The following is a 115,343-nucleotide window of genomic DNA, read 5'->3' on the forward strand; positions in this document are numbered from 1 at the left end:
GATCCTGCTGGGCTGTAGCGTCTGCAAGGCCGCCAAGAGCTAATAATGCTGCCAGGTAAAGTTTCTTCATGTAATGTGTGTTTAGCTTTAGTTTTGGTAAAAATATAAAAAAAAACAAACCCCCGCCTAAAAGACGGAGGTTTGTACCATTTTTTTTAATTTTTTAAGAAAATTATTCTTGTCTATTGATATATACCCATCCGGTTATTGTTTCTCCGGTTGAACGTTCTACCATATAGAAGTATGTACCTGTTGGCAAATCTTCACCTTTATTAGTTTGACCATGCCATTCTTTAGTATAACTAGTTTTGCTGTATACTTCCTGACCATAACGGTTAAAGATGCTTAGTTTTCTAACAGTAAGAGATGTTAAATCGAACTCATCATTATAACCATCACCATTAGGAGAGATACCACGTGGTATTTCACAAGCAGTACTTGTTACTTCAAACGTATCTATGCTTATACATCCATCAGCTGTAGTAACAGTTACCATATACTCACCAATTGGTCCAGGAACTATTTTACGGCTAGTAGAAGTGAATCCTTCAGGACCTGTCCACACGTAAGATGCAGTATCAGGATTGAAAGAATCTTCAAGATCAGACACTTCAAGAGTATACACATTCTCTTCACAAATATCAGTAAATACAAGGTCTATTACTTTGGTATCAGCAACAACTTCTATAGATTCGGTATGTGTACAAGTTCCAACAGTTACAGTAACCTGATAAGTACCAAACTCAGTTCCTTCGATGCTAGCCTGATTACCTCCTGCAGGAGCACTGTTAACAGTCCACACATAAGTTGCAGCATTAAGATCGAAGTTAGCATTGCTTACAGAAACTGTTACATTGGTTGGAAGACATGCAACATACGGACCACCAAGACTGAATTGAGGTGTAGGTGTTACATTCACCATGAAACTGTTTTCGCTGTAACAATTAGGGTTATCAAGTGATGCAGCATGAACAAAGATAAGCTGTGTAGAAGTAACCGTATCACCGGCACTTAAAGCTTCACCTGTTGCATTTGCACCTGTAAAGTAGTTGTTACCTGCACTAAGCACAGGAAGCACGTAGCTATCACAAACCGTTACATCAGCAGGAGCATCAGCAACCGGAGTTTGCGAAACTGTCACCTCAAAACTTACTTCACCAGAACAGTTTGGTGTAGTACCAGTTTCCTGATATACATAAATCGTCTGTGTAGAAGAAATAAGCTCACCGGCATTTAGCATTGTACCTGTTCCACCAGGACCGGTATAGTAATTTGCAGCTGTATTGTTTCCAGTCAGATTCGGAAGCTCATAGCTGTCGCAAGCCTGAACATCGTCGATAAGATCTAATGATGGAGAAGCATTTACAGTTATAACAAATGTATTCTCATCTGTACACGCTGCAAGTGTAGGAGAAACTACATACACATAAATTGTATGAGCTCCGGCACCTAACAGAACGCCTACATCTTCACCAGCGCTTAACATTGTACCTGTACCTCCGGCACCTGTATAATAGTTGTTACCTGCACTTAGTGCTGGAAGCACATAGCTATCACAAACCGTTACATCAGCAGGAGCATCAGCAACCGGCATAGGAACAATTGTTACAACTGATGTAGCTGTACCCACACATCCGTTTTTGTTAACTGTTACTTCATAAGAACCTCCTACAGTTACTGTAATAGAACTAGTAATATCTGGAAGCGGATTTCCGTCAACAGTCCAGGTATATGTAGCAGCAGAAAGATCTTCTGAAGCATCCGGTATTACCGAGATTGTAGTTGAAGTACCATCGCATATAGAAACATCCGGAGTTACAGTAAATACCGGCGGAACATTGTTAATTACTGCATCAAATGATCTTGTAATGAAACAAGGAAGACCATCTTTCATAATTCTTACCCAAACGGTAGTGGTAACATTAGTTACAAAAGCCGTAGGATCAGCAACAACATTCGTATCGTCAATTGCATCCTGCTCAGTAGGATAGTAAGCGAATGTATAACCTGTAGGATCTGCAAACACATCAGCAACAGCAGTAGTAAGATCAAATGTAACGTCTTCACCATTACCACATTTAGTGATATCTACCGGATCGTTAGCAAGGATAATTTGCTCTTCAACCCTAATTGTAAAGTCACTTTGTCTAGTAACAATGGATCCATTACAAAGACTATATGAAGCACGTGCTGTCATTACAGTTGTTCCTGCAGTAGCACAAACTTCAACCTCCTGGTCATTACTATAGAAATCACCATTTTGAAGCCACTCAAAGTCTACAGAGGTATCTCCGTCCGGAGTAAATCTCCAAGCTTCAAGGTTAGCACTCCAAGAACCTGTATTCCTTCCAGGAGCAGCAATAGCAACAGAACCATCGGCATTTTGTAAACCAATAACACCCGCACCATTTTGCCATCCAGTACATGGAACCCTTCTCTTAACATATACTTCGATAATGTTAGTGATCTCATAGATAACAATCTGTGAGCTTTGAGGGCCAATAGCCTGGTCAGCAGGAGAATCTGAACTACAATTAAACTGTGCCAACTCATTAAAGCTAACAACAAACGCACGACAAGGGTAGTTACCTACAACCTGGTAGTTGATGTTAGGGTTATCCCAACTGTTGTTTGTCGGGTTAGGGTTAGTATCCTGATAAACACCATAAATAGCATTTCTTATCGGGAATGTGGCACTAGGTATAGTCTGGTTAAATGACCAAGGGCTGAAAGCACCATAAGCCTGATCTGCATTAAAGCTCACAACACCATTTGATCCTACCTGAGCAGCATTATAAATTCCACCCATAAAACAGAATTCAAACGGAAGAGTAACTTTTGGACCCCAGATATCATCTACATCAATAGGCATTGGAGTACCTCCTAAAGTAGGGAATGGCGGAACATAAGGAATGCCTTCTACAGTATATGATGTAGTTTGTGCAGCTGCTGCATAGAAGCTAGCAGAGAAATCAACGCAAAGTTGCTCACCAGGACATATTACATATTCCGTATCAGGCGCAATAATTTCAAGGTCAGCATCTATTACCGTTACGTCTGCACAAGCAGGTGGTGTAAAGATTGAGAACCTAAGCGCTCCTGACCAGAAACTTTTATCATTAGTGTCCATATCACAAATAGCTCTTACATAATACTCGTAAGGCACACCAGGAGTAACGTTCGCCAACACATAATGAGGCTCATCTACAAGCACACTCGTAGTTGGAGCAGTCGATGGGAATGCACCACCCTGAGGCTGTATAACAACTTCCCATTGTGTTTCTGTACCTCCCGGCGTCCAGCTAAGCTGCGTAGTGTTAGGAGCATTTACAACACTCTCACTCACAAGGTTAGTAGGCTGAGGACAAGTAATATCTGAACAATAAGGAATACCTGTATAAATAAGTGTATTCTGATCTGATGCAGTACTTCCTGCAACTCTCTGGAATACTGTTTGGTTGTTAAATGGATTTACAATTTGTAATCCCGCCTGATTTGGATTTGTTCCTCCAGGATTAAAGAATACTTCGTAAGGCAGACCTTTACACAGAGGTAATGTAACTGTTACAGGACCACCACCAGTTGCTAGTTGCGGACCAAGTGTTCCAACAACAATACCACTTTGACGAACTGTCATTGATACCGTACCCCATCCATTGTTACCTGAATCGGTAAGGATAAAGTTAACAGGACACTGATCTATAATCTCACATACATTAGTATTAAAGTTATATGGTCCACTCCATTGGCTATTGTCGCCTGTGCCACATATAGCTCTTACATAATATTTATATAATGTACCCGGAGTCATTCCTTCATATAAGAAAGGATTAGAACCGGCAGGAGTTCCCGCCTGGTTTTGTCCCGGCGCCGGAGCAGTTTGTGGTACTACATAAACTTCCCATGCTGTTGCAGTACCAGCTTCAGTCCAACCAAGAGTGGCAGACGTCATACCAATATTAGTAGCCGTAAGGTTTGTAGGCTTAGGACAAGTTAATGCTTTAATGCTAATGTTATCAATAGCAGCCGGAGACGCTCCTGCTGTAAAGGCATTATTTACCCATTCGAATACAAAACGCTGTGTTGTACCTGCAGGAACTGTAGGTGCATAACTTGCAGTTGTCCATGCAGAACCATTATAAAGGTTTGCAGTTGTTACAAGCTCTCTTTGACCAGCAACAGCTGTAATCGCAGTACCGGCTACAGGGTTGTAGCTTAGAGGAACTCTCCAAACTCTAACGTAGTCATTAACTTCACCAACATTCTTCCAGTCGAATGCAAAATCAAGAGTAGTAACACCCGCAGGTATCACAACATCTCTATAAGCATGTACTGTCGAAGAAGTTGTACTTGTATAATTATTAGTTACACCATTATCGTTAGATATATATAGTGAAGTTGAAGGGCTGTTAAATGTAGCACCTCCTACAAACCACTTGTTTGGTTGCGTACCCATTGTATATGTAAATCCTGGGTTACCGGCAGTATCAAAGCCCTGAGTGTAAGGAAGGGTTGCCGGGATTTGAGGCGTATTAAAGTTTAGACCTCCTATCCAGAAACTTGTTCCGTCTGCAGCTCCACAATTACTTCTTATCCATAGATAGTAGTTTGTAGAATCTGGTAAACCAGTAAGCGTTAATGATGTACCTGTTACGTTACCTGTAGGTACAGTACCAGCTGTAGGTGCTACAGGGCTTGTAGTCAGGTAATAGTCATAACTTGCTGCCGGTGGCGTAGATGCTGTCCATGTAAATGTAGCATTTACAGCATCGATAGATGTAAGCGTAAGACCTGAAGGAGCAGAACATGTAATAACTGACATGTTGATGTTATCAATAGCAGCTCCGGGTGATGGACCAATACTACCGTCATTTCTCCACTCAAATATTATCCTGCGGATAGAACCACCCCAACCTGTTGCATTAACAACGTTGTTTACAGTTGTCCAGGTGTTGTTATTATTCATGTTACCGCCTATCTGTATACCTCCTGAAGCAGCTGCAGTAATCTGAGTGCCCGGAGTTGGTGTAAATGTTACCGGAACAACCCATACCCTTAGGTAGTCACAACATGACTCTCCCGCAGCTTTCCAGTCAAACTGAAGAAGTACCTGGTTAGTTGGGATTGATGCAGGCATCTGTATATCCCTGTAAGCCTGAACTACAGATAAAGATGTATCAGTATAATTGTTAGTAGCACCATTATCATTAGAGATATATAGTGAATTAGCCGGGCTGTTGAATACAGCTCCACCCACTACCCATTTATTGGTTTGTGTACCATTGTTTAGGGTATAATTACTAGCTCCCGCGTCAAAATTCTGAGAATATGGCATCGGAGCCGGAATCTGTGGTGTATTGAAGTTAAGCGGACCAATCCAGAAACTTGTTCCGGCTGCGCCACCACAATTACTTCTTACCCATACATTATAATTCGTAGAATCTGTTAACGGCGTAAGTGTTGCCGTTGTAACATTACCTGCTACAGAACCACTTGGTGTAGTTGCATCTGTAGGCGGAGTATTTGTTGTAGAGTAGTAATAGTCATAATTTGCAGGTGCAGTAGGTGCTGCTGTCCAGTTAACAACTGCCGAGTTAGTTGTTAATGGCGTACCAAGTACTAAAGCAGAAGGTGCAGTACAAGTAATAACTTTAAAGTTAATATTGTCTATAGCAGCCGGCGGCTGAGTACCGGTAAATCCGTTATTGAACCATTCGAAAATAATTCTTCTTGTAGTTCCTAACTGAGCTGCAGGAATAGTAACAACATTGTTAGATGTTGCCCATGCTGCACTACCTGTAAAGTTACCGCCTATCTGAGTTCCCCCACTTGCAGCAGCTGTTATCTGCGTACCCGGTGTTGGAGTATACGTAATAGGCACATTCCATACTCTGAAGTAATCTCCTGTTTCAGCAATACATTTCCAGTTGAACTGAAGCAATGCCTGACCTGAAGCTACTGTTCCCGGAATAGTAATATCCCTGTATGCATGAACTACCGATTGTAGTGCAATGTCATATGCGTTAGACACACCATTATCGTTAGAGATATATAGCGAATTAGCAGCACTTTGGAAAGTTGCTCCACCCACTACCCATTTATTGGTTTGAGTACCATTTGACAAGGTAAAGTTATGAGCACCCGCATCAAAGTTTTGAGTATAATCCATTGCTGCAGGAACCTGAGGCGTACTGAAGCTTACAGGACCTGTCCAGAAACTCTGATCTGTTGCGCTACAATGCGCCCTTACCCATACATAATAGAATGTATCCGGTGTAAGCGGAGTTATTGTAGCCGTTGTACCAGGCACGTTTTGTGTAGGTACTGTAGCCGCAGTAGGAGCCGGTGTAGCTGTATTAGATACAAATACATCATATCCCTGAGCAGGAACAATTGCCGGTGCAGTCCAGCTAACTACACCTTGTGTAGTGTTTAGTGAACTTACAGTAAGAGCTGTAGGCTGAGGACAAGTAACAAGAGAAAGGTTAACATTATCTACAGCAGCAGCAGGCATAGAACCAACGCTTCCATCATTTCTCCATTCAAATACAAGTCGCATTACCTGGTTGTTCCAGGATGCAGGAGCATTTATTATGGTAAGTGAATTTTGCCAGTTGGTTTGAACATTAAGGTTACCACCTATCTGCATACGGTCAGTTCCGGCAGCAATCTGAGTACCCGGTGTTGGGGTAAACGATGCAGGAACAATCCATACTCTCAGGTAGTCACAACAATTCTCTCCAAATCCTTTCCAGTCGAAAGAAAGAGACATCTGTCCGATTGAAGCAGGCATCTGAATATCTCTGTATGCCTGAACAACACTGGTTGCACCAATATTAAAAGCATTCGTAACACCATTATCGTTAGAGATATATAGTGAATTAGGAGCACTGTTAAATGTTGCTCCACCTACTCTCCACTGATTAATTTGTGTTCCGTTATTTAGTGTAAATCCATGAGCTCCCGAATCGAAATTCTGGATAAAGTTTAAAGTTGCAGGAACCTGTGTTGTTGTAAACACATAAGGACCTGCCCATATACTGTAATTTCCACCGCCACAGCTTTCTCTTACATAAAACTCATAAGAAGTTGCCGGTTGGAATGCTGCTATTGCAGGAGCAGTTACGTTACCAACTGTGTTACCTGTATTTGATGTAAAAGTAACAGCATTAGCAGGAGAAGGCAATCCAGATCCTGCAAGCTGAGTTACTACTTGCCATGAAGTAGACCCTACAGTTCCTGGTGTCCAGCCAAGAGTAGCCGTAGTTCCCGTTACAGCGGTTACTGTGCCAGCTGTAGGCTGAGGACAAAATACCTGTTGAATAGTAAGCGTATATGCTGTTGTTTGAGGAGTACCGTTTGTAGAAATTACAAAATAATAAGTTGTACCCGCAGTCATTGCAAAAGAAGCATTGTTATATGCTGTTGTTGCAGATGCAAGACCTCCTGTTAAACATGAAATTCCAATATTGGCACAGCCACTATATACAAATACTCCGGCAGGACCTCCGGTACCACCTAAATTAATGTTGTAGTTTCCGGTTGCAGCAGGAGTATAAGAATATACCACGTCATTACCGGCCAGGTAGTTTCCTGTACTACCACAACCTGTCCCGGAGACACCTTCATAAAAGTCACTGTTTGCAGATGTATTACCGGTTACGCTCACGTTACCGGTACCTAAAACAATAGGAGCCTCACAGGTATCTCCCAAACATCTTGTTTTAAACAGTATCGGCCCTACCCAGGCACTAATACCACCATCTGAACAAAGTGTACGAACATAAAACTTGTAATTGGTACATGCTGTCAGTCCACTCTTAACATAAGGAAGTGTACCGTTGTAAACCTCTCCAGCCCCAGTAGGCGCTAAAGCGTCTTGTACAACTTCTATTTCCCAAGATGTAGCTGATCCTGGGTTCCAGCTTAAAGAAGCTGAGGTAGGAGTAGTAGCAGCAACTACAGGTGTAGTAGGAGGAGTACATAAAGCACTAACCTTCACGTCGTCAATAAACCAACGGTCTTTGTCGTCTCCCTGCATAAGGAATGCTACACGAACCATTGTTCCTGCTGGCCATAAAGTAGCATTGGCAGGAATTGAAATAGTTTTTTCCGTCCACTCCGTCTGAACCGGGTTAAGTGTTAGCTCAGTGTAGGTTGTTAACAGAAAAGCAGCATTACTGTTAAAATCAGCAGCTGTTGGTGTTGCACCTGTATCAGGCATGATATATACTTTGTATATACCACCATTGTCTCCCGCAATTGTAAGCCTTGACTGAAACTTCAGTTCGGCATTTGCAACCATTGGGAAAGCTTTAGTAACAAGCCAGTCCGAAGGAATGGCATCTGTTGGTGCTACGTTCTCCTTTTGAAGGTACGCAGAATGTCCTGAACCACCAAAAGGAGGTTGCTGTGTGTTGCCCGGGATCGTTTGGATCCACGTTTGCAATGGCCCGAATTCGTTGATTACTACCCAGTTTGGTGGTGCGGCAGGCATTCCAGGAACCTGGACTGTCCATGGATCATCGAAATGCTCCACTGGCAGCTGCGCATACGCAAAAAAGGACATCAACAATCCGAAGATCATTAAAGTAATTTTTTTCATAATTTATGGTTTAGCTAAATTTAATCTCCAAATTTAAAAAAATATAACATATACATAACAATTTAGTGAAATTTAACATATTTTCTATAAAAAGGTGTTTTTGCAAACAATTTGAAAACCTGATCTCTTATTTTTCGTAATTTTACATCTTTTATCACAAAGATATGCTTGAAAAAGAGACCATTAAATTTGAAAGGACAGTTGTAGCGGGAGTGATTACACAATCCCAAAGTGAAGAAAAGCTTAACGAGTACCTTGACGAATTAGATTTCTTAACATTTACCGCCGGGGGTGAGGTAATTAAACGATTTTCACAGAAAGTGGATCGCCCTAACCCAAAGACCTTTCTTGGAACCGGTAAAATTGAAGAAATAAACGCTTATATTAAGGAGAACAATATATCTACCATAATATTTGACGACGAACTTTCGCCCGCACAGCAAAAAAACCTGCAACGTGTTTTCGAAATTAAGGTGTTAGACAGAACCAACCTAATCCTTGACATTTTTGCGCAAAGAGCACAAACTTCTTATGCCCGTACTCAGGTAGAGCTGGCTCAGTATCAATATCTGTTACCAAGACTATCGGGTATGTGGACTCACCTTGAGCGTCAGCGAGGTGGTATTGGTATGCGTGGTCCCGGAGAAACTGAGATCGAGACCGACAGACGTATCGTACGCGACCGTATCGCATTACTTAAGGAGAAGATCCGTACCATAGACAGGCAGATGGCCGTACAGCGCAGCAACCGTGGTGCCATGGTAAGGGTAGCCCTTGTAGGATATACCAACGTAGGTAAGTCTACACTTATGAATGTTATCAGCAAGAGCGAAGTGTTTGTAGAAAACAAACTTTTCGCTACCCTTGATACTACTGTACGTAAAGTAGTCATCAAAAATCTTCCGTTCCTGTTGTCAGATACGGTAGGATTCATCAGAAAACTACCTACACAGCTTATCGAATCATTCAAGAGTACACTTGACGAGGTTCGTGAAGCTGACCTGCTATTGCACGTGGTTGATATCTCACACCCGGAATTTGAAGATCATATCGCATCGGTAAACCAAATCCTTCAGGACATCAAGAGTATTGATAAGCCTACAATCATGGTGTTTAATAAAATAGATGCTTACAAGCCGCTTACTATAGATCCGGATGACCTGATGACTGAAAGAACGTCACGTCACTATTCAATTGACGAATGGAAAGCCACCTGGATGAGCAACGTTGGTGAAAAGAATGCCCTGTTTATCTCTGCCACCAATAAAGAGAATTTTGAAGAATTCAGAGAAAAGGTTTATGAAGCCGTTAGAGAAATACACATAACACGTTTTCCTTACAACAAATTCCTTTATCCTGATTATAAAGAGAATTTTGCTGAAGAAAAAGAATAAAAAAATGCCCTCAAAAATATGAGGGCATTTTTATTCTTATATAAGTTCTTACTATTAGAATCCATAGTTAGCGGCTACACCAAACACCTGCCTAACCTGTAATCCCTGATAGGCATTATCGTCATAAATAGTCTGGAACGAAAGATTGGTAGTAAGGTAACGGTTAATACGTAATACGATATTCAGCTGATAATTAATATCCACATTCTGCGGATCTTCCAGATAGTTGGAATATAAGCCTAAAATGTTTTCGAAAGTAACATTAGCAATTACATCAAGTTTATAATACATCCCGGCGCTAAAACCCAGCTCGTATCGCATTGATTCACCTTCCTTAACACCAAAATAAGCCTCATCCGGCAATGTATATTTAGAATCTACAAAAGTGAACTTTGATGTTGCCGGCGAAAGGTTGATATAAAAATTATCATCTCTTTTATACAGCATACCCGGTCCAAGCATTAAATATCCCGGTGACATTAGGTTGGTATACTCTTCTCTTATTTCTGCCCCAAACTCGTCTTTGCCATAGTTGTATCCTTTGGTAAATTGTGTCCTGAAATTCATTAGAAATGAATATGACCAACGCTCAGTTGCCTTTTTACCTAAAATAGAATTCAGTTCAAAGCGGTCATCAGTTTTCTTGGCAAATGAAGAGTTTCTTGTCTTAACTATACCGTAAGACGCAATTACTTTGTTATCCCAGGTCCAGTCACCTTTCTTATAATTAAAATCATAGTTAACACCAAGTGTACCCGAGATATTGTTTTCTCCTCCGGCAACCCAGTTATCAAAAGTAGACTGATTAAAAAGTAATGATGCGGTACCATTAGTATACCATGGGCCAATGGTATCTTTCGGGATAAGTTTTTCGGCCTCGCTTTGTTGTGCATTAGCGCTTAAAACACCTATAAGGCATAGCACTAAAAGTAGATTTCTCCTCATAATTTGTTGCTATTTACACAAATATAACCAATTATGAGGAGCTCTCTAAAAATGAAATTATAAAAAAACTATCTTTTTTTAAACAAAGGTACTGAGGAGCAGGCCTCACCAAACATAATGCTTTTTGCTACAGGCATCAGTTTTTGAGTAGCCATAACATAAGCTTCCTGGGGTACAGGTTTGCGTGAGCACCCTTTTATAATAACGGGTTTACCTTCATATTCGGTAACGTCAAGGCTATTGATGATATCCTGATATAACTGGATATTTATTTCTTCAACCCTTCCCTGTACTATTTTTTTTGCCACAGGCTGCAAATATGTAGTTATAAGCATATAAGCCCATGCCGGTACTATAGCATCGGTACTGCAATACAAGGCAATGTATTTTTCGTTATATTGCTCCCAGTCGTGGTTCTTAAGTGCATCACGAAATTCTTTTTCACGTAATACAAATCCTTCCCACAACCAGCCTGATATATCTACGCCCATGCGTTCTCCTTCAGGATAATAATCTTCAAGATCAAATACCTGAAGAACACTATTCGCAACGCGATTTATTATTTCTTCTTCCATCTTAAGTTCAAGGTTTAAAGTTCAAGGTTTAAGGTTGCTTACTCAAACCTTTAAACTAACCGATTGCATATAGGTTGACAAACTGTCAACCGTTAACTGATAACTTTAAATTAAAGCATTCCAAGCTCCAGCTTAGCCTCTTCGCTCATAAGGTCGCGACTCCACGGTGGGTCGAAAGTAATCTCAACCTCGGCAGCGCTAACACCCTCAATCTTTTTAATCTTCTCCTCTACTTCCATAGGAAGGCTTTCTGCCACAGGACAGTTAGGCGATGTAAGTGTCATAAGAATCTTTACTTCGTTATCGGTATTAACCATAACGTCATAAATAAGACCCAATTCGTAGATATCTACAGGAATTTCAGGGTCATATATTGTTTTAAGCACCTTAACGATGTCTTCGCCAAGTTGTGCAGTGTCTATTTCTTGTTCCATAATTATATTTAGCTTTTGGCACTAAAAGCCAGTGCATACATTTTTATTTGTTTAATCATCGATACCAATCCGTTGGCACGGGTAGGCGAAAGATGTTCTTTTAATCCTATCTCATCTATAAAATCAGTATCGGCCTCAAGGATGTCCGCAGGCTTTTGGTTTGAAAAAACACGGATAAGGATAGCAATGATACCTTTAGTTAAAATAGCATCACTGTCGGCTGTAAAAACCACATTGCCATCATTCTGCTCACCATGCAGCCAAACCTTACTCTGGCATCCTTTAATAATGTTTTCGTCCGTTTTATATTGATCCTCTACGAGCGGAAGCGAATTGCCAAGGTCTATAACATATTGGTAACGCTCCTCCCAATCGTCAAACATTGAGAACTCGTCAATAATCTCTTCCTGTATTTCTTTAATACTCATTATATTACTTCTTGTTCAAATCAGATATTGAAACTATTTTATTTACTAATGACGCAATTTCAGCCGGAGGATTTCCGTGGTCAAAAGTAGTGCTTCGGTATTCTTTACCCTCTTTAATAACTTTTACATTAGCAGCAAGTGCAGCATCGGCATGGTTTTTATTTGATGGAGCTTTAAGGCTGTTCAGTCCGTCAAGGTTAACATTAGCGGCTGCAGCTGTAAGTTTATCCCAATCACCTTTAGATGTAGGCTTGCTCACAACATTTTTCATATCGCGATCTTTAATAGTAACAATACTATCCTTAGTTACAACCACTTTATTGTAAGCCCCGCGAGTTATTGCTTCATATTCAAATGATAGTGCTGAAGCTGATTTTTCAGCGTTTGCCACAACTGTTTTCTTTGAAGAACATCCCGTTGCAAGCATGATGGTAAACAATATTAATGCAATCTTTTTCATAGTTGATTTTGTTTGGTTTATATTTTATTTATCCCAGCATTCGTTGGGCTTTAAGCACTGCCTGAACCAATGCGTCTATTTCTTCTTTTGTATTGTAAAATGCAAAGGATGCTCTTACTGTACCCGGAATATCAAAAAAATTCATTACCGGCTGTGTACAGTGGTGGCCTGTTCGTACTGCAATACCCATTTTATCTACAATTGCGCCAATATCATACGGATGGATATTACCAATATTAAAAGATATTACCGATGTTTTGTTAGCTGCTGTACCAATAATCTTCAGCCCTTCGATTTCAAGAAGCTTTTCGGTTCCGTAATGCAGCAGTTCAGTTTCGTAAGCTGCAATGTTATCAAGCCCTATCGTGTTAAGATAATCAATTGCTGTGCCAAGCACGATACCCCCTTCTATATGAGGTGTTCCTGCTTCAAATTTATGCGGCAGGCCGGCATAGGTTGTTTTCTCAAAGGTAACCTCTTTAATCATCTCACCCCCACCCTGATAAGGCGGCAGTTTTTCTAACCATTCTTCTTTACCATAAAGAATTCCAGAACCCGTAGGCCCACACGCTTTGTGCCCTGAGAAAGCATAAAAATCGCAATCAAGCGCCTGAACGTCTATCTTTAAATGCGGTGCTGCCTGTGCTCCGTCTATAAAAACAGCTGCACCTGCGGTATGTGCCTTTTTAATAATATGCTCAATAGGGTTAATGGTTCCTAATGAGTTTGAAATATGGTTAACAGAAACTATTTTAGTTTTTTCGCTAAGCAGGCGTTCAAACTCCTCCATGATAAGCTCACCATGCTGATTCATCGGTATTACAACCAGTTTAGCACCGGTACGTTCGCACAACATTTGCCAAGGCACAATATTGCTGTGGTGCTCCATTGCCGATATCATAACCTCATCACCTGTTTTTATTAAAGCCGAGAAGCCATTAGCCACCAGGTTTACACCATGAGTAGTACCCGCGGTAAACAATACCTCATGAGCATGTTTAGCATTAATATGCTTTTGGATGGTTTGGCGCGAAACCTCGTAAGCATCAGTTGCCAACTGGCTCAGGGTATGAACTCCACGGTGAATATTGGCATTGATAGTACTGTAATAGTTGCTTATTGCATCTATCACAATCTGAGGTTTTTGTGATGTGGCGGCATTATCAAAGTAAACCAACGGTTTGCCGTTTACCGTTTGGTTAAGAATCGGGAAGTCGTTCCTGACTTTTTGTATATCTAGCATTTCAGTATCTCCTGTATTAGTGCCCTTCAGGCATCGTATAACAAAATTCCATGCAAATTTACGGCTTGTTTTTGTAATAACCGTTTTTTGCCATAACATTTAAGAATGTGGCTATTAATTCCATTTATCTCCACTCCGAAATTTGCTCTATTGTTAATGTTATGGGATTAAGTATAAAGTTAACACAGATAATTTAATTTTTAATCAGTCTAAATTTAATGTTTTTTGTCTTTGCAGATAATGATTTATGAAGTATGTTTGCGTTTTATTTAGATTAATTAAAAACAATATACTCTAACCAATGAGAAAGATTAAACACATTGTGATGTTTGCCTTAGTACTATCGGCAGCTATATCGTGTAAAAAAGAAGAAAAAACAACTGAAGAAACAATAGTAACAACTGATTCGCCAGCTCCTGCAAAAACGGAGAAAATCGTTTCGCTTAATGGAGCAGTTACCGAAATTGTTGCTGCATTGGGCCATGAAAAAGAAATTGTAGGCCGAGATGTAACAAGTACTTACCCGGAAAGCATAAAAACCTCAGCTAAAGACCTTGGACATATGCGTTCAATTTCAATTGAGGCCATAATGGCATTACAGCCTACGATTATCCTTGCAACGGATAAGGACATGAGTCCTGAATTACTTGAAAAAATAAAAAAATCAGGTATTAAGGCTGAAGTATTTAAGCAAGAGTTCACTACAGAAGGCAGCAAAAAACTTATCGCTGAAGTAGCAAAAGCGCTGAACAATGCCGATTACAAAGTTCTTGAAGAAAAAATAGATGCGGACCTAAAAAATGTAAAACCTATTGCTAATGCCCCTAAAGTGCTTTTCATCTACGCACGTGGCGCTAATATGTTAATGGTTAGCGGAACAGGGACACCTGTAGAAAAAGCGATTGAACTTGCAGGCGGTAAAAATGCTGTAACTGATTTTGCTGACTTTAAACCACTAACTCCGGAAGCCCTTATAAAAGGTAATCCTGATGTGATACTTATGTTCGATTCCGGGCTTGGAAGTCTTGGCGGACCTCAGGGTGTGCTTAAAATACACGGAGTTGACAAAACCAATGCAGGAAAGAACAAAAAAATAATATCTATGGACGGAGCACTACTTTCAGGCTTCGGACCACGTTTAGGCGAAGGAGTTGCACAACTTAACAGCCTGCTGCTTAACAATGCAAAATAAACTTTCCATATACCTTCTATTCAGTTTACTACTGTTGGCTTTGCTGGCAGTAGTTTCACTCTATACGGGGGTTTATGTTTTTGAAAAACACACTATTGCCGAGACTATAAGCGGCATATTCAATAACGACGGAACAGTATCGGACAGTGACCGTTTTGTAATTATGGATCTCAGGCTGCCACGCATAGTTATGGGTATACTCATAGGCAGTGCGCTGTCGGTATCCGGAACCTGTCTTCAGGGTATGTTCCGAAACCCTCTTGCCACCCCCGATTTATTGGGTATTACAGCAGGAGCATCGCTTTTTGCCGCTATCACCATTGTTTTAGGCGCCTATATAAAGCCTTACATACCCGAAGTATTCCATTTTTCGCTATTGAGCATAATGGCATTTATTGGCGCACTGATTACCATGATGCTGGTGTACCGCATAAGCACCATTGACGGAAAAACAAATATTGTTGTAATGCTGCTCACAGGTGTTGCTATTACAGCACTTGGTTTTGCGGTTATGGGGCTGCTTATTTACCTTTCAAAGGAAGAAGAGTTACGCGATCTTACCTTTTGGAACCTTGGCAGCCTTGGCGGAGCCACCTGGACAAAAAACGGCATACTGGCAGTAGTAATAATAGTTTGTTACAGTTTTCTCATCAACAAAGGGAAAGCCCTTAACGCCATGATGCTGGGCGAAAAAGATGCCGAACACCTTGGCATTCCAGTAGAACGCATTAAGAAACAAATTGTAATACTAACTGCTCTTATGATAGGTTGCTGCGTAGCCTTTGCCGGAACCATAAGTTTTGTGGGGCTAATCGTGCCATACATATTACGTTTAATATTCCGCTCCAACTACCATATTATTTTGCCGTTATCAGCAGTTTGGGGAAGCCTGCTGCTGCTTACGGCTGATACAATCAGCAGAACGATAGCACCACCAAGCGAGATTCCGATAGGTATACTCACCGCTTTTATGGGGGCGCCTATTTTTATAATAATACTGATAAGAAGCAGGAAAACAATGTAAATCATGTTAGAAGCTCAGAACATATCCTATGCACACCGAAAGTTCTCTATTCTTGAGGGCATTGATGTGGCCGTAAACCACAGCGAACTGCTAGTGATCGTTGGTCCTAACGGTGCCGGTAAATCAACACTGCTTAGTTTGCTGGCTAACGAGTTAGGAAGCGGTAAAGAGACTGTTTTCTTTAAAAAGAAAACCTTCCGCGAATGGGACGAAAAAGAGCTTTCCCACAGTAAAGCTAAGTTTTCGCAAAATAACAGCCATGACATCCCGCTTACGGTTCAAAATGTAGTAATGATGGGACGTTACCCCTATTTCGGTTCCATACCGCGTAAAATTGACGAAGAAGCTGTTTTAAAAGCCATGCAGGAAACCGATGTAAGCCATCTGGCACAAAGGGACTACAATTCGCTTTCGGGCGGAGAAAAGCAGCGTGTACATCTCGCAAGGGTGCTTACTCAGCTGGACAACGAAGTAAAAAATACACTTATCTTTTTAGACGAGCCACTAAACAATCTTGATGTGCTGCACCAGCACCGCATCATGCATACTATTAAAAAATTTACACAAGCGGGCCATACCGCTGTAATGGTGCTTCACGACCTAAACCTTGCAGCGCAGTTTGCCGACAGGGTAATGCTGCTGAAAAAAGGAAAGATCGTTAGCCACGATATTCCGCAAAAGGTATTTACCCGCGAAACCATCAGTACGGTATATAATTTTCCATGTACCATCTGCCCTAATCCAGTAAACAATAACCCATTAATAATTTTTGGAACTTAATATATTAATTATGAGTACAACAACAAATTCACTGAAATCGCAGTGGGAGGCAATGAAAGCCGAAAATCCACACTTGAGAATAAGAAACGCAGCCGAGCAGCTTGGTGTTAGCGAAGCAGAGCTTGTAGCAACAAGCATAGGCGACACCGTAACGCGTCTTCGTCCTGAATTTGCAGCAATACTTACCGAAGTTGAGAAACTTGGTAAAGTAATGGCTCTTACACGCAATGACGAATGTGTTCATGAGCGCAAGGGTGTTTATCTTAATCCTGATTTCAGTTCTCCTTTCGCAAGCGTTTTTGTAGGTGAGGACATCGACCTTCGCCTTTTCCTTACTCATTGGGATAAAGCGTATGCTGTAGCAGAAAAAAGTGAGCATGGCGACAGAAAAAGCCTTCAGTTCTTCGGAAAAGACGGCCTTGCCATCCACAAGATATATTTAACAAAAGACAGCAACGAAGGGGCATTTGATACTTTGGTTGCACAATTCAAATCGGATAACCAAAGTACGGAAGAAACAACGGTTGAAGTTCCGCTAATCATTGACGAGAAACCGGATTCAGAAATTGACGTTCCTGCTTTCCATGAAGCATGGTTAAACCTGCCTGATACCCACGCATTCTTTGGTATGCTTAAGAAATTTGGCGTTACAAGAACACAGGCACTTCGCCTGGCTCCAAACGATCACCTGGCAAAACAAACAACTAAAGAAGCTGTTGTAAAAATGCTTGAAGGTGCTGCCGAGCAAAAACTACCTATCATGGTATTTGTAGGTAACAGAGGTAACATCCAGATCCACACAGGTCTTGTTCGTAAAACTATGTGGCACAACCAGTGGTTCAATGTAATGGATCCTGACTTTAACCTACACCTTGATACAGACAAGATCGCTCAGGTATGGATTGTTCGCAAGCCAACTGCTGACGGTGAAGTAACAGCCCTTGAGGTATACAACGAGATGGGTGAGATCATCGTTCAGTTCTTCGGAAAAAGAAAACCGGGCAATCCTGAACTTACAGAGTGGAGAGAACTTGTAACTTCACTATAATTCAGTCAGGTTATATAGATTCAAATTAGAAAGCTAGAAAGCCGCTCAATGAGCGGCTTTTTATATTGTAAACTGTAACTTAATGCTGAGCACTTTTTATATCCCTGTAATAACAAGCTCAACACGGCGGTCATATTCGGTTCCCTTACCTAATGGAACTGTATTTCCATAGCCTTTGTGCGTCATTCTGCTTGCCGGGATCTTTTTAGAGATAAGGTACTTGTAAACGGCAAAGGCTCTGTTCTTAGAAAGTTCGCGCTTACGGGTATCCTTGTCTATCGCTTCCTTCTGGAACGTTGGCGTACAGCAAATGTGTCCCTGTATCTCAAACTTTATGGTTTTGTATTTCATTAAAAACCTGGCCATCTTATCAAGTTCAGCCTTTGATTTGGTAGTAAGCTTACTGCTGCCACGCTCAAAAAGGATATTATCAAGATAAATATGGTCTCCCACAATTACATCCTTTTTAAGGGCATTATAAGTACCCGGCTCTAACTTGGGTGGTGGAAGCGGTTTAAAATTCACTGTAACGTCTACACGGCGGTTTTTAGAGCGTGCTTCCGATACATTGTCTATATCTTCTTCAAGCAATATACGGCCCTTTCCCTCTATCGTTACAATAATCTTGTTTCTAATACCACGCCCAAGCAGCGTATCGCGTATGGTATTAGCCCTGTTGGTAGACAATTTAAAATTATACTCATCTTTACCCCGATCGTCACAATAGCCAAATATTTGTATCGACTCAATTCGTGCAGTGTCAATAGCTTTAATAAAAGCGACTACGTTATTGCCCTGTTTATCGTCAAGGTTGTACTTATTAACATCAAAGTACACCGAATAAACGGTTTCTTCTTGTGAAAGTGCAATATTTGAAACTAAAAATGCGAGTAGTATGTAAAGTGATTTTCTCATTCTAATGCTGTGATTCTTTTGAAGGACAATCGTCTATCCTGACCATATTAAGATCTTCCGGCGGATGGATTACGATAGGGAATTTCTCAACCTTTACCGAACTGCTGTCAAGCCCAAAGGCACGCCCTTCCGAAAGACTGATTTTTTTAAGTACAAAGTAAATATCAAGTATGATTCTTTCATACCACGGCAAATCGTTGTCGTATGAAAGGAATTTTTCTATAATCACAAACTTAAAGTCTCCTATCACGTTATTTCTGTTAAGTGAGGCATAACGGCTGAAAATATCTACCTCGCTGCGCTTAACCATGTCACGCACCACCTGCTTAAACATCAGGTTTATTCTTGGTGCCACACGGAAGCCCAGGTAAAAGTCTACTCTAATAACGTCATCTTTCATGATTTCGCGTACGCGGTACTCCATTTTGTAAGGCTCATCTACCACATTTACGTGAACAAACCAATAAATATCAGCACGCTTAGGCCTTTTTTGTAAGATGGAATATATAATTTTCGACTCGATCTCATCACCCAGCTGGGCATTGGTCATGTATACCAGGTGCGTTGCATATTTAGGGATAGATAAATCGTTACTAAGTTCTGATAGTACGGTCTTATAATTCGCAATCTTGGTAAACTCAGTATATTCACTACGAATACGTTTAGCTGTAAACCAAACGGCCATGATCATGGCAAGCAAACCGGCAATACCCAGCGACACATAGCCTCCATGGTGGAACTTACTGATATTAGCGATAAGGAAAGATATCTCTATTGCAAAATAAACCGATATAACGGCAATGATAAGAAACTTGTTATAACGCTTCATTACCATATAATAGCCCAGTAGCGTAGTGGTCATGAGCATACACAACACTATCGCAAGACCATAAGCCGCTTCCATGTTTCCTGATTCCCTGAAGTGAAGCACAATAAACACACAGCCAAGGAACAACAACCAGTTGATTGACGGAATATATAACTGTCCGCGCAGGTCTGTTGGGAATTTAACCGAAACCTTAGGCCAGAAGTTAAGACGCATGGCCTCAGAAATCAATGTAAACGAACCGCTTATCAATGCCTGGGATGCAATTACCGCCGCCGATGTAGCGATAGCGATACCAAACGGAAGGAACCAGTCCGGCATTAGCAAATAGAAAGGGTTACCCGGATTAGACGGGTTTCCGCTTAATGTTGTAAGTGTCTGTCCTGCATGCGAAATAAGGTATGCGCCCTGTCCGAAATAATTCAGTACAAGCATCGTTTTTACAAATCCCCAGCTCACGCGAATGTTTTGTCTTCCGCAGTGGCCCATATCGCTATACAACGCCTCTGCACCTGTAGTACACAGGAACACAAAACCTAATACATAAAAACCTTCGTGATGTATGCTTAGCAAATGGAAAGCGTAGTAAGGGTTAAGGGCTTTAAGTACCGATATATTACCTAATAAAGGAATAATACCTAAAACACCCAGCATACCAAACCATAACAACATCATTGGTCCGAAAAACTTTCCGATGAATTTACTTCCGAAACGCTGAATAAAGAAGAGTACGAATAGAATGCTTATTACAATAGGCACAGTATCAAGACCCGGCTGATAGGTTCTTAAACCCTCAATAGCAGATGAAACCGAGATGGGCGGTGTAATAATACCATCGGCCAAAAGTGCACTACCACCAATGATAGCCGGCACGATAAGTCCTTTCTTCTTAAGTCGCTTAACAAGCGTGTAAAGAGAGAAAATACCACCTTCACCTTTGTTATCGGCCTTTAAGGTAAGATAGACATACTTGATTGTTGTTTGTAATGTCAAAGTCCAGAAAATACAGGACAAAGCGCCCAGGACAACCTGTTCTTCAATAGGCTGTTCGCCTATAATTGCTTTCATTACATAGAGAGGGGAAGTTCCTATATCTCCGTAGATGATACCCAAAGTAACCAGCAAACCGCCAAGCGTTACCTTGTTGAGTTGTATGTGATTGGTGCTCACGATATTTTTATATTAAATAACAAAGGTAGTACTTTTATAAAAAATGAATGTGAAGAAGCCGATTATTTCACTTACAAAATACTACAATGCTTTTTTTGACTTAAATAAATAATTGTTTTTCAATATATTACTCACCTACAGCAACAGTTTTACCTCTTCCTGACCACTCGCTCCATGACCCTACATAAAGCCTGGGCAAAGGCAAGCCCGCATAATCTATTGCCAGCAGGGCATGACAAGCTGTAACCCCGGATCCGCAATGCACTATAACATCTTTGGTGTTTGTATCTCCCAATACTTCCAAATATTTTTGGGCCAGTATTTCCGGCTCTAAAAAAAAGCCATCAGCATCAAGATTCGTTTCATAAGGAACATTGATAGCTCCGGGAATATGCCCGGCAATGGCATCCAGCGGTTCTGTTTCGCCCCTAAAGCGTGCGGCTGCCCTTACGTCAATAATTTTCATGGAATTATCGGCAGCTTTTTCAACATCATCTATATAAGCCTGAGGCAATTGCCATTGGGTAAAAACATAAGGCGCTGCCGGTTCCGAAAGCTCTACCAGATCGCTTAGTGGAAATCCTGCTTTTGCCGCTGCAGTCACTCCTCCGTTTAAAACCTGGACATTTTTATGGCCCGCCGCTTTTAGCATCCACCAAAAGCGCGCCGCCGACAATGCCCCATTCTTATCGTCATATACCACAACGTGGCTGTGAGGTTTTATACCAAGCCTTCCCAGCACAGCTCCAAAAGAAACAGGATCAGGAAGCGGATGCCTCCCCCCTTTTGCGGCATTATCCGGAACATTCGCCATATCGGTATTCAGGTCTATATGTTTAGCTCCTTTTAAATGCTGCATGCCATAGCTTACAACATTACCGGCATCTATAATAACAACATCATTGGCCTTTACCAGTTCGATCAGGTCTAAAGGCTGAATTATAGGCTTTACCATGACTATTATAAATTATAAAGCCCTCATGCCTGTGGCAGAGGGCTTTGGTTATTATTTAGAAAGTATCTTGTTATACTCTGCCGTATTACTAAGTAATGCCACCGATTTTTTAATTTCAGGATTGCTTGTTACATAGTACTTATACAGTCCTTCTTTATACTGGTAACGCTTAATAAGTTCATCAAGCAGCAGGTCTTTGATTTCCTGCTTGTGCAAATTCAGTTCCTTTTCTTCACTTTTTTGCAGCGCGGCCAGCAATTGCTGGTATTCTGCCGAAATACTTGCATCTATCTTCTCTTTTTTGGCAACTTCCATCATTGCTTTAAGTGATTTTTCAGTTTCAGTATCAAACTGGAAGTTATCTTTTTTGAGCGATTGCTTAAAGGCTTCAAAGTCGGCATCCGTTATCGTTGGTATGCTAGTGCCTAAGTTTGGATTTTTATAGTAATATGTTGTTGCATAGTTAAAAATGCCATCGTTTTTAACCAATGCGTCTGATATCGGACTTTGTTTTGCCTCTTCCAGTTCTACATCGGGCAAAATTCCTCCTCCGTCATAAACCGTTCTTCCTTTTTTAGTCTTAAAGGCGTTATAGTCTTTTTTGTCGATGCGTATTGCTTTACCGTCAGCATCTTTGTGAGCATAATCAAGAGCCTGTATACCTCTTCCCGACGGCGTATAATAACGTGATATGGTAACTTTTACCTGAGTTCCGTAAGTAAGATCAAGCGGTCGCTGAACCAATCCTTTACCAAAACTTCTGCTACCCACAATTACGGCACGGTCAAGGTCCTGAAGCGCACCCGAAACAATCTCTGATGCCGAAGCACTGCTTCCGTTTACCAGCACCACTAACGGAATTTCAAGGTCTACCGGTGGTTTTTGGGTTTTGTAGGTATTGTTATAGTTTTCGTTTTTCGATTTTGTTGTAACGATAATTTCCCCCTGGGGCACAAAAAGGTTACATACGTTTACGGCTTCATTTAGCAAACCTCCCGGATTACCTCTCAGGTCAAGAATTATGCTTTTTGCTCCATCAGCCTTAAGCTGCAGCAAAGCAGCCTTGGTTTCAGATGATGCCTTACCGTTAAACTGCGAAAGCACAATATAGCCTGTATCTTTTCCTACCATACCAAAAAACGGTACGGCCTTTATATCCACCTCGTTAAGTACTATCTGCGTAGTATAGGTCTTGCCCTGGCGAACATATTTAATATCTACTTTGGTATTTTTGGTTCCTTTAAGCAGTTCACCTGCATCTTCCTTAAAATCAACAAGGTTTACATCGCCTATCTGAATAATTTCGTCACCGGCTTTTAGCCCGGCCTTATCGGCAGGATAATCTTTATAAGGTTCTTTTACGATAAGTTTTCCTTCTTTACGGGTAATAAGCGCACCTATTCCGGTGTATTCTCCGGTATTGTTTATCTTAAATTTGGCTACATCCTGTTCGTTAAAGTATACAGTATATGGGTCAAGGTCAGTAAGCATGCTCTTGATGGCCTTATCCATCAACTGCCCCGGGTTTACCTCATCTACATAATTATTGTTAACCGTTTTAAACAGGGTTGTAAATATCTCTATCTGCTTGGCGATCTCAAAGAAATCATTCTTAAAGCTCACCCCAACAAATAAAAACGCCGATGCCGCTACAGGCACCACATATCTTCTTTTAAGAATTCCCAACATATTTCTTTCTCTTTAATTTTTTCCTCACAATAAGGAAAGCAATCACGAAAATAAGGATAAAAGGCCAAAAGTAAAGCAAACCTATAAAGAAACTTGAAAGGCTGTTAAATCCGGATACAATGGCATTCCACATTTTAGAACCAAAAGATACCGTTGCATCAGGCTGTTCCGCCGTTTCCTTATAAAATTCAATATTGATGGTGCTAAGTGCAATCCGACTTTTCATATAACGCAACTGCCCTTCTTTAGCTTCAATTTCTTCACGTATTGCAGACAGTTCCTTCTCAATCTCCAGAATCTCCGATACTTTTTTGCTTTCCCAATAAGCTCCAGATAGCGCTGTTCTAAAATTTTCTTGGCTTTAATGCGCGCATCAGTATCAATATATTCTTCGGTAACATCAAGAGATGATATTTCCTTGGTGTCAAAATACTTTACTCCTTTGCTTATATCTGCCATAAATGTATCAAAATACTTAGCCGGTATGCGAACGGTCATGGTGCGGGTTAACTCATAACGTGTTTTGCCTTCTGTGTCATTCTGTACCTGGGCCTGATATTTTTTTACGCTCTTGGCTATAGCTTCTGCAGTTGCGGGCAGGTCGTCCGTTTCAAAACGCAGGTTAGCATTCTTAATGATTTTTTGTTCAGGATATGCTACTCCGCCGTCAGGAATTGCCTTACCGGCATTATCCGGAGGTGCCATACTTACTGCTGCCATTGGTGCTTCTTCTGCAACTACAGCTGCAGAATCTTCTTTGTACTGGTTGGCATCCTCTTTACAGCCGTTTAGGACCAGGACAAAAATAAATACAAGGATTGTTCTCATAGGGTTGGTGATTTACCCTTGTAACGCAAAAGCCATTGCTCTTAGTGTGAGCAAACTAAAAGTAAATACTACAGCTGTTCCTGAGCAGCGAATTTTTCGAAAAGCTGAATGGTTTTAGTATTTATTTCCTCAAACGAAAGACGGTCTTTGGTCTGATAAAAAAACATTAAAGCATAGGGGCGGTCAAGCCTGTCTATAATAATATGCTTATGATGACGATAAGTCTCACGCAACAGGCGCTTAAAATAATTGCGGTCATGCGCCCTTTTAAAATGTTTTTTCGACACCGAAACACCCATTTTAAGCGGAGCACCATCAGTATAAGCTTCATCAACAGGAACATATACCAAACGCAACGGATATTTAGAAACCGATTTCCCTTTGGTAAACATAAGGTCTATCGTGGTACGGCTTTTCAGTTTTTCCTGTTTCGGATATGTATATTGCCCTTTTTGCATGCCGCAAAGGTAATTCAATTGATTGATTATTTCTTACTACCCAATTTGCATTGAAATTCAGCTATGCATAAATCGCTGATTTCTACATAAATTTCTACAAGATCTCTACATTTTCTACAATTTATTCAGTTCCAGTATTTAATCACTATATACATGCTAAACATGTTTTCAAATATAAAAAATACTGATTATCAACATATTAAATTTAAAAATACATAATCCGTTGCTATAGTTTCAGGTTCGTCGGCATTATAGTTGCACTAATCTAAACACGGAAATAAATCAAAAAAAATAAAAACCACATGAAAAAAGTATTTTTAAGCGCCCTAATGCTAACAGGTGTTATGGCAATGGCACAGGAAAAACCGGCTCAGGCTCCTACACAAACAGCTACACCGGCTCAGACAACACAAACGGCTGCTCCGGCTGCTAAAGAAGTAAAACCAAGTACACAGGCACAGCCTGCAACTGCGCAACCGGCTAAAAAAGCAGAGGCTACCGTAAAGGAAGAAAAAGCTGAAGTTAAAAAGGCTGACCCAGCTAAAAAATCTAAATAATTTTTTAGCGCCATTATATATAAATGCAGGTTTACTTGCTGAAGAACCCCTTGACGGAACAGTCAGGGGGTTTTTGTTTATTACTAAGGCAAAATAAAGCTTCTGGAAGGTTTTCTTCTCGCTAAAGAAGTATTTATGAGTTTTGAAACTAAAAAGCTGTTAAAACCCCTTAAAGATCGAAAATCCCGACAGGAATGTACTACCCGCCGGGATTCAAAATAAAACAAAAACTAACTCATTATATTATTTTAGCAACTGGTATTCGAAAACAGGGAATCCTCTTTCGCCTTCAGTGCTTACCATAGAGATAAATCTGATTTTATAAATATTACCTTCTGCGTCTTTCACAACAAAGAAAACATTATTAAATACCGCTCTGGTAAATACATCTCTCCAGTCAGCACCAATAGTTCTTTGGTCAGCACTATAGTCATGTCCCTCAACATTCGCCAGTGTAAATGCTGTATATGCAGCAGCATCACCTTCAACTTTAAAAGCTTTTACGCCTGCTTTATTGTTAAGAACAATAAAGTCTGAATAGAAATATGCTCCCGCTGAAACACCATTTTGGAACACTTCATTGGTAAATGTTGTAAAGTTAAGATCCCATTGTGCTTTCACAGGCTCCGCTTTTACCTCAACACCATTTACAAGGCTAAAGAAAACATGATTATAAGCGGCATCTTTTGTTATGGAAACAGTTGTAGGCGTTGTAGCATCAAGGTTAGCATATTGCAGTTTATAACCTGCTCCATCCTGCCATACTTTTACTTTTTTCCATCCTCTTTGTTCTCCTGCAACATTTGTAGATCCCGCAGCCGGTTTTTCTGTAGGCACACTATTACCAAGATTTACAAGATATACGCTTGCAGAAGCCTCACTTTCTGCAATGCTACCAAAGGCAGTACTGTTGATATCTCCCGTAGGATTATCAACATAAGCCATGTTTTCTGCCTGGAAAGTACCAACAGCTACTGTAGCATCAGATTGCTGAACAGCAGTAATATCGGTAGTTTCCAGTTTTTTTACTGCCATACCTATCGATCCGTTTATCACCACATGTGCTTCAGTTCCTGAATAGAAACCAAGTTCCCATGCATCGCGTGGTGTCGCAGCGGCGGCTTCGCCGCTAAGGTCTACATATACCTGATTACCTTGTGTAGCACCGCCTATGTTAAGTGGGTGTTCTGCGCTTCCAAAAACCGTTCCGTCTGAAATAGGAATTATTGGGTCTATTTTACTGTTATCATCACTGCTGCAGGCAGCCAGTGTCATGAATACAAATGATAAAAGAGCTATTTTTTTCATATATAAAATATTAAATATTGAGGTTGTACGTAAGTTTCAGGAAATAAGACCTGCCATATCCCATAAGCAGGCTGGTAGATCCGGCAGAGTGAGCCCCGGCATTAGAAGCTACACTCGAACGTATATTCACTACATCAAAGATATTTCTTGCGCCAAATGTAACGTCGAACTTCTTTTCAAAGAACGTCTTTCTTACCGATGCATCCATCAGGCTGAATCCTTCAATATCCTGTAGTATATATTCAGGTGTTGAAAGTGATCCATTTTCTACATACTGCTGAGTTTTTCCATTTAGTTTGTAGTATAGTGTAAATATTGTATTCCATTTCGGAACAGCAAAAGCCAGGTTTGTATTAAACTGTACATTATACAGGAATTTATCATCTGCCTTTACAACCCCGTTACTGAGATCTCTTGAGATACCCACAACGATAAGACCCGCTTTAGCCTGCCAGTTTTTATAATTAAGCTGATGCGTGGTTGAGAAATTCCACATTTGGTATTTATCAATATTGATAAACTTGTATTGAAGGTTAGGATTAAAACCAACTATTACCTGCTCAATACGGTCATCAATAGTTATATAGCTCGCTGCAGCAGTATTTACAAGCTGAAGTCCTGATTCATAAAATGTCGTTTTCTTTCCACTTAACTCAAAAGAATTTGCAGTTTCTGGCTTAAGGTCTTCGTTTCCTCGTATGTCATGATTTGCATCTACCATGTAGGTATATAGCTCGTCGTAGGTAGGGGTTCTGTACGATCTTCCGTATGAAGCTCTAACTTCATGCCCGTTAGCGTATAATTGTCTTAATCCCAAAGAAGCAGCCCACTGGTCTTCAAACCTTGACTGAAAAGAATAGCGAACTCCCGGACGGATAGAGAATCGCTCTGTAACTGCAATTTCAGCAGCACTAAATAAATCATAGTTCTCTAATCTTTTCTTCAGGTTTACACCCTGTTGATCCGGGTTATTAAAAACACCACCTAAAGACGATGTATAACCATTAGTGTTTACCGCCTCATACCCAACCTGAACATCTATTTTTTTGTTATTTAGTATATTACTGATGTTACCTGTAGAATATAGTACTTCTGTATCCTGGTAAGTTTCGCTTTTATTGTTGGCTTCTTCGCCCGTCTGTATGTAATATTTAAAGGTTTCTACATCCCTTTTCTGTCGTTGATGCGACACAGACACATTATAATTGCGACCCAAAACCTTACCCACAGCATTTAAGTGATGGTAAAATTTATTAGTATCATAACGCCTGTCATTAGAGACACGATACGTACCCACACCTGTCACAAATTCGTCAGTAACCACAGGATCGTAATAATCCAGGTGCTCATCAAAATAATCGAACTTGTAAAAAATCCTGAAATTCTCTTTTTGATAGCGCACCAGTGCATTGGTAAAGTATTGTTCTTTAGGCAGCCAGCTATATCCCCTGTCGTGCTCAGGATCCGGATTTGCAGGATCATAAGCCGTATAGTCACGCCCTCCCCTTTCATCAATATAGCCTTTAAAATCATTCCTGTTGCCTCCTACAGATGCATACCAATTGTCGTTAATAGTATGAGCTGCCCTTAAGGCCTGAATATGGCGCCCTTTGTCTCCAAAAGGAGCATATTCGTCGCCTATGGTTTCTTCCTGAACCGTAGCGCTCAATTCCCATTTATTTTTGGTGTTCTTCTTAGTAATGATGTTAATGATACCACTTACAGCATTTGCTCCATGGGTTACACCCATTGCCCCTTCTATAATCTCAATTTGCTGAACATCATCAAGATTGATCTGCGTAAGATCTACATTATTACCCAATCCTGTATCGCTTACTAACGGAACGTTGTCTACCAGTACTTTAAGATAATTACTATCCAGACCAAACATGGAAACTGTAGACCGGCCCGACTCATTATTTGGTCTAACAGTTATATTCAGGTATTGGTTAAGAACATCTGCGAGGTTGTTTCCCGCCTGGCGTTTTATATCTTCAGCAGATATAACACGGACATTAAAAACCGATTTTTTTATGGATTGAGGCTCTATCTGTCCGGTTACCACCACTTCTTCCAATTGTGTATTTGTAGCAGGTTTAACAGTATCTGTAACGGTTTCCTGAGCTAATGTAGAGAAGCTTATAAAGGATACTATAGATAAAAACGCTTGTGCTTGCTTGTGCATTACTAACTTTAGTTAGATTAATTCTAAATAGAATGCAAAACTAACTCTAGTGATTTATATATCCAAATTATTTTTATTAATTCTAAATAAAGATTTGTAAGAAAGCTAATGGAGGGAATAAAAAAAGCCTCCAAATGGAGGCTTATGTTGTTTCAGCGATACAATATTAAAGGTCAAAACCCATACTTACGCCCAATTTAGAGGCAATAAGCTTAGTAATCCTGTTTTTAAGTTCCGGAATTCTGATGCTCTCGATAACCTCATTGCTAAATGCATACATAAGTAATGCTTTAGCCTCTTTTTGAGGTATACCACGGCTTTGCATATAGAACATGGCATTGTCGTCAAGCTGGCCAATTGTACAACCGTGAGAACATTTTACGTCATCAGCAAAGATCTCAAGCTGTGGCTTAGCATTTATAGTGGCTTTATCGCTTAAAAGTATGTTGTTATTCTGTTGGAAAGCATCTGTTTTCTGAGCTTCTTTCTCAACATAAATCTTTCCGTTGAAAACACCCGTAGCGTTATCATCAAAAATACCTTTGTAATTCTGGTGGCTTTCACAGTTTGGCTGAGCATGCTGCACAAGCGTGTAATGGTCTACAAGCTGTTTATCGCCAATGATGGTAATTCCTTTAAGCGTACTTTCGATGCGCTCACCCTGATGGTAAAAATTCAGGTTATTACGGGTAATATTACCTCCAAAAGAGAATGTGTGTACCGATGCATTACTGTTTGCTTTTTGAGCAATATAAGTGTTATCCACTAAGTTAGCGCTTTGCAGGTCGTTCTGAATCTTGTAATAATCAACAACTGCTCTTTCCTGGGCAAATATCTCGGTTACGGCATTTGTAAGCACCGGATTCCCATTAAGGCTCTGGTGTCTTTCAATGATCTGTACCTGAGCATTCTCACCCACAATTACAAGGTTACGTGGCTGAACCATAAGCGCAGCTTCATTTCCTGTAGAGAAACACATGATCTCGATAGGCTTATCTACAATCTTTCCTTTAGGAATGTTGATGTAAGCGCCTTCGCTTGCAAATGCTGTATTTAACGAAGTAAGGCTGTCTTCAGTATTTGCGATCTTGTTGAAGTAAGTATCAACGATCTCTTTGTATTTTGGTTTGGTAAGTGCCGATGACATAAGGCAGATATCAACCCCTTCATGCGTCGTAGACGACAGGAAAGAACTGAAAACACCGTCAATAAGGACTACTTTGTAGGTGTCGATTTCGTGAATGAAGTATTTTTTTACCTCAGCATATTCCACAACATTTTCCTTTTTAGGAAAAACGCTGAAATCGTTCTTTAGCACCGCATTAAGCGATGTATATTTCCATGCTTCCTCCTTTTTGGTAGGAAAGCCTTTGGTTTCAAAATTCTTTATGGCTTCAGTACGTACTTCGTGTAAATCGGAATCCACATCAACACGCTCCTCAAAAGCCATGAAAGAAGATAATAGCTTTTCTTTCAAATCCATCTTAGTTCTCCGATTTAATCCAGTCGTAACCTTTTTCTTCAAGTTCAAGGGCAAGTTCTTTACCGCCCGATTTCACGATCTTACCGTTGTAAAGTACGTGTACAAAATCAGGAACAATATAGTCAAGAAGCCTTTGGTAGTGCGTGATTACGATAACCGCGTTGTCTTCGCTGCGAAGCTTGTTCACACCGTTTGCAACAATACGAAGTGCATCGATATCAAGACCTGAATCTGTTTCGTCAAGAATAGCAACTTTTGGTTCAAGCATTGCCATCTGGAAGATCTCGTTACGTTTTTTCTCACCACCCGAGAAACCTTCGTTTAACGAACGGGAAAGGAATTTACGGTCTATCTCAAGCATTTCGCTTTTCTCACGGATAAGCTTAAGCATCTCGTTAGCAGGCATTTCATCCTGGCCTTTTGCTTTACGGCTCTCGTTGATAGCAGTTTTCATGAAGTTGGTAACCGATACTCCCGGAATTTCTACAGGGTACTGGAACGAAAGGAAAACACCTTTATGCGCTCTTTCTTCAGGAGCCAGTTCGCCAATATCTTCACCTTCAAGGATTATCTCACCATCAGTTACTTCATAATCCTCTTTACCGGCAATTACCGATGAAAGTGTACTCTTACCTGATCCGTTTGGACCCATGATAGCGTGTACTTCACCTGCTTTTACTTCAAGGTTAATCCCTTTCAGGATTTCTTTATCTTCAACACGAGCGTGTAAATTCTTAATACTTAACATTACTATTTGTTTCGGGTTCAGGGTTTTGGATTCAGGGTTAATTACTCAAACCCAATACCTCATTCCCTTATTTATTATTGTTTGTATATTCTAAATTCTTATTATCCGGGTGGAGTTCAACACTGAACTCAAAACCCGAAACTCTTTATCCTACTGATCCTTCTAACGAAATCTCAAGTAGTTTTTGCGCTTCAACGGCAAATTCCATTGGCAGTTTGTTCAGTACATCTTTACTGAAACCGTTTACGATAAGCGCAATCGCTTTCTCAGTAGGGATACCCCTCTGGTTACAGTAGAATACCTGATCTTCACCAATTTTACTGGTAGTAGCCTCATGTTCTATCTTAGCCGTAGTATTTTTAGACTCGATGTACGGAAAGGTATGCGCACCACAGTTGTTACCCATCAATAATGAGTCACACTGCGAGAAGTTGCGGGCGTTTTCTGCCCTTGCGCCTATCTGTACAAGACCACGATAGCTGTTTTGCGATTTACCCGCCGAGATACCCTTAGAAATGATAGTACTCTTGGTGTTTTTACCAAGGTGAATCATTTTTGTTCCGGTATCAGCCTGCTGGAAATTATTAGTTACCGCAATAGAATAAAACTCACCAATAGAGTTATCTCCTTTAAGCACACAGCTTGGATATTTCCATGTCACAGCAGAACCTGTCTCTACCTGTGTCCATGATATCTTAGCGTTCTTTTCGCAAAGCCCGCGTTTTGTTACAAAGTTGAATACACCACCTTTACCCTCTTTATTGCCTGGGAACCAGTTTTGTACTGTGCTGTATTTAATTTCTGCATCATCCATTGCAATAAGTTCTACGACTGCGGCATGCAGCTGGTTCTCATCACGCGATGGTGCAGTACAACCTTCAAGGTAACTCACATAACTGCCTTCATCGGCAATAACAAGCGTACGTTCAAACTGTCCTGTACCCGCCTGGTTGATACGGAAATAGGTTGAAAGCTCCATTGGGCAACGTACTCCCTTAGGAATATAACAGAAAGAACCATCAGAGAATACCGCCGAGTTAAGCGCTGCATAAAAGTTATCTTTTTGCGGCACTACGGAACCTATGTATTTCTTAACCAGTTCCGGGTGTTCTTTTATAGCCTCAGAAATCGGGCAGAATATGATGCCTTTTTCAGCAAGCGTTTTCTTGAATGTTGTAGCTACAGAAACCGAGTCGACCACGATATCCATTGCTATGTTATTCATCTTCTTTTGCTCATCAATAGAGATTCCAAGCTTTTTGTACATTGCCAAAAGCTCAGGGTCTACATCATCAAGTGTTTTATTAGGATCAACCGTTTTTGGCGCAGAATAATATGATATTGCCTGAAAATCAGGTTTCTCATAATGTACGTTAGCCCATTCCGGCTCAATCATTTCCTGCCAGGCACGAAAAGCCTCTAGCCTCCACTCCGTCATCCATTCAGGCTCTTCTTTCTTTTTAGAAAGTGCCCTTACGACTTCTTCGTTAAGCCCAATAGGAAATGTTTCAGATTCAATGTCAGTATAAAAACCGTACTCGTATTCTTTGTTCTCAAGTTCGATCTTTAATTCCTCTTCAGTGTACTTACTCATTTTTTGTTTTAAAGTTTAAAGTTATTAATGTTATAAAGTTCCACTCAGGTACTTTATAAAACCACTTAACAACTTTGATATATCATTCACCTTTAAATTAAGGCTATTAAATTCTATTTCAGAAACATATCCTAAATCTAAAGCCAAATACAATTGAGATCTGAATTCACCTGCTGATGCCTTAGCTATAAAAAGAAACCTTATAAATTCTTTAGGGGTTTCTCTCTCAAAACCTTCAGCTATATTAGATGAAATCGAGATACTCGCTCTCCTCATCTGATCCCTCAAACCATAATCTTTGGCAAAGGAACTACTTTCATTCGTAATCTTGTAAATTTCAGCATTAAGTTCCCTTGCTTTTTGCCATGCAATAATTTCTTCAAAGGATTTTAGCTTCTCCATACAAACATTACAACATTTTAACTTTCAACTTTATAACTTATAAAGAGAAACTTTCCCCGCATCCGCAGGTTCTTTGCGCATTTGGATTGTTGAATACAAAACCTTTACCGTTAAGCCCCCCTGAATATTCCAGAATTGTACCTGCTAAATACAGGAAGCTTTTTTTATCTACGGCAATTTTTATATCGTTATCTTCAAATACTTTGTCATTTTCGCCCAGTTCCTTGTCAAATTTAAGATCATAAGACAAACCTGAACATCCGCCGCTTTTCACACCTACCCTTACATAGTCGGTAGCAGCATCAAAACCATCATCCTCCATAAGAGAAATTACTCTCTTTCTTGCTGTGTCAGATACTTTTATCATGATTTATAAACGTATAATTAGTCTAAATTTAGTGCAAAGATACCACATTTTTAGATAATGCAATAATAGCGTTGATTTTTATAACAATAGTGCTATAACGAAAGCTTATGGCTAATCTTTGCAGCAAAATTGTTAATTTGGCACCACTAAATTTACTCTGATGAAATTATACCCTATAGAAAGCGGTAACTTTAAGCTCGATGGCGGTGCCATGTTTGGCGTGGTTCCTAAAACCATCTGGAACAAAACTAATCCTGCCGACAATAATAACCTGATTGATCTTGCTGCGCGCTGCCTGCTTATTGAAGATGGTAACCGCCTGATATTGATTGATACAGGAATGGGCAACAAGCAAAGCGAAAAGTTCTTTGGTTTTTACTCGATGTGGGGAGACCATAACCTTGATAAATCATTGGCAAAACATGGCTTTAGCCGCGATGATGTTACCGATGTATTTATGACTCACCTTCATTTTGACCATTGTGGCGGAAGCGTTCAGTGGAACAAAGACAAAACCGGATATGAGCCGGCGTTTAAAAATGCACATTTCTGGACTAATGAGAACCATTGGGAATGGGCTACAAAACCAAACGCGAGAGAAAAGGCATCTTTTCTAAGCGAAAACATATTGCCAATGCAGGAAAGCGGTCAGCTGAAGTTCATAAAAAGGCCGGAAGCCGGTTTTCTGGAACAAAGCGAACTTGGCTTTGGGATACTGTTTGCTGATGGCCATACCGAAAAGCAAATGATACCTCATATCAATCACAAAGGCAAAACCATTGTTTTCATGGCGGATTTACTACCAACTGTGGGGCATATTCCGCTTCCTTATGTTATGGGTTATGATACACGCCCTCTTTTGACGATTGACGAAAAAGCAAAATTTTTAAATGAGGCTGCCGATAGAGGGTATTACCTTTTCCTTGAACACGATGCACATAACCAGATTATTACTGTTGAGCATACCGAAAAAGGTGTACGCCTGAAAGAGCTTCATTCTTTTGAAGACATCCTTTAATTATCAGAATAATTCGAAGAATAGATAATAATTTAATTTTTTAATAATTTTCTGTAACGTTTTCGGTTTTTGCGAGTCTATTAATGACCCGCGGGAGCTATTGAAACAGATTGAGTTAGTAGACAATCCGCCAAATACTATACTGCGGGTTCCTTTTTTTACCATCAGTCCTTCCGGTTGTAAAATCCTACATCTTCATTTCAGAAGACGTTTAGACATCATAATTTAATGTTAAGTGTTACGATTTGTGTAACAAAACGCGTTTAAATTAGACCTATCTTAAAATATTGTAATTTAGAAAATATGAAATTCAAAGCAATTTACCTTTCGGCAGCACTGGCACTGGCCCTTGCAAGCTGTGGTACAGCAAAAATAACGGCTGAGCCAATTACCATTACGGCGCCGATAACTGCTAAAAAAGCACCGCTGACAGAAACTCAGGAAAAAAGATGGAGCGACCTTGACCTTGTTAAAGACACGATTCCGGGAATGAGCGTAGACAGAGCTTATGAGCTTCTTAAAGGTAGAAAAAGCAAAAAAGTAATTGTTGGTGTAGTAGATTCCGGTGTAGATGTTAAACACCCGGACCTTGCACCGGTAATCTGGAATAACCCAAAAGAGATTGCTAATAACGGTAAAGATGATGACAACAACGGTTATATTGACGACGTAAACGGCTGGAACTTTTTAGGTGATGCAGAAAACGAAAACCTTGAGTTTGTTCGTATCATGAAAAAAGGTGACGATGGTTCGGCCCTTTACAAAAGAGCTAAAGCTGAGTATGATAAAGAAAGTAAAGAAGCTAAAGCTGAGCTTCAAAAAATTGATTACATCATCAATGCTAATAACAAGATCAAAGCTGAACTGAAAAAAGACACTTATACCGCTCAGGATCTTCAAAACCTGAAATCGTCTGATCCGCTTATTAACGAGCTAAAACCTCAGTTAAGCTACATTCTTACACAGGTTCCCATGAGCGAACTGGAAAAAGAGCTTAAAGAAGCTAAAGACCATTTTGAAGATCAGCTTGAATACAACCTGAATCCTAAATTTGACGGACGTAAGATTGTTGGTGACAATCCTAACGACATCAACGATAAAAAATATGGTAACAACAACGTTATTGGCCCTGTTGCCGATGGCGCTAAACACGGTACTCACGTAGCGGGTATTATCGCTCAGACAAGAGGTAACAACATTGGTGGTGACGGAGTTGCAAGCAATGTGGTTGAAATTATGGCTGTAAGAGCTGTGCCAAATGGTGATGAGTACGATAAAGACGTTGCCCTTGCTATACGTTATGCTGTTGACAACGGTGCTAAAGTAATTAACGGAAGTTTTGGTAAATACTTCTCTACACACAGCGACTGGGTTTATGATGCTATTAAATATGCTGCAGACAAAGACGTTCTTATCGTTTGTGCTGCCGGTAATGAAGGTATGGATCTGAACAAAGACGGAAAAACAGCTGAGCGTTATCCTAACGACTCAAAAGTGGGTGGTCCTGAAATTGCAGATAACTTCCTGACTATTGGTGCTATAAGCTACAACTATGGCCCTGAACTATTGGCAGATTTTTCTAACTATGGTAAACAAGAAGTAGATATTTTTAGCCCGGGTGTTAGAATTTATGCTACAACGCCAAACAATAACTATGAATTCCTTCAGGGTACTTCTATGGCTTCGCCTAATGCAGCAGGAGTAGCAGCACTAATCCGTGCTTACTATCCTAAGCTTACTGCTCCTCAGGTTAAGAAAATCATTATGGATTCTGGTATTCCTGTGGGCATAAAAGTAAACCTTGGCGGTGACCCAAGAGATACAAGATCGTTTAGCGAACTGTCAAGAACCGGAAAAATAATAAATGCTTATAACGCTATTATCCTTGCGGATAAGGTTTCGAGAGGCAAATAATCATTTTTAAATTTTATAAAGATGGAAGGGCCCAATCCCTTCCATTTTTTTTTATTTTTAACCCATGAAAAAATTCGCACTACTGGCATTACTATCGGCTTCTGCCCTTTTTGCCCAAAACAATCCTAATCCGGGGTACTGGCAACAGCACGTAGATTACAAAATGGATGTGTCTATGGATGTAAAAACGTATCGCTATACCGGTAAGCAACAATTGGTTTATACCAATAACTCAAAAGATACGCTGAACCGCGTGTTTTACCACCTTTACAACAATGCTTTTCAGCCGGGAAGTGAGATGGATGCACGACTTCAGGCAATTTCCGATCCTGACAAAAGGATGGTAAAAACTTTTAAAACACCCGAAAAAACAACTTACGAAAGCCGAATCAGCCAGCTTAAGCCGGACGAAATTGGTTATCTTAAAATAAACAACCTGAAACAGGATGGGGTTACTGCCAATAATGTAGTGAAAGGAACAGTTCTTGAAGTTAGGTTGCCAAAAGCAATTCTTCCGGGGCAATCAACAACTTTTACCCTTGATTTTGAAGGGCAGGTACCGGTACAGATTCGCCGTAGCGGAAGAAACAGTGCCGAAGGTGTAGCGCTTTCCATGACACAATGGTATCCAAAAATGGCCGAATACGATTTTGAAGGCTGGCATGCTAATCCATACATTGCCCGTGAATTTCATGGCGTATGGGGTAATTTTGACGTAAACATTACGATCGATAAGGATTATACCATTGGTGGTACGGGATACCTTCAAAATAAGAATGAAATAGGAAAAGGCTATCAGGATTCTGGCGTAGAAGTAAAATACCCTAAAAAAGCCAAAACTCTAACTTGGCATTTTGTAGCGCCAAACGTGCATGACTTTGCATGGGCCGCTGACCCGAATTTTGCTCACGACATAATTATGGGCGAGAATAATACTGAACTTCACTTCTTCTACAAAAACACACCTGAAAACCAGGACGGATGGAAAAGGCTTCAGCCTAAAACAGCCGAGATACTTGCCTACTACAATAAGATTGTAGGTAAATATCCATACAAGCAATACTCTGTTATTCAGGGTGGCGATGGCGGTATGGAATATGCCATGTGTACCCTTATTACAGGTCGTAACTATGAAGGGCTTGTGGGAGTAACTGCTCACGAATTCGGTCACTCATGGTTTCAGCATATCCTGGCTTCTAACGAAAGCGAGCACGGATGGATGGATGAAGGTTTTACTACTTACATCGAAGATCTTGCAATGCATACGCTAATGCCTCCAAAAGATAAAAAAGAAGAACAGGCAAATCCTTTTGCAAGTTCCTACAGCAATTATTTTTACATGGTAAAAACAGGTAAAGAGCAGCCTTTAAGCACACAGGCAGACCGATTTGACCTGAATATGCTATACAGCATAGCATCATATAGCAAGGGTTCAATATTCCTGTCGCAACTGGGTTACCTGATTGGGGAAGAAAAACTGTCCGAAACACTAAAGCGTTACTATGCCGATTATAAGTTTACTCACCCTACACCAAATGATATTACACGTACTGCTGAAAAAGTGAGTGGCGCCGAACTTGGATGGTATCTTACAGACTGGACACTTACTACAAACACTATTGATTACAGCCTGAAAGTAGCCGAAGATGGCAACAACACCAAAGTTACGCTGGAGCGTATTGGCCGTATGCCAATGTCTATCGATATTATTGCCGTATATGAAGATGGTACACAGGAAACATTCTATGTTCCGTTAAGGATGATGTATTATACCAAAGACAATCCGTACCCGAATCTGAAAAGAACCGTATTACCGGAATGGGACTGGGCACATAAAACCTATAATTTCAATATCAGTAAGCCTAAAAAAGCAATTAAGGTTCTTATGATAGATCCTGCAGATCTTATGGCTGATGTAAACAGGGATAACAATGTTTATACGGGTGAAGCTGTTAAACAGTAGGCAGTGTTCAGTATTCAGTTCGCAGTAGCTGAAGCCATTAAAAGTAAAAAAGCAGAACTATATAGTTCTGCTTTTTTTTATTTCTAACTTTATGAATTCTCACTTACTGAACACTATAAACGATGCATCCTTATATGCGGTATATCATCTTCCAAATATTGTTCGCCATCCTGTACAAAGCCATGGCCCTCATAGAATTTCTTAAGGTATAGTTGCGCCGATATGGTTATGACTGATGTATCGTAATGTTCCTGAATTCCGGCAATAGAGGCAATCATAAGGTCGTGACCCCATTTACGGTCACGGAATTTTGGGTTTACTACGACCCTGCCTATCGAAGCATTATCAAAATAATCGCCCTTTGAAAAAATACGGCTATATGCCGCGATTTCACCTTCAAAAAGGCCAAGTACATGTAATGCCTTCTCATCTTTACCATCTATATCCTGATAAACGCAGTTTTGCTCCACTACAAACACTTCAGAGCGCACTTGCAGGAGTTTGTATAGCTCAGAAAGAGAAAGCTCGTTAAATCGCTTTATTTTGAATTCCGGCTTCATGTAAATTTTACAGACTTAATAATTGATTCCAGTTCTACAATCAAATCACGTTTAGGAGATGAAGGGCTATAGATAAAACCCTCGATAACCAGATAACAGTTGTGCTTATTATCCCTAATGACATAATTCAGGAAAGGACCGTTCATAAAGTCGTTTTTCATTTCCCAGTTACCACGGGTTTCAAAAGCACTCTTATCGTTAAAGCTCGTCATAAAAAAATAGGGTGAGTAAGCTTCTTCAGTTACCATATAAGTACCGGCTTCCTTACCATGTATATATCGGCTTCCAACGGAATCACGCATTTTTATAATATCAGTCGCAATGGTCTTATTGCGTTCGATAACTTCAAATGGTACTTTGTAAAGCAGAATGTTGGTGTTACCACTTGTAATTTCTTTCTTCAGCCATATAAAATCCTTATTTTTTACAGCATAACGATAGGTAGAAGGAACTTTAATATCAATATTATATTGGTTCAGGATTATCTTTTGATCCAAAAGTCCGTTCTTGATATTACGTTGTTGATTTTCGGCAATTTCGGTCTGCCTGATGGTACGTATTATTTCATCTGAATGCATATCGATAAGTTCGAGTATCTCGTCTATCGATTTTCCTTTGATGGTAAATACGTTTTGTGGAGCGCAGTAATTATTACGGACAAAACTGAAGCCTTTCTTAGCATCGTTATCCTTGTCGATCATGATAATGTTACGGCCCTTTTTTAAAGAGCCGTCAAACGATTTATCATGTAATTGATTTAGTGTAAAAAGCGGTTCCTCTTGGGTAAGACCGTCCACCGGAGCGGCAAGTCTTTTACGCAGGCTGTCGCCCACTTCACCGTTCCAGAGCACATCGCTTATCACAATCGATATTTCATTGATATTGCCTTTTGAGGCATCGGCATCATCATGCTTATCCTTTTTGCAGGCGATACAGCAAAGAACAAAAACAAAAACAAGGGTTTGTTTCAGCCTTATCATCAAAATACGATTTTCAAAAGAAATTAGTTCACCTGGCCCTCGCCAACTTTAAGTTTCATGCCGGGCTGTATGCTTTCGCCTTTTATCTTATTCCAGCTTTTAAGGTTCTCAACCGTTACACCAGGGTGTTTTCTTGCAATACTGAACAACGAATCACCTTTTTGTACAATATAATCACGTTGTTGCTCGTAGTTATATTCTTTTGCTTTTTTTGCAGATGCCGGTGTAGTTGCGGCAACAGCCATTTTTGGCTCAGAAACAACTGCTTCTGTAGTTTCCTCTTCAGTATCCTGTGTTTCAGTATTTGAAGCCACAGCCGTTTTTGCATTGGCAACAGCAGCATTAGCTTTATTATTTACAGAATCTTTAGTGTTCTTAGCAGCAATAGCCTCTTCTTTTACAGGGTTAGTAACCATTATGGTTTTCTGTATCTTTAACGTTTGACCTGCCTGAATGTTATTGCCTTTTATTTTATTCCATTTTCTTAAGTCAGTGATGCTAACATCATATTTGGATGCGATTTCACCAAGGTTATCACCCCTTTTCACTTTGTAGGTTTTAGTACTGATAGTCTTTTCTTTTTTGAAAGACCCGTTAGAAGCTAATGCTTTAGATGAAGTACTGTCTTTTCTAACCGAAGCAATTGCTGTTTCCGGTTTGTCTAAGAAATATGGTTTTTCTCTTTTATTATCTTCATAATCAATGTAAGCATAGATTCCTTTTTCGTTTGATGCAAACAACGCTATCTTATCTTTAGGAAGCCTCAGGTAATGAGCTTTTTCAGTTGTGAAAGGAATAACATCCAGTTTGTAAATAGGGTTTAGCAACTGGAGTTGAGAAACCGGAACATCCAGCAACTGGGCAATTTGTTTGAAGGACATCTGACGTTTTACCATCACTGTATCAGTCTCAAAATAAGTAAGAGGTGCTTTTTTAGCTTTAATTCCGTGTTCTTTAGCATGCTCATAAATGTACATCGTAGCTAAGAAAGTAGGTACATACGCCTGAGTTTCTTTAGGAAGGTTTTTACGTATGTTCCAGTAATTGCTATATGACCCTGAACGACGTATAGCTTTGGTTACGTTACCCGGACCGGCATTGTATGATGCTAGTACCAAGTCCCAGTCTCCAAAAATGTTGTAAAGGCTTGAAAGGTATTGACAAGCAGCTTCAGTAGCTTTAAGAGGATCGCTTCTTTCGTCTACATAGCTGTTAACTTCAAGGTTGTATTGTTTCCCTGTAGGATACATAAACTGCCAAAGTCCTGTAGCACCAACATGTGATTTAGCACGAGGATTAAGTGCCGACTCAATAACAGCCAGATATTTAATTTCGATAGGCACATTGTATTTAGCAAGGTACTCTTCAAACATTGGGAAATAATATTCAGAAATAGCCATTAGTCTTTCGTATGACCTTGGCCTGTTTTTAAGATACGATTTAATGATGTTCTCAAGGCCTTTGCTATATTCAATATTAAATGGAGATTTAGCATCCATTTTAGCAAGCCTTTCTTTAAGAACCTCACTGGAAAGATTAAAATCTACATCAATGTCAGGGTTAACCCTTAACAGGTCTTCCTGCATATTGTTAAACAGCTCCTGGTTCGTAAGTTCCTGTATCCAAAGGCTGTCAACACAAGCCATTTCACTATGGCGGATGAAAGTAGATTTAATAGAATCTAAGAACGAAATTTTAGCAATTGGGGCAACCGGTGTAATGTCAGCCTGAGCACTCTCCTGGGCAAATGCCACAAACGAGAAAAGTGCAAAGACCAGTGACAATGTTTTCTTTTTACTCATCTAATTTACTTTTTTTAATCAGTTAAATTACAATGCATTACAAAGTAACAAAGTATGATAACTTTAATTTTGGATTTCTATTATAAACTTTAACACTACTCCCCTAGTATCGCTGCGATACCAGGAAGTGTGCGTCCTTCAAGCATTTCAAGCATGGCACCTCCTCCGGTAGACACATAACTCATTTTTGGCTCCAGGCCAAACTGCTTAACGGCTGCTACAGAGTCACCTCCTCCTACAAGAGAGAAAGCCCCGTTTTTAGTAGCTTCTGCAATAAAATTACCAAGTTCGATAGTACCCTTGGCAAAGTTTTCCATCTCAAATACGCCCAGCGGACCATTCCAAAGAATGGTTTTGGACTCAAGGATAACTTTCTTAAAGTTTTCCAACGATTTTGGCCCTGCGTCAAGCCCCTGCCAACCGTCAGGAATCGCAGTTACATCAACAACCTGTGTTTGGGCATCGTTCTTGAAGCCATCAGCAGCAATAACATCTACCGGCAGGTGAATCTGTACGTTCTTCTCTTTGGCTTTTGCCAAAATATCAAGGGCAAGTTGCTGTTTGTCGTCCTCACATATTGAGTCGCCAATTTTTCCGCCCTGAGCCTTGATAAATGTGAAGGTCATGCCTCCTCCAATTATCAGGTGGTCTACCTTGTCAAGTATGTTTTCAATAACCGTAATCTTAGACGAAACTTTAGATCCGCCCAATACTGCCGTTACCGGCTTTTCACTGTTTTTCAAAACTTTGTCAAGGCTTTCGATCTCCTTAGCAAGAAGTTCGCCAAAAACTTTATTTTCAGGAAAATAGTTTGCAATTATTGTTGTAGAAGCGTGAGCACGGTGAGCCGTACCAAAAGCATCATTCACATAAACATCTCCTAAGCCTGCAAGTTTTTTTGCAAAGCCTTCATCACCAGCTTCTTCTTCTTTGTAAAAACGAAGGTTTTCCAAAAGCAGCACTTCTCCGGGTTGTAAATCCTTAGCAGCCTGCTCTACTTCAGCACCTATGCTGTCGTTTACAAATTTTATCTTAACCCCAAGTATCTCTGAGGTTGTATCTACAATATGTTTTAGTGAATATTTTTCCTCAACACCATTCGGCCTGCCTAAGTGCGACATAAGGATAACACTGCCGCCGTCTTTAAGAATCTTATCAATTGTTGGCTTAGCAGCTTCAATACGGGTAGTGTCAGTTACTTTAAAGTTCTCATCCAGAGGTACATTAAAATCTACACGGATTACGGCTTTTTTATTCGCAAAATTGATATCGGCAAGAGTTTTCATTAATGGGCTTTTAGTTTTTATTAGATATTGTAGAAAGGCAAATATAGGCCTTTCTGTTAATAAATAGCCAATAAGTTGTTCAAAAAGATTTTTAAACTTATTTTATAGTATTGAATTTCAGTGATTTATGCAGGTGTTAAAATTGAATTTAGTGCATGAAACGGAAGTTTTATGTAATGAAAACTCGAATTAATCTTTCACGAAAACGTATTGGTGTGTGTTTCGTAACAGGATTTATCTTATATTAGATTTCATAAAATGCTTGATATGAAAAAAATAAGCCCATAGTTGCCGAAAGAAACGCATCCATCACTATTAAATTACCGGAATAAACTACTAATGTAATTTCACCTTTTTTGTTTAACATAAATCCCCCCTAATTATGAAAACAATTGCATTACTTCTGGTTCCTGTTTTCTGGCTTACAACTAAAGCTCAGGAAATACCAACGCCCACACAGGCGAAGGACTATATTGAAAGCCATATCAATCCTACAATTGACATCAGCGAACTGGATAAAAAGTTCGATTTGCTGAAAAACCATAAACCCGGAGATGTCGTGGTAGATGGTAAGAATATTTATAAATTTATTGAAACCACATCGGCCACTGCATATAATGCAGGGTATATCTATCTGGACGGTAAAAAATTAGCTCAGGAAGAAATAAGCCGGCTGACCAATGAAATATTTGCCGAATATAACAACGGTACTTCCTTTGCCGAACTGATAAAAAAATATTCGATGGATAAGAATCCCAATGCTGTCGAGATGAAATTTACGGACGGGCAAATGGTGGGTACTTTTGAAAAAGCGGTTAAAGAACATAACAACGGTGAAGTATTTACCGTTATTACTGCCGAAAAGGGCTGGTACCACATCGTTAAGAAAAACACTGATAACCAAACCATAAAAGTCATTCGTGTAGAACATGCCGTTTATAAAAGTTAGCAACCTAAATCCATGTCATGAAATATAGCCTCTTGCTTCTCCTAATATCTGCCTGGCAGGTTGGAATCGCCCAAAAAAAACCGCCTACCGAACAGGAAGCAAGAGACTATTTTGACAAAAACAAAGAAATTACATCTTCATTTACTTATTACGAAGATGACGGGGAGATCTTTAAAATATATTCTCTAAAAAAACCGGGAGATATAATTATAAACGGTCAGGACTTACACAAAGTTATCGGTTCCAGCCAGGAGGTGATTTATAACTGCTCCATGATTTTTTTTGACAACCGCAAACAACCCGAAGCCGAAATAGAATCCGCACAAAAAACAATACTGGCAAATTATGAATCTGGTTTTACTTTTCAGGAACTTGCCGAACGGTACTCCGACCCTGTTCATTTTACGAATGAAGCCGAAATAAATACAGAAGATATGCCCGATTGTCCTCTCAAATCAGGACTGGAACAACATAAACCCAAAGAAATGTTTTTGGTAAAAGCTTCTGAATACATCAGTTACCTGATAATTTTAAACGATTTCCCGGCAAAACGAAATAGTGTGAAAGTACAGCATGCGGTTTATGAATAAAAAGCTGTAATTTCTTAACTCAGCGACTTACCAAGTTTATGTTATATTTGCCCCATGCTTTTTTCAGAAATTTTAGGACAGGAACATATTAAAAGTCACCTTACTACGAGTGCCTCATCATCGCGTATTCCACACGCGCAACTTTTCATAGGCCCAGAAGGTTCAGGTACTTTACCCATGGCTATTGCCTATGCGCAATATATTTTGTGTGCTAACTCCGGCGGTGAAAACACCAATGGCAATGAAGCCTGTAACCTTAAATTCCGCAACCTGTCGCACCCCGATCTGCATTTTGTTTTTCCGGTGTCAACAAATAGCGATGTGAAAAGCCACCCTGTGAGTGCCAACTTTTTAAAGGCCTGGCGTGAATTTGTTGAAGAGACTCCCTACGGCAGTCTTTTCGACTGGTATAAAAAAATTGACATTGCCAACAAACAGGGACAGATTGGTGTTGACGAAGCTACCGAGATCGTAAAATCACTTTCGCTAAAAGCCTATGAAGGCGGCTATAAAGTGATGATCATCTGGATGGCCGACAAAATGAATACGGCTACGGCTAACAAGTTGCTAAAGTTGCTGGAAGAACCACCCGAAAAAACGGTTTTCCTTCTCATTGCCGAAAGCCAGGACGATATACTGCAAACCATACTTTCGCGTTGCCAGGTACTTAACTTTGGCCCATTAGGTGAAAAAGCAATTGTTGAAGCACTCGTTTCACGTGAAAATATAGAACAGCGCGCAGCCTTAAAAATTGCCCACCAGGCGCAGGGCAACTATAACAAAGCTTTACACCTGCTGCATAAAACCGATGACGACAATCCGTTTGAAGAATGGTTCGTTATGTGGGTGCGTGCCGCTTTCCGTGCTAAGGGTAATGCCGCTGCCATTCAGGATCTTATTGCCTGGAGTGAGGCCATTGCAGGTATTGGCCGTGAGGCCCAAAAACAATTTCTGAATTTCTGCATCGATATGTTCCGTCAGGCATTATTGCTGAATTATAATGCTAAGGAACTTGTTTTCATGGAACCGACCGTAGATAAATTCAAGCTTGAAAATTTTGCACCTTTTGTAAACGGCAACAACATAAATGACATATTCAAAGAGCTTAGCGACGCGTTGTATCACATTGAGCGTAACGGGAATGCTAAAATTATTTTAACCGACTTATCCATAAAACTTACACGATTAATCCATAAAAAATAACACTATGTACACACACATCGCAACCATTATCACCTTGATTTTTTTGGGCATAACTTTCATACAATCTGGCTATGACAAAGTAGCTGACTGGAAAGGAAACGTTGAATGGCTTAAAGGCCACTTTGCACAAACACCCATCAAAAACATGGTGCCGCAATCATTGTTCCTGATCCTTGTGCTTGAAGTTTTTGCAGGAGCCTTTTCGGTTATCGGTGCTATCCAGATGATCATGAACGGAGAAACCGAATTTGCTTTCTGGGGAAGCCTTATTTCATGCGTAACATTGCTGTTCCTTCTTTTAGGCCAGCGTATGGCTAAAGAATATGACGGTGCCAGAACGATTGTTATCTATTTTATCCCTGCAGTTCTTGTTCTTACATGGTTATAATACTGATTGCTGGATTTTTAGATAATTCGATTCTTCAATCTTTGCATAAAAAAAGCGAACCAAACGGTTCGCTTTTTTTATTCTCTAAGGCTGGCTTTATAAAGCTTTAATTCACTCCAGGAGAATTCGTCGCCAAATTTTTCCTTAAGAGTTCCCAGACCTTCACCTTCAAATCCTTTAAAAGCTTCGCTCAGCGCGTTTATTTTGTCTTCAGGGAGCATTTCCTCTACTTTTACTTTTCCGCCCTGTATAAGGCCTGCAAAATGACTTAAAACCGTTGTTTCGGTTAATTTCCTGACGCGCGCTATATCTTCAACCGACATTTTTTGCAGCCAAAGTTCGTGCGTTTCTTCCAGCGTAGTTTTTTTAGGCTCTGTAGATTTCTTCTTTTTCGGGGCATAACGTTCTGTTACGTAATCGTCTTCCGGTTCTTCAAGCAGCGAAGCATTATGCTGTTTCATTGTTCCACGAATAACATCCAGTTTTTTCGTTTTGTATGAAAGTATTTCCGGCGATACCAGATTCTCACGACTGATTGGCTGTCCATCATTTACGATCTCCATCAGCAGTTTTGATTTCATCAGCCGTATTACCGCTGCAGTCTGGTTTTCTTCAAGTTCTGCCAGTTCTTCATAAAATCCTTTAGCCTTTCGAATGCGTTTTACCTCTTCCATTTTTTCAAAAAGACCGGTCGCAATGGCATCCATCACCGGGAAAAAATAGTTTACCGCGGCCGTTACGCGCTCACCCACAAACTTCATGTCAATTTGCGGCTGACTGAAAAGCCTGTTGAGCTGCATCCTGAATTTTTGTGCGGCATCCAGCAACCCATGAATATTATTATCCTGACGATTTGCCCATTCACGATATCCGGCTTTTAGCGATTTAGGTCCTTCACTCAGGTAACTCATCTTGTGACGTTGCCATTCGGTAGCCAGATCACTCCATTCAAAACTGTTTATCAGGAAGTTGGCAATAAACCGTTCCGTTTCCTGCTTAAGTGAATTTTCAAGTTCACCTTCTTCTGCCCTGCCCGCTGCATAATCTATCACATCGGCATCGCTCGAGATACCGTTCATCCGTATCGGAGAAAGCAAAATAAGCCCTTCTAACGAACGCAAACGCGAAAGAGCCACATAGGCCTGTCCGGGCATAAAAACCTGCGATACATCAAGCACAGCTTTGTCAAAAGTAAGTCCCTGACTCTTGTGAACCGTAATCGCCCACGCCAGTTTTAGCGGATAGTGCACAAAAGTGCCCAAAACATCTTCTTTTATTTCTTTTGTTACCTCGTCAACATAATAGCGAACGTTTTGCCATTCGTACTTGGTAGCCTCGATGGTTTCATCTTCTTCCGGAAAATGCACGAGTATCTCTTCATCTGATAATGATTTGATTACGCCTATTTTCCCATTGAAATATTTCTTTTCCGGAGACAGGTCGTTTTTAATGAACATTACCTGTGCCCCTACTTTAAGTTTCAGTTCCTGCTCCACCGGATAAATTTTATCCGGAAAATCACCCACAATTTCAGCATCAAAAGTAAACTGTTTCTCATCCAGCTCTTCAAGCGATGTCGCGTTCATGGCATCAGCCTTGGCATTGTGTGTGGTAAGGGTTATGTAACCCGCGTGTTTTGTAGAATCAAAATCAGGCTGTACAAAGGTATTCAGTACTTTGAGGTCATTCGCCGTTATTACATTGTTCCTCAAATTGTTAAGAACATCAATAAAGGTGCTGTCGGTTTGCCTGTAGATTTTGTCAAGCTCAATATACAGCGGCGGATCCTGCTGAACCACATGCGAATGGAAAAAGAATTTACCTCTGTAATAATTCCTCAGTACTTCCCACTCCTCATTTTTCACTACCGGAGGCAGCTGTAAAAGGTCGCCAATGTATAATACCTGAACACCTCCAAACGGAAGATTTTTCTTACGAACTGAACGAAGCATAAAATCCATTGCATCTAAAAGATCAGCACGCAACATACTTACCTCGTCAATAACCAATAGTTCAAGATTATTGATAACAGACTGTTTATCAGCACGCATACGGAAATGACGGCGAAGGGTATCCTTATTTTCAAACCGCGCAGTATCAGAAACTTGCGGTGGCTGATTCATGTCCGGAATAAATCCTGCGAAAGGCAACTGGAACATTGAATGTATGGTAACACCACCTGCATTCAGCGCCGCAATGCCAGTAGGCGCCACAACAACTACATTTTTATGCGTAGTACGAATGATTTCCCTAAGCAGCGTTGTCTTACCCGTACCCGCTTTACCGGTAAGAAAAACAGACCTATTTGTCTGATTTATAAAGCGTAAGGCATATGATGCAGCTGTTGAGATGTTTTCCATGAGGCGTGTAAATTGAAGCGCGAAAATTACGCATTTTTAAGCAGAATTAATTCCAAAAAAAATGCCCCCAGAATTTCGGAGGCATTTTAATATCGTTTAGAAAAGACTATTTTTTCTCTTCTTTCTTTTCTTCAGTTTTTGGAGCTTCTTCTTTCTTAGCACCACCTTTAAACTTGTCATTCAGTTCTTTAGTGATTTTATCCGTGATATCGAAACCTTCTTTAGCATACATAATGCTTACAACATCACCTGTACCGTAGATATAATCATAACCTTTTTTCTTACCATAATCAGCCACAAATTTCTTGATTTTGCTGATTAAGCTGTCATTTTTAGGACCAAATTCATCCTGAAGCTGCTTAAGCATCGCCTCCTGAGAAATTTGAAGTTCCTGGCCTCTTTTCTGAAGCTCTTGTTGCTTTAACTGAGCCCATTGCATTCCCTTAGCTCTGGCTTCTTCAGCAAAACTTGCACGATCTAGGTCAAACTGATGCGCCTTAGACTGTAATTCCTGAGCCATCACTTCTCTTTTGGTATTGCTTTGCGACTCCAGCTCTTTAAATTCTTCAAGATCCTGAACAATTTTGTTGGTATCTACATAAGCCGTTTTTAAACCTGTACTTGCCGTACCTGCATCTTTGTTACATGAAATTACCGCAAGGGCAAAACCGAATATCAAAAGTGATTTTTTCATTTTATGATTTAAGTGTTATTTTAAAAATTTTCGTAAAAGTAATAATTAGTTGCCAAGTTCCAAAAAAAGAGGATTTTTAGCACTTTTTTAATGTATAAGGAGAATTTATCGATTTAAACGTAGCCTATAAAAATCTTCAATCAAAACCGGCCTTAAATAAAGCCTTCTCCCGAACGTTTGAAAATCGCCAACCCAAAGCCATATTAAGCCTGTAAATCGTCAAATCTGACGCTTTATTTTAATTTTTAGCCGTTTTTAGAACATAAATATGCGAAGAATACTCAAAATTTTGCTTCGCTTTCAAATTTGAGCGTAATCCGATCCAAAAACCGTTGACAAAACTCATTTTTCCGGTTTTGTATTTTTCCGATAAAAGGCTCACATAAAAACTGTCAAATTTCATCGGTAAAATTTTTACCAGTTCCATCCCCTGTTTTCCAAAAAGTAATTTAATAGATTTTTTTGAAAAATGCCAAAGGTGTCTTGGCACATCATAAGCAGCCCAAAATTGTCCGTAATATTTCGCATCATACGAATTAAAGTTTGGCACGGCAACAATCAGAACACCATCAGGTTTAAGAATTCTCTTTAACTCTGAAATTTGCGCTTCAACATCAGGCACGTGTTCTAACACATGCCACATGGTAACTGCATCAACAGAATGATCCGGAATATCAGCAAGTGCATTAGCAAACTTTACTCCTTTAGCTTCAGCAATTGCCTTTGCTTTACTACTGGGTTCTAATCCGGTTACATCCCATCCGTTTTTAGACGCTACAACCAGAAAATCACCTGTTCCTGCACCAATATCAAGGAATTTTCCTTTTTTTGGCTGAAATTGCTCCAATAATCGGATTTTGTCGCGTAAAGCTTTCTGTTTTACCGTGTGGTAAAGTTTTTCAAACAAAGAACGCTTCCCGTCCGTATGCGAGATATAATCATCGCTTTCATAATAGCTGCCTAATTTTTCAGGAGCGGGTTGTGGGTTTGTTTTGAGCAACTGATATTCGTCATCCAGTAAAAGTTCAAATTTTTCTCCTGAAACAGAATAATCCTGAACGGTAATGTAAACGTTGTGTTTTGAAAAATCCATTAATAATTGTAGTATTGGTATTTTAACTCTCTCAGGTAATTTATAACAATCTTTTGGTAAAGCGAATTATCTGCAAGGCAATCCTGGTTATTCTTATCAATTACCGACATACCTAAAAAATTAGCAGCAGAACCAATTCGATTAGGCTCAGTTTCGATATTACTCACCATAAATTGTGTCAAATCATAATATTTAACCAATTCGTCATCAGTATACAAAAAAACTTTAAATCGTGTCCCTTCGATATCTACATTATACGAAATGTCTTCGGTATAGCCTAAACCATATTTTATCACCAAAAATTCCCGAAAAGGCATTTTTTTCTGATCATTTTCAAAAAAGAAGCAAGTAAGCCCCTTTTCTTGACCTAAAATTTGCTTTCCATTATCTAAAAGCAAATAATCACCTACTTCTACGGTATGTCTTGGTGTAATGCAGCCAGTTGCAAGGGCAAAAACCAAAAACAAGAAAAACCCTTTCATCAAAAAGGGTTTTTTACATCGTTCCACGTGAAACATTCTCATTATCGTCCCATATGTATTAAAAGCACCGAAATATCGCTCGGAGACACACCGCTAATACGCGAAGCCTGCGAAATAGTAACGGGCCTGATTTTTTTCATTTTTTCTTTCGCTTCGTACGAAAGCGATTTAATCTTGTCGTAATCGAAATTATCCGGTATTCTTAAATCTTCAAGTCGGTTAAGCTTATCCGCATTATTTTTCTCCTTTTCGATATATCCGGAATATTTAACCTGAATTTCGGCTTGTTCAACAACTTCCCTATCCAAATTGTTCTCTTTAATGTATTCCTGAACTTTTTCAAACTTAAGAATATCTTCAAGCTCTAATTGCGGACGCGAAAACACTTTAAACATCTTATCCGGCTGCACCATCGGCGAAGAACCCTTTTCTTCAAGTATAGGGTTAGCTTCAGCAACAGAAACACTAGTTTCTTTAAAGAACTTCACAAACGCTTCCGACTCGTCGCGTTTCTTCTCCATTCTGCGTAAACGGTCTTCTTTAGCCAAGCCAATTTCATACGACAAAGGCGTAAGCCTGAAATCTGCATTATCCTGACGAAGTAATGTTCTGTATTCCGCACGTGATGTAAACATACGGTATGGTTCTTCCGTTCCCTTAGTGATAAGATCATCAACAAGCACCCCTATATAAGCTTCATTACGTTTTAATATGAACGGATCTTTTTCCTGCACTTTAAGCGCAGCATTAATACCGGCCATCAATCCCTGGGCAGCTGCCTCTTCATAGCCTGTAGTTCCATTAATCTGTCCTGCAAAAAACAATCCTTCAACCAATTTCGTTTCCAACGTATGCTTTAACTGTGTTGGCGGGAAATAATCATATTCGATCGCATATCCCGGACGGAAGAACTTAACATTCTCAAAACCGGCAACAGAACGCAACGCTTTAAACTGAACATCCTCCGGAAGCGAAGTTGAAAATCCGTTTACATACACTTCAACAGTATCCCATCCCTCCGGTTCAACAAAAAGCTGGTGACGATCTTTATCTGCAAAACGGTTAATTTTATCTTCAATCGAAGGGCAATATCTTGGTCCCAAACTTTGAATACGTCCATTGAACATTGGCGAACGGTCAAAACCTTCACGAAGTAAATCATGAACAAGTTCTGAGGTGTACGTCATATGACAAGAACGCTGATGTACCAGTGGCCTGGTTACATCAGAATAAGAAAACTTATCAGGATTTTCATCACCGGGTTGTTCTATCATTTTTGAATAATCCAGTGAGCGACCATCCACGCGTGGCGGCGTTCCTGTCTTCATCCTACCAGAGTCAAAACCGGCGCGAACTAAATCCTCCGTAATACCGTAAGCAGCGCTCTCGCCTGCCCTTCCTCCACCAAACTGTTTCTCCCCGATATGGATCAACCCATTTAGGAAAGTTCCGTTGGTCAGCACAACCGTTTTAGCTTTGATTTCGATTCCAAGCGATGTTCTGATTCCTTTTATCTTTCCATCCTCAATTACAACTCCGGAAGCCATTTCCTGATAAAAATCGAGATTCGGGGTACGCTCCAGCATCAGCCTCCACTCTTCAGCAAAACGCATTCTGTCGCTTTGCACACGCGGACTCCACATTGCAGGACCCTTTGATTTGTTCAGCATCCTGAACTGAATTGCTGTTTTATCAGACACAATTCCCGAATACCCTCCTAGGGCATCAATCTCACGCACAATCTGTCCTTTGGCAATTCCGCCCATGGCAGGGTTGCACGACATCTGAGCTATGTTTTGCAGACTCATTGTTACAAGCAGCGTTTTACTGCCCATGTTTGCAGCAGCAGCAGCGGCTTCAGAACCGGCGTGCCCTGCACCCACAACAATTACATCATATACTTCGTTAAACATTTTATTCTCCTTTGTTCCACGTGGAACGCTAAAAATTGCTGAAAAAAATTTCGCCAAGCAGTACGTTCCACGTGGAACGTTCAAAGCTTTTGGCTTCAAAAATCGAAACGTTCCACGTGGAACGTGACGAAAAATTAATAGATGTTTAATTTATTGTTCCACGTGGAACAGCTTCATTTTCTCTTCTTCCTTAGAACGCATAACCGTAGAATCTTCATCTAATTTATCTTTATAACCACAATAATGAAGAACACCATGAGCCATAACCCTACGTAATTCATCATCAAAAGAAACATTAAAATCAGCGGCATTATCCTTAACACGCTCTACAGAAATGAATATATCACCACTTATAAGATTACCCATTGTATAGTCAAAACTGATAATATCAGTAAGTGTATCGTGATCTAAGAACTCTATATTTTTTTGTAAAAGGTATTCATCATCACAAAATATGTAATTGATTTCACCTTCGGTTTTATCTTCTGATTCTATCACCTCAGAAATCCACTCTTCATATCTGGCTTCGTCCTGAAGCTCAAAATCGGTCTCGTAATTAAAACTAATCATCTTTTCTAAAATAGGTTTGAACCCTTTGATTAAAATTTGGGCGCAAAGGTAAGCTTTGTCTGTTTAATATCTCTACACTATTCAGATAATCTTTTAGAGCAGCCGGAATAGCAGTAGCATTATTGTTATACTCTTTTTTATTGGTTTGTGACTGACGTTTGTTCTCTTCGCCCTGTTGCTGAACAGCCTTATCAAGTTTTAAAAGCTCATGTTTTAAACGTTGCATTCTTTCTGCGGCATCGCCTTTAAAACCTTTACTCAACAATTGTTTTTCTATCTCTTTCATTTCACGAAGCGCATTCTGCCCATTACCTCCCATGCCTTGTCTATCTAAGGCTTTTTGTAACGATTCACGTAATTGTTGCTGTTCTTTATATATCTCCAAAAGCTTCTCTGCATCACCTTCCTGATCGCCATTTTCACCTTCACCCTGACCCTGGCCTTGTCCTTTTTTCTGACCTCCGGGCTGTGGCTGGCCATCTCTTCCTTCACCCTTTTTGCCGTCTTTACCTTCCTTGCCATCTTTCATTTTCTTGGAGAGGCTTTCCTGCTTCTGTATGATATCGGGAAGTTGCATATCGCCTTTACCCGATTTACCCGGTTTGGATTTACCCATGCCTGAACCTTGCATTTCCATCTGCATATTGTTAAGTGCATCACTTAAAAAATCTGCTAATTTGTTCGCAGAGGTTACAGCATATTGCTGGCTGGATACACCTCGCGGAACCATATTATCCGCCAGATCGGTAATTGCTTTGTCAATGTAATAATGAACATTCCCTACCTCCGCCGTAATCTTTTCGGTAATCTTAGGATTTCGTAATGACATCGCAAAGATACTATCATCAACATGCCTGAACTGTTGTTTCAGGTCCTGTTGTTTCTTAAGGTTTTTGCTGAACGAAGACGAATGCGTAGTGCTGCCTTTAAACTTACCCATAACATCTTCCTGAGAGAATGAATAGGCCAATAGGTTATCAAGAATCTGACGAAGCATTTTTACATCTTCTTCAAGTTGTTCCTGCTCGCCACCTGCCATCATCTGCATCATCTGACCACCCATTTGTTTCATCTTTTGAGCTGCGGATTTTTGTTTTGGTTTGGCTTTTTGCTTACTATCCTTCTGATCTTTTTTCAATTCATCAGATGCCTTCTGCATATCCTCTTCAACATTCTTTTCTTCATTTTTATCGGTAGGAATATCCATAGGCTTTTTAAGTTCTTCGTTTTGTTTTTCAAGCTCACGAAGCTCTTCCTGAATCTGGTCGAATTCATTCTTTATCTCCTCCTGTTTCTCTTCAGAATTCTTATCACTATCTGCAAGTTTTTCCTGTTTATCACCAAGCTCTTTTAACTTATCAGCAAGTTGTTCGGCTTTCTTTTCTACATAAAAACGCTTGGTAAGTTCTACCAATTGTTCCAGATTTTTAGTCTGATCTTTACTGTTTTTCTTAAGCTGATCTACCTTATCAAACAGTTCTTCTTTTTGTAATTTATTGGTAAGCTCCTTTAACTGCTCTAAAAGTTTTTGATTCTTTTCAGCTTCTTTTTCATTCTTTTCAAGACGCTTCATCAGCTCTTCTTTAAACTCATCCTTTTTATCAGGATTGAATTTTTCTAAATTCTGCTCAAGCTTTTTAGAAAATTCTTTCATCATTTCATCCTGCTGTTGCTGGCGATTAATGAAGTCCTGGATCTTCTTCTGGTCTTTGAAATCCATGTTGTCTTTCTCCTTACCCATCTTCTGAAGCTTGTCCATTTCACTCAATTGTTTGTCCTGATTCTTGATTGATTTTTCAAGACTGTTGATGTTGCTGTTTTGTTCCTGAAGAGCTTCCTCGCGTTTCTCTTCCTGTGTAAGTTCTTTGTGAGAGAAAACAGAAGACTTAGCCGACTTGTAATGATTGACAGCGTCATTATCAAAAACCTCAAAGTAGTATTCATAACGCACACCTTCTTTAAGCGTAAGTCCGTTAGGGAATGTATATACAAAACGATCGTAAACATCCTTCTTAACAGGTAGTGTTCCACGTTTGGCAGCATCAGGATTATCCTGTGGGTAATAAACAATCTGAAGTTTTGTCAAACCATAATCATCAGATACCTGACCTAAAACCACCTCTCTGTCCAGCTTTAAACTGTCCGGTGCAGCACCAACAGTAATGGTTGGATACTGATCTTTGATAGTTGTGATCTGATATTGCAGTTTTTCGTGGTTTTTTACCTTATTATTTGAAGTAAGTATCTGATATTCTGTATTATGCATGATACTTTTTGATAGTGAGAAGGTGTTTTCACTATTTACAAAGGCAGAAGACTGCCTCTGGCTTTGCCATTCGATATTGTTAGTAGCCAAAGCCTGTACTTTCCATGTAACTTTAGTTCCTTCAGGAACAACAGCGTTACCGGTTCCCTGAACAACTTCAGACTTTTTACCAAGGTAAGATGGGAAGTTCAATACCATCTCAAAATTAGCAATGGTAGGTACAGCAACGACATTCAGCTCATACGGCTTAGAAGTAACATCATTGGCTTTAAGTTCAAATTCGATATTTTTTGAAGGCTTTTCAAAAAGGTATTGAAAAACACCGGGCTTAACATTTTCAAGATAATAACTTTCTTCGCCAATAGAAATCATGGCGTTTTCTGGAACAACATTTCCCTGTGTTTTTACCTGTAGCAAAAAGTCAGTATCCTGTTGCGCAGTCAGTGCGTTATTCACTATCACAAATTCAAAAGGAGCCGGTGGTGCAAAGTGTTTTCCGTAATGCACTACCCTGTCAAAACTTTGCGTAATAACTTTTGAGTTTCCACTGATCATGAAAAATAAAATCAACAATAACGGAATAGCAGCATACGGAATGTACTTTACATTCTTTTTCAAATTGATTGCATTTCCAAAAGGAACCGGCTGCAGGTTATTTGCTTTTTGCTCAATAGATGCAATCAGCAATTCTGATTGTTCCTGCTGAGAAGACAACTGTAAAAAATTGGTAAGCTTGTCATTTATTTCAGAAAAATGTTTCCCTATGATATCTGATGCCTGAGTATAATCAATACCCTTTTGTAATTTGAAAAGTTTAAAAGTTGGAAAAAGGATAAACCTGAACAACAGGAAAATCTCTACAGCAATAAACATCCAAAACAAAACAGTACGCCCACCCTGTGGCAGCCATAAAAAATACTCTACCAACAGTGTGAAAATAAAATACAGCAGCCCCAGCCCTACAAAAAGTATTGTTCCACGTAAAAGTTCGTTGGTATAGTACTTCCTGATGAAGGCTTCCAGCTTGGAATAAATAACATTTTTTGCTTCCAAAATACAGTCGATTGTTAATAACTGATAAAAATACAAATTCCGCGGAACTATTAAACGTAAAAATTCAATAATATGACGGGTTATCAGCATTAGTAAGGCGGTTATTGTTAATAACTTCAAATTCGATGTTCAAATTAGTTATTACGGAAATTTGATAATCGTATCTTTGCACCACTAAATTTAAGTAACAATGTCTAAGCAAGTTCGCGTGCGTTTTGCACCAAGCCCAACAGGACCTTTACACATTGGAGGTGTAAGGACAGCCCTTTTTAATTATTTATTTGCCAAAAAACATGGTGGTGTTTTCTACCTTAGGATAGAAGATACTGACCAAAACCGTTATGTTGAAGGTGCAGAAGAATACATTATCGAAGCGCTAAACTGGTGCGGCATTCCTTTTGACGAAGGTGTTGGGAAAGAAGGAAAATTTGGCCCATACCGCCAAAGCGAAAGAAAAGAAATATACAAGCAATATGCACTTAACCTTATCGAGAATGGTTGGGCATACTATGCTTTTGATACTCCTGAAGCGCTTGATACCCTTAGAGCAACGGCTGAAGCTGAAGGAAAAACATTCATCTACAATCACGCCATTCGTGAAACAATGGAGACTTCTCTAAAGCTTAGTGCCGAAGAAACGCAGCAAAGAATAGAGAATGGAGAGCATTATGTTATCCGTTTTAAGACTCCGGTTAATGAGACATTACACCTGAAAGACATCATTCGTGGTGATATTAAGTTTGAAACTAATCTGCTTGACGACAAAGTATTGTTCAAAAGCGATGGTATGCCTACTTATCACCTGGCTAATATTGTGGATGACCACCTAATGGAAACAAGCCACGTTATCCGTGGTGAAGAGTGGTTGCCTTCCCTACCCCTGCACGAACTTTTATACAGGGCATTTGGTTGGGAAGCACCTCAGTTTGCTCACCTTCCGCTTATCCTTAAACCGGTTGGTAATGGTAAACTTTCTAAAAGGGATGGTGATAAATTAGGTTTCCCGGTATTCCCTTTGGAATGGAAAAATACAGATGGAACTGTTTCTTCAGGTTACAGGGAAAAAGGCTTCCTTCCGGAAGCGGTTATCAACTTCCTTGCTTTGTTGGGATGGAATTCCGGTACCGACCAGGAATTGTTTACACTTGATGAGCTTGTACAACTATTCGATTTGGAGAGGGTACATAAGGCAGGTGCTAAATTTGACCCGGAGAAAAATAAATGGTTCAACCACCAGTATTTTACACGACAGCCAAACGATGTAGTGGCACAGCAGTTCAACCATACACTTGTTGAAAGAGGCATAAACAAACCTATTGATTATGTAACCGATGCTGTAGCACTTGTAAAAGAACGTGCATCGTTTGCATCTGAACTTTGGGATCTGGCAGACTTTTTCTTTGTAGCACCAACGGCTTATGACGAGAAACCAGCTAAGAACTGGAAACCGGAAACGGCAGAAGTTATGGAAAGATTAATTGGCGTGTTGGAAAACATTACTGATTTCTCATCGCAAAATGTAGAAAGCATTGTAAAAGCCTGGATGGAAGAAAATGAGATAGGAATGGGTAAAGTGATGCAACCACTACGTTTAAGCCTTGTAGGGGCTGTAAAAGGGCCTCATTTGTTTGATATCACTACCCTGATAGGTAAAGCTGAAACAATCAGCAGGATACAAAAAGCAATAGCAACTCTATAGTAACGAAACCTTCCCTAACCGGAAGGTTTTTTATTTTACAGAAAATCGTAACTTACCAGCAATCAACAAAACCTTTATTATGGGAAATATTTTTATCTATGTATTACTGTTCTTTGCAGTACTAATTTTTTTATCCTCTTTCTTTACCGTTAAGCAGCAAACTGCGGTAATCGTGGAACGTTTCGGTAAATTCCTGAGCATTCGTCATGCAGGTCTGCAACTTAAAATTCCAATCATCGATAAGATAGCAGGAAGGATAAACCTTAAGATACAGCAGCTTGATGTTATCATTGAAACCAAAACCAAAGAAAACGTGTTCGTGAAAATGAAAGTTTCGGTTCAGTTTGTGGTGATACAGGAAAAGGTATATGAAGCTTTTTATAAACTGCAATACCCGCATGATCAGATTACATCATACGTGTTTGATGTGGTTCGTGCCGAGGTGCCAAAACTGAAACTTGATGATGTTTTTGAACGTAAGGACGATATTGCAATTGCAGTAAAACGTGAACTTAATGAGGCTATGGCCACTTATGGATATGATATCATCAATACGCTGATCACCGACATCGATCCTGATATTCAGGTGAAAAATGCCATGAACCGTATTAATGCTGCCGACAGGGAAAAATCGGCTGCTGAATATGAGGCAGAAGCACAAAGAATCAGGATTGTAGCAAAAGCAAAAGCTGAGGCAGAAAGCAAAAGATTACAGGGTCAGGGTATTGCCGATCAGCGTCGTGAAATAGCCAGAGGACTTGTAGAAAGTGTTAATGTACTGAATGAAGTAGGCATCAACTCACAGGAGGCATCAGCCTTGATTGTTGTAACACAGCACTATGATACACTTCAGGCTATTGGTTCTGATACTAATTCAAACCTGATATTATTGCCAAACTCACCACAGGCCGGCAGCGATATGCTGAATAATATGGTAGCTTCATTTAGCGCTTCTAACCAGGTAGGAGAATCTATTAAACAAGGTAACCTGAAAAAAACTGCTACTAAAAAGAAAAATGAGGAAGATCATCATACTCATGACAGCCATGAACATGAAAATCCTGAAACAGAATAAAAAAGAAAATCCCGCCATTGAGCGGGATTTTTTATATTTGCTTCAAACTAAAAATTACTATGAAAAATATTTACTATATCGCCCTTATCTTTTCGCTTTTTATAGGATTTTCTTTTTATATCAACTGGAATAGCAGAATAGAAAATGTTCACAAAAATATGCTGGAAGATATAAGAGACGAAAATTATATTGGAATAATAGTAAAAAAATATACCAAAGTTGAAGGTAAATATCCGGTTCACGTACTTCTCCTAAATAATAAACAACAAGTCGAACCTGGCAGAAGATTTTGGGAAAAAACAGCAGTAGGTGACTCAGTTGTAAAAATTAAAGGAACTGATTATTCAACTGTATATAAGAAAGACGGAACTAAAGACTCTTTTGACTATGGAAAATGGATTGAAGAAATAAGTAAAGAAGAATAAAGAAAATCCCGCCATTGAGCGGGATTTCTTTTTTAAGGCGTTCCTCTGGCCGGTAATCCTTTATTCCATCGAACAGGTTCGGTATTATACATAAATATTGACTTATTTTTAGAAATAAATTCAAGTTTTAAATCATAATAAGCATTTGTTCCGCTTCCAATAATTTTACTGCTTTTCTTAATTTTATAATTGCCTTCAAGATTTATATCTTCTGCTGATAATCGCTCAAAGCTATCTCTTGAGATGACTTTCTCTTCTTTACAACAAATTTTTATACTATCATTTGAATGGATTTTGAACTTATAACTGCAGTTTTTTAAAGGATTATATCTGTTTATATAAATCTTATTTTCTTCAATTTCAACTGAACCAAATAATTTCTCTTCGCCATTAACTACTAATTTATCAATAGACCAGTTACCTCTAATATTTAATTTTTTTTCAGTTGGATAAAAAATAATTAATAGAACTATACAGATAATTACAATACATAAAATTTTAGTAGATTGCTTCATAGTATCTTTAAAGCACCGAATATAAAAAAATCCCACTCAATGGTGGGATTTCTTTTTTAAAATATCTTTTTAAAGAGCCAGCTTAATGCTACACTCTTAATTGGTCCTGAAAATTTACCTAAAACCCCCAGTATCTTCTTAGGGGTCTCCCCTATCATATTCATAGGTTTAAGGCTTTCCTGAGTATCATCAAGGCTTCTTTTAAACTTGGCATACGCTAAATCTTTTTCAACCTTAAATATCTCAAGATCTTTGTTTATTTCGTCAAAATTGCGGTATATCTTTGTATTCATGCCTAGTCGTATTTCTTAAAAAATATCTTTGAAAAAGTTGATAACATAGGTCCTTCAACAATCTTATCCTGAACCTTATATACAACTATAGCCGTTACAAGATAGATAAGCCCCACAATAAGGAAACCATAAGCAAAATTATCAAGCCAATAGCCTATACCCAATGCTGCAGCAATTGAAAAAAATACAGTAACTATAATCAGCATAACTCCCAAAAGAAAAACCTTAAGGATAGCCGATGTTGATTTCATGAGTATCTTAAACCCCCAAAGCTTATAGTATTTTAGATTTGCATCTAAAAGGTTTTTTACTTCGTGTTTAAGCTCTTCAGCGTTTTCTTTTATTTCTTCAAATGCCATACAGTGAATTATTTAGAAGCTGTAGCCTTAGCGTCTTTTTTAAGTTCTTCAAGTTTTTTCTCCAACATAGCAATCACATCTTCAGTTTTGTGTTCTACGTCGGCAACCAAATGATCTATAGTACCTTCAAGATCGTGTTTAGCAGCACCAAACTTACTTTTTACAGTTTCAGTAAGGTCACTAAGCTTATTGGCAAGCTCATCTTTTTTAGCTAAAGCACCATCTTTTATTTTTTTTCTTGTTTTCGATCCTTCATCCGGAGCAAATAAAATTCCTAATGCTGCTCCTACTGCTGCACCTGCAAGTACAGCTACAATTGTTCCTGTTTTACCAGCCATGATATAATTTTTTTTGATTAATAATTATAAAGATACCCGTTTTAACATTTGAGGGGTGTTAATAGGGCGTTAATTGAAAGCCAAACAATGTAAAATCAAAATAAAGCCATTTAATAAGATTTCTCTTCTATAAATATACAAATACCTTATCACAAAATTATAATTGAGTAGCGATAATTTATAGAGGTCACTTTTTTAATAATTCATCTATTAAAAATATAATATCAATAGAAACTATCAATAATAGAAATAATAAAGTAGTTTTTAAAATTAAAATAGCTTAAATCTATAAAAGATATAATCAATTAAAAAATTAAATACTATAGATAGATTTAATAATAGTAAAATACAATCAATTAATATAAATGAATCATATATTACTATAAAAAATAAAATCGATATTAAAATATAAATTAATAGTTTATATTAATGATATATAAAATCTTTTAAAATAAAATTATTAATAGTAGTATACTATAATTTATCAATAAAAAAGGTAAAAATTAAAATAAAGCGTTTTAATAAACGTTTAAGTAGATACATATCCAAATACATTACCATTTTTTTAAAATTGATTATATCGAATTATATAAAGTCACTTTTTTAAGTATTCATCTATATAAATTTTAAATTCAATCAATTTTATAAATAATAAAAAAGCTCCTGAAAATTCAGGAGCTTCTATAAGTAAAATTTATTTTACTATTCTTTGCTTTCTAATTTAGCCCAGGTATCACGAAGACCAACAGTTTTGTTGAAAACTATCTTTTCAGCATTCGTATCCGGATCAACACAGAAATAACCTAACCTCTGGAACTGGTAACGTTCACCTGCTTCTGCACTTTTCAGGCTTGGTTCAAGGTAACCTTTAATAACTTCCAGTGAGTTCGGGTTAATATATTCTTTAAAATCAACATCTTTATCAGCATCCGGAGCTTCGTGTGTAAACAAACGGTCGTAGATTCTAACTTCCGCTTCTACAGCATGTTGAATAGAAACCCAGTGAATGGTACCTTTAATTTTTCGTAAGCTGGCTTCAGTTCCGCTACCGCTACGGCTGTCTGTATCATAGGTACAGTGAATCTCTGTAATGTTACCCTCAGAATCTTTTAAAACGCTCTCACCCTTAATGATATAGGCATTTTTTAAACGTACTTCTTTACCAAGAGTCAGACGGAAATATTTACTGTTGGCATTTTCCATAAAGTCTTCTCTTTCTATGTAAAGCTCTCTTGAAAAAGGTACTTCCCTAAATCCAGCAGACTCATCTTCAGGATTGTTTTCAGCTTCTAACCACTCTTCTTTTCCTTCAGGATAATTAGTAATTACAAGCTTAACAGGGTCTAGTACAGCCATTACTCGTGGAGCGATCTTGTTAAGATCTTCTCTAACGCAAAACTCTAATAATGAAACATCTATAAGGTTTGTACGCTTCGCAATACCAATAGTGTCAGCAAAATTACGAATAGAAGCAGGCGTATATCCTCTTCTTCTCATTCCTGAAATTGTTGACATCCTTGGATCGTCCCAACCGTTAACATGACCTTCCTGTACCAATTGTAAAAGCTTTCTTTTACTCACTACAGTATGGCTCAGGTTACGTCTTGCAAACTCACGTTGTTTTGGTCTTACTTTACCCTCAGTGTAGATCTGGTCAAGGAACCAATCGTATAATTCCCTGTGCATCAAGAACTCAAGTGTACAAAGTGAATGCGAAATTTCTTCTACATAATCACTTTCACCATGAGCCCAGTCATACATTGGATAGATCTTCCAGGCATCACCTGTACGATGATGATGTTTGTGTAATATACGGTACATAATAGGGTCACGCATAAGCATATTGCTTGATGTCATGTCTATTTTTGCCCTCAAAACGTGTGTTCCCTCAGGAAATTCACCGTTTTTCATTCTTTCAAAAAGGTCAAGGTTCTCCTCTACCGAACGGTTTCTGAAAGGACTTTCAGTACCCGGTTGCGATGGAGTTCCTTTTTGTTTAGCCATGTCTTCACTGCTCTGGCTGTCTATATAGGCTTTTCCGTTCTTAATGAACTGAACTGCCCAATCATACAGCTCCTGAAAGTAATCTGAAGCATAACGTTCTTCAGCCCATTGGTAGCCCAACCACTCTACATCTTTCTTGATGGCATCTACATATTCCTGCTCTTCTTTTGCAGGGTTAGTATCATCAAAACGTAGGTTTACAGGCGCATTATACCTTAGTCCAAGCCCAAAATTAAGGCATATAGAACTGGCATGGCCTACGTGCAGGTAACCGTTAGGTTCTGGTGGGAAACGGAAACGTAATTTGTCTTTAGCAAATCCGTTTGCCATATCCTCTTCAATAATCTGCTCAATAAAATTAAGTGATCTTTCTTCAGTCGACATAGCTTTAAATAATAAGAATGCAAATGTAGTTAATTCGCGTGAAAGTAGCAGAGTTACAAAGTAGCAAAGTAGCAGAGTTTTACCACAGCTTCGTATACTTTGTAATCAAATCATTAAATACTTTGTAACTTTGCCCCTCTGCAACTTTGTAACTTATAAAAATGAATACCATAAAACTTAAAAACATACGTACATTCTCATATCATGGCTGCCTTGTTGAAGAAAGCAAAATAGGCTCTGATTACTCGGTTGATCTTGAAATAAAAGCCAACCTTGAAAAATCAATGCAGAGTGATGAACTCGCCGATACTGTTGATTATGTACATCTTAATAAGATAGTTACCGAAGAAATGGCAATACGCTCCAAACTGTTAGAACACGTAGCCAAGCGTATTGTTGACAGGGTTTTTAAAGAAATTCCGATGGTAATGAAAGTGATTGTTGGAGTATCAAAAATCAATCCTCCCATTGGTGGCGATGTTCAGGCCGTAACCATTGAAATTGAAGAAAACAGGAAATAAAAGACACAAAAAAACCGGGTTAATTCCCGGTTTTTTTATTCTTCTTAGTAGTATACTTCCGTTGTGAGTAAAGATCTGATGCGGCAGTAACATGACCTAATGCATCTTTTGCAAGTTCTTTATCCAGAGGTACAGCTTCGAGCACTGTATCATTCTTTATCTTAAACTGTAATGGTTCTTTTTTAGGCTGCATGATAACAACCTGATCCCCTACCCTAAAGGCATTAATATCATGGAATTGCATGATAGAACGTCCAATAACATCATCTTTAAGTTTTTTAAGATTACGACCCGGCATAGGAGTTTCAAAGTTCATTCCTATCATATCAAGAATGGTTGGAGCAAGGTCGATCTGGCTGCAAAGCTTATCATATTTAGAGCCTTTTGCCACACCCGGAGCTATGATAAGTGCCGGAATATGAAACTTATGAATTGGTACCAAATGTTTACCGTAAGTTCTGGTATTATGATCGGCAACAACAATAAATAATGTGTTTTTAAAATAGTCCTCTTTTTTAGCCATTTCAAAGAATTTACCAATAGCAAAATCGGCATATTTCATAGCATTGTTTACTGTATTCTTTTGTTTATCATACAGTTCAATTCTTCCGTCAGGGAACTCAAAAGGCTCATGGTTAGAGGTAGAGAACATTAATGAAAAGAACGGTTTTCCTTTCTGGCTTTTAAAGTATTCATTAGCTTTTACTACAAGATCTTCGTCACTGTAACCCCATGTACCTTTAAGCGCATATTTTTTTCCATCTTTATCAAAATCTTCTTCATCAACAATGTTTTCAAAACCATTACCGTTGAAGAAAGATGCCATGTTATCAAAGTTAGCCATACCCCCATAGATAAAACTTGTATCATAACCTTTAGATTTAAACAAGTCGGCCAGCGTAAAAAATCCTGATTGAGAGTTGCTTAATTTTACAACACTTTCAGATGGCGAAGGAAGAAATCCGGTAACAACAGCTTCAATTCCCCTAACACTACGTGTACCCGTACAATACAGGTTTGTAAACAATAAACCTTCTTTAGTAAGAGCATCAAAATTAGGGGTTAATGGTTTTCCACCAAGACTTCCTACATATTCAGCACCAAGGCTTTCCTGAAGGAAAATAACAACATTCATCGGTTGCGGATTTAACGAATCCGGTGTTTGGGTATGAAGCAATGGCAATTCTGCATCTGTAAAATCAGAAGCTTCAGCAGTCATGTATTTCTTAACTCTCGAATAAGCTTCATTCGCTTCCATCTTACCATACATTTTAGCAGGGTTATCTTCATTCTTTAACGAATAAGCAGCAAAAGCTACTGTATAAAGCGAATTCAATCCCATACAATTGGTAAGCTGATCAAAAGAAAAAACTGCATTACTTGCGTTTATAGGTCTTTTTGAAGTTAAACTACTCCTAGCACCAAAAAACAATAAAAAAGCCACAGGAACGAATAAAATCAGTTTCATTTTGTATGCTGCGTTCGGTGTACCAAACAATGTTTTTCTTTTTTTAATCAAAAGGAAAATAAAACCACCCATAACAACAAATGTAAGAGCAATAGATCCAAGGTAACTTTTAAGTAAAGTACCCATTACTTCTTTAGGATAGATAAGATAATCCAGGAAAAGTCTGTTAGGCCTTGTGTCATACTGTTTGATAAAATCAGAACTTGATAGTTCCATTATCAGTAACAAACACAGGAAAAATATATAGTATATATTTAAAAATCTGTTGATATAATGAAGATGCTTTGATGGAATGAACGTAATGAGCACTATTGGTAAAAACGATAAATAACATAAAAGTATCAGGTCAAAACGCAAGCCTATCGGAAAAATATACCAGTAATCCGGAGTATCATCTATCCTTTCTTTAAATATAAAAAAGAGGATAATCCTGCTTAATGTTGTAATAGCCAATCCAATAAGCATAAAATTAGCAATAGATTTCAGGTAATGAAGCTTCTTCATAAAATGATGTTAAAAATTTTTTACGAAATTATTAACTAATTATGAATCAAAGCAGAATTAAATAAAATTTAAGCAATTAATAAGTTATATAAAAAATGGTGTAATTTTTCTTGCGTTAGTGCAAAATATATGTAAATTTGCCAACCATATAACGAATGGCATCTTGGCCGAGCGGCTAGGCTCAGGTCTGCAAAACCTGCTACAGCGGTTCGAATCCGCTAGATGCCTCAACAAAAAAGCTTCAGTTTTCACTGAAGCTTTTTTTATTTTTTATCCTTTTCTTACTGATTTTCTTTGTGTTCTATCTTCTCTATGGTTTGTTGCATCTCATTCGGAAATGCTCCCTGTACAACCAGTGCCAGTCCAAACACTACGAGAATAATACTTATGGATTGTTTTATCTTTTTAATATTCCTAACTGTAAGCCTGCTTCTTAACTGTTTTGCTAATGATATTTTTCCCAGGTCGATAACAAGATAAGTAGCAATTACAGAAAGAAAAAATACAAACATCCTTGAAGGGACAAGATCAAGCTTTGGACCCCATGAAATAATAATTGCCAACCAGAATCCGAGAACGCCAATATTTATAAAATTCAGTAAAAACCCTTTTATATAAAGGCTCATGTAGTTTTTCTTGATAATTTCCTTTTCATCTTCACCCAGTAGTTCTTCCTGTGAAGTCTTACTTACTTTAAAAAAAGAAATAATTCCATAGGTAAGCATCACAATGCCTCCAAAAATAAATAATGCCGGCTCGTCCTTTATTTTTTCAAGTAATTTATAACTGCTGAAATAAGCAATGAGTATAAAAACAATATCGGAAGTAATAGCACCAAGATCAAAAGCAAGAGCTGCTTTGAATCCTTTTAAAACACTGGTTTCCAATAATACAAAAAATACCGCACCCGGCATTATGCTTAAAACGAAACCAACGGGAATGGCGCTTAAGATATCCTGTAACATGTATATAGATTAGGTCTTGCAAGTTACTATTTTAATTTTTAAAGAAACATAAGCTTTACCATCCAAAAAATAAAAATCCCCAACAGAAAGCCTTCTGTTGGGGAAATTATAACTTTTATACTACTGATTATTTCACAACAACAATTTGTGCATCGTCACTTTTTACCTCATTTACTTTTTTAGGGTTACCATAAATGGTAAGCGATCCGTCTGAAGCTACCGTAGCATCAACAGTACCTTTAGCAGTTATGCTTGCCTGTGCATCTGAAGCTAATACAATTTCTACATTATTAGCCTTAAGTTCTTTTACATCATATTGCGCATCAGAAGCTACAGCTGCTACCATAACATCAGCCTTACCTTCTATTTTTACCTGAGAATCAGCAGCAGCGGCAACATTTAGATTCTTTACATTCAGTACAAGTTTTACTTTACTATCGGCAGCTGCAGCAAGGTTAAACTCTTTCGTGCTAATCTCGTCATTCCCTATTAATTCAGTATCAGGACCGGCAGAAATATTCTCAATGGCAGCAGTATAATATACTACAACCGAACCATCTCCATTAATGGCAAGTGCTCCTTTTTCATTCTGAATCTGAAGCTCTTCTTCACCATTTTTAATAACGGCTTTGTTTTCAGATGATTTTATCAATGTAACATCAACATCGCCTGAAATTACAAGTGATTTGAATTCTTTAAGATTTTCAGTTTTTTGTGCAGTAACCAGATTTATGGCTGCAATAGCTGCAAGTGTAAAAAGTGTTTTCATGGGTTTTATTTTTAATTGATTGATTATAACCTTTTATACAAAGACAGCCTTATTTTTAGATTGTTACAGTTTAAATAAAAAAATAACCCTGAAAAGAATTCTTTTCAGGGCTATTGTATTTTATAGCAATCTGCTTAAGCTTTTTTAATATTTCCTCCTCCAAATGTATTTTCATTAATTTGCTGAGGGTTGCCATATACTCTGATATCGCCTCCTATCCTTGTTTTGGCATCAACCAGTTCGCTGGCATAAACATCTGCCTCACCACCAGCATTAATACTTACGGTTGTTTGCTCTGTAACAAGCTCTTTACCTTTAAAGATACCACCGGAAGTAATAACAAGATCGTGGGTTTTTGCAGTTCCGTTAATGTTTAATATACCTCCTGAACTGGCTTTAGAGTTTAATTTCTTTACCTCAAGATTAAGTTTAATCTCTGCACCTTCTTTAGCATTAAGTACAAAAGCTGTAGCCTTAAAAATATCCTGAGACGCTACTCTTGCACCCTCACTTGCTTCTACCTGATCAATATTTCCCTTGTAGTACAATGTAACACTTACATCATCTCCTTTAAGGAATTTAGTGGTTTTCATCCTGATCTTAAGCTCATTGTTTTTGTTTACAACCTCTACGTCATCTTTACCCTGCCCTTTAATAACTATTTTGTTTTCAGTCCCTTTAACCATTAAAACATCAATTTGGTCAAAGGCTCTCACAGTAGTAAAATCGCCAAGGTTTTTTGATACATCCTGTGCTGATACCAGTTGGAACAGCATGATTGCAGCTAATGCAAACACTTTCTTCATTTTCATTTTATTTATTGGTTCTTCTTCTTAAGACGTTGCAACTGCCTAAAATGTTACACTTGTGCTTTCTTTCCTAAAAACTGGAAATCAAGCTGTTTTTTAACAAGATCGGCATTCTTAACTTTTACATATACCTCGTCACCCAGCTGCAGTATATTGTGGCTAACCTCGCCAACCAATGCATATTGCTTTTCGTCGAAAGTATAGTAATCATCTTTTATTTCACGGATGCGGCACATGCCTTCACATTTATTGGAAACAATCTCTACATATATTCCCCACTCTGTAACGCCAGAGATGACACCTAAGAACTCTTCATCCTTATGGTCGAGCATATACTTCACCTGCATGTATTTAATGCTGTCACGCTCTGCATTTGCAGCGAGATTCTCCATATTGGATGAATGCACACACTGTTCTTCTAACGGATCTTCTTCCGCCGATTTTCCGCCATCCAGGTAATACTGAAGCAAACGATGTGCCATAACATCGGGATATCTTCGGATAGGCGATGTAAAATGCGAATAATAATCAAATGCAAGTCCGTAATGGCCTATATTATGCGTAGAATATTTTGCCTTGCTCATCGACCTGATAGCCAGTGTATCTACAAGGTTTTGCTCTTTTTTTCCCTGTACTTCTTCTAACAGGTTATTGAGCGATTTAGATACCGAAGCCTTACTTTTAAAATTGATGCTGTAACCAAATTTAGCGATTACAGTCTGCAGGTTAATAAGCTTATCTTCATCCGGTTCATCGTGAATACGATATACAAAAGTCTTGTTTTGCTTACCTATAAATTCAGCTACTTTTCTGTTAGCCAACAGCATAAATTCTTCAATAAGATGATTGGCATCTTTGGCAACTTTAAAGTAAACACCTGTAGGTTCGGCATTTTCATTCAGGTGGAATTTCACTTCTACCTTATCAAAAGAAATAGCACCATTAGCCATTCTTTTTCGTCTTAATATCTTGGCAAGCTCATCCATTTTAAGGGTAGCCTGCTGTATTTCAGGGCTAATAGTGTACTCCTCCCCTGTTAGTGATATCTCTGCCGGAATGGTATTTCCTTTGGTTTCAATAATATGCTGTGCTTCCTCATAAGCAAAACGCTGATCGGAATAAATAACAGTACGTCCAAACCATTGGTTAACAACATCGCCTTTATCCGTTAGTTCAAAAATCGCAGAAAAGGTATATTTCTCTTCATGCGGACGTAACGAACAGGCAAAGTTTGATAATACTTCAGGAAGCATAGGTACTACCCTGTCTACCAAGTATACCGAAGTAGCTCTTTGGTAGGCTTCATCATCCAGTATGGTTCCGGTTTGTAGGTAATGCGATACGTCAGCAATATGGATACCTATCTCATAATTACCATTATCCAGTTTTTCAAACGATAAGGCATCATCAAAGTCTTTAGCATCACGAGGGTCAATAGTAAAGGTCAGGATATTACGCATATCCCTTCTCTTGGCAATCTCTTCCGGATGGATTTCAGTATCGATTTTTTGTGCATAAGCCTCAACATCAATAGGGAAATCATAAGGCAATCCGTATTCTGCAAGAATAGCATGGATTTCTGTATTATGTTCTCCAGGCCTTCCAAGAACTCTTATTACTTCACCAAAAGGGCTATCGGCTTTAGCCGGCCAGTCGTCGAGTTTTACAAGTACAACATCACCATTTTGGGCATTGCCTTCTTTACCTTTAGGGATAAATATATCGGTATACATCTTAGGGTTTGCAGTAGATACAAAAGAGAAATTCTTTTGTATATCAATAACACCAACAAACTCTGTTTTGGCTCTTTCTAATATTTCAACTACCTCACCTTCAGGTTTTCTTCCTCTCCTCCTGTTGTATATATATACCTTAACCTTGTCTTTATCAAGGGCTTTATTAAGGTTATTAGTAGGGATAAAAACATCTTCTTCTAGCTCCGGAGAAATAAAATAGGCAGTCTTTCTACTCGTCATATCAATAGTACCTTCAATGTAATCAGCTTTACTGATAACCCTGTACTTACCTCTTTCTATTTCTTCTATCTTTTCCTGTGAAGCTAAAATCTTTAGTTCCTTAATAATCTCATTCCTGCTCTTGGTATCGTTCAGCTCTAATACTGCCGATATTTGCTTATAGTTGAATGATTTATTAGGGTCTTTGGCGAGTATCTTATAGATTTTCCTCGAAAAATCTTTCTCTTTCTTTGGGGACGGTCGTCCGTTCTTCTTACTCATATATCATAAAATAATGCTGAAAATTACAAATAACTGACAGAATTATCAGGCTTTTAATGAAATAATAACTTTTAACTCTTTAAATTTATATACAAATACTACCCAAACTATCTTATATGAAAGACTTTATAACTGCTGCAGTATTTAACTATCCTCACGAAATAACCATCTTAAAACACCTGCTTAAGGAAGAAGAGATACAACATTACTTCGAAAACGAAACCATTGCTGATCTCATGCCAATGTACTCTTACGCCAACGGTGGTATTAAACTCAAAGTTCATCCAAACGATCTCGATACCGTAAAAGAGATCATCAGCAAACTGGATACAGGAACAAATTTAAAAATCGTCTGAATCCACAAAAAGGTTTTCAACAGTTATTAAATAAAAGAAAAAAAGAAGATTTTAAAATTTAAAATTTTTGATTGTTATTATTGCTTGTTGATATGTGGAATAACTTTTTTGAAGGAAGTGAACTTTTGGAGTTATACAATTTTATACAAAGCTATCAACAATGTTAAGAGAATGTAAATTTTTAAAAATCAGCACTAATACAATTTTTTGGTATAGGTTATTAACAATGGTTGATACTAATTTTTCAGGGTATTTTATTAATAAGTTTCACTGTTAATAGCTGTTAATAACTCCTGTTAATGTTTTAATAACATTACAGAAAAAAGTAAAAAATAAATTTGGTCATTTCGATCCGATTTTTGATTAGTAAAAATTTCTTTCACTTCTAAAAAATCTTCTCTTTTTTCATTTTTAGTTATCAACAAATACTGTTAAAATTCAACATCCTTTAAACACAGTACTTTACGAAAATTATCAACATTATTGCATTTTAACATTTTAATCGATATATTATCTGTGCGTAGAAATGCTAAATATTTGATTTTTAAGGAGAAAAAGAAATATACCCTCAAAAAAAAATTCGCGGTGCTAACGCACCCTTATTTATTCAAAACGCCGGGCAAAAATAGTGGCTAATCTTATAAAAACGTTATTTTCAGTAAATCTGAGCTGTACACCGCAATTATTTATAATTTTGCAGTCTAAACTAATATGTACATGAAAATATCTATCGGCAACGACCATGCAGGGCCTGATTATAAATTAGCTATTGTAAAACACCTTGAAAGTAAAGGTATAGAAGTGATAAACCACGGAACAGACACTTTTGACAGTGTTGACTATCCTGACTTTGTTCACCCGGTAGCGAATGACGTAGAGAACGGTGTTGTAGATTTTGGTATCATCATCTGCGGAAGCGGAAACGGTGTGGCTATGTCTGTTAACAAACATCAAAAAGTAAGAGCAGCACTTTGCTGGATAAAAGAGATCGCGGTACTGGCACGTCAGCATAACGATGCTAACATAATCAGCCTTCCGGCACGCTACACGTCGATACAGCAGTGCATAGAAATGGTTGACGCTTTCCTTAACACGGCTTTTGAAGGCGGGCGCCACCAGAACCGAGTTAACAAAATAGCTTGTAAATAGTATACATTAAGAAATATGAGCGGCCATTCCCATCCACATAAACACAAAGTAGAGGGGAAGAACCTGCTCTTCTCTATATTTCTTAACATTCTCATAACAACAGCACAGGTTGTCGGCGGGATTATCTCCGGCAGCCTTGCGCTTTTGTCAGACGCATTGCATAACTTCAGCGATGTGCTTTCCCTGGTCATAAGCTATGTAGCGCACAAACTTTCGCACAGGCAGGCCACCCTCAAACAAACTTTCGGACTCAAAAGGGCAGAGCTTATTGCCGCTTTTGTCAATGCACTTACACTTATAGTAGTTGCTATCATATTAATATATGAAGCCACATTGCGTTTCTTTAATCCCGTTACCATTGCGCCATCATTAGTAATATGGATGTCGGTACTGGGAATTGTTGCCAATGGTCTTAGTGTACTGTTATTAAAGAAAGATGCCGATCATAACCTGAATATGAAATCGGCTTACCTGCACCTGCTTACCGATATGCTTGCTTCTGTCGCCGTATTAGTAGGAGGGATACTCATGAAGTATTTCCATATCTACTGGGTAGATAATATAATGACGCTTGTTATTGCGGTATACCTGGTTGTTGTAGGTTTCGACCTGTTGAAGAAAGCTACCTTTATGCTGATGCTTTTCACTCCCGAAGAAATCGACATTGAGGAAATTATCGATGAGGTCCACAAAATTTCGGGCTGCGCCCATTTGCATCATATCCACGTCTGGCATTTGAACGATGACGAGCTTCACCTCGAAGCCCACCTGGATTGCAGTGAAGATATCACACTATCGCAGTTCAATACACTATCACACCAGATAGAGCTGGTATTGTATAACAAATTCGGCATTAACCACGTAAACATCCAGCCGGGGTATAAAAAAGAAGGTCCAAAGGATTTTATAGTGCAGGATTAAGTTTTAGTTGGCAGTATTCAGTGGTCAGTTTGCAGTTGCTTCACTCATGCTTTAGCCGGCTGTGTCATTTGCTTCGCCAGTCGGCTTTCAGCCTCTAGTCGACTGAAGCGCAACGGAATGGAGAAATCTCAAACAAAAGTTTCAAGCAACTATTGATAGCACGGATTGCAAATCCGTGCTATCGGGTTATTTTCTAACTCCAGGGATTTTGAATTCTTGACCAGTTATTTCACATGCAATTGTATATATAAATTGAGTTGGAGCTAGATTTATGAATTCTGACAAGAGCCAATTGTGCTGACAGTCAAAATGCTTTTTTAATCTAACAGGATTATATCTAGATAATTCACTTAATCTATGCATTAATGCGAAAGTTATTGTCAATGAATTTTTATTTATAGCATTTCCAAATCCTGTTCTTTTGAAATACCATAAATCGATACTGCCATAAATAAAATGTATATCAGTTCTTACGGCTTTATGATAATTTGTCAATCTAGATAAATTATTTGCTTTATTAGCAGCACCATTAACCCATTTAAATCTCTTTTTTTTACGAATTATCCATTTATCAGGATTTCCCAAATCTCTTTCTAATGTTGACGGAAGTTTATTAATAGTATTTTTATTTTTATAAAATTCAGATGTTATTTCAGCTTGAAAATAAGCATAATTTTGATTTTGAATTTTAACAAAATGGGGGTCAGAAATTGGATAAAATAATTCAGGATCCGAACTATAAGTCAATTTATATGCTCTGTGAATATAAGATAAATTATATATTAATTTTTTAAATGTAAAAATTTCTCCATTGACAGGTTCGCCTAATAGCCTACTTAATTCAGCTAAAATACCATTTGCTTGAAATTTAATATTTTCATTAGATAAAGACGCAATACCAGTTGAATTTCCGGTAACTCCATGTCTATCCATATAATTAATATTTCTTATTTCTAATAAGGCTTTTGTGGCGTTTAGGAAACAATAATAAGCTGTTAATGGAGAAGATGTTTTAGGAAGTTGTTTAGTTGCCTGATAAAAACCATGAGCTTGCTGCCAATAAAACAAGGCATTATTACTATTAGTTTGTCGTTTTATCCATAATTCGACATATTCCCAAGGATTATCTACTAAAACAGATTTTTTATTAAAATCTGGTTTCAAAATAGCTTTATGAACAAATACCGATTTACTATCTATAGTAATTTTCTTTGTTGGCATATTGTGGTGTTTTAATTATGAACTAAAATTATAGTACTTACTTGTTTCATGATCATATAATGAAATAGAATTACCATTTATTGTACCACTAAAGTGACAGCTAGAATCATAATCATAACCATTAAACTGATTCCCATCAGTATTGATATTTATGTAACTACTAGTTTCATAATCATATACTGATCCGTTATTACTTGAAAAATTCCCGCTTATATAGCAGGATCTATCATAGTCATATATGTTTATTGAATCATTGCTTAATTCTCCACTAAAATTATGGTAGGTAGAATACGAATAATCGAAAACCGCATTTGAATTGCTGCGACTTACTAAACGACTTACCAAAAATGCAATTACTCTTCTTTTTGAATGTTTCATTATTGCAAATTATTTACATAAACTTACAAATTATTTTCCTACAAAACCTATAAAGCATAATATTTTAAATCTCCCAATTCCATTCCTCAAATTATTTCCCAATATTTGTATCCCTATTACAATTCCAAATGACAAACCTAGAATACATTGCCGGACAGGTAACTGCCCCAAAAAAAGGCATTGAAGCCACGCTGAAACTATTAGCTGAAGATTGTACCATTCCGTTTATTGCCCGTTACCGTAAGGATGCCACCGGCAACCTTGATGAGGTGGTTATCGAGCAGATCGCGAAGCTCAACCAGAACTTCGAGGCTATCGTAAAGCGTAAGGAAGCCATCATTAAAAGCATCACCGAGCAAAACGCGCTTACGGGCGAGTTATCGGCTAAAATAAACGGCTGTTTCGACCTTACCGAACTGGAAGACCTTTACCTGCCGTATAAAAAGAAAAAGAAAACCCGTGCAGATGTTGCCCGCGAAAACGGACTCGAGCCACTGGCAAAGATCATTATGGCGCAAAACAGCGACGATATCGACTTTATCGCGTCAAAATACCTGAACGATAAGGTAGCCAATGAAGACGACGCGCTTCAGGGTGCCCGAGATATCATTGCCGAGTGGATCAACGAGAATGTATACATCCGTAAATCGCTGCGCCGAATTTTTGGCCGCAAAGCGGCTATTACGACCAAGATAACCAAGGCCGGCAAGGAAGATGAAAAAGCCAAGAAATTTGAGCAATATTTCGACTGGTCAGAAAACCTGACCAAAGCACCATCACACCGACTTTTGGCCATGCTGCGTGCCGAGAACGAAGGTTTTATCAAATTCAAAGTAGAGATAGAAAATGACGAAGCTCTGGATCTGATGGAGCAGTCGGTCATAAAAAACAACCGCGACACCGCGGGCCAGTTACAGCTGGCTATAGAAGACAGCTACAAACGACTGCTGGCTCCGGCAATCAGCAATGAAGTGTTGCAGGAAGCCAAAGCCAAGGCCGACGCTGTTGCTATACAGGTTTTCGCCGGAAACTTAGGGCAGCTATTACTTGCACCGCCATTAGGGGAGAAACGCATCCTTGCCATCGACCCGGGCTTCCGTACCGGATGTAAAGTGGTATGTCTTGACGAGAAGGGCGACCTGCTGTACAATGAAACGATCTTCCCGCACGCGCCGCAAAACGAAACGGCGATTGCCATGAAGAAGATACGTTCTATGGTCAATGCCTATAAGATTGACGCCATTTCCATCGGAAACGGAACAGCATCGCGTGAAACCGAACATTTCATTAAAAAGATAGCGTTTGACAAGCCGGTGCAGGTATTCGTGGTAAGCGAAGCAGGGGCATCGGTATATTCGGCATCAAAGATCGCGAGGGATGAGTTTCCAAGCTACGACGTAACCGTTAGGGGAGCGGTATCTATCGGACGCCGATTGAGTGACCCATTGGCCGAACTGGTAAAGATTGAGCCTAAAGCCATAGGCGTAGGGCAGTACCAGCACGATGTAGACCAAAGCGCCCTTAAAGGCGAACTGGACACCGTAGTAATGCGTTGCGTGAACTCGGTAGGGGTAAACATCAATACGGCGAGTAAATCGCTCCTGGGCTATGTTTCGGGCATTGGCGAGAAGCTGGCAGAGAACATTGTAACCTACCGTAGCGAAAACGGTCCGTTTGAAGACCGTAAGCAACTAAAAAAAGTGCCAAGGTTAGGAGAGAAGGCCTATCAGCAGGCAGCGGCATTCGTAAGGATACCAAATGCACAGAATCCGTTAGATAACTCGGCGGTACACCCTGAGGCCTATTCAATCGTGGAAAAAATGGCAAAGGACATGAAGCTTAAAACGGCCGACCTGGTATCGAATAAAGAAGCCATCGGTAAAATAAATATAGATACGTACGTTACGCCCGAAATCGGGAAGCTTACGCTTCAGGATATTTTAAAAGAGCTCGAAAAACCAGGCCTTGACCCGCGTAAAGCTGCTAAGGTATTTGAATTCGACCCGAATATCCGTACTATTGGCGACCTGCGTATCGGTATGGTATTGCCGGGCATCGTGAATAACATTACCAACTTTGGCTGTTTTGTAGATCTTGGTATCAAAGAGAGTGGACTGGTTCATATCTCCCAGCTTAAGGAAGGCTTTGTAAGCGATGTAAATGAGGTGGTAAAATTGCACCAGCACGTAACCGTAAAAGTGGTTGAGGTTGATGAAGCCAGAAAACGTGTGGCCCTGACGATGATATTGTAATGTTTATTTGTGATGATAACAAATAGGTAAAATTAATTCCCTACGGGAAATAAATGTTTTATGGATATCTGTTGCTAACAACATTTAATCCCTCTGGGATAATTATAAGTAAAGGAATAAATCACTCGATTAACAATTTCCAATTCTGTTGTCATAAGCTAATATGTTAAAAAAATAACGTAACTCATTGACAGGTTGTAAGAAAAAAGAAATATATTAGCAACTTAACCAAAAAACCAAAATCAATTATTATGGAAGAAGTAGGAGTTGCCGGATTACTAGGGCTTTTTATGACGATCTTTTTAATATCGTTAGTGCTAAGTATCATCGTTATTGCAAGTATGTGGACACTGTTTAACAAAGCAGGAAAACCGGGATGGGCAGCCATAGTGCCTATCTACAGTACGCTTGTATTGTTAGAAATCATCAAAAAACCATGGTGGTGGTTATTGCTGATGCTTATACCGCTTGTAAACATTGTGTATGCTATATGGGCTACCAATCTGTTTGTAAAAAGTTTTGGCAAGGATGAAGGCTTTACGGTAGGCGTATTATTATTGCCTTATGTGTTTTATCCGATTTTAGCATTCAACAAGGATACAAGATATATACATAACACTACAAACGAGTTTAATACCATTGGGACCAACGAGGTATAAAGCTTGCCCAATTTTATAAAACAAAAAACCCCGATAAGATTTCTTATCGGGGTTTTGTATGCTATACTATACTATATAGATTATAGTTTGTTTTCGTCTTGCGAAGCCTGTTTCTTAGGCGCAGAGGTTTCTTCAGCACCATCTTTAGCTGCGTTTTTAAATTCTTTAATACCGGTTCCTAAACCTTTCATAAGTTCAGGAATTTTTTTACCGCCAAAAAGAAGTAAAATTACTGCAATTACTAATATCCATTCAGTTAAACCAAATTTACCCATGACAACAAGTATTAAATTATAGTGCAAAGTTAATTATAAAATGACTCACAACAACTATTTACGACAAATATTTGACTTTGGTTTGCGTTAAATAAAATAAATACGTTAAACCGATGTTTGTTTATCGTAATGTTTAGTGCATATAAATAATAAAATAGGGCAGTATTACTATATTTGTGAATTAAAGCGTAAGTATGAATGCAAAGAGGCTTAAAAGGCAGATAATCAAAAAAAAGCTGTTCACCAAGAACCGTTTGGTGATATTAAATGAAGATACTTTTGAGGAACTTTTTTCTTTTAAGCTTAACCTTATGAACGTATTTGTGGCGGTAACATCCATAAGTATTGTTATGATTGCGCTTACTACTTACATTATTGCCTTTACTCCACTTCGCGAATATATTCCGGGTTATGCCTCTACAAAATTAAAACGCCAGGCCACCGAAAATGCCATAAAGAGCGATTCGCTGCAAAAGGTCATTGAAGAGAACAAGATGTACTTGGCTTCCATAAAAAAAGTACTTACCGGCGACCTGGACCATACCAAACTGAGCCGCGATTCTATTCAGCCGGCGGAACAGAAAGACCTTAGCAATGTAGACCCCGGACCATCTGAAGCCGATAAGAAACTTCGTGAGCAGGTAGCGCTTGAAGACAAGTATAACCTTTTTGAGCAGGCAAAACCAAGGGTAAGCATGGTACTTTTCCCTCCGGTAAAAGGTCACATTACCGATCCGTACAGTTCAAAGAACAAACATTTTGCAGTTGATATAGCCGTGGCTAAAGACACCCCTATTAAAGCGGTAGCTTCCGGAACGGTTATACTTGCCGACTGGACACCAACAAACGGAAACGTAATTATAATCCGCCATAACGACGGTATCATTTCGGTATATAAACACGCAGCTTTGTTAACCAAAGAACAGGGCGATATTGTAAAACCGGGTGAGGTAATTGCCATGGCAGGATCTACAGGCAGCCAGAGTACAGGGGTGCACCTGCATTTTGAGCTTTGGAAAGACGGTTACCCTATTAACCCATCACAATTTATAGATTTTGAATAATGGAAGATTTTATAGCTAACATATTTCAGATTTCTCTTGTATGCGGCGTTTGTTTTTTGATTGCTGTTGCCCTGATGTATATATTTCCACCTAAGAAGATAAACTGGCTTTATGGCTACCGTACTGTAGCTTCGATGAAGTCGCACGAGCGATGGGAGTTTGCACAAAAGTATTCGACAATACAGATGTTCAAGGCTTCCGTTTTCATGATACTGTTCTCATTTACGGGATTCCTGTTTCCTGATTCGGTACCGGGACGTTTGTTTGGATCTTTCATTATTGCTATTGGAGCTGTTTGCTATATGTTTATTACTACCGAAAGGGAATTGAAGAGAAGATTTAAAGACTAAGATATGAAAGAGTTTTTAAGCCAGATATTTACGGTAGCTTTTAGTTGTGGGATCGTGTTTATGATTGCTTCGGTCATTGGATATTTTTATCCGCCAAAAAAGCTTAATGCCTGGTTAGGTTATCGCACTCCAGCCTCCTTATTATCGCAGGAGCGTTGGGACTTTGCACAAAAATTCTCAGCATTGGTAAGGATTAAAACGGCTCCCATACTGATATTGCTTTCACTTACCGGTTATTTTTTACCCGAAGGTAAATACGTGCGTATGTTTGGTTCGCTGTTTCTGATAATTATCTGGGTAAGATATATGACAGTGGTAACAGAAAAAGAATTGAAAAAACGATTCGCTAAATAAAATTTTCAAAGGATGTCCTTAAAATCGATAGGAGCAAAAATATTTGCCAGCATAATTCATAACCGTAACCAAAAGTGGATTAGCAATCCTGTGGCCACCCAGCAAAAGGTTTTTGAATCGCTTTTGGCTACAGCCAAAGAAACACAGTTTGGTAAAGACCATAATTTTGGGCAAATAAGCTCGTATACCGATTTCGCCAAAAATGTTCCGGTTCGTGATTATGAAGGACTGAAAGACTATGTAGAAAAGGTGGTGAATGGTGAAGAGGATATTCTTTGGCCGGGTAAGCCGCTGTATTTTGCCAAGACATCGGGCACTACATCGGGGGCAAAATATATTCCGCTCACCAGGGAATCAATGCCTTTTCATATTCAGGCAGCGCGTAACGCTATATTGGGGTATATCCATGAAACAGGAAAAGCTGATTTTGTTGACGGTAAAATGATTTTTCTTCAGGGTAGCCCTGAACTTGACGAAAAGCACGGTATAAAATTCGGCCGCCTTAGCGGCATTGTTGCTCATTTTGTTCCGGCATATCTGCAAAAGAACCGTATGCCAAGCTGGGAAACCAATACTATTGATGACTGGGAAACCAAAGTGGATGCAATAGTAGCAGAAACCTATAATGAGGATATGGCTGTAATATCGGGCATACCGTCGTGGGTACAGATGTATTTTGAAAAACTGCAGCAGAAAGAAGGAAAAAAGGTAGGTGACATCTTTAAAAACTTCAACCTGTTTATATATGGTGGGGTAAACTACGAACCCTATCGTGCCAAATTTGAAAATCTTATCGGCCGAAAGGTAGACAGTATAGAGCTTTTTCCGGCATCTGAAGGTTTCTTTGCCTATCAGGACAGCCAGACCGAAAAAGGGATGCTGCTGCTATTGAATTCGGGCATATTCTATGAATTTATAAAAGCAGATGAGTTCTTTACCGAAGCTCCGCGGCGTTATACTATTGGCGACGTGGAATTGGGCGTAAACTACGTGCTCATCATTTCAACGAATGCCGGGCTATGGGGCTATAACATAGGCGACACTATTGCGTTTACATCTTTAAGCCCTTACCGCGTAATTGTTACGGGAAGGATAAAACACTATATATCTGCTTTTGGGGAGCACGTAATAGGTAAAGAGGTAGAAACTGCTCTTAAGTTGGCCATGGAAGGGACTATGGTAAGCGTTAATGAATTTACAGTGGCGCCACAGATAAACCCCGAAAACGGATTGCCCTATCATGAATGGTTTATTGAATTTGAAAACGAACCCCATGATATGGATGCTTTTGCACTGAAGATAGACGGAGCCATGCGAAAGCAAAATGTATATTATGACGATTTGATAGTGGGCAACGTGCTGCGCACGGTGGTTATTACCAAGGTGCAGAAGAACGGCTTTCAGGAATATATGAAGTCAATTGGCAAGTTGGGCGGGCAAAACAAGTTGCCACGACTGGCGAATGACCGTAAGATCGTTGATTTTTTTAAATAGGCAAAAGCAACGCTTTGCTACTATTTACATCCTAAAGACGAGGTAACGTATTAAATATCCAACCAAAAAAATAAATCCTACATTTGCCGTAGGGACTAAACGTTATGCAAGGCATTAAAAACATATCACGGTCAAGAGCACAGGAATCTTCTGCAGCCATAGAGAAACTGTACATAACAATGAGGCATCTGTTTAACAGAGGCTTTTATAAACCTATGGGAGTATCGGGCGATACGCTTCGTGAAGCATTGCTTTCCCTTCGTCCTGAAATCTACGGATCTATTGCTGAAGAAAAAGCCGAACTGAACGGGCTTCTTTATGTAATAGAACGTTTGCCGATAGGTATTGAAGAATGCCGTTTTGTAAACCTTACTTCTGACGAAGGTTATTCTAAATCGCATTTTAAGGCAATAGTTCCGCCAAAGCGTAAACGCAACTGCTACCGTATAGACGATGAGCAGATGAATGTGGAAATTACCCGTGGGCGATCGGACATTTACGATATACTTACGCATCTTACCTTTATTTATATTGAGTCGTATAAAATAAAGGATCGTGTAATTATTGACGATAACACCGAAATTGCACGCGACTGGGTAAAACTTGAGCAGGTAATTCAGGCGAATGCCAAATTAAACCTGGTTGAAAGAGAACAGGCCATATCGCACGTATCGAATATACTTGGACGCACCTTTGCAGAGATTACCGATATATATGATGCTTTTGGAACAGCAACTCAACCGGACAGATTTCTGCACGTAATATACTGGCTGGGAAGGCTTGCAATTGAAGAAGCGCAGGGCGGACCTAAAAGAACCATAACCTTTAGCCCTATACTAAGGGAGAGGCTGGGACACCATATTCATGGCGAAATTTGGGCAGACAATATTAAAATGGTACTTAAGCAAAACGGATTGCTCGAAAGGCCAATTCATATTATCAGCGCCAACATGCACAGTGTAATGAATTCAGTTTATGCACCTTTTGTGCTTAAAACTAAATTTAAGGATAAAACTGATTTCTCGGGGTTTGAGGAGTTAAGTAAAGCCAATAACGGCGTGCTAAGAGATAAGGTTGAAGAAGAGGCTCTGAAGAACGGAATGATTGCCATGCCGGATACATCGGGAACCAACATAGATGTACAGATTTTTGACGCTGCGAAAATAGATTTTGCAAAGACGGCATTCCATAATATAAAAATCGCCGATAAACCACCGGTAATCATAGTAATGGATTATGCTTTTGGTGAGCAGGCTTATGAAACCATAGATGAGTTGCTGAAACCATTTAAGGAGGGCAAGCTAAGATCTTTCTTAAATGTAGAGTCGGTATCCATAATGGGTAAGGCAGGTATTCTTGAAGGTGGAAAAGGAGATATCATGATACCATCGGCACATATAAATGAAGGTACAGGAGACAATTATCCTTTTAACAATGAACTTACCTCTGAAATGTTCGCAGGACAGGGCATACCGGTCTACAGCGGGCCTATGGTTACGGTATTGGGAACATCTCTTCAGAACAAAGATCTGTTGAGGTTTTTTAACGAATCTACCTGGGGAGTTATAGGACTGGAAATGGAGGGATCACATTACCAGAAGGCAGTACAATCGGCATCAAAAATAAGGAAGAGCATTAACCCTGATGTAAAGGTAAGATATGCCTACTATGCATCTGACAATCCTCTTGAGACAGGAAGCACGCTCGCCTCGGGCGGACTGGGTACCACCGGGGTTAAGCCTACTTACATGATTACAATAAAAATTTTAGAACAAATATTTAATAACTAACCAAATGACAAAACAAACTGAAACTACTAACCACGAGATAGACATTGATGCAGTTTCGAAGAAGGTAAAAGGCTTTATTTCCGGAATTAACGATTCGTTTTTTGATGGGATACTTTTTATAAAGCGATATTTTATAGTTGTTATAGCACTCATCCTCGTAGGGGGAGGATATGGTTTTTATACAGATAAAAACTCGAACCTGTACCAACATAGTATTATTGTTACACCAAATTTTGGAAGTGTAGATTATTTGTATGAACAAGTAAAAGGTTTAAACGGGAAAGTAATTCAGGGCGATAAAAAATTTCTTAATGAAATAGGTATTTCTGAAGGGCAGTATGTTGCTAAGATAGAAATTGAGCCTATAGTTGATATTTATAACTTTATAAATGAAGAAAATGGATTAAATATCATCAGTACAGAAAACGTTAAATATTTTACATTCAGACAAATATCTGACAAAAGGGATATGACTGAAGTTCTTGAAGAGCAGGCTACGGCTAAAAATTATAAAAATCATGTTATAACCATTACTACCTCACAACAAGCTGATAAGAAAACTTTTGTTCAGCCGGTATTAGATTATCTAAATTCCAGTTCTTATTTTAAAGAGATTCAGACAGAAGCTGTAAAAAACCTTGATATTAAAATAGCCGAAAACGATAGTATGGTTAAACAGTCTAATGAGATTTTAAGCCACATGAGTCAAAACAACGGTCATGGAAGCAATACTGTTTTACTTAACGAAAAAACCGGCCTTAACGATATCCTTGTAATAAAAGACCAGCTTATAAGACAGCAGGCAGCTAATAAGGTTAAAAGAATAGACTATAGCAGTATCATAAAAGAATCTGCATCAATGCTGAATGTTAAAAAAATAAGCATTCTAAGTGGTAAAATGAAGTTTATTTATCCATTAGTGCTATTAGGATTATTTTTTGCAATAATGTCGTTTAGAAAATATTATACTAAGCAGATGAATAAACGTAATGCTATTGTGCAGGACTAAGTTTATAAAGTATTTTTAAAGCCGCATGCTTAATAAAACAGGACAATTTAAAGACTATATAGTTTATGGATCGGGCCAGGTATTTAACCTGGTCGCTCCATTTATAATTGCCCCCTATGTAATTGCCGTATCGGGCATGGAAAACTGGGGCAGAATAGGTATAGCGCTGTCTGTTTTTACGCTTTTGGGCATTTTTATAGATTTTGGTTCTCAGCTTATAGGGGTTAAGGAATTAAGCATTAATAAAGGCAATACGGCTAAAATAAAAGCGCAGCTGGATGAGGTATACACATTTAGAGCTATTGCTTTTATTGTAATTACAGTGTTGCTTTTAGGAGCACTATTGGTTTTAGATCTCGATTATAGGCTTTACCTGTGTGGTGTGGCCATGCTTTTTTCGCAGTTTCTTAATCCGTTATGGATATATCAGGCTTTTGAGGAGTTTACGGTAATAAACCGTATTATAATACTTTCTAAAGCCATCTATTTAATTACAGTATATGTTTTTGTAAAAGATACGGATACGTACCAGTATATGCTTTTGTGTTATGGTGGAGCCAATGCTGCTATTTATGGTTTCTTTTTAGCTAAGCTTTATGCTAAATACCACCTTTCTCTGTTTAATGTGCCGGTAAGCAGACTAGTGGATAATTTCAGGAAAGAATTTCCTATTGTTGTCTCTAATTTTTCAATATCGGTATATACTTACGGGCCGATACTTATTGTAGGGGAGTTAAGTGGCGAATATGTTGCCGGGATTTACCATGTGGGAGATATGTTGCTAAAGATAATCAGAAGTTACCTGTCAGTTTTTTTCAATGTAAGCTTCCCTAAGTTTTGCAGTGCTTTTAATGCTGATAAAGAAAAGGGTCTTAATTTTTTAAAGACCATAAATAAGTACCATTTGGGTTTACTGGCCTTTGGGCTTTTTATGGCTTATGTTATAGTGCTGCTTTTATTAGAAAGAGTGAGTATTAGCAAAGAGCTGCATGAAGGAATAGTATATGGGGTAAAGTTTTTGGGAATAGGTTTTATCATAGCACTTAATATACCTTTTTATCAGCTGCTTATATATTACAATAAGCAAAAGTCTGTATCGGTAATATCGGTATTAGGTGCAATTGTAATGTTCATGTCGTGCTATTTATTAACACGCGCTTTCAGTATAGATGGGAGTATAACTTCTTTATATATAGTTGAGGTATTTATTACGGTCTCAATAATCATTGTGTGTTATAAAAAAGTATTTTCCGGAGGGTTAAGATTACAAAATTTAGAAGGCAATAAATGAAGAAGGTTTATATAGTACTATTAAATTATAAAGGGATTAAAGATACTCTTGAGTGTCTGGAAAGCCTTTTAAAGCTGGACTATCCCAATTTTCAGATATTTGTTGTGGATAATACAGAAGCTCAGCACGATCAGGATTTGTTTGCAGACTGGGCTCAGGGTAAGCCTGTTCAAATTGATACTGCTTTTGAAAATTTGGTTTATCCGTTGGCTGTAAAGCCTGTAGATCATACCATTACTTCTCAACATGAGTTCTTAGCCGGTAGTTTTAATCAGAAGATTGTTTTTGTAAAATCGGACAGGAACGGAGGTTTTTCAGCCGGAAACAATATAGCCTTACGCCATATTTTAAAGTTTGGAGATAAAGATTCATTTATATGGCTGCTGAATAATGACACAGTAGCCAAAAAAGAATCACTTTCGGAACTTACAGCCTTTGCTGGGATGGAGGAGAATAAAAACACAGGAATAATAGGTTGCCGATTAGTATATTATTATACACCGGATAAAATACAGGCGGTGGGCGGAAGATTTAACGAAACATTTTTTATTTCGGAACACGAAGGTGAAGGCCAGCCTGTAACTACAGCTAAAAGTAATTTTAGAAGAATAGATTATGTAATTGGAGCCTCAATGTTTGTGCCTTATACATTTTTACATGATGTGGGACTGCTTAGTGAAGACTACTTTTTGTATTATGAAGAGCTGGACTGGACCTACAGAGCAAGAAAAAAAGGATGGAGTATAGACTGGTGTCCCGAAGCGATTGTATATCATAAGGAAGGTGCTTCTATAGGATCGTCATACAGAGAAAAAAAGAGTCTTTTTTCGGAAGAACAGCTTTTTAAAAGCAGAAGGATATTTATAAAAAAATTCTATACTCTTTCGGGAAAATTTTACTTGTCAGGTTTACTCCTGATGGCAAACAGGATTCGTAAAGGTAATTTTAAGGCAGCTGCTGCTGTTGCCAAAACAATGTATAAATAATGAAATTAAAGATTGTATTAATTTTTATAGTGCTTTTGGCCAGTATTTACCAGGATTGTCCTTTGGTAAATGTTTTTGGTGAGCTGGCAAGAACACCTATTGTGTTTATGAGTATCCCTATGGGGCTCTACTTAATGTTTAGTGGTAAATTTTATATCTCTAAATACAACAGCTATCTGATTTTATATTTGCTTTATCTTGTCATTATAAGTGTTTTTTATTTAGCTTTTGTAATTATCTATACCGGAGATGTAAATTTTTTAGGTGAAAACCTTATTGTAAAAGCCATAAAAATGGCAGTATATCCGGGCGTTATAATAGTTTACTATCAGTTTATATACACTTGGTTAGACAGGGGGGAAGATAAATTTAAGGCACTAATGTATGCGCTTATAGGGTTGGAGATTTTTATAACTATATTTCTCATAATAGAGTCTATAAACTTAGGGTCAGGATATTTTTTAACAGCAATTCACGCCACCAAAGCTGGTTATTGGAGAATAAGGTTACTTACCTATGAGGAAAGCTGGATAGGTTCGATATTAACGATACTTATCTTTCTTCCGGTGTTTTTGGTAAGCTATCTTAATCAGCCCAAAAAACTAAAAAATTTTGTGTATTGCCTTTCGGGATTCCTGTTTCTGTATTATACTTTTAAAAGTGAGTCAAAAGGATATTTGCTGCTTATACTAATTTCCGTTTTCCCACTGGTAATAAAAAGGCTTTATGAAAATGAAAAGACAAGGAAAATGCTGGTTTATGCAGTTCCTGTTATACTGATAGGTGGTATTGGGGTATTTTTATCGGTTTCAGATATTATTCTTAAGAATTGGTATACAAGTGGTAGCTTTGGTACCAGGTTTGGGTCTTATTTTGCATCGTTAAGCATATTTATACACAATCCTCTGGGAGTAGGGTTAGGTTCTTTCATATACTTTTTAGCTGAGGCAATTACTGATCTTTTAAGATCTGAACTATTTTCCGGACTTATATTGTCAGAAATTATGGGCTATAGGAGTACCACAGAGGCATTGGCGACCAAAACTTACTTTTTTGACCAGCTTATATTGGGCGGATTATGCTTTTTGGTTTTCTTTTATCACTTTTTTATTAAAAGATATGTCTTCTTTTCTAAAAGAAAAAGGCAGGATATCCTTTTTGTAATTATTCCATTGGTGTTTGCCATAATGGGAGGAATCGCTTACTTTTCATATGATATTAAGTACGATGTGTGGTTTTTGTTTGCATTTACCGATGTGTTACAGAAAAAATTAATGACGAAGGAGAGCGATGAAGCATAAGATACTAGTTGTAGCAGGTTTTTTTCCGTATCCATGTTTTTTTGGAGGTGCTGTCGATGTATATGATCGCCTTGTTGCATTTAAAAAACTAGGGTATACTGTAAATTTGATTTGTACCTGCAAAACGGAGCCTTCACAACAGGATATGAACAAAGTAAAGGCTATCGTGGATTCAGTTTATATAACAAAGCGAAAGAATCGCATATCCGATTTGTTGCGGTTGGAGCCTTTACAGGCTGCTTCAAGACAAAGCCTTCAAGATGTAGTATTTTCTGAAGAGTATGACATGGTAGTGCTTGAGTCGGAAAGTGTTGCAGATGTTTTAAACAATAGAACTCTAAAGGCTTCTAAAATTGTTTTGCGGGTACACAATGATGAAACGAAATACTTTTTTCAGTTAGGTAATAGCAGTAGCAATATATTTAAGAAGTTGTACTATTATCTGGATGCTTTAAAGTTCAGGAGGTTCTCTAAAAATGTTTTTGCAAAGGCAGACAGGCTTTGGTTTATATCTAAAGATGAATATAAAGCCTTTGCTGAGCAGGAACAGTGGTCACAGAAATCATCTCATTTACCATCGGCATCGGCGCAATTGCCGGTTCAGCAAAAGCTTGGAGGAAGAAAAGTACTTTTTATAGGCTCTTTGTTTATGCCTAATAATATAAATGCCATAAAGTGGTATCTTGATAATGTACATTTTAAGTTGATTAAGGATTTTCCTGATTACAGCTTTGTTATTGTAGGCAGTACCGGAGATGTAAGAGAAGAAGATGTTTTAAGCATGCTTTCGGGATATAGCAATGCTGAGGTTCACTTTAATGTGCCGGATTTAGCTCCTTTTTATGCCGAAGCAGCTCTTTTTGTTAATCCAATGCAGTTCGGTACCGGAGTAAAGTTAAAGTCGCTTAACGCTATTAATAATGGACTGCCTTTGGTGTCTACTCATGTAGGGAGTGAGGGCATTGGGCTTATTGATAAAGAAATGTTTTTAAAGGCCGATAACCCTGATGATTTTTATGCTGCAATAGCCCTAATATTTTCAACCAAACCGGAGGCGAATTCAGAGATGGTAAAAAAAGCTCAGGATTTTTTAAATAATAGCGATTACTTAACGTTACTTAAAAAGGAAACAGATGATCTCTTTAAACAAGATTAAAACTTATGAATATATTACAGCTTTGGTGGCTGCTTTTCCTTTATTGGGTCAAAAGGGGAGTGTCTATGTCATTATTATATGGAGTATATATTCTCTTTTCATTGCAATTAAATTAAAATCCTTCAGGCCAGACAGAAAAGATATAATCGATATTCTGATACTTTCGTCCCTATATCTGGCTTATACAATAAGTTATTTTTTTGCGACAGATAAGCACGAAGTAGGCAAGCTGCTCGAAAGGGCATTGCCTTTCTTGCTGTTTCCAATATTTATGATAATCAATAAGTATCTTATAAACGAAAAGACACGGATGCTTACAATGCGGGTTTTTAGCTTTAGCTGTATTGTACTTTGCTTATATGTGTGGACAGTAATATTCTCTCAGGGGATAGAAAAAGTTTTTAAGTCAGACGATTACTACAACCCGGTCATAAGGAATATTTTTAGCGATACTACAGGTATGCACCTGCCTTACTTGGGTATGCTATTTGTTTTTGCGGCCTTATTGTTCTTATACGATCTGCTTTCTGTAAAAGGAAAGAGTTTCATCTTTTATATAATCAGACTGCTGAGCATTGTGTTTCTGCTATTTTCGGTAGCCGCTTTTATGGCAAGAATGGCACTATTCATATTTGTGATTGTTGGAATATTCTTCTGTTTAAAAAAAATAAGATCAGCAAAACAGCTTATAGGTATTGGAATTATTGGGATAATTATTGTGGGATCGGTGCTAATGCTTCCTTCGTCTCAGCGACGAATAAATGAAAGCCTTTCGGCAAAATATGAACTACCACATGCAGGACAATCCTCGGAAGAAGTAAATTTCCGATATGGAGTATATCATTGCGTAAAGGAAATATTAAGCGAATACTGGCTTACAGGTGTGGGTGTGGATAATGTGCAGAAGAAACTGGACGAATGTTATTCCAGCTATACTTATCGCAATTCCGACGACTATATGCATACTACTTATAATTCTCATAATCAGTATTTTGATATTATGCTTAAATATGGGATAGTTGGGCTCATTCTTTTTGTGATTTCCCTTTTGTGGGGCGTTAAAACAAAGGATACAGTTTATCAGGGTTTTTTAATTGTTATCTTTATAGCCCTGTTATCAGAGAATGTATTTTCAAGACAGGCAGGAATAGTGTTTTTTACTTTTTTTAATACTTTATTCTTTGTTACTACCAGAAGGCATAAAAAAGGATTAGAGTAATGAACATAATATAAGAAGACTTTGAAAAAGGCATTAATTAACGATTGGTATTATATAAACGGGGGTGCCGAAAAGGTTATTCATTCCTTAAACAATGTATGGGACGATTTTGAACACTATGCCTTAATAGATTTCTTAAATGACAAAGACAGGGAGTTTATATTGAAAGGTAAAAAAGCGAATACAAGTTTTATTCAAAGGCTTTTTGGGGCAAAAAAAAATCATCGCAAATTTTTACAACTCTTTCCTTATGCTATAGAGCAATTTGATCTTAGCCAATATGACATTGTAATAAGTTCATCGGCCTCAGTTGCCAAGGGGGTTATTACAAACCACAATCAGCTTCATATATGCTATTGCCATTCACCGGTGCGCTATGCATGGGATTTATATCATAAATATCTTAGGGATTCGGGGCTTACATCTGGCTTAAAAGGCATGTATGCAAAATATGTGCTTCATAAATTAAGAATATGGGATGTCACTGCCAGCAATCGCGTTGATTATTTTATTGCAAATTCGCAATACATAAAAAAGAGAATAAAAAAAGTTTATAACCGGGATGCTGAAGTTATATATCCTCCTGTTGATACTGCTTTTTTTGAACTGCAAATAAACAAACAAGACTATTATTTTACGGCTTCACGAATGATAGCCTATAAAAAAATTGATGTGATTGTTGAGGCTTTTAACAAAATGCCCAACAAAAAGCTTATAGTTGCAGGTGATGGGCCGGAGTTTAAAAAGATTAAAAAAATTGCGAAAGATAATATCGAATTTATTGGCTTTACTAACAGGGATACTCTAAAAATTTATATGCAGAATGCCAAAGCTTTTGTATTTGCTGCAGAAGAAGACTTTGGTATCGTTCCGGTAGAGGCTCAGGCTTGTGGTACACCTGTTATAGCTTTTGGTAAAGGTGGTGCTCTTGAAACAGTTAAAGAAAATGAGACGGGGGTGTTTTTTGCCGAACAGAATGGGGATTCTATTGCAGAAGCCGTAAAACGGTTTGAGAAACTGAAATTTGATCACACAGAGATAAGGGCTCATGCCGGGAAATTCTCTAAAGAACGATTTGAAAAAGAAATAAAAGAATATGTAGAGCGTAAGTGGGATGAACATATAACTACTTTGCATAAGCTTTAATAAAAATAAATTAGAATAAAGGATGACCGATAATTATAAATCTACCAATGTTTTTTTGCTTAGAAGAATTGGGCTTGCGCCCAGTAAAAGGCTATTGACATTTTTAATATCGGCTATTTTTATTACCCTTCCTTTTGGTTATGCTTACAATAGCGTAGCCATAGTACTTTTTGTGGGTTATTCGTTTTTATCATATAAAAAACAAAATATATCGGTAAGTTATGTTTTACTGGCACCAATAGCCTTATATATGCTCATGGTCGCCTCAATAGCTTGGTCTATAGATGTACCATTGACCGTAAAAGCCTTAAGTAAAGAAGCTGCATTGTTCTTTATACCGATAGCTTTCTTTTTTAATAGGAAGGTAATAAGCATAAGCAGACGCGGAATATTAAAAGGATTTAGCATTGTAATGTGCTTTTTTGCCTTTTTTTACTTTTTAAGAGCGATGTACAGGTACTTTGAGGGAGGGAACATAGGCGTGTTTTTTTATAATGAACTGTCTACTCCCATAGTTTCTGCAGTATATCTCTCGGCAATTTTTGCAATAGCTTATTATTATTTTTTGTCGGTAAAGAACAAGCGTTTTTTTGATTACCTGGGCCTTGTGATAATGATGGTAATGATAGGTCTACTGATGGCTAAAGTAACTATAGCGGTTAGCGTGTTACTTACTGCTGTTTATATATCTTTTTTTGCAAGCGTACCTAAAAAAACAAGAATAGCAGGAGCAGCAATTTTTGTAATATTGGGTATGTCGCTAGTGTATATAAGCCGAACAACAACATTGTTTCCGGCAGAGTATACAACAAATATCCCCGAAATGGAAAAACTTGCCGAAGAGAAGATAGAACTCAATAAAGTTAGTCCTCACGAAGCATGGAGCAAACAGACTTTTAGTGAAAACGATTACTTTAATGGCACGGCTTTCAGGATATATCAGGCAAGAATATTTGGAGAACTAGTGCAGGAAGAAGGCAAAATTGTAACTGGTTACGGCCTTAATGCATCGATAAAAAAAATAGAGGAAAAATCTAAAGAGCATAATGTTTTTGAAGGAGGAGTACTTAACCAGAGGTATGCAAGGCAAAATTATCATAATCAGTATATTGAGGCATTCTCAGATTTAGGCATTCTGGGCTTATTATTGGTTTTGGCATTGGTGCTCATAAATCTTAAAAAATCGCTTAGCAATAAAGATTTTGTACATATGGCTTTTGCATTTCTAATGATAGCCTTATTTTTGACCGAATCTTTTTTATGGAGGCAGAGGGGTGTGGTTTTATTCATATTGCTGTACTGTCTGTTTAATATAAAATTGCCTGAAAAATCAGGAAAAATAACATTATGAAAAGAATACTCATAACCGGAGCCGCCGGATTTTTAGGCTCGCACCTTTGCGACAGGTTTATTAAAGAAGGATACAATGTTATAGGGATGGATAACCTGATTACGGGCGATCTTAAAAATATTGAGCATCTTTTTAAGCTTGAAAATTTTGAGTTTTATCACCATGATGTTACAAAATTTGTAAACATTCCGGGAGAACTTGATTATATACTTCATTTTGCATCGCCTGCAAGTCCTATAGATTATTTAAAAATCCCTATCCAGACATTAAAGGTTGGTTCGCTGGGCACGCATAATCTTCTTGGGTTAGCCCGTGTAAAAAGAGCACGTATACTTATCGCTTCGACCTCTGAAGTGTATGGCGATCCGTTGGTGCATCCGCAAAATGAGGACTACTACGGAAACGTAAATGCAATAGGGCCTCGTGGAGTATATGATGAGGCAAAACGTTTTCAGGAGTCTATAACCATGGCTTACCATACATTTCATGGTGTAGAGACCAGAATTGTAAGGATATTTAATACCTATGGGCCAAGAATGCGACTTAATGACGGGCGTGTAATCCCGGCATTTATAGGGCAGGCATTAAGAGGAGAAGACCTTACCATCTTTGGTGACGGAATGCAAACCCGTTCTTTTTGTTATGTAGACGATCAGGTAGAAGGAATTTTCAGGTTGCTACACTCTGATTATGTCTATCCGGTAAACATTGGTAACCCGGATGAGATTACAATTAAAGATTTTGCCGAGGAAATAATAAAACTTACCGGAACTACTCAAAAAGTGGTATATAAACCACTTCCGGTAAACGATCCGTTACAGCGTCAGCCAGACATAACAAGAGCTAAAGAGCTTTTAGGCTGGGAGCCAAAAGTAGGCCGTGCTGAGGGCATGAAAATTACCTACGACTATTTTAAGGCATTGCCTAAAGAAGAGCTTCTTAAAGAAGAGCATAAGAATTTTTCAGACTATATCCGATAGAAATGAGTTTATCCGGAAGAGGCAGATATTCTAAATATTTAAGACCTATTAGTATAGGTTTTGATTTGCTAACAGTGCTATTGCTGCCGTTTTGGTTTTTTTGTACCCTAAATGTAAATTTTCTGCATTTTGCCGCCTATGCAACAGTATCCTGGTGTACTGTGGCCTATTTCTCGGGGTTTTATGAAACGTACAGATATACGGCTGCTACAAAAATATTATCGAGGCTGATAAGGCAATCGGTGCTATACCTTCTTACGGTTATAGCCTTTTTTCCTTTTGCAAAATATGCCGTTTTTGAAAGCAGGCAAATACTTCTTTATGGCATTAGCGTCTTTTTAATCGTAACAATTTTTAAATTTGCACTGTATTTATACCTAAAGCGATACAGGCTTAGCGGAAGTAATATCCGAAAAACTGTGATTATTGGTTATACACCTGAGTCGATAAGATTAAAAGACTTTTTTGAAGGCAATCCGGATTACGGATATAGGTTTATGGGCTTTTTTTCCGACAGGAAGCATGAGAACATGCCTATTGAAGGAAAAGTGTCTGGTATAGAGGAATATATCCTTGAGAATAATATTGACGACATTTACTGCTCGTTAAACGAGATAGGAAACGTCAGGCTAAGAGAATTGGTGGCTTTTTGCGATACTAACAACGTAGTTATTAAGTTTATACCCGATACAAAGCAAATTTTTTCGCGAAATCTGGTTATTGATTATTATGAGTCATTCCCGGTGCTTTCACTGCGTAAAACACCATTGCATGAGCCGGTTGCAATAGTTGTAAAAAGGGTATTTGATATAGTGTTTTCGTTTCTGGTTACCATTTTAGTACTGTCGTGGCTTACGCCGATAATGGCAATACTGATAAAGCTGGAATCGAAAGGGCCGGTATTTTACAGGCAGATAAGGGCGGGTATAAACGAACAGGAGTTTTCATGCTTTAAGTTCAGATCTATGCGCATAAACGACCAAATGGATAAACTGGCTGTAAAAAATGATCCGAGGGTTACTAAAGTGGGTAAGTTCATCCGCAAGACAAGTATCGACGAGCTGCCACAGTTCTTAAACGTGCTTTTAGGCGATATGTCGGTAGTGGGGCCAAGGCCTCATATTTACTCCATAAACCACAGGTATAGCGAGAGAATAAAAAAATATGGTGCAAGACATACGGTTAAGCCCGGTATTACAGGTCTTGCCCAGGTTAAGGGGTTCCGTGGTGAGATAAATGGCGACGAAGACATGATAAACCGTATCAGATACGATGTTTTTTATATAGAAAACTGGTCGATACTGCTAGATATAAAGATAATTTTACAAACCGTGGTAGGCATGTTTGGCGATGAAAAAGCCTATTAATGCTTACCTGAAATACAAAGCGAAATGAAAATTTTATTATTAGGATCCGGAGGAAGAGAGCATGCACTGGCATGGAAAATGCTGCAAAGCCCGCTTTGCGAAAAACTATTTGTTGCACCGGGAAATGCCGGAACAGCAGGTATTGCAGTTAATGTAGATATGAATCCGCTGGATTTTGAATCGATAAAAAGCTTCGTGCTTCAGGAAGAAGTAAAAATGGTGGTTGTAGGTCCGGAAGACCCATTAGTAAAAGGGATTTACGACTTCTTTAAAAAAGATGCTGCCCTTAGCCATATTCCGGTTATAGGTCCTTCTAAAGTAGGCGCACAGCTGGAAGGCAGTAAAGAATTTGCAAAACAATTCCTTGTAAAAAATAACATCCCAACGGCTGCTTACGACAGTTTTACTAAAGAAACGGTAGAGAAAGGCTGCGATTTTCTTGCTACGCTTCAGCCACCATACGTTCTAAAAGCTGATGGTCTTGCTGCAGGTAAAGGAGTTCTTATTATTAACGATCTTGCTGAGGCACAGCAGGAGCTTAGAAACATGCTTGTAGGCGAAAAATTCGGTCAGGCGAGTACGAAGGTAGTTATCGAGGAGTTTCTTGACGGTATCGAGCTTAGCTGTTTTGTGCTTACCGATGGTAAAAGCTACAAGCTGCTTCCTACGGCTAAAGATTACAAGCGTATTGGCGAAGGCGATACAGGCCTAAATACAGGTGGTATGGGTGCGGTTTCTCCGGTGCCGTTTGCCGATGCTGAATTTATGGAAAAAATCGAGACACGCGTTGTTAAGCCAACTATTGAAGGACTTAAGAGTGCTAACATCGACTATAAAGGTTTCGTGTTTATCGGGCTTATAAAAGTGGGTAACGATCCGTTCGTGATTGAGTACAATGTGAGAATGGGTGACCCTGAAACTGAGGTTGTAATTCCAAGACTGAAATCTGACCTTGTTGAGATATTCAATGCGGTAGCAGCTCAGGAACTTGACAAAGTGAACCTTGAAATCGACGAAAGATCGGCTACGACTATTATGGTAGTATCAGGAGGTTATCCTGAAGATTACGGTAAAGGAATGGTAATATCGGGTCTTGAAAATGTAGAAGGTTCAATCGCGTTCCATGCAGGAACAAAACTGGATAACGGAAATGTAGTAACCAGCGGAGGCCGTGTAATAGCCGTAACTTCATACGGAAGCGACTTTAAAGAGGCCATAAAAAAATCTTACCAAAACATAGATAAACTAAGTTTTGATAAGATGTATTTTAGAAAAGATATCGGCTTTGACTTATGATAAGAAAGAGTGAGCCGTAGTATCCTGATCGTCCTCGTTGTTTTGCTTGAATATAGTAAGCTGTTTTAACCAGTAAGCTGTAGCAACACAACAGATGATGATAAAAATCCAGGTTACAATGTTTGCCAGCCACCAGTTTTCTAGCTCAAGGCTGCGGAAAAAGTTTAAGGGTAAGAAAAGGATGTCTGTAAACAGGTAGCCTATCGCTTCGAAAAATGCTTTCATTTTTAAACAAGTATTATATTTACTGTCACAAAAGTATAAAATATTCACATGCTAGCAAGTGTTTTTAATAAATCCAGGCCTGTAAATTACGTTTTAATAGGCGTGGTTCTTATTTTAAGTTACTTTTCGTACTTATTAAAAGACCTGTCCTGGACAGAAAACTACCTGCTTGTAGCCCAAAAGGTGGGGCTTTTGCTGCTTTTGGCAGGAGCCCTTTTCCTTACTAATTTTATTACAAGGCGCAATAACCTGAGCAAGGCGAATACCTATGCCATGTTCCTTTTTATGGTGTTTTTAATACTGTTTCCCACCACTTTAGTAAACATAAACATCATAATTGCCAACTTTTTTATTCTGCTGGCACTGCGAAGGCTGGTTTCGCTCCAGTCACTTATAACCCCAAAAGAAAAGATATTCGATGCCTCATTCTGGATTTTTGCGGCAGCGATATTTCACTTTTGGTGTATAGCCTATATCGTGCTGGTATTTATATCCATTGTCTTTCACGTATCGCGTGATTACCGTAACTGGCTGATACCTTTTATCGCCTTTTTTGGTGTTTTTGTGCTCTACACCATGATTATCCTGATGATGGGTTACGATTTTGTTACGACAATATCAGATAATATAGATGTTAGCTTCGACTTTACTTATTTTGAGAATATCTATCAAAATATTGCGTTGGCTATCTACTCTTCTATTGCGTTGTTGTTTGCATTTCCGTATATATTCTCGATAACCAATAAGCCGCTTAACCTTCAGTCGTCGCACAAAAAGATTATTTATTCCTTCCTTATCGGGGTAGGGATCTATGTGCTTTCGGCACACAAGAACAACAGTTTTCTGGTGTTTACCTTTGCACCGCTTGCCATTATGGGCGCCAACTATTTTGAAGCACAGGAAAACAAATGGGTAAGGGAAGTAGCAATGGGGCTTATAGTGCTTATTGCGGTATTTCTGTTTGCTTCGCAGTTGTAGGTTTAAAGGCTTGCCACGAATTAAACTATTTTTCCCTAATTTCAATGTAAATTAGTTTGTCTGAAGGTGCCAGGCTTGTGTCTAATCATTAATTAATGACTACTGAAAATGAAATGACAGAACATGAGGGATATATAAAAATGGTTGTCGGCAAGACACTAACTAATTTGTTTTTCACAAAGCAAGACGGACCTCATGATTACATGCCGGGTATTTCACCTGCTTATTACTTCGCCACAATTTTGGAATTGGATAACGATAAAAAGTTTCAATTTGGCAATGACTTTATTATTGACTGGAAAGATCAAGAACCGACCATAACGTTGACAAACGAAAATTGGGCATTACCAAAGACACTTGTGTTCCAGGGGCAAAAGATAGTTAACCTCACAAAAGACGAGCATGAGCAATTGACATTTCACTTAGAGAATGGTACAACAATAGCTCATACAATAGATTACGGTGACCAGTTGTTTATTGAAAATGAAAAGGTTTTAGACAAAGAAATAACTGTATCTGACAGCACTTTTCTAAAAGCGGTGCAGGCATGGTGGCAGAAACTTTTCTGCTCCGAATAGATTCCTCGATAATCCCATTATCTAATAATTAGCAATTACATCGTGTTAGCAGGTTACAACTATTCCCCGTATATTTGCACTACACAAAATAAACAATTACACTATGTTTTCTAAAATCGCTTTCCCAATATTTGAGCAGAGCATTAACGACTATCATAAGTTTGATAGTGTAGACCAGCCTATTAACAATCCGTATGCTAAGGACCAGATAGAGCATCTGCTTTATGCCAAAAACTGGGTAGATACAGTACAATGGCATTATGAAGACATTATCCGTAACCCGGAAATCGATCCGGTAGAGGCACTTGTGCTTAAGAGAAAGATCGATGCGTCTAACCAGGTGCGTACTGATATGGTGGAGTACATAGACAGCTACTTTTTACAGAAATACAGCAACGTAACGCCAAAGGCTGATGCGAAGATAAACTCTGAGAGTCCGGCATGGGCAATTGATAGATTGTCAATTTTGGCGCTTAAGATATACCACATGCACGAAGAGGCTACACGTGCTGAGGCTACGCCGGAGCACCGTGCAAAATGCCAGGAAAAACTGGATGTATTGCTTGAGCAGAAAAAAGACCTTACCACTGCTATTGATGATCTTATTACCGACATTGAGAATGGTGATAAATACATGAAAGTGTACAAGCAGATGAAAATGTACAACGACGAGGAACTAAACCCTGTATTGTACCAAAACAAGAAATAATACCTGATTGATGTCAGGAACCAAACATATACTGGTAATAAGGCTTTCGGCAATGGGAGACGTCGCCATGACGGTTCCGCTGCTGAGAGCCTTAGTTGCTCAGTACCCTAACGTAAAGGTTACCGTACTGACAAGGGCATTTTTTGCTACTTTTTTTGAGGGAATCCCTAACGTTAGCGTTTATCCTGCCGATGTTGCCGGTAAACATAAAGGCTTTTTCGGACTCCTGAAACTCTTCCGTGAGCTGAAAAAACTAAACATTGATGCGGTTGCCGACCTGCATAATGTACTCCGTTCAAAGATTGTTACAAAACTGTTTTTCCTGAGCGGAAAACCCATTGCAACGACCGATAAGGCCCGCAACGAGAAAAAAGCGCTTACAAGGGCTGAAAATAAGGTTTTCAGGCAGCTTACCCCAATAGTAGAACGTCATCTGGATACGTTTAAAAAGTTAGGCTTTACGATAGATTTATCGAATCCTGTATTTCCTGATAAACAACCGCTTGCGGCGCAAGTATCGGCGATTTCCGGAGAAAAATCGGGGAAATGGATAGGCGTGGCGCCTTTTGCGCAGCATCAGGGCAAAGTATATCCGCAGGATTTAATGCAGGAAGTGATTGACAAGCTTGCTGAAGATTCAAATTATACTCTTTTCCTTTTTGGTGGAGGTGCAGCCGAAACCGCACAGCTTGAGGCATTCGCCAAAGGGCGAAAGAACATAATTGTTACTGCCGGAAAATTAAAACTGGCTCAGGAACTCAACTTGATAAACCATCTTGACCTTATGCTAAGTATGGATAGCGGTAATGCCCACATGGCAGCAATGCAGGGCGTAAAGGTTATTACCCTTTGGGGGGCAACGCACCCTTATGCCGGTTTTGCGCCTTTCGGTCAACCTGCTGACTACACCGTTACTTCCGACAGGAACCAATATCCGTTATTACCAACCTCTATTTATGGTAATAAAGTTGTAGAAGGCTACAAAGATGTTATGAGAACGATTACTCCCCAGGCAGTTATCGATAAGGTAACAAACGTAGTCCATTCATAATACTGAGTAAACTTCCGGTATTTGTATCATAATGGTTTAGTAAACTTGTTAACTATTGGTGAATGTAATTTTGATGCCAAAATTTACACCAATTAATGAAGAAACTTTATGCTTTCCTGCTCGCTGTTACGGGGATAACAGTACAGGCACAAACACTGCATCCTTATTTGCAGGCACCAACACCAACATCTATCTATGTAAACTGGAAAACCGAAAGCAATCCGGAATCGATAGTAGAATACGGTAGCACACCACAACAACTTGGTAATTCTGTTACGGGTACTAACCAGATCTTTACAGACACAGGTTATCCGCAGAATTATTATTACCACACGGTAAAGCTTACAGGCCTTACTGCCAATACAAAGTATTATTACAGGATTAAGACCGGTAACGATGTAAGCGAAGTAAAATCGTTTAAAACTATGCCGCTTCCGGGACAGGCAGCAACGGCAGACGGACATTTGCGTTTCCTTGTTTTAGGGGATAACCAAATGCGAAATGTACCGCGTTTCGATACGCTTGTAGCACAGGCAAAAAGAAAAATTGCTCAGAAATGGGGCATTACTGCCGACCCTGCCGACAATATAGCACTTACTGTTATGGTGGGTGATCAGGTAGATGTTGGGACTCTAGACCATTATGAAAATGTACATTTTAAGAAGAATAAGGAACTTTCGGGCTATCTGCCGATACAAACACTGGTAGGTAACCATGAAACCTATGGCACGCTGGCGATGCAGGCCTATTATGATCATTATATCCTTGACGAGATGTCTTATCAGGGTATAACATCGGGTACAGAGAATTACTATGCCAATCAGGTAGGTAATACCTTGTTTATTGCTATGGACACTGAGCACACGGGCATACAGCAGTTAAGCTGGCTGACGCAGATTGTTGAAGCAGCGGATAATGATCCAACGGTAAAATGGATTATTTCTTTAGGACACAGGCCATATCAGGCAGAGCAATATGTAGGAGACATCTCTCCATGGATCCGTAATGCTGCAATGCCGGTATTAGTGACATCTGACAAGCACATACTGCATATAGGTGCACACCATCACCTGTATCACAGAGGCCAATTGAAAAACACACCTACCTACCAAATTATTTCGGGAGGTGTTGCATGGGATCAGTATTGGGGTATGGCGGCAGAAGAGGATTTTGATGATGTTCAAAAGACAATCTCGAACTGGATGTACCAGATTATTGATATAGATGTAATCAATGATACTTTTGATGTGGAGTCCTATTCTATAGGAAGCGTGTACAATTGGAAAGATAACGAGCTTATGGATGAGTTTCATCATTACAAAGGCCTTGCAGCACCAACAACACCAACAATTACCAATGCATTTAATGGGAATGATGTAGAGCTTCCGTTAGAAATATCAAGCTCGGCATATCAAACTACATCAGGGCAATTGTTGAATTCTACAGAGTTCATGATTGGAAAAACTGCTGATTTTGAAATTGTAGAAAAAGATGTGTACAGGGATTATGAAAACCTGTATGGTTCGCTTAACGGACAGGTAGATGTATCTAAAGATCAGAATGAAGGGGTTGATATTACGAAATTGACACTGGGGCAAAATGAAATTCCTAACGGGCAGTATTTTGTAAAAGTGCGCCACAGGGATCGTAACCTGAGCTGGTCGGCATGGAGCGAGGCTAAAACCTTTAATATCATTAACAGTACATTTGCCAATACACAAATACAACTGGATACAATTGCCTATCTGCCTAATACGCCAATAACTGTATCTTATACTGACGGGCCGGGTAACCAAAATGACTGGCTGGCGCTTTATAAAAAAGGGCAGACACCGGGTTCATCTTCGCCTTCTCAGCTTTGGGCATATGTAAATGGACAAACAAGCGGCACATATACTTTTGCAGGATTGACTCAGCCGGGAATGTATTTTGCAACTTTCCTTGAAAATGACGGATATACAGAACTTGCTGAAAGAAAAGAATTTTATGTTGGTCCACTACTGGAGCTGTCTGCAGATAGTCAGGTGTATGCCTCGGGCAGTCCTGTTACGATCAGCTATGTTGACGGGCCTCAGCTAACTAATGACTGGATTGGAATATATAGGGTTGGCCAGACACCGGGCGGACCGGCATCTACACAATGGACCTATGTAAGTAATGCATCCGGCAGCCATACTTTTAATAACCTGGCAGATGGTTACTATTTTGCGGAGTATTTTCTACAAGATGGTTACGGCAGCATAGGTAATAGGGTTTACTTTCAGGTAGGTGAACAGATTACCCAAATAGGCATCAATAAAACTATTTACAACCTTAATGAAAACATTATTGCGACATGGACTGATGCACCGGGTATTGTAAAAGACTGGCTGGGTATTTATCATGAAGGTGATGATCCTAATGTAGACGAACTGGTTAGTTTTACTTATTTTGAAGGTATTACAGAGGGGTCTACAGTTATAAAAGATGATAAACTTCCAACTGCAGCAGGAGATTATTTTATCGTTATGTTTACTAATGACTCCTACAACGAAGTGTCAAACAGGATTTCGTTTAAGGTAGAAGATATATTAGGGAATGAAGAATTCTCATCGCAAAATGGTGTAATGGTATATCCTAACCCGGTTAAGGAAGGTGAGAATACTTATATAAAATCGAAATATCCTATTGACCAGATTGATATGTTTGATATGACAGGTAACTTGTTTTATACCTCAAAAAACATTAACGATTACAACTTCTCTATTATAAACCAGAGTCTTCCGACAGGAATGTATATTCTGAAAATACATTCTAACAAGGTATATACTGTGAAAGTGATTATTGAATAATACTAAGAAGGATATGAATGCAAAAGCCCCGTTAACCGGGGCTTTTCTATTTTTAGGAATAGCGATTAAACGTCGTCAAAGTCGATATAAATCTCGCCCGATGTTGGGTGTGCCTGACAGGTAAGGATAAGGCCTTCAGCAATTTCGCCATCGGTAAGTATGGCGTTCTTTTTCATCTGGGCAGAACCATTGGTTACACGTGCCATACAGCTACTGCAAATACCACCCTGACAAGAGTAAGGCGCATCTACACCCTGCTTAAGGGCTGCATCAAGAATGGTCATTTGCTGTGACATCATAAAGGTAACTTCCTCATCGTCTACCAAGACCGTAATTTTAGTCTGACCGTCTAGGTTTTCCTCGATTTTCTTCTCAGCTATTGGTGTAGAGAACAATTCGAACTTAATGTTCTTTTCAGGAACATTATTTTCCCTAAGTACATCATTTACGGTAAGTATCATTTGCTCCGGTCCGCACAGGTAGAATTTCTCGAATTCTTTTTCTTTATGCTTGTTCTTGATTACAAAGTTTACCGCAGCACGTTCTATACGTCCGAAAAGTGCCTCGTCAGCTTTCGCCTGGCTATATACGAAATGTACAAAGAAACGGCCTACGTATTCCTGCTGAAGGTCGTGCAGGAACTGGTGGAAGATGGTATCTTCCGGGGTTTTATTGCCATAAACAAGTACAAAAGTACTTGATGGTTCTCCTTGTAACACTGACTGGATAATAGCCATAACCGGCGTGATTCCGCTACCTGCTGCAAAAGCGGCATAGTTGCGCTGACGTTCGGCTTTAGGTTCAAAGGTAAATTTACCTTCAGGAGTACCTACTTCCATAGTGTCGCCCGGAGCAAGCTTTTCATTGGCAAAAACAGAGAAGCCTCCATTTTTTACAGCCTTAATGGCTACACGAAGTTCGTTGCTGCCCGGTGCCGAGCATATAGAATAGGCTTTACGGATGTCCTGTCCTTCAAAGGTTGTTTTTATATTTATGTATTGTCCTGCGATAAAATTATAGTCTTCGCGCAGGTGCTCAGGAATTTCGAAAGCGATAGAAACCGCTTGTGGCGTTTCCCTCCTTACATCCTTTATTTTAAGCGAATGAAATGTTGACATGTTTGTTTATTTGATGCAAAAATAAGCATTCCGAGCAGCTAAATAAAATTCCGCCAATTAAAATAATACCTAAAACTATTATGCATAAGAAAATTATGTATACATTTGTAATACCAAATCAAACACAGTGATGAAGAACTCACAACTCTATAAAGGGAGCCTCAATACCATAATAATGAAGCTTTTGGAAGAAAACGGCAGAATGTATGGTTATGAGATTACCCAAAAGGTAAAGCTTATTACGGCAGGTGAACTGAATATTACCGAAGGGGCGCTGTATCCGGCATTGCATAAGCTGGAAGCTGACGGTTTTTTAGATGTAGAGGTAGAAAAGGTAGATAACCGTCTTCGTAAATATTATAAACTGACCGAAAACGGACAAAAAGAGACTGTAAACCGCCTTGCCGAACTGGAGGAGTTCATCCGTAATATGCAGAACCTTGTAAACCCGGCCCCTAAACCCGATTTACAGTTTTAGTTATGAAACTTACTAAAGAGCAAATAGCGAAGATTGAAGAATATCTGGTTAAGGACAGGATATTTTATGATGACATCCGTATGGAGATGACCGATCATATTGCTGCTACCCTGGAAGAAAAACTAAAGGAAGATGGTGATTTTGAATTGGCATTAAAAGAATATATGAACTCGCACCTGAAAGTAAAACTGTTAACAGCTGTACGGGAACAGGAGGTGCTGAGGGATAAACAAAACAGGAATACCATTTTTAGGCAACTGGCAGGTAAAAGGGGAATTATCTTTTTTATACTACTATGTACTGTAATAGAACTTTCAACATTTGAGGTGTGGGCTTTTAGGTTTTTTGAAGCGATAATGATGCTTGGGATATTTGCTTATATGATTGTTGAGCGATGGATGCCGGGTAATTACCTTTTTGTAAAAAGAATATACAGCGTTTCGATGTTTTATTATATGTTGCCGGTTTTGTTTGCTTTAAAAATAAACAAATTGCTGGGCGAAGCACAATGGGTGTATTGTATTAATGGAGTGCTGTTAAGCCTGATTTTTACGCTGGCTTACCTTACTCTGAGAATGAATAATGACATTAAAACTAACCGCTATGCCTAAACTTACAACGGATCAAATTGTTGCCATAGATAAGGCCTTGTGGGATATCGAAATACGTTTTCTGGATATTCGTGTTGAGATGATTGATCATGCAGCAACATCACTTGAAGGAATGGAAGGTGATTTTAATGTCAACCTCGAAAGATATATAGCTGATAATAAAAGGGAATTACGAAAAAATTATCGCCAGTTCAAGATGAATGCCTGGATAAAGGGTGTTAAGCTGTTGTTCAGTAATTTGTTTACGGTTCGTTTTATGTTAATACTGGCTGGAGTGTATGCCTTATTGTATGTTGATTACAGTTTTCAGGGCAGGGAAGGTGTAACCACCATTTTTGTACTCATGAGTGCTCTGGCATTTCCGGTTTTGTGGATATACTACCTATATGTAGGCTTTACTAAACAAAAGAAACAGTTCTCTACCGCCGAAAGATTGCTGGAATTCTTTGGAGGAATGCTAATTACATTTTGTTTTTTGATAAGGGATAGGATAGACAAAGCTGAAATAGAAGATACCGCAAAGCTACTGTATTATGCTTTTATAATTAGTTTTTATGTGATGATGGTTATTACTTACAGGTTTCTAATCAGATTTTATAATTCAAGATACCAAGTTGCTTAACGATGGCTAGACTTACTACAGAACAAATACAGTGTATTGATGATCTGCTACGCATGCTGCAGGTTGAGTTTCTTGATATTCGTTATGAAATGGTTGACCATATCGCCTCAGAACTTGAAGCGATGGAGGGCGATTTTAAAGAAAACCTGAAGGCATATTTTGTAATGAACAAGCTTAGTATTTTGCAGCAAAACGAAATAGCCAAAAAAGCTGCTAAAAAAAAGCACTGAAGCTGTATTTTAAAACAATGGCAGAATCCATGGTTATTGCTGCTGCTATGGTAATGTTTACAATGGTATATTATTTTGCACAATACTACATGGAGAGGTTCAGTCTTAGTTTATATGGTAACTACGTTTTAATGGTGCTTATAGTTCCGTTTGCTATTGTAAGCTGGAAAAACAAAAAGATATCGCTATTGCGTTCTATGGTAAAGATCTATAGCTCTTTATACATAGGAAATCAGATTGTAATGATAGTCACATTGCTTATAGAAAATGACGCAGCCAGAATGTTCCCACAAAGAATAAGTATTTCGTTTATGGCGGCCCTTATGCTTGTGGTTATGGTCAGCCTTTATCGCTGCCGTAAACACTATGTGGGCAAATACATTTAAAACCAACCAACCAATTATATTTTTTAAGACAAAGAAGATGAAGAGGCTTAGTAAATTCCAAATACAATTTATAGACGACCGCCTGTATAACCTTGGCGTAAAGTACATAGACATCCGTTATGAGATGGTAGACCATATCGCTTCGGAACTTGAAACGATGGAAGGCGATTTTGGCGAAAACTGGACGGAGTATTTCATATCGCACCATAATGATATCTTAAAACAGAACAGGAGAGCCAAATGGACAGCCGTTTTAAGAGCCGTAAAGCTGTATTTTAGAACTATGGCTATGCCGGTGGTTTTGCTATCAGCAGTAAGTGCAAGTGTTTTAACATATTATGCCAGTTTTTTAGTTGATGAAAGGGAACTTAATTCTATGGGATTTTACGTTCTTATCCCCTTGATTTTACCGATAATGTGGTTTGGGAGAAAAAATAAAGAGCTATCGGTTATGAGTCCTATGGTAGTAATGTTTTCTGTTATTTTTAACCTGTATCAGGTGGGAGGGATAATAAGTTATTCTGCTGAAAATGATGCCATGATGTTTTTTATTCGACGAATTAGTATTGCAATGGTACCTGCCTTTACGTTGGTGCTTATCATTAGTCTTTACCTCTGCCGCAAGCAGTATGTGGGCAAATACATTTAAAAACCAACCAACCAATTATATTTTTAAAACAAAGAAGATGAAGAGGCTTACAAACGAACAAATTGAAAAGATACATGCAGCACTTAAAAAAACAGGCGTACTGTATGTAGACATTCTCCATGAAATGACCGACCATATTGCCAGTGAACTGGAAGACAGGGATGGTGATTTTGACAGGAATTTGAGACTGTACATAGGCAGGCATAAAAAAGAACTGCGCAGGCTTAACAGAAAGCGCATTTTTGTTTCCTGGGGGGAATCGTACAAAGGACTGTTTAAGAACATGTTTTCATTAAAATTTATAGCCTTTTTTGGTCTTTTGTTCATTGCTTTAACAGAACTTACCCGTGTTATGGACAGAGAAGGATTTGTAACACTGATGCTTTTTGTTTTCATTTTTACCAATGGAGCGATTTCATTTCCTCAGGTGTATAGGATGCTAAAAAATAAAGACCAGTATTCTGTGGGCGAGGGAATATCAATACTAAATGTGTTCGTGTTTTTCCCCGTACTTTTTGCTATACGTTACATGGATGATATAGCATCTGACATGGGTGTAGTGCTTTATTTTACAATATTACTTGCATTATGCGTGGTAATGGCCATAACGATCCGTCGTTTTAAATTAGGATATATATTGAGGTACAATGGATAAGATTAAAAAAATAACACAGGAGCAAAACGATCAGCTGTTTGCATTTACCATCAAGCATTTTGTAGAATATTACGATTTACAGAATGAGCTTACTGATCACCTTGCCAATGCTATTGAAGAACGCTGGAAAACAGAACCTAACCTAAGCTTTGACGATGCCCTGAAACAAGAGTTTAAAAAATTTGGCATCTTTGGGTTTATGGGTGTCGTAGAAAGCAGACAGGCAGCCCTGAATAAAAAGTACAAAAAACTGATGTGGGGGTATATGAAGGAGTTTATCAAAATTCCACAAATTTTGATTACTATAGCCTTGTTTTATGCAGTATATAAGCTAATTGAATTTCAGGTAATTTCATATCATATAATGCTCATGGTTATTCTGCTGACGGGTATTGGTACAATAATGACAAGAATGGTGAAGCATCGCCGAAAGGTAAAACGTACGGGGAAAAAATGGCTATTCGAGGAAATTATTGTCAAATCCGGAGGAATGGCAAGTGTGGTATATCTTCCGTTTAATTTTTCTTCATTAGTAGATTCAGAAGCACCGGGTCCTGTTCGAATAGGTATAATGGCTGCAATAGTAGTGCTTTTTCTGCTGATGCATTTTGTTGTGCTTTTTGTGATACCTCGTCGTGCAGAAGAACACTTGCTAAAAACCTATCCGGAATATAATTTATAAATTTACAAGGCAAAGCTGTAACGTTTTGCCTTTTTCAATTACCTATTGATTAAATCAACAACCAAAATACAATGTTCAAAAAATTCCTTTGGCTCGAATGGAAATCGTTTACACGGTCATCTGCTTTTGCCACTAACGTAGCTTTAAAAGTGCTTATGATACTCGTAGCACTTTATTTTTCTGCCATGTTCCTTCTTTTAGGAGTAGGCTCTTTTTACATTATCAGAGAAAGTACGAGTGTAGATCCACTTATCTTAATAAGTCAGTTTGCGATTTATTATCTGGTGTTCGACTTGCTTTTCCGCTATTTTATGCAAAAAATGCCGGTTATTAATATCAGGCCGTTGCTTACGTTACCTATAAAAAGAGGTACGATTGTAAACTTTGCATTGGGAAAAACGGCAGTATCTTTCTTTAATATCATGCATGCTTTCTTTTTTGTGCCGTTTTCTATAGTGCTGCTTATTGAAGGCTATGACCCTTTAGGAGTAGTGCTATGGCATATTAGCATGATGGCTCTTATATACAGCAATAACTTTATAAATATTCTTGCAGATGATAAGGATGCTATATTCTATACGGTAGCAACAATTATTGTAGGCCTTGGTGCTACGCAGTACTATGGAGTGTTCGATATCACGCCTTATACCCAGGTATTCTTCCACGGATTGTATGCTACATACTATCTATGGGTTATTCCTGTAGCCTTAGTGGCAGGCATATACTATGGCTGTTATAAACTGTTCTCTAAAGAATTGTATCTGGATACCGGACTTAAAGGTAAACATGAGGTTGCCCAAACGCAGGACTTTAAATGGCTGAATCAGTTTGGAACTATGGGTACCTTTCTTAAAAACGACATTAAGCTGATACTAAGGAACAAGCGTTCTAAAACAACCTTACTGATGAGCGGACTATTTATATTTTACGGGTTGCTGTTTTTTACCAATGCGATAGAGATATATCAGGGACCTTTCTGGTCAATGTTTGCCGGAATATTTGTTACTGGTGGTTTTATGATGACGTTTGGCCAGTTCGTGCCAAGCTGGGACAGTGCCTACTATCCGCTAATGATGAGCCAAAACATTCAATACCGCGAATATATCGCATCTAAATGGTGGCTTATGGTTATAGGTACGACTGCTAGTGCATTAATAGCTTCTTTTTACCTGTACTTTGGTTTGGATACCTACCTTATGTTACTTGCCGGAGCGGTATATAATATAGGAGTGAATTCGCACCTTGTTCTTTTAGGCGGGGCATTCATAAAAACTCCTATCGACCTAACTACAAGCAAACAGGCTTTTGGCGACAAAAAAGCCTTTAACCTTAAAACGTTCCTTATTTCGTTGCCAAAAATGCTTGTACCTATGGCGCTTTACGGCATTGGATTTTACATATTCAGTCCAACGGCAGGAGCACTATTTGTAGCTGTAGCAGGAGTATTGGGTTTTGCTTTCAGGAACAAGGCTTTTGCCCAGATAGAAAAAATCTACAAAAGGGAGAAATACGATACGCTTGCGGCTTATAAACAAAAGAACTAATCATCCAATCAATACTATAATATATCATGATACAAATCAATAACCTTAAGAAAGTATACAACGGGGTAACCGTACTTAATATAGATCATTTAGAAATTAAAAAAGGAGAGAGCTTTGGCCTTGTAGGGAACAACGGAGCAGGGAAAACTACGCTTTTTAGCCTGTTGCTGGATCTTATAGAACCTACTACCGGCGCGGTAAAGCTGAACAACGTTCAGGTAAATGAAAGCGAGGCATGGAAACCATTTACTGCGGCATTTCTTGACGAGAGCTTTTTAATAGGCTACCTTACGCCCGAGGAGTATTTTTATTTTATTGGCGAGTTGCGTGGACAAAACAAAGCAAGTGTGGATGAATTGCTTAGAAAGCATGAAGATTTTTTTAACGGAGAGATACTTAACAAAAAGAAATACCTTCGTGACCTTTCTAAAGGTAACCAGAAGAAGGTAGGTATCATCGCAACGCTTATAGGTAATCCGGAAATTATTATTCTTGATGAACCTTTTGCCAACCTTGACCCTACTACACAGTTCAGGCTTAAAAAAATCATCAAAGATCTGGCCGACGATAAAGATGTAACCATACTGGTGTCGAGCCATGATTTGGCACATACTACCGAGGTTAGTGACCGAATTGTAGCCATGCACAAAGGGCAGGTGGTAAAAGATATTTATACTTCTGAAGAAACACTAAAAGAACTCGAAGAATTTTTTGCAGTGTAAACCAATACAATCCTCCTTAGCAAAGGGGGATTTTTTTTGTCAAAAAAGAAGATATGTTACAAAAAGAAGCGTATTTTTACCCTCTTTTATACTAAAGAAGGATTTTAAAAGTTAAGGATAAAAACAGCTTTTACATTGAAAACCAGTACTTCAAAATATTTCATTCTTTTTGGTGCAGTAGGTTTAGCAATTGCGTGCTCTACTAAAAAAGATTCCTTTGTTAACCGAAACTATCATGCGGTTACTACCGAGTATAATGTGCTATACAACGGCAACCTTGCTCTCGATGCCGGTCTTAAAGATCTGTCTACAACCTATGAAGATAACTTTTGGGATGTATTGCCTATTGAGCGAACTCAGCCCGTTGTGTCGGTAAATCCTCCTTCTCAGGGTAGTTCAACTACGGTAGGATCGGGTCCTGGCGGGGCAAATGCCTCTGGGAAAGATGCTAAATCTTCTAAAGATGCCCTGAGCCTTAAAGATCCTATGAGTTCAAAAAATTTCAGCGATAAAAGCAATGCGGCACAGAATTTTGATTTAGGGGGTAAAAAAAACGCAGCAGGCCTTTCTAAAGGCGATGCTGCCGGTGCTCAGGGGACAGCACAACAAACGCCAAATTTTAAACGTGCTGAAGAAAAAGCTACTAAAGCTATACAGAAACACTCCATGAATATTGGCGGAAGTGAAAAAAATCCGCAAATGGATGAGGCTTACCTGTTGCTTGGAAAATCAAGGTATTATGAAAACCGCTATCTTCCGGCATTGGAAGCATTCAATTACATATTACTAAAATATCCTTCCAGTGACAAGATAGACGATGCCAAAATATGGAGGGAAAAAACAAATATCCGTTTGGATAACGAAGCGATAGCCATTCGCAATCTTAAAGAGCTGATAAAGCAAAAAAGAGATAAAATGGATGAGCAAACGTATGCCGACGCGAATGCAATGCTTGCTCAGGGATATCTTAGCCTTCAGGAAAATGACAGTGCGGTAACAGTACTAAAAGAGGCTGCGGCATTTACAGAGAAAAATGAAGAAAAAGCCAGATACCATTTTATATTAGGTCAGCTACAAAGCAAACTGAAACGTCCGGACAGTGCCTATACCGAGTATCAGACGGTAATAGACATGAAAAGGAAATCGCCAAGGCGATATGTAATTCAGGCTCATGCCATGCAGGCGGGTCAGTTTGACTACAAGAATGGTGATACGCTTGTTTTTATGGAAAAATACCGTAAGTTGCTTGAAGACAGAGAAAACAGGCCATATCTGGATATCATAAACCACCAGGTAGGTATTTTTTATGATAAGCAAAATGATGAGGTTCGTGCAAAACAATACTATAACAAATCGTTACGCCAAAACTCGAGAGACCGTTACCTTACGGCATCTAACTATAGAAATATTGCCGAGATAAACTTTAAGGAAGCTCAATATGCTACAGCCGGTATGTATTATGACAGTACCATGGTTTTTCTTGATAATCGTAGCAGAGAATACCGAAGCATAAAAAAGAAAAGGGATAACCTTGCCGATGTTATAAAATATGAAGCCATTGCTAAAAACAATGACAGTATCCTTTCTGTAGTGGCTATGGATGAAGCAGGGAGAAAAGCATACTACGAAGATTATATATCTAAGCTGAAAGCAAAAGAAGAAGCCGAAAAGAAAAGGCTTGAAAAAGAAGCTATCAAGCAGGAAAATCTTGCTTCGGGTGGAGGAAATTTCTCATCTGCAGGAATCGCAGGAATGTCCAGCCGTGGATTTGCCGGGCAGACCGGACAAGCCGGAGCTTCGGCTACAGGAGGCAAGTTTTATTTTAATACAGCTTCTACGGTTGCTTACGGTAAACAGGAATTTAAAAGGAAATGGGGTAACAGAGCATATTCTGAAAACTGGCGATGGTCTTCGGAGCAGACCAACAAAGCTGCTGCCAATGCCATTGATGGCGATTCGATTTTTGCCGGTGTAGAAGGCAAGCTTCCAAAAGACGGGAAAGACAAAGCTGTTGAGCCACGATTCAGAACTGATTTTTATATTTCACAACTGCCTACAGATAAAAAACTGTTGGACAGCCTTGCTACCGAGCGTAACTTTGCTTACTACCAGTTAGGTTCTATATATAAGGACAAGTTTAAGGAATACCGCCTTGCCGCCGATAAGCTGGAAAGGCTGCTACAAAACGATCCGGAAGAGCGATTGGTATTACCGTCTAAATACAATCTATATAAAATTTACCAGATTATAGACCCTGCCAAAGCTGAGGTATATAAGCAGCAGATTCTTTCGCAATATCCTGACAGTCGTTATGCCGAGATTATCAGGAACCCTACATCGGATGCTGCTAAAACACTTACGCCGGATGCGGCCTACGACCAGTTGTTTAAAAAATACAACGAAGGCCAGGTAAGAGAAGTATTTGCTCAGATAGATGAATCTATTGATACTTATACAGGAGAAGAGATCGTGTCGAAATTTGAATTACTGAAAGCACAGGTTTCGGCAAGGCTAATGGGTCTTGAAGAATATAAAAAGAGTCTTAATTTTGTTGCGCTGAACTATCCTAATAGTGAAGAGGGTAAGAAAGCCGAACTGCTGCTTAAGACGGATATACCCAACCTTGAAAAGCTGGCATTTGGTGAGCCTACGGCAAGCTGGAAAATAGTTTACAAATTTGATTTTGCAGATGAGGCCAAAATAAAACCGCTTAAGGATAAGATTGAGAAGTTTATTAAGGAAGGACTTAATAACAATATCAAAATTACAAGTGACGTATATACTATTAAGGAGAATATGCTGGTAGTGCATGGTTTTAGCAGTAAGCTTGCTGCCGAAGAAGCAGTATCGGTACTTAAGGATTATAAAAAATATAAAGTGGCGGAAGTTCTGGAAGTAATATCTACCGAAGATTATAAGGTAGTACAAATCAAGAAAGACTTTACCGAATTTTTAGCGATAGAATAAATAATGTTTGACAAACCGCAAAAGTCGTATACTGACCTGTTGGGTAAAACCAACAGGATAGTAGAAGGCACTATAATAAAAGGAGATATTATTTCGCAGGCCGATTTTAGGCTTGATGGCGAACTTACCGGCAATTTTACCACTAAAGGAAAAATTGTAATAGGCCCTGCCGGAAGCGTAACGGGCGACATTAAATGTAAAAGTGCCGACATTGAAGGTAAATTCAACGGAAAGATTGAAGTTGCCGAAATGCTTAACGTAAAATCAAAAGCACATATAAAAGGAGAGGTTATTACCGGAAAATTATCGGTCGAGCCCGGTGCGGAGTTTAGCGCTTCGTGCATAATGCGCACTCCTGTAAAACAAACCCCAAAAACCGATGGACAACAACCAGGATAATAAAAACCGTAAATGGCTGGCCCTTGTAAATATTCCTTTTCAGATGGGGCTTATTATCTTTTTGTTTGGATGGTTCGGAAGCTGGCTCGACCAGACATATGGAAATACCCAAGATACCAACCGAATGATATTTGTACTTATAGGAGTAGCTATAGCCATGTATAATGTAGTTCGACAGGTAAATCAACTTAATAAATAAATGAACAAGCAAACTCTTAGCGTTTTTTTTCAGGTAGCGGTTATAGCCGCTATACTTTTAGTATTTAATTTCCTGGTGTACTATATGCCGGATTTAAAAGGCAAAACTGCCGATTTTGTATATCCGCTTCCGGTAATGTACGGGTTCTTTTTCCTAATGACTGCAGCCGTTTTAGCAGTACTGATGAAGATAAACAGGAAGAATCAGGAACAAACAGGGTATGCGTTTTTATTTTTAACCACTGCTAAAATTGCGCTGAGCTACGTTATAGTAAGACCAATACTTAATAAGGCAGGTGAAAATCCTACAGAAAAAGTTAATTTTTTTGTGATTTTTATTTTGTTTTTAGCAATAGAGGCTTATTATACAGCACGTTTGTTGAACAATAAGTAAAAAATAGGTATCGAAGGCTAAATTATCTTAAAAAAAATCATTTAGGGGTCTTTGGTATATTAATTAAAAACGTACCTTTGCGCAAAATTTCAGGACTCTAAAAATAAGATAATTAACAAGATGGTGATTTCCGGACTAAAATTAAAGACTTCAGTTGTAGCTTTTTTTGCTGCAGTGCCTTTTTTAGCTTTTGCAAATTCATCTCAGGATACCGTTGCCGGTCATGCTGAGCCGCAAAGCGCTGTTGCACACGAGTCTCACGAGGCAGGACATGGTCATGAAGCGGCCAGCCCTAAAGAAAAAATCAATGCACACATAGTACATCACCTTCAGGATTCTCACGAATTCATTTTCTTCTCTAACGAAGAAACAGGTGAACATTATGGTTTTCCTCTTCCGGTTATCCTTGTGGATAATGGTCTTAAAGTTTTCTCGTCTTCAAAATTTGAACACGGTGAAAAAGTTGCTGAAGTAGATGGTAACCACTATAAACTTTTCCACGGTAAAATTTATAAAACCGATGCAGCCGGAGATCTTAAATTAGATGCTCACGGACATCCAACAGTAGAGAAAGCAGTAGACTTCTCTATTACTAAAAACGTATTCTCGCTTTTACTTACATCGATACTTATATTCATATTGTTTACCAGTCTTGCTAAAACATACAAGAATGGTGCTAACAATTTGCCTAAAGGTTTTGGTCGTGTGCTTGAACCACTGGTAATATATGTAAGAGATGAGATTGCAAGGCCAAACATTGGTGAAGCAAAGTATAAAAAATTCATGCCATACCTTTTAACGGTTTTCTTCCTTATCTGGATACTTAACCTTATAGGTTTAACACCACTGGGTATTAACGTAACCGGAAACATTGCAATTACACTTTGTC

102 protein-coding genes, 1 tRNA gene and 1 pseudogene (1 of these 104 running past the window's edge) are annotated in these 115,343 nt (G+C 38.7%); 59 read left to right on the forward strand and 45 right to left on the reverse strand.

All coding sequences use genetic code 11. From position 1 onward, the window contains the following. Positions 1-172: 172 nt before the first annotated feature. Positions 173-8,605: a fibronectin type III domain-containing protein gene (locus tag ACFSR3_RS09460; protein ID WP_379820757.1), complete on the reverse strand. Its 8,433-nt coding sequence runs from the start codon at positions 8,603-8,605 to the stop codon at positions 173-175. 164 nt (positions 8,606-8,769) lie between these two features. Here ACFSR3_RS09460 and hflX point away from each other — a divergent pair, with 164 nt between their 5' ends. After that, positions 8,770-9,999, forward strand: coding sequence for a GTPase HflX (gene hflX, locus ACFSR3_RS09465; RefSeq protein ID WP_379820758.1), 1,230 nt, complete (start codon positions 8,770-8,772; stop codon positions 9,997-9,999). A 54-nt stretch (positions 10,000-10,053) separates the two neighbouring features. Here hflX and ACFSR3_RS09470 read toward each other — a convergent pair whose 3' ends face one another. The 6 genes from ACFSR3_RS09470 to ACFSR3_RS09495 form a co-directional block, all read right to left on the reverse strand. Continuing rightward, positions 10,054-10,944, reverse strand: a complete 891-nt coding sequence (locus ACFSR3_RS09470) for a DUF3078 domain-containing protein (protein WP_379820759.1) — start codon at positions 10,942-10,944, stop codon at positions 10,054-10,056. A 68-nt stretch (positions 10,945-11,012) separates the two neighbouring features. Beyond that, entirely contained in the window at positions 11,013-11,519 is a 507-nt protein-coding gene (locus tag ACFSR3_RS09475) for a DUF2480 family protein (protein WP_379820760.1), read from the reverse strand. Positions 11,520-11,629: 110 nt separating this feature from the next. Beyond that, entirely contained in the window at positions 11,630-11,953 is a 324-nt protein-coding gene (locus ACFSR3_RS09480; protein ID WP_114758782.1) for an SUF system Fe-S cluster assembly protein, read from the reverse strand. Between the two features lie 8 nt (positions 11,954-11,961). Continuing rightward, positions 11,962-12,381, reverse strand: a complete 420-nt coding sequence (locus ACFSR3_RS09485; RefSeq protein ID WP_114758781.1) for a SufE family protein — start codon at positions 12,379-12,381, stop codon at positions 11,962-11,964. 4 nt (positions 12,382-12,385) lie between these two features. Then, complete coding sequence (locus ACFSR3_RS09490; RefSeq protein ID WP_379820761.1) at positions 12,386-12,841, reverse strand: hypothetical protein; 456 nt, start codon at positions 12,839-12,841, stop codon at positions 12,386-12,388. A 28-nt stretch (positions 12,842-12,869) separates the two neighbouring features. Further along, entirely contained in the window at positions 12,870-14,084 is a 1,215-nt protein-coding gene (locus ACFSR3_RS09495; protein ID WP_379820929.1) for an aminotransferase class V-fold PLP-dependent enzyme, read from the reverse strand. A 310-nt stretch (positions 14,085-14,394) separates the two neighbouring features. On the opposite strand from ACFSR3_RS09495, the gene ACFSR3_RS09500 reads away from it, so the two are divergent. Genes ACFSR3_RS09500 through ACFSR3_RS09515 form a run of 4 tightly spaced genes read left to right on the forward strand, consistent with a single transcriptional unit; the run spans position 14,395 to position 18,128 of the window. Continuing rightward, positions 14,395-15,276 carry a heme/hemin ABC transporter substrate-binding protein gene (locus tag ACFSR3_RS09500; RefSeq protein ID WP_379820930.1) on the forward strand — a complete coding sequence of 294 codons (882 nt, stop codon included), beginning with the start codon at positions 14,395-14,397 and terminating at the stop codon, positions 15,274-15,276. Then, positions 15,266-16,300, forward strand: coding sequence for a FecCD family ABC transporter permease (locus ACFSR3_RS09505; RefSeq protein ID WP_379820762.1), 1,035 nt, complete (start codon positions 15,266-15,268; stop codon positions 16,298-16,300). The genes ACFSR3_RS09500 and ACFSR3_RS09505 overlap by 11 nt, the downstream gene beginning before the upstream one ends. A gap of 3 nt (positions 16,301-16,303) precedes the next feature. Then, a complete protein-coding gene (locus tag ACFSR3_RS09510; RefSeq protein WP_379820763.1) occupies positions 16,304-17,080 on the forward strand; it encodes a heme ABC transporter ATP-binding protein in 777 nt (258 codons plus the stop codon). A 10-nt stretch (positions 17,081-17,090) separates the two neighbouring features. Then, complete coding sequence (locus ACFSR3_RS09515) at positions 17,091-18,128, forward strand: hemin-degrading factor (RefSeq protein WP_379820764.1); 1,038 nt, start codon at positions 17,091-17,093, stop codon at positions 18,126-18,128. 96 nt (positions 18,129-18,224) lie between these two features. Here the strand turns inward: ACFSR3_RS09515 and ACFSR3_RS09520 are convergent, their stop codons facing one another. The 6 genes and pseudogenes from ACFSR3_RS09520 to rnpA all read right to left on the reverse strand — a co-directional run bounded on the left by ACFSR3_RS09520 (position 18,225) and on the right by rnpA (position 24,969). Beyond that, positions 18,225-19,043 carry an OmpA family protein gene (locus ACFSR3_RS09520; protein WP_379820765.1) on the reverse strand — a complete coding sequence of 273 codons (819 nt, stop codon included), beginning with the start codon at positions 19,041-19,043 and terminating at the stop codon, positions 18,225-18,227. Between the two features lies 1 nt (position 19,044). Further along, the gene (locus tag ACFSR3_RS09525; RefSeq protein ID WP_379820766.1) at positions 19,045-21,039 is read right to left on the reverse strand and encodes a KUP/HAK/KT family potassium transporter; all 1,995 of its coding nucleotides are present in this window, start codon (positions 21,037-21,039) and stop codon (positions 19,045-19,047) included. Positions 21,040-21,166: 127 nt separating this feature from the next. After that, positions 21,167-21,994 (reverse strand): sulfurtransferase, encoded by an 828-nt coding sequence (locus ACFSR3_RS09530; protein WP_379820767.1) that lies wholly within the window; start codon positions 21,992-21,994, stop codon positions 21,167-21,169. A 51-nt stretch (positions 21,995-22,045) separates the two neighbouring features. Beyond that, positions 22,046-23,683: a S41 family peptidase gene (locus ACFSR3_RS09535; protein ID WP_379820768.1), complete on the reverse strand. Its 1,638-nt coding sequence runs from the start codon at positions 23,681-23,683 to the stop codon at positions 22,046-22,048. Beyond that, positions 23,667-24,511, reverse strand: a pseudogene (locus tag ACFSR3_RS09540) (DUF4349 domain-containing protein). Before ACFSR3_RS09540 ends, ACFSR3_RS09535 begins: the two are co-directional and overlap by 17 nt. A 68-nt stretch (positions 24,512-24,579) precedes the next feature. Then, the gene (gene rnpA / locus ACFSR3_RS09545; protein WP_379820769.1) at positions 24,580-24,969 is read right to left on the reverse strand and encodes a ribonuclease P protein component; all 390 of its coding nucleotides are present in this window, start codon (positions 24,967-24,969) and stop codon (positions 24,580-24,582) included. 302 nt (positions 24,970-25,271) lie between these two features. Here rnpA and ACFSR3_RS09550 point away from each other — a divergent pair, with 302 nt between their 5' ends. After that, entirely contained in the window at positions 25,272-25,526 is a 255-nt protein-coding gene (locus ACFSR3_RS09550; protein WP_379820770.1) for a hypothetical protein, read from the forward strand. Positions 25,527-25,769: 243 nt separating this feature from the next. On the opposite strand, the gene ACFSR3_RS09555 is transcribed toward ACFSR3_RS09550, so the two are convergent. From ACFSR3_RS09555 to ACFSR3_RS09585, 7 genes are all read right to left on the reverse strand, one after another. Then, positions 25,770-26,834 carry an HmuY family protein gene (locus ACFSR3_RS09555; RefSeq protein ID WP_379820771.1) on the reverse strand — a complete coding sequence of 355 codons (1,065 nt, stop codon included), beginning with the start codon at positions 26,832-26,834 and terminating at the stop codon, positions 25,770-25,772. A 10-nt stretch (positions 26,835-26,844) separates the two neighbouring features. Continuing rightward, positions 26,845-29,019: a TonB-dependent receptor plug domain-containing protein gene (locus tag ACFSR3_RS09560; protein WP_379820772.1), complete on the reverse strand. Its 2,175-nt coding sequence runs from the start codon at positions 29,017-29,019 to the stop codon at positions 26,845-26,847. Between the two features lie 166 nt (positions 29,020-29,185). Further along, positions 29,186-30,502 (reverse strand): Fe-S cluster assembly protein SufD, encoded by a 1,317-nt coding sequence (gene sufD / locus ACFSR3_RS09565; RefSeq protein WP_379820773.1) that lies wholly within the window; start codon positions 30,500-30,502, stop codon positions 29,186-29,188. A gap of 1 nt (position 30,503) precedes the next feature. Continuing rightward, entirely contained in the window at positions 30,504-31,250 is a 747-nt protein-coding gene (gene sufC / locus ACFSR3_RS09570; RefSeq protein ID WP_114758766.1) for a Fe-S cluster assembly ATPase SufC, read from the reverse strand. 145 nt (positions 31,251-31,395) lie between these two features. Beyond that, positions 31,396-32,844 carry a Fe-S cluster assembly protein SufB gene (gene sufB, locus ACFSR3_RS09575; RefSeq protein WP_379820774.1) on the reverse strand — a complete coding sequence of 483 codons (1,449 nt, stop codon included), beginning with the start codon at positions 32,842-32,844 and terminating at the stop codon, positions 31,396-31,398. Positions 32,845-32,874: 30 nt separating this feature from the next. Further along, positions 32,875-33,246 carry a four helix bundle protein gene (locus ACFSR3_RS09580; RefSeq protein WP_379820775.1) on the reverse strand — a complete coding sequence of 124 codons (372 nt, stop codon included), beginning with the start codon at positions 33,244-33,246 and terminating at the stop codon, positions 32,875-32,877. A gap of 37 nt (positions 33,247-33,283) precedes the next feature. Beyond that, entirely contained in the window at positions 33,284-33,613 is a 330-nt protein-coding gene (locus ACFSR3_RS09585) for a HesB/IscA family protein (RefSeq protein WP_114758764.1), read from the reverse strand. A 160-nt stretch (positions 33,614-33,773) separates the two neighbouring features. On the opposite strand from ACFSR3_RS09585, the gene ACFSR3_RS09590 reads away from it, so the two are divergent. The 3 genes from ACFSR3_RS09590 (at position 33,774) to ACFSR3_RS09600 (ending at position 38,508) form a co-directional block, all read left to right on the forward strand. Beyond that, on the forward strand, positions 33,774-34,631 hold the full coding sequence (locus ACFSR3_RS09590) for an MBL fold metallo-hydrolase (protein ID WP_379820776.1): 858 nt from the start codon (positions 33,774-33,776) through the stop codon (positions 34,629-34,631). A gap of 303 nt (positions 34,632-34,934) precedes the next feature. Further along, entirely contained in the window at positions 34,935-36,545 is a 1,611-nt protein-coding gene (locus tag ACFSR3_RS09595) for a S8 family peptidase (protein ID WP_379820777.1), read from the forward strand. A gap of 64 nt (positions 36,546-36,609) precedes the next feature. Next, entirely contained in the window at positions 36,610-38,508 is a 1,899-nt protein-coding gene (locus ACFSR3_RS09600) for a M1 family metallopeptidase (RefSeq protein WP_379820778.1), read from the forward strand. Positions 38,509-38,621: 113 nt separating this feature from the next. Here ACFSR3_RS09600 and ACFSR3_RS09605 read toward each other — a convergent pair whose 3' ends face one another. The 4 genes from ACFSR3_RS09605 to ACFSR3_RS09620 all read right to left on the reverse strand — a co-directional run bounded on the left by ACFSR3_RS09605 (position 38,622) and on the right by ACFSR3_RS09620 (position 43,136). Beyond that, on the reverse strand, positions 38,622-39,068 hold the full coding sequence (locus ACFSR3_RS09605; protein WP_379820779.1) for a GNAT family N-acetyltransferase: 447 nt from the start codon (positions 39,066-39,068) through the stop codon (positions 38,622-38,624). Further along, positions 39,065-40,048, reverse strand: a complete 984-nt coding sequence (locus tag ACFSR3_RS09610) for a DUF4837 family protein (protein ID WP_379820780.1) — start codon at positions 40,046-40,048, stop codon at positions 39,065-39,067. Before ACFSR3_RS09610 ends, ACFSR3_RS09605 begins: the two co-directional genes overlap by 4 nt. Positions 40,049-40,071: 23 nt before the next feature. Beyond that, entirely contained in the window at positions 40,072-41,850 is a 1,779-nt protein-coding gene (locus tag ACFSR3_RS09615; protein WP_379820781.1) for a lytic transglycosylase domain-containing protein, read from the reverse strand. Between the two features lie 95 nt (positions 41,851-41,945). Beyond that, on the reverse strand, positions 41,946-43,136 hold the full coding sequence (locus tag ACFSR3_RS09620) for a phosphoglycerate kinase (protein WP_379820782.1): 1,191 nt from the start codon (positions 43,134-43,136) through the stop codon (positions 41,946-41,948). A gap of 382 nt (positions 43,137-43,518) precedes the next feature. Here ACFSR3_RS09620 and ACFSR3_RS09625 point away from each other — a divergent pair, with 382 nt between their 5' ends. Genes ACFSR3_RS09625 through ACFSR3_RS09640 form a run of 4 tightly spaced genes read left to right on the forward strand, consistent with a single transcriptional unit; the run spans position 43,519 to position 46,266 of the window. After that, on the forward strand, positions 43,519-44,085 hold the full coding sequence (locus tag ACFSR3_RS09625) for a peptidylprolyl isomerase (RefSeq protein WP_379820783.1): 567 nt from the start codon (positions 43,519-43,521) through the stop codon (positions 44,083-44,085). Positions 44,086-44,102: 17 nt separating this feature from the next. Further along, entirely contained in the window at positions 44,103-44,675 is a 573-nt protein-coding gene (locus ACFSR3_RS09630) for a hypothetical protein (RefSeq protein WP_379820784.1), read from the forward strand. A 54-nt stretch (positions 44,676-44,729) separates the two neighbouring features. Beyond that, a complete protein-coding gene (locus ACFSR3_RS09635) occupies positions 44,730-45,878 on the forward strand; it encodes a DNA polymerase III subunit (protein ID WP_379820785.1) in 1,149 nt (382 codons plus the stop codon). A gap of 4 nt (positions 45,879-45,882) precedes the next feature. Further along, on the forward strand, positions 45,883-46,266 hold the full coding sequence (locus ACFSR3_RS09640; RefSeq protein ID WP_379820786.1) for a DoxX family protein: 384 nt from the start codon (positions 45,883-45,885) through the stop codon (positions 46,264-46,266). A 77-nt stretch (positions 46,267-46,343) separates the two neighbouring features. On the opposite strand, the gene ACFSR3_RS09645 is transcribed toward ACFSR3_RS09640, so the two are convergent. From ACFSR3_RS09645 to ACFSR3_RS09675, 7 genes are all read right to left on the reverse strand, one after another. Further along, the gene (locus ACFSR3_RS09645) at positions 46,344-48,626 is read right to left on the reverse strand and encodes a helix-turn-helix domain-containing protein (RefSeq protein WP_379820787.1); all 2,283 of its coding nucleotides are present in this window, start codon (positions 48,624-48,626) and stop codon (positions 46,344-46,346) included. Between the two features lie 106 nt (positions 48,627-48,732). Beyond that, positions 48,733-49,320: an OmpH family outer membrane protein gene (locus tag ACFSR3_RS09650; protein WP_379820788.1), complete on the reverse strand. Its 588-nt coding sequence runs from the start codon at positions 49,318-49,320 to the stop codon at positions 48,733-48,735. A 238-nt stretch (positions 49,321-49,558) separates the two neighbouring features. Beyond that, positions 49,559-50,413, reverse strand: coding sequence for a methyltransferase domain-containing protein (locus tag ACFSR3_RS09655; RefSeq protein WP_379820789.1), 855 nt, complete (start codon positions 50,411-50,413; stop codon positions 49,559-49,561). Further along, the gene (locus tag ACFSR3_RS09660) at positions 50,413-50,895 is read right to left on the reverse strand and encodes a hypothetical protein (RefSeq protein WP_379820790.1); all 483 of its coding nucleotides are present in this window, start codon (positions 50,893-50,895) and stop codon (positions 50,413-50,415) included. The genes ACFSR3_RS09655 and ACFSR3_RS09660 overlap by 1 nt, the downstream gene beginning before the upstream one ends. Before the next feature lie 41 nt (positions 50,896-50,936). Then, positions 50,937-52,808, reverse strand: coding sequence for a tRNA uridine-5-carboxymethylaminomethyl(34) synthesis enzyme MnmG (gene mnmG, locus ACFSR3_RS09665; protein WP_379820791.1), 1,872 nt, complete (start codon positions 52,806-52,808; stop codon positions 50,937-50,939). A 150-nt stretch (positions 52,809-52,958) separates the two neighbouring features. Continuing rightward, positions 52,959-53,378 carry an rRNA maturation RNase YbeY gene (ybeY, locus tag ACFSR3_RS09670; protein ID WP_379820792.1) on the reverse strand — a complete coding sequence of 140 codons (420 nt, stop codon included), beginning with the start codon at positions 53,376-53,378 and terminating at the stop codon, positions 52,959-52,961. Next, the gene (locus ACFSR3_RS09675) at positions 53,371-56,697 is read right to left on the reverse strand and encodes a DUF4175 family protein (protein WP_379820793.1); all 3,327 of its coding nucleotides are present in this window, start codon (positions 56,695-56,697) and stop codon (positions 53,371-53,373) included. Before ACFSR3_RS09675 ends, ybeY begins: the two co-directional genes overlap by 8 nt. Positions 56,698-56,887: 190 nt before the next feature. On the opposite strand from ACFSR3_RS09675, the gene gltX reads away from it, so the two are divergent. The 3 genes from gltX (at position 56,888) to ACFSR3_RS09690 (ending at position 59,896) form a co-directional block, all read left to right on the forward strand. Then, positions 56,888-58,396 (forward strand): glutamate--tRNA ligase, encoded by a 1,509-nt coding sequence (gene gltX, locus ACFSR3_RS09680; RefSeq protein ID WP_379820794.1) that lies wholly within the window; start codon positions 56,888-56,890, stop codon positions 58,394-58,396. A gap of 79 nt (positions 58,397-58,475) precedes the next feature. Further along, complete coding sequence (locus tag ACFSR3_RS09685) at positions 58,476-59,471, forward strand: SPFH domain-containing protein (RefSeq protein WP_379820795.1); 996 nt, start codon at positions 58,476-58,478, stop codon at positions 59,469-59,471. A 59-nt stretch (positions 59,472-59,530) separates the two neighbouring features. Beyond that, the gene (locus ACFSR3_RS09690) at positions 59,531-59,896 is read left to right on the forward strand and encodes a hypothetical protein (protein ID WP_379820796.1); all 366 of its coding nucleotides are present in this window, start codon (positions 59,531-59,533) and stop codon (positions 59,894-59,896) included. A 32-nt stretch (positions 59,897-59,928) separates the two neighbouring features. On the opposite strand, the gene ACFSR3_RS09695 is transcribed toward ACFSR3_RS09690, so the two are convergent. The 5 genes from ACFSR3_RS09695 to ACFSR3_RS09715 form a co-directional block, all read right to left on the reverse strand. Next, on the reverse strand, positions 59,929-60,411 hold the full coding sequence (locus tag ACFSR3_RS09695) for a hypothetical protein (protein WP_379820797.1): 483 nt from the start codon (positions 60,409-60,411) through the stop codon (positions 59,929-59,931). Positions 60,412-60,467: 56 nt separating this feature from the next. After that, on the reverse strand, positions 60,468-60,704 hold the full coding sequence (locus tag ACFSR3_RS09700) for a DUF6327 family protein (RefSeq protein ID WP_379820798.1): 237 nt from the start codon (positions 60,702-60,704) through the stop codon (positions 60,468-60,470). A gap of 2 nt (positions 60,705-60,706) precedes the next feature. Continuing rightward, positions 60,707-61,063 carry a competence protein gene (locus ACFSR3_RS09705; protein ID WP_114758742.1) on the reverse strand — a complete coding sequence of 119 codons (357 nt, stop codon included), beginning with the start codon at positions 61,061-61,063 and terminating at the stop codon, positions 60,707-60,709. 8 nt (positions 61,064-61,071) lie between these two features. Further along, the gene (locus ACFSR3_RS09710) at positions 61,072-61,401 is read right to left on the reverse strand and encodes a YtxH domain-containing protein (protein ID WP_114758741.1); all 330 of its coding nucleotides are present in this window, start codon (positions 61,399-61,401) and stop codon (positions 61,072-61,074) included. 702 nt (positions 61,402-62,103) lie between these two features. Continuing rightward, positions 62,104-63,789, reverse strand: coding sequence for a glutamine--tRNA ligase/YqeY domain fusion protein (locus ACFSR3_RS09715; RefSeq protein ID WP_379820799.1), 1,686 nt, complete (start codon positions 63,787-63,789; stop codon positions 62,104-62,106). A gap of 161 nt (positions 63,790-63,950) precedes the next feature. Between ACFSR3_RS09715 and folB the strand changes: the two genes are divergently transcribed. Next, on the forward strand, positions 63,951-64,310 hold the full coding sequence (gene folB, locus ACFSR3_RS09720) for a dihydroneopterin aldolase (RefSeq protein ID WP_379820800.1): 360 nt from the start codon (positions 63,951-63,953) through the stop codon (positions 64,308-64,310). Positions 64,311-64,329: 19 nt separating this feature from the next. On the opposite strand, the gene ACFSR3_RS09725 is transcribed toward folB, so the two are convergent. After that, positions 64,330-66,282, reverse strand: coding sequence for an LTA synthase family protein (locus tag ACFSR3_RS09725; RefSeq protein ID WP_379820801.1), 1,953 nt, complete (start codon positions 66,280-66,282; stop codon positions 64,330-64,332). Positions 66,283-66,439: 157 nt separating this feature from the next. On the opposite strand from ACFSR3_RS09725, the gene ACFSR3_RS09730 reads away from it, so the two are divergent. Next, positions 66,440-66,510 (forward strand) — tRNA-Cys (locus ACFSR3_RS09730). A 53-nt stretch (positions 66,511-66,563) separates the two neighbouring features. Here the strand turns inward: ACFSR3_RS09730 and ACFSR3_RS09735 are convergent. From ACFSR3_RS09735 to rnr, 4 genes are all read right to left on the reverse strand, one after another. Continuing rightward, a complete protein-coding gene (locus ACFSR3_RS09735) occupies positions 66,564-67,247 on the reverse strand; it encodes a LysE family translocator (RefSeq protein ID WP_114758737.1) in 684 nt (227 codons plus the stop codon). Between the two features lie 127 nt (positions 67,248-67,374). Then, positions 67,375-68,016 (reverse strand): GIN domain-containing protein, encoded by a 642-nt coding sequence (locus tag ACFSR3_RS09740; RefSeq protein ID WP_379820802.1) that lies wholly within the window; start codon positions 68,014-68,016, stop codon positions 67,375-67,377. Between the two features lie 134 nt (positions 68,017-68,150). Further along, complete coding sequence (locus ACFSR3_RS09745) at positions 68,151-68,822, reverse strand: head GIN domain-containing protein (RefSeq protein WP_379820803.1); 672 nt, start codon at positions 68,820-68,822, stop codon at positions 68,151-68,153. A 53-nt stretch (positions 68,823-68,875) separates the two neighbouring features. Further along, a complete protein-coding gene (rnr, locus tag ACFSR3_RS09750; protein ID WP_379820804.1) occupies positions 68,876-71,062 on the reverse strand; it encodes a ribonuclease R in 2,187 nt (728 codons plus the stop codon). A 116-nt stretch (positions 71,063-71,178) separates the two neighbouring features. Here rnr and ACFSR3_RS09755 point away from each other — a divergent pair, with 116 nt between their 5' ends. From ACFSR3_RS09755 to ACFSR3_RS09765, 3 genes are all read left to right on the forward strand, one after another. Further along, positions 71,179-71,418 (forward strand): DUF2007 domain-containing protein, encoded by a 240-nt coding sequence (locus ACFSR3_RS09755; protein ID WP_379820805.1) that lies wholly within the window; start codon positions 71,179-71,181, stop codon positions 71,416-71,418. A gap of 717 nt (positions 71,419-72,135) precedes the next feature. Further along, entirely contained in the window at positions 72,136-72,567 is a 432-nt protein-coding gene (locus ACFSR3_RS09760) for an RpiB/LacA/LacB family sugar-phosphate isomerase (RefSeq protein ID WP_169520700.1), read from the forward strand. A 15-nt stretch (positions 72,568-72,582) separates the two neighbouring features. Beyond that, positions 72,583-73,488, forward strand: coding sequence for a cation diffusion facilitator family transporter (locus ACFSR3_RS09765; protein WP_379820806.1), 906 nt, complete (start codon positions 72,583-72,585; stop codon positions 73,486-73,488). 186 nt (positions 73,489-73,674) lie between these two features. Here ACFSR3_RS09765 and ACFSR3_RS09770 read toward each other — a convergent pair whose 3' ends face one another. Next, positions 73,675-74,709 carry a YaaC family protein gene (locus ACFSR3_RS09770; protein WP_379820807.1) on the reverse strand — a complete coding sequence of 345 codons (1,035 nt, stop codon included), beginning with the start codon at positions 74,707-74,709 and terminating at the stop codon, positions 73,675-73,677. 506 nt (positions 74,710-75,215) lie between these two features. On the opposite strand from ACFSR3_RS09770, the gene ACFSR3_RS09775 reads away from it, so the two are divergent. Beyond that, entirely contained in the window at positions 75,216-77,339 is a 2,124-nt protein-coding gene (locus tag ACFSR3_RS09775) for a Tex family protein (protein WP_379820808.1), read from the forward strand. Positions 77,340-77,590: 251 nt separating this feature from the next. Then, entirely contained in the window at positions 77,591-77,998 is a 408-nt protein-coding gene (locus ACFSR3_RS09780) for a DUF5684 domain-containing protein (protein WP_379820809.1), read from the forward strand. A gap of 80 nt (positions 77,999-78,078) precedes the next feature. On the opposite strand, the gene ACFSR3_RS09785 is transcribed toward ACFSR3_RS09780, so the two are convergent. Then, on the reverse strand, positions 78,079-78,273 hold the full coding sequence (locus ACFSR3_RS09785) for a Sec-independent protein translocase subunit TatA/TatB (protein WP_114758727.1): 195 nt from the start codon (positions 78,271-78,273) through the stop codon (positions 78,079-78,081). Between the two features lie 194 nt (positions 78,274-78,467). On the opposite strand from ACFSR3_RS09785, the gene ACFSR3_RS09790 reads away from it, so the two are divergent. The 16 genes from ACFSR3_RS09790 to purD all read left to right on the forward strand — a co-directional run bounded on the left by ACFSR3_RS09790 (position 78,468) and on the right by purD (position 96,427). After that, on the forward strand, positions 78,468-79,337 hold the full coding sequence (locus ACFSR3_RS09790; protein WP_114758726.1) for a M23 family metallopeptidase: 870 nt from the start codon (positions 78,468-78,470) through the stop codon (positions 79,335-79,337). After that, positions 79,337-79,687, forward strand: coding sequence for an SdpI family protein (locus ACFSR3_RS09795; protein ID WP_379820810.1), 351 nt, complete (start codon positions 79,337-79,339; stop codon positions 79,685-79,687). Before ACFSR3_RS09790 ends, ACFSR3_RS09795 begins: the two co-directional genes overlap by 1 nt. 3 nt (positions 79,688-79,690) lie before the next feature. Then, positions 79,691-80,041 (forward strand): SdpI family protein, encoded by a 351-nt coding sequence (locus ACFSR3_RS09800; RefSeq protein ID WP_379820811.1) that lies wholly within the window; start codon positions 79,691-79,693, stop codon positions 80,039-80,041. 12 nt (positions 80,042-80,053) lie between these two features. Next, entirely contained in the window at positions 80,054-81,535 is a 1,482-nt protein-coding gene (locus ACFSR3_RS09805; RefSeq protein ID WP_379820812.1) for a GH3 family domain-containing protein, read from the forward strand. A 104-nt stretch (positions 81,536-81,639) separates the two neighbouring features. Further along, entirely contained in the window at positions 81,640-83,325 is a 1,686-nt protein-coding gene (locus ACFSR3_RS09810) for a DUF6909 family protein (RefSeq protein ID WP_379820813.1), read from the forward strand. Positions 83,326-83,329: 4 nt separating this feature from the next. Then, positions 83,330-84,334 carry a hypothetical protein gene (locus ACFSR3_RS09815; RefSeq protein ID WP_379820814.1) on the forward strand — a complete coding sequence of 335 codons (1,005 nt, stop codon included), beginning with the start codon at positions 83,330-83,332 and terminating at the stop codon, positions 84,332-84,334. Positions 84,335-84,359: 25 nt separating this feature from the next. Continuing rightward, positions 84,360-85,625 (forward strand): oligosaccharide flippase family protein, encoded by a 1,266-nt coding sequence (locus ACFSR3_RS09820; protein WP_379820815.1) that lies wholly within the window; start codon positions 84,360-84,362, stop codon positions 85,623-85,625. After that, positions 85,622-86,611, forward strand: coding sequence for a glycosyltransferase family 2 protein (locus ACFSR3_RS09825; protein WP_379820816.1), 990 nt, complete (start codon positions 85,622-85,624; stop codon positions 86,609-86,611). Before ACFSR3_RS09820 ends, ACFSR3_RS09825 begins: the two co-directional genes overlap by 4 nt. Continuing rightward, positions 86,611-87,912, forward strand: a complete 1,302-nt coding sequence (locus ACFSR3_RS09830) for a hypothetical protein (RefSeq protein WP_379820817.1) — start codon at positions 86,611-86,613, stop codon at positions 87,910-87,912. The genes ACFSR3_RS09825 and ACFSR3_RS09830 overlap by 1 nt, the downstream gene beginning before the upstream one ends. Before the next feature lie 145 nt (positions 87,913-88,057). Continuing rightward, on the forward strand, positions 88,058-89,068 hold the full coding sequence (locus ACFSR3_RS09835; RefSeq protein ID WP_379820818.1) for a glycosyltransferase family 4 protein: 1,011 nt from the start codon (positions 88,058-88,060) through the stop codon (positions 89,066-89,068). Then, positions 89,046-90,287, forward strand: coding sequence for an O-antigen ligase family protein (locus ACFSR3_RS09840; protein ID WP_379820819.1), 1,242 nt, complete (start codon positions 89,046-89,048; stop codon positions 90,285-90,287). The genes ACFSR3_RS09835 and ACFSR3_RS09840 overlap by 23 nt, the downstream gene beginning before the upstream one ends. A gap of 21 nt (positions 90,288-90,308) precedes the next feature. Beyond that, the gene (locus ACFSR3_RS09845; RefSeq protein WP_379820820.1) at positions 90,309-91,433 is read left to right on the forward strand and encodes a glycosyltransferase family 4 protein; all 1,125 of its coding nucleotides are present in this window, start codon (positions 90,309-90,311) and stop codon (positions 91,431-91,433) included. A 22-nt stretch (positions 91,434-91,455) separates the two neighbouring features. Next, complete coding sequence (locus ACFSR3_RS09850; RefSeq protein ID WP_379820821.1) at positions 91,456-92,784, forward strand: hypothetical protein; 1,329 nt, start codon at positions 91,456-91,458, stop codon at positions 92,782-92,784. Next, on the forward strand, positions 92,781-93,764 hold the full coding sequence (locus tag ACFSR3_RS09855) for a UDP-glucuronic acid decarboxylase family protein (protein ID WP_114758713.1): 984 nt from the start codon (positions 92,781-92,783) through the stop codon (positions 93,762-93,764). Before ACFSR3_RS09850 ends, ACFSR3_RS09855 begins: the two co-directional genes overlap by 4 nt. A 2-nt stretch (positions 93,765-93,766) precedes the next feature. Then, on the forward strand, positions 93,767-95,131 hold the full coding sequence (locus tag ACFSR3_RS09860; RefSeq protein WP_379820822.1) for an undecaprenyl-phosphate glucose phosphotransferase: 1,365 nt from the start codon (positions 93,767-93,769) through the stop codon (positions 95,129-95,131). Between the two features lie 24 nt (positions 95,132-95,155). Continuing rightward, positions 95,156-96,427 (forward strand): phosphoribosylamine--glycine ligase, encoded by a 1,272-nt coding sequence (gene purD, locus ACFSR3_RS09865; protein ID WP_379820823.1) that lies wholly within the window; start codon positions 95,156-95,158, stop codon positions 96,425-96,427. Here the strand turns inward: purD and ACFSR3_RS09870 are convergent. Next, entirely contained in the window at positions 96,422-96,652 is a 231-nt protein-coding gene (locus tag ACFSR3_RS09870) for a DUF6341 family protein (RefSeq protein ID WP_114758710.1), read from the reverse strand. The two genes, purD and ACFSR3_RS09870, sit on opposite strands and share 6 nt — an antisense overlap. A gap of 48 nt (positions 96,653-96,700) precedes the next feature. Between ACFSR3_RS09870 and ACFSR3_RS09875 the strand changes: the two genes are divergently transcribed. The 5 genes from ACFSR3_RS09875 (at position 96,701) to ACFSR3_RS09895 (ending at position 102,799) form a co-directional block, all read left to right on the forward strand. Then, positions 96,701-97,630: a DUF6427 family protein gene (locus ACFSR3_RS09875; RefSeq protein ID WP_379820824.1), complete on the forward strand. Its 930-nt coding sequence runs from the start codon at positions 96,701-96,703 to the stop codon at positions 97,628-97,630. Between the two features lie 95 nt (positions 97,631-97,725). Beyond that, positions 97,726-98,208, forward strand: a complete 483-nt coding sequence (locus ACFSR3_RS09880) for a hypothetical protein (protein ID WP_379820825.1) — start codon at positions 97,726-97,728, stop codon at positions 98,206-98,208. Positions 98,209-98,311: 103 nt separating this feature from the next. Next, the gene (locus ACFSR3_RS09885; RefSeq protein ID WP_379820826.1) at positions 98,312-98,917 is read left to right on the forward strand and encodes a DUF4254 domain-containing protein; all 606 of its coding nucleotides are present in this window, start codon (positions 98,312-98,314) and stop codon (positions 98,915-98,917) included. A 10-nt stretch (positions 98,918-98,927) separates the two neighbouring features. Further along, positions 98,928-99,968: a glycosyltransferase family 9 protein gene (locus ACFSR3_RS09890; RefSeq protein ID WP_379820827.1), complete on the forward strand. Its 1,041-nt coding sequence runs from the start codon at positions 98,928-98,930 to the stop codon at positions 99,966-99,968. A gap of 95 nt (positions 99,969-100,063) precedes the next feature. Beyond that, positions 100,064-102,799: a fibronectin type III domain-containing protein gene (locus ACFSR3_RS09895; protein WP_379820828.1), complete on the forward strand. Its 2,736-nt coding sequence runs from the start codon at positions 100,064-100,066 to the stop codon at positions 102,797-102,799. 65 nt (positions 102,800-102,864) lie between these two features. Here ACFSR3_RS09895 and ACFSR3_RS09900 read toward each other — a convergent pair whose 3' ends face one another. Then, positions 102,865-103,917 (reverse strand): ferredoxin--NADP reductase, encoded by a 1,053-nt coding sequence (locus ACFSR3_RS09900; protein ID WP_114758704.1) that lies wholly within the window; start codon positions 103,915-103,917, stop codon positions 102,865-102,867. Between the two features lie 130 nt (positions 103,918-104,047). Between ACFSR3_RS09900 and ACFSR3_RS09905 the strand changes: the two genes are divergently transcribed. The 15 genes from ACFSR3_RS09905 to atpB form a co-directional block, all read left to right on the forward strand. Then, positions 104,048-104,395, forward strand: coding sequence for a PadR family transcriptional regulator (locus tag ACFSR3_RS09905; protein ID WP_169520736.1), 348 nt, complete (start codon positions 104,048-104,050; stop codon positions 104,393-104,395). A gap of 2 nt (positions 104,396-104,397) precedes the next feature. Continuing rightward, the gene (locus ACFSR3_RS09910) at positions 104,398-105,006 is read left to right on the forward strand and encodes a hypothetical protein (protein WP_379820829.1); all 609 of its coding nucleotides are present in this window, start codon (positions 104,398-104,400) and stop codon (positions 105,004-105,006) included. Next, positions 104,999-105,628 carry a hypothetical protein gene (locus tag ACFSR3_RS09915; protein WP_379820830.1) on the forward strand — a complete coding sequence of 210 codons (630 nt, stop codon included), beginning with the start codon at positions 104,999-105,001 and terminating at the stop codon, positions 105,626-105,628. Before ACFSR3_RS09910 ends, ACFSR3_RS09915 begins: the two co-directional genes overlap by 8 nt. Positions 105,629-105,630: 2 nt before the next feature. After that, entirely contained in the window at positions 105,631-105,858 is a 228-nt protein-coding gene (locus ACFSR3_RS09920) for a hypothetical protein (protein WP_379820831.1), read from the forward strand. A gap of 17 nt (positions 105,859-105,875) precedes the next feature. After that, positions 105,876-106,244 (forward strand): hypothetical protein, encoded by a 369-nt coding sequence (locus tag ACFSR3_RS09925; protein WP_379820832.1) that lies wholly within the window; start codon positions 105,876-105,878, stop codon positions 106,242-106,244. Positions 106,245-106,281: 37 nt separating this feature from the next. Then, entirely contained in the window at positions 106,282-106,893 is a 612-nt protein-coding gene (locus ACFSR3_RS09930; protein WP_379820833.1) for a hypothetical protein, read from the forward strand. Between the two features lie 37 nt (positions 106,894-106,930). Continuing rightward, positions 106,931-107,548, forward strand: coding sequence for a hypothetical protein (locus ACFSR3_RS09935; RefSeq protein ID WP_379820834.1), 618 nt, complete (start codon positions 106,931-106,933; stop codon positions 107,546-107,548). Continuing rightward, a complete protein-coding gene (locus ACFSR3_RS09940; protein WP_379820835.1) occupies positions 107,541-108,230 on the forward strand; it encodes a hypothetical protein in 690 nt (229 codons plus the stop codon). Before ACFSR3_RS09935 ends, ACFSR3_RS09940 begins: the two co-directional genes overlap by 8 nt. Before the next feature lie 71 nt (positions 108,231-108,301). Continuing rightward, complete coding sequence (locus ACFSR3_RS09945; RefSeq protein ID WP_379820836.1) at positions 108,302-109,774, forward strand: DUF5687 family protein; 1,473 nt, start codon at positions 108,302-108,304, stop codon at positions 109,772-109,774. Positions 109,775-109,800: 26 nt separating this feature from the next. Then, positions 109,801-110,496, forward strand: a complete 696-nt coding sequence (locus ACFSR3_RS09950) for an ABC transporter ATP-binding protein (protein WP_379820837.1) — start codon at positions 109,801-109,803, stop codon at positions 110,494-110,496. Positions 110,497-110,631: 135 nt separating this feature from the next. Next, on the forward strand, positions 110,632-113,463 hold the full coding sequence (gene porW / locus ACFSR3_RS09955) for a type IX secretion system periplasmic lipoprotein PorW/SprE (RefSeq protein WP_379820838.1): 2,832 nt from the start codon (positions 110,632-110,634) through the stop codon (positions 113,461-113,463). 3 nt (positions 113,464-113,466) lie between these two features. Then, positions 113,467-113,862, forward strand: coding sequence for a bactofilin family protein (locus ACFSR3_RS09960; protein WP_114758694.1), 396 nt, complete (start codon positions 113,467-113,469; stop codon positions 113,860-113,862). Next, a complete protein-coding gene (locus ACFSR3_RS09965; RefSeq protein WP_114758693.1) occupies positions 113,843-114,061 on the forward strand; it encodes an AtpZ/AtpI family protein in 219 nt (72 codons plus the stop codon). Before ACFSR3_RS09960 ends, ACFSR3_RS09965 begins: the two co-directional genes overlap by 20 nt. Then, positions 114,062-114,454, forward strand: coding sequence for a hypothetical protein (locus ACFSR3_RS09970; RefSeq protein WP_379820839.1), 393 nt, complete (start codon positions 114,062-114,064; stop codon positions 114,452-114,454). It abuts the gene before it with no gap. A gap of 120 nt (positions 114,455-114,574) precedes the next feature. Further along, positions 114,575-115,343, forward strand: partial view of a F0F1 ATP synthase subunit A gene (gene atpB, locus ACFSR3_RS09975; RefSeq protein WP_379820840.1) — the 5' portion only. It continues 434 nt past the right edge of the window; only the first 769 of its 1,203 coding nucleotides appear in the window; it begins with the start codon at positions 114,575-114,577; its stop codon lies off the right edge, out of view.

The organism is Flavobacterium suzhouense (assembly GCF_042684765.1).
GTDB classification, from domain to species: Bacteria; Bacteroidota; Bacteroidia; order Flavobacteriales; family Flavobacteriaceae; genus Flavobacterium; species Flavobacterium suzhouense.

Bases quoted from the DNA above. Each gene is read 5' to 3' on its own strand.
- ACFSR3_RS09460 (WP_379820757.1), bottom strand. From the start codon at position 8,605: ATGAAAAAAATTACTTTAATGATCTTCGGATTGTTGATGTCCTTTTTT.
- hflX (WP_379820758.1), top strand. From the start codon at position 8,770: ATGCTTGAAAAAGAGACCATTAAATTTGAAAGGACAGTTGTAGCGGGA.
- ACFSR3_RS09470 (WP_379820759.1), bottom strand. From the start codon at position 10,944: ATGAGGAGAAATCTACTTTTAGTGCTATGCCTTATAGGTGTTTTAAGC.
- ACFSR3_RS09475 (WP_379820760.1), bottom strand. From the start codon at position 11,519: ATGGAAGAAGAAATAATAAATCGCGTTGCGAATAGTGTTCTTCAGGTA.
- ACFSR3_RS09480 (WP_114758782.1), bottom strand. From the start codon at position 11,953: ATGGAACAAGAAATAGACACTGCACAACTTGGCGAAGACATCGTTAAG.
- ACFSR3_RS09485 (WP_114758781.1), bottom strand. From the start codon at position 12,381: ATGAGTATTAAAGAAATACAGGAAGAGATTATTGACGAGTTCTCAATG.
- ACFSR3_RS09490 (WP_379820761.1), bottom strand. From the start codon at position 12,841: ATGAAAAAGATTGCATTAATATTGTTTACCATCATGCTTGCAACGGGA.
- ACFSR3_RS09495 (WP_379820929.1), bottom strand. From the start codon at position 14,084: ATGCTAGATATACAAAAAGTCAGGAACGACTTCCCGATTCTTAACCAA.
- ACFSR3_RS09505 (WP_379820762.1), top strand. From the start codon at position 15,266: ATGCAAAATAAACTTTCCATATACCTTCTATTCAGTTTACTACTGTTG.
- ACFSR3_RS09510 (WP_379820763.1), top strand. From the start codon at position 16,304: ATGTTAGAAGCTCAGAACATATCCTATGCACACCGAAAGTTCTCTATT.
- ACFSR3_RS09515 (WP_379820764.1), top strand. From the start codon at position 17,091: ATGAGTACAACAACAAATTCACTGAAATCGCAGTGGGAGGCAATGAAA.
- ACFSR3_RS09520 (WP_379820765.1), bottom strand. From the start codon at position 19,043: ATGAGAAAATCACTTTACATACTACTCGCATTTTTAGTTTCAAATATT.
- ACFSR3_RS09530 (WP_379820767.1), bottom strand. From the start codon at position 21,994: ATGGTAAAGCCTATAATTCAGCCTTTAGACCTGATCGAACTGGTAAAG.
- ACFSR3_RS09535 (WP_379820768.1), bottom strand. From the start codon at position 23,683: ATGTTGGGAATTCTTAAAAGAAGATATGTGGTGCCTGTAGCGGCATCG.
- rnpA (WP_379820769.1), bottom strand. From the start codon at position 24,969: ATGCAAAAAGGGCAATATACATATCCGAAACAGGAAAAACTGAAAAGC.
- ACFSR3_RS09550 (WP_379820770.1), top strand. From the start codon at position 25,272: ATGAAAAAAGTATTTTTAAGCGCCCTAATGCTAACAGGTGTTATGGCA.
- ACFSR3_RS09555 (WP_379820771.1), bottom strand. From the start codon at position 26,834: ATGAAAAAAATAGCTCTTTTATCATTTGTATTCATGACACTGGCTGCC.
- ACFSR3_RS09560 (WP_379820772.1), bottom strand. From the start codon at position 29,019: ATGCACAAGCAAGCACAAGCGTTTTTATCTATAGTATCCTTTATAAGC.
- sufD (WP_379820773.1), bottom strand. From the start codon at position 30,502: ATGGATTTGAAAGAAAAGCTATTATCTTCTTTCATGGCTTTTGAGGAG.
- sufC (WP_114758766.1), bottom strand. From the start codon at position 31,250: ATGTTAAGTATTAAGAATTTACACGCTCGTGTTGAAGATAAAGAAATC.
- sufB (WP_379820774.1), bottom strand. From the start codon at position 32,844: ATGAGTAAGTACACTGAAGAGGAATTAAAGATCGAACTTGAGAACAAA.
- ACFSR3_RS09580 (WP_379820775.1), bottom strand. From the start codon at position 33,246: ATGGAGAAGCTAAAATCCTTTGAAGAAATTATTGCATGGCAAAAAGCA.
- ACFSR3_RS09585 (WP_114758764.1), bottom strand. From the start codon at position 33,613: ATGATAAAAGTATCTGACACAGCAAGAAAGAGAGTAATTTCTCTTATG.
- ACFSR3_RS09590 (WP_379820776.1), top strand. From the start codon at position 33,774: ATGAAATTATACCCTATAGAAAGCGGTAACTTTAAGCTCGATGGCGGT.
- ACFSR3_RS09595 (WP_379820777.1), top strand. From the start codon at position 34,935: ATGAAATTCAAAGCAATTTACCTTTCGGCAGCACTGGCACTGGCCCTT.
- ACFSR3_RS09600 (WP_379820778.1), top strand. From the start codon at position 36,610: ATGAAAAAATTCGCACTACTGGCATTACTATCGGCTTCTGCCCTTTTT.
- ACFSR3_RS09605 (WP_379820779.1), bottom strand. From the start codon at position 39,068: ATGAAGCCGGAATTCAAAATAAAGCGATTTAACGAGCTTTCTCTTTCT.
- ACFSR3_RS09610 (WP_379820780.1), bottom strand. From the start codon at position 40,048: ATGATAAGGCTGAAACAAACCCTTGTTTTTGTTTTTGTTCTTTGCTGT.
- ACFSR3_RS09615 (WP_379820781.1), bottom strand. From the start codon at position 41,850: ATGAGTAAAAAGAAAACATTGTCACTGGTCTTTGCACTTTTCTCGTTT.
- ACFSR3_RS09620 (WP_379820782.1), bottom strand. From the start codon at position 43,136: ATGAAAACTCTTGCCGATATCAATTTTGCGAATAAAAAAGCCGTAATC.
- ACFSR3_RS09625 (WP_379820783.1), top strand. From the start codon at position 43,519: ATGAAAACAATTGCATTACTTCTGGTTCCTGTTTTCTGGCTTACAACT.
- ACFSR3_RS09630 (WP_379820784.1), top strand. From the start codon at position 44,103: ATGAAATATAGCCTCTTGCTTCTCCTAATATCTGCCTGGCAGGTTGGA.
- ACFSR3_RS09635 (WP_379820785.1), top strand. From the start codon at position 44,730: ATGCTTTTTTCAGAAATTTTAGGACAGGAACATATTAAAAGTCACCTT.
- ACFSR3_RS09640 (WP_379820786.1), top strand. From the start codon at position 45,883: ATGTACACACACATCGCAACCATTATCACCTTGATTTTTTTGGGCATA.
- ACFSR3_RS09645 (WP_379820787.1), bottom strand. From the start codon at position 48,626: ATGGAAAACATCTCAACAGCTGCATCATATGCCTTACGCTTTATAAAT.
- ACFSR3_RS09650 (WP_379820788.1), bottom strand. From the start codon at position 49,320: ATGAAAAAATCACTTTTGATATTCGGTTTTGCCCTTGCGGTAATTTCA.
- ACFSR3_RS09655 (WP_379820789.1), bottom strand. From the start codon at position 50,413: ATGGATTTTTCAAAACACAACGTTTACATTACCGTTCAGGATTATTCT.
- ACFSR3_RS09660 (WP_379820790.1), bottom strand. From the start codon at position 50,895: ATGAAAGGGTTTTTCTTGTTTTTGGTTTTTGCCCTTGCAACTGGCTGC.
- mnmG (WP_379820791.1), bottom strand. From the start codon at position 52,808: ATGTTTAACGAAGTATATGATGTAATTGTTGTGGGTGCAGGGCACGCC.
- ybeY (WP_379820792.1), bottom strand. From the start codon at position 53,378: ATGATTAGTTTTAATTACGAGACCGATTTTGAGCTTCAGGACGAAGCC.
- gltX (WP_379820794.1), top strand. From the start codon at position 56,888: ATGTCTAAGCAAGTTCGCGTGCGTTTTGCACCAAGCCCAACAGGACCT.
- ACFSR3_RS09685 (WP_379820795.1), top strand. From the start codon at position 58,476: ATGGGAAATATTTTTATCTATGTATTACTGTTCTTTGCAGTACTAATT.
- ACFSR3_RS09690 (WP_379820796.1), top strand. From the start codon at position 59,531: ATGAAAAATATTTACTATATCGCCCTTATCTTTTCGCTTTTTATAGGA.
- ACFSR3_RS09695 (WP_379820797.1), bottom strand. From the start codon at position 60,411: ATGAAGCAATCTACTAAAATTTTATGTATTGTAATTATCTGTATAGTT.
- ACFSR3_RS09700 (WP_379820798.1), bottom strand. From the start codon at position 60,704: ATGAATACAAAGATATACCGCAATTTTGACGAAATAAACAAAGATCTT.
- ACFSR3_RS09705 (WP_114758742.1), bottom strand. From the start codon at position 61,063: ATGGCATTTGAAGAAATAAAAGAAAACGCTGAAGAGCTTAAACACGAA.
- ACFSR3_RS09710 (WP_114758741.1), bottom strand. From the start codon at position 61,401: ATGGCTGGTAAAACAGGAACAATTGTAGCTGTACTTGCAGGTGCAGCA.
- ACFSR3_RS09715 (WP_379820799.1), bottom strand. From the start codon at position 63,789: ATGTCGACTGAAGAAAGATCACTTAATTTTATTGAGCAGATTATTGAA.
- folB (WP_379820800.1), top strand. From the start codon at position 63,951: ATGAATACCATAAAACTTAAAAACATACGTACATTCTCATATCATGGC.
- ACFSR3_RS09725 (WP_379820801.1), bottom strand. From the start codon at position 66,282: ATGAAGAAGCTTCATTACCTGAAATCTATTGCTAATTTTATGCTTATT.
- ACFSR3_RS09735 (WP_114758737.1), bottom strand. From the start codon at position 67,247: ATGTTACAGGATATCTTAAGCGCCATTCCCGTTGGTTTCGTTTTAAGC.
- ACFSR3_RS09740 (WP_379820802.1), bottom strand. From the start codon at position 68,016: ATGAAAACACTTTTTACACTTGCAGCTATTGCAGCCATAAATCTGGTT.
- ACFSR3_RS09745 (WP_379820803.1), bottom strand. From the start codon at position 68,822: ATGAAGAAAGTGTTTGCATTAGCTGCAATCATGCTGTTCCAACTGGTA.
- rnr (WP_379820804.1), bottom strand. From the start codon at position 71,062: ATGAGTAAGAAGAACGGACGACCGTCCCCAAAGAAAGAGAAAGATTTT.
- ACFSR3_RS09755 (WP_379820805.1), top strand. From the start codon at position 71,179: ATGAAAGACTTTATAACTGCTGCAGTATTTAACTATCCTCACGAAATA.
- ACFSR3_RS09760 (WP_169520700.1), top strand. From the start codon at position 72,136: ATGAAAATATCTATCGGCAACGACCATGCAGGGCCTGATTATAAATTA.
- ACFSR3_RS09765 (WP_379820806.1), top strand. From the start codon at position 72,583: ATGAGCGGCCATTCCCATCCACATAAACACAAAGTAGAGGGGAAGAAC.
- ACFSR3_RS09770 (WP_379820807.1), bottom strand. From the start codon at position 74,709: ATGCCAACAAAGAAAATTACTATAGATAGTAAATCGGTATTTGTTCAT.
- ACFSR3_RS09775 (WP_379820808.1), top strand. From the start codon at position 75,216: ATGACAAACCTAGAATACATTGCCGGACAGGTAACTGCCCCAAAAAAA.
- ACFSR3_RS09780 (WP_379820809.1), top strand. From the start codon at position 77,591: ATGGAAGAAGTAGGAGTTGCCGGATTACTAGGGCTTTTTATGACGATC.
- ACFSR3_RS09785 (WP_114758727.1), bottom strand. From the start codon at position 78,273: ATGGGTAAATTTGGTTTAACTGAATGGATATTAGTAATTGCAGTAATT.
- ACFSR3_RS09790 (WP_114758726.1), top strand. From the start codon at position 78,468: ATGAATGCAAAGAGGCTTAAAAGGCAGATAATCAAAAAAAAGCTGTTC.
- ACFSR3_RS09795 (WP_379820810.1), top strand. From the start codon at position 79,337: ATGGAAGATTTTATAGCTAACATATTTCAGATTTCTCTTGTATGCGGC.
- ACFSR3_RS09800 (WP_379820811.1), top strand. From the start codon at position 79,691: ATGAAAGAGTTTTTAAGCCAGATATTTACGGTAGCTTTTAGTTGTGGG.
- ACFSR3_RS09805 (WP_379820812.1), top strand. From the start codon at position 80,054: ATGTCCTTAAAATCGATAGGAGCAAAAATATTTGCCAGCATAATTCAT.
- ACFSR3_RS09810 (WP_379820813.1), top strand. From the start codon at position 81,640: ATGCAAGGCATTAAAAACATATCACGGTCAAGAGCACAGGAATCTTCT.
- ACFSR3_RS09815 (WP_379820814.1), top strand. From the start codon at position 83,330: ATGACAAAACAAACTGAAACTACTAACCACGAGATAGACATTGATGCA.
- ACFSR3_RS09820 (WP_379820815.1), top strand. From the start codon at position 84,360: ATGCTTAATAAAACAGGACAATTTAAAGACTATATAGTTTATGGATCG.
- ACFSR3_RS09825 (WP_379820816.1), top strand. From the start codon at position 85,622: ATGAAGAAGGTTTATATAGTACTATTAAATTATAAAGGGATTAAAGAT.
- ACFSR3_RS09830 (WP_379820817.1), top strand. From the start codon at position 86,611: ATGAAATTAAAGATTGTATTAATTTTTATAGTGCTTTTGGCCAGTATT.
- ACFSR3_RS09835 (WP_379820818.1), top strand. From the start codon at position 88,058: ATGAACAAAGTAAAGGCTATCGTGGATTCAGTTTATATAACAAAGCGA.
- ACFSR3_RS09840 (WP_379820819.1), top strand. From the start codon at position 89,046: ATGATCTCTTTAAACAAGATTAAAACTTATGAATATATTACAGCTTTG.
- ACFSR3_RS09850 (WP_379820821.1), top strand. From the start codon at position 91,456: ATGACCGATAATTATAAATCTACCAATGTTTTTTTGCTTAGAAGAATT.
- ACFSR3_RS09855 (WP_114758713.1), top strand. From the start codon at position 92,781: ATGAAAAGAATACTCATAACCGGAGCCGCCGGATTTTTAGGCTCGCAC.
- ACFSR3_RS09860 (WP_379820822.1), top strand. From the start codon at position 93,767: ATGAGTTTATCCGGAAGAGGCAGATATTCTAAATATTTAAGACCTATT.
- purD (WP_379820823.1), top strand. From the start codon at position 95,156: ATGAAAATTTTATTATTAGGATCCGGAGGAAGAGAGCATGCACTGGCA.
- ACFSR3_RS09870 (WP_114758710.1), bottom strand. From the start codon at position 96,652: ATGAAAGCATTTTTCGAAGCGATAGGCTACCTGTTTACAGACATCCTT.
- ACFSR3_RS09875 (WP_379820824.1), top strand. From the start codon at position 96,701: ATGCTAGCAAGTGTTTTTAATAAATCCAGGCCTGTAAATTACGTTTTA.
- ACFSR3_RS09880 (WP_379820825.1), top strand. From the start codon at position 97,726: ATGACTACTGAAAATGAAATGACAGAACATGAGGGATATATAAAAATG.
- ACFSR3_RS09885 (WP_379820826.1), top strand. From the start codon at position 98,312: ATGTTTTCTAAAATCGCTTTCCCAATATTTGAGCAGAGCATTAACGAC.
- ACFSR3_RS09890 (WP_379820827.1), top strand. From the start codon at position 98,928: ATGTCAGGAACCAAACATATACTGGTAATAAGGCTTTCGGCAATGGGA.
- ACFSR3_RS09895 (WP_379820828.1), top strand. From the start codon at position 100,064: ATGAAGAAACTTTATGCTTTCCTGCTCGCTGTTACGGGGATAACAGTA.
- ACFSR3_RS09900 (WP_114758704.1), bottom strand. From the start codon at position 103,917: ATGTCAACATTTCATTCGCTTAAAATAAAGGATGTAAGGAGGGAAACG.
- ACFSR3_RS09905 (WP_169520736.1), top strand. From the start codon at position 104,048: ATGAAGAACTCACAACTCTATAAAGGGAGCCTCAATACCATAATAATG.
- ACFSR3_RS09910 (WP_379820829.1), top strand. From the start codon at position 104,398: ATGAAACTTACTAAAGAGCAAATAGCGAAGATTGAAGAATATCTGGTT.
- ACFSR3_RS09915 (WP_379820830.1), top strand. From the start codon at position 104,999: ATGCCTAAACTTACAACGGATCAAATTGTTGCCATAGATAAGGCCTTG.
- ACFSR3_RS09920 (WP_379820831.1), top strand. From the start codon at position 105,631: ATGGCTAGACTTACTACAGAACAAATACAGTGTATTGATGATCTGCTA.
- ACFSR3_RS09925 (WP_379820832.1), top strand. From the start codon at position 105,876: ATGGCAGAATCCATGGTTATTGCTGCTGCTATGGTAATGTTTACAATG.
- ACFSR3_RS09930 (WP_379820833.1), top strand. From the start codon at position 106,282: ATGAAGAGGCTTAGTAAATTCCAAATACAATTTATAGACGACCGCCTG.
- ACFSR3_RS09935 (WP_379820834.1), top strand. From the start codon at position 106,931: ATGAAGAGGCTTACAAACGAACAAATTGAAAAGATACATGCAGCACTT.
- ACFSR3_RS09940 (WP_379820835.1), top strand. From the start codon at position 107,541: ATGGATAAGATTAAAAAAATAACACAGGAGCAAAACGATCAGCTGTTT.
- ACFSR3_RS09945 (WP_379820836.1), top strand. From the start codon at position 108,302: ATGTTCAAAAAATTCCTTTGGCTCGAATGGAAATCGTTTACACGGTCA.
- ACFSR3_RS09950 (WP_379820837.1), top strand. From the start codon at position 109,801: ATGATACAAATCAATAACCTTAAGAAAGTATACAACGGGGTAACCGTA.
- ACFSR3_RS09960 (WP_114758694.1), top strand. From the start codon at position 113,467: ATGTTTGACAAACCGCAAAAGTCGTATACTGACCTGTTGGGTAAAACC.
- ACFSR3_RS09965 (WP_114758693.1), top strand. From the start codon at position 113,843: ATGGACAACAACCAGGATAATAAAAACCGTAAATGGCTGGCCCTTGTA.
- ACFSR3_RS09970 (WP_379820839.1), top strand. From the start codon at position 114,062: ATGAACAAGCAAACTCTTAGCGTTTTTTTTCAGGTAGCGGTTATAGCC.